Here is a 115,343-nt window from a genome sequence, read left to right as displayed (position 1 = left end):
TCGCCAACCTGCTAAGCAGGTTGAACAACGCGCAGCAATCGCTGTTCGATTTGCTGTCGCGAAAGCGTGAGTTGCTGATCCAGCGCAAACTGGGTGAGTTATCAGCACTTGCCCCCGAGGAGGAGCTACTGTGTGCAGAACTGCAAGCATGTCACGACCGACGGCAAGAATTGCTAGCACAGGCAGCATCTGTAGGAATGCCTGGCGATAGCATTCGCTCTCTGGCTGGCCATTTGCCTCAGCAACAGGCAAAAGGCCTGCAACAACCGCTCGATGAAGCTCAACGGCGCTCTCAACTGCTGCGGCATCACTGCATGTCGCAATGGGTCGCTGTGCAAAGAACCATGCTCCATCTTTCTCACATGATCGAGATTATTGCTACTGGAGGGCATTTAAAGCCGACATATGGGAAAGGGGCCGCTCCTTCTCAGAGTGGTTCTCTGATGGATCAAGCAGTCTAGACGCTGAGGGAGGGGGAATCCCGAGGCCAAGACTACTCGTCTGGTTTAACGGAATGCTCCTCTATGTCGATCTTCGGCTCACTTCAGATGGCCGGCAATACGTTGCAAGCCATGCAGATCGGTCTGCATGTGGTTGGAAACAATATTGCCAATGCCAACACGCCCGGCTACGTCCGTGAGCGCGCGATCTTTACGCCTGCTCCGGTGCAGAAAATCGGGAATCTCACGCTCGGCTTAGGGGTCGAAGTCGCAGGGATCGAGCAGGTCATCGACAAGTTTCTCGAGACTCGACTGCGCGATGCTGGTAGCGATCTGGCCAGCGCCGAGGTACAAGAAAAGGTCTTCAACGACCTCCAAGCAATCATCGGCGAGTTGACGGACGTTGACATTAGCTCGGCTTTGACACAGTTCTTCAATGGCATCGAAAATGTCACCTCTGCGCCAGAAAATGTTGGCATACGCGATCTTGTAGTGAAGGACGGCGTGAGTCTCACGCAGCGAATCAACTCCCTCGATCGTCGCATCAAGGGAGTGCATGCCGATCTCAGTAGCCGGGTGCAGTCGATTGCCACGGAAATCAATACGTTGACGGAGGAAATCCGCAAGCTGAACCTTCAGATTGTCACAATCGAGGGAGGAGGCACGACCGGCAGCGATGCCGGAGGACTCCGCAGCCAGCGCTCGGTAGCCCTTACCAAGTTGGCCAACCTAGTCGACATCAAAGCGACCGAGGGTGAGACTGGCGTAGTCAATATTTCACTAAACGGGGAGCTACTCGTTTTCGATGGAACGAGCCGGAAGGTCGAGTCGGTTGGTGTCGAAGAGGATGGCGTCAATACAACACGCGTCCGATTTGTCGACAACAAGAGTCACTTGCAGGTGGGTGGAGGCGAACTCCATGGAGTTTACGAAGCACGTGACAATGTGCTGGGGAGTTTTCTTGAGAGCTTCGACAACTTTGCCGCTTCACTGGCTTTCGAATTCAACAAACTTTATAGCCAAGGGCAGGGGATCGAGGGATTCACGGAAGTCACCAGCACGGCGCGCGTGGACGACCCTGATGTCGCGCTGAACAAGGCGGGGCTTGATTTCACGCCAGTGAATGGCTCCCTGCAAGTGTTGATTCGCAATAGGAAGGATGACGTCACCAAGACACACGACATTCGCATCGATCTCAATGGGCTCGACGGCAATGATACAACGCTTCGCTCCCTGGCGGCCGAGTTGGATGCTATTGAAGGCCTCTCGGCAAGAGTCGATCTCGACAATCGATTAGTCCTTGAGTCGGAGACAAACGACATCGATTTTAGTTTTGGTATCGAGAACCCTTCGGATGAAAGTGGCACGTTGGCTGCCCTGGGGATCAATACGTTCTTCACCGGCTCTACGGCGAGGGAATTGAACGTAAACAGCCAACTCCGCGATGGATCAGGTGCCGGTGCCAAGTTTGCCGCCAGTACCCAGGGAATCAATGAAGGATCCCAGAATGCCATACGATTGGTAGCCCTCTACGATGAGTCGCTCACCACCTTGGATGGAAGTTCGATTCGTGGTCTTTACGACACGATTATCAACGAAACGACCCAAGGTGCCACGATATCATCAGCCGTGGCTGATGGCTTTCGCGTCTTTGCGGGAACTTTGGAAGCGAGTTCTCAGGCAGTCAGCGGTGTGAATATCGATGAAGAAGCTATCGACATGATCCTGTTGCAGCAAACCTACCAGGCGTCGGCGCGCTACATTAGCACACTCGCTCAGTTGCTCGATACTTTGATCAACCTATAACCCGCTTACCCTCGACTGTAGATTACGAGTCACCAAACATGGCCGGCATCATTCCGATTCCGAATTCCCGCGTGAGCGGCCTGCTCTTGCGGCAGCGGCTTACTCAGCAATTCCAGAACGACCAGCTTCAGTTGTTTCGGCTTCAGGAACAGATCGCCACGGGGCAGCGAATCACGCTACCCAGTGACGACGGCCCCGCCGCCCTGCGGGCCATTGCTTTGCAGCGGTTGATCGAGCGCAAGGACCAGCTTGGCACCAACATGCGAATTGGGCAGCAATATCTGGGCGCCAGTGACATTGCATTGCAAGATGTGGCAACCCAGTTGGCTGACATCAAAGGTTCCACGCTTGGAGTTGCTGGAACTCTCTCGTCTCCCGAAGAACGTGATGCGGCCATTGCCGAGATCAATGGCTATTTGGAAAACCTGGTAACCCTCGCGAATCGCCAATTTCAGGGTCGCTATCTCTTTTCTGGTTCCAAGACGAGCAAGCCTCCCTATGAAATCGTCGATGGGAACGTGGTCTTCAACGGCGATAAGGGGTCGATCCAGAGTCATTCTGATTTCGGCGTGTTGTTTGCATCAAATGTTTCTGGGCATGAAGTGTTTGGCGGGACTTCGGCGCAGGTTGAATCTAGCGTCGACTTGAATCCCGCCTTGAGTATCAATACAAAGCTCAGCAGTCTGCGTGGTGGGCGCGGTTTGTCGCCTGGAGGTGCCCTTACCATCTCCGACGGTACGAACCAATCGATCGTGGATATCAGTGGGGCTCGCACGATTGGCGATGTCGTCCGCCTGATCGAAGAGAATCCCCCTGCAGGTCGCGAGATTCTCGTGAGCGTGACTGGAACCGGTTTGCAATTGCAGCTTGCCGATCCAGGTGGATCCCTGGGTGGAACTCTCACGGTCACGGAGGTCGCCAATGGTACGGCCGCCCGCGAGCTAGGTATCTTGGAGAAAACAGGAGTAGGTACCACTCCTCTGGTGGGGCAAGACCTCGAACCGCTTCTACTCAAGACCACACGGCTCGAGGACCTACTCGGTTCCAAGGCACATACCGCGATCAAGTCGGGAAGCAGCAGCGACAACAATGACATTCTCGTACAAGCTGGCGTAAATGGCGCAGCATTTAACGGTGTGTCCGTCCAATACGTTGACGATGATCTACTGGCCGCGGCACCGGGGCTATCAGCAGGAAATGAAGTCGCCCAGTACGACGCCAACGCACGGAGCGCGACCGCTTCGCTCACGTTATCCGGAATCGGCAATGATTTGATTCTCACGGCAGGCTCTGCCGGAATCGATTTTAACGACGTCGTGATCAACATCACCGACGGCGGAGCGATTGGCGATACAGCAAGCGTCAGCTACGACAGCCTAACCAAGAACCTATCCATCGCGGTCGACTCCACGGGTGCAACGACCGTTCAGACCGTGATCAACGAGATTAACAACGAAGGGACTTTCTCTGCGGTCCACGATAATAGTCTCGAAGCTTCTTATGTCCCTGCTGCGAACATTGCTGCCGGTGACATTGGCTCGGTGCAGGGCAACACCGGCAATAGTGGTGGCGAAGCGAAAACGCTTTACATTCGTATCGATCCAGGTGCTTCAACAGCGAATCAGGTGGTGTCGGCTATCAATGCCGAAGGAACCTTCTCGGCCACCGTCGACCCGAATGATTCCACTTCGGCAGTGGAAGCGGGAACCGGAAAAGTGAGTCTTACCGCCACGGCAGCAACCACCTCGGGAGGCTCAGGCACAACGCTTGATCTCAACTCAGGCTTACGCATAGTGAATGGCGGTGATACCTACAACATCAGCTTCGAGAACGCAGAAACGGTCGAAGACGTACTAAACACGCTCAACAATGCCGGTGCCGGACTTCACGCCGAAATAAACTCTGGTGGGGACGGCATCAATATTCGTTCTTTGCTGAGCGGCAACGATTTCCAAATCGGCGAGAATGGCGGCACTACCGCATCACAGTTGGGCGTGCGAACCTATGGCACTGCAACCAAGCTGAGCGACTTCAACTATGGTGTCGGAGTGCCAACGCAACCTGGGTTTCAACTGCCAACTACTGTGGGTACTGATTTCACGATCACCTCCCGAGACGGTCAGACCTTTGATATTGATTTGTCGACTGCTACCTCGCTCTCCGAAGTGGTCACTCAAATCAACACTGTAACGGGCGGGGATGTCACGGCCCAGCTTTCTCCTCCAGGTAATATTTTGGAGTTGGTCGACAATACGGTTCCCGGAACGACTGATTTTTCGATCACTCAAGCTACCGGCAGCCTGGCTGCCCAATACTTGGGTTTGGTTCCTAACGGAGACACCTCAGCCAGCACTTCTGGACCAGCAATCACGGGCGATGACAATCGCTATATCGATTTCTCGATTACTTCTGCCAGCGGAGAAGAGTTTGGCATCGATCTGAGTGGAGCTGAGACAGTCGGTGATGTGATTGATGCGATTAATGCCATTACAACCTCCAACATCACGGCACGACTCACTTCCACCGGCAATGGTATTGAACTCGTAGACAACACGGTCGGTTCAGGTTCTTTAACGGTTACTCAAGCCGAGGAATCACAAGCAGCAGAGTTACTCGGATTTGTGCCGAGCGGTTCCTCAGTGGCCAGCAGCAGTACGGGAAGCCTAACGAGCGAAGATCACAACTTCTTAGAAAACAAGAGCGTCTTCAACACACTGATTCGCCTACGGGATGCGTTGGTGAACGAGGACCTTAACGGAGTCGAAAGGGCCTTGGCAGATATCAACGTGGACATCGATCGTGTGACCTTTGCCAGAGCACAAATCGGAGCGACTCAGCAGGGCTTGGAACTATCTCAACTAAACCTGGAGGATGAAGACGTTCGACTGAGGGCCGCCCTCTCGGAGGAGATGGATGTCGATCTGGTCGAGGCCATCTCCGAGCTCACTTCTCGACAGATTGCGATGCAAGCCTCGCTCCAGGTCACGGGCAATATTCTGCAGCTCTCTCTGCTTGACTTTATTTAGCCATTTTTGCTGAACACCCCAACCCTCCAAGGTCGATACCTTGCTAAGGCGAACTGCCAACGTGCGCACGTAAAGTGGCACGACAGGTGCATTTATCCCGCGAAAACGCGCCTGCACTTGGTCACGGAAGGCGAGGTAGATTGATGGACATTTATACGACAAGGTTTGGAACGCTCACGGTCCAGCCCCAGGACGAACTGCTCTTTGAGGAGGGGCTCATCGGGTTGGAGGATTGCCGACGTTGGGTTGTCCTTACCGATTCTAACAATGCCGCCCTCGGTTGGTTGCAAAGCCTTGACCAGGGACATATCGCGCTAGGTGTGGTGAGTCCCCGTCGATTCGTGCCTGAATACCAATTGCGCGTGGATCGAACGGACTTGAATAGTTTGGGGCTCTCGACCGTGCGCGACGCAGAAGTTGTTGCGATTACCAGTCGTTGGGAGTCAGGACTCACAATCAACCTACGTGCGCCGATCGTAATCAATGTCGAGAAGAAGCTCGGTTGCCAGGTCATTGCTAAGGATGACTATCCCGTGCAATATCCGCTTGATGTGCACAATACGAACTTGCGTCGGATTGCTTAAGAGAACCTGTCCCAGAGGACGAATTCGTCGATAACCCACTACCACCCGATCGTACCAGGAAATAACAGACATCCCTTCAGACTGAGAGTCGAATAAAACTTTCACTGGAGTGCCGAGGAGATAACCATGTTGGTGCTGTCCAGACAACGCGACGAAAGTATTATCATCGGCGACAATGTCGTTATAACCATTGTAGATGTACGTGGTGACAAAGTGAAGTTGGGTATCGAAGCGCCGAAGGAAATTCCTGTTCATCGCAGGGAAGTCTACGAGGCCATCTTGCGCGAAAATCGCCAGGCTTCGCTACTCAAACCCGAGGACACCCAATTCTTGGGCCCCAACGGTATCTCTGCGGATCACAGCTAACTCTTGATTCAACGGTCAATGAGAATGCACGTTATGCTGCATTCGTTTCGGCAGTAGTTTTGAAAACGCAGAGTTCGCTATGGCGCAGAGGATATTCCATACCTATTCTCTGCGTCTCTGTGCCCTCTGCGTTTAATCTTCTCTTTGTTCCCGGTCCTAACACCTGTGCGGATTAAGAGTTGGAATCGCGAAAAATCACGGCAATTCGACCTAAAAAGTGCCAGCACTTTCTCATGCAGTCCCTTTTACCCGTCGATATCTTGCCATAGACGGTCCGAAAAATGGGCGAACAATTATTTTTGTCGCGCGCGTTGTACGGAATGTGTCCTAGAGTTGGCTAGGTAATTGATACCAGTCAACCTTGGACGAGGCTATTAGGAAATGCCTGGGCCGTCGTTCAAGGAACGGACAACGGTGTTACACTTTCGAGGCGAATATCCTCGGCGCCGTGCGACAAATTGATGAAGGGCCGGAGTCAATCTGACTCCCCAGATCCGGTCTTCCAATGAAAACTGGTTTTTTTAGACAGGGGTGTTTACAATGACTCGAATTAACACAAATGTGAGCTCGCTCGTCGCCCAGAACACGTTGGGACGATCGAACGCGAGCTTGAATGAAGCCCTTACCCGCTTGAGCACTGGTTTGCGAATCAACACGGGTAAGGATGATCCGGCCGGTTTGATCGCCAGCGAGAATCTGCGAAGCGACATTACTGCCATCAAACGTGCGATCGGCAATACCGACCGCGCCAATCAGGTAATCGCCACTGCCGACTCGGCACTAGGCCAGGTAAGCTCCCTTTTAAACGATATCCGCGGTTTGGTGACCGAAGCGGCCAATACGGGCGTACTCTCCGACGAGCAGATTGATGCGAATCAATTGCAGTTGGATTCCTCGCTGGATGCCCTCAACCGAATCGCTCAAACGACTACTTTCCAAGGTCGTCGTCTGCTTGACGGCAGCTTGGACTTTATCACCACGGCCGGCACCAACTTCAGCGACATTACTGACCTGAAGATTGATCAGGCCAACCTGGGCTCAACCGGTTCAGTGAGTGTCAGCGTGAATGTCACAGCTGCTGCCACCCAGGCCCAAGTTGACGTAACCAATGTTGCTGCCGTGGTACCTGCCGTACAGGCCTCCGACGGAACACTGACTTTCTCAACGGCTGAAGCTCAGGCTACGGGCGACGTTGTTCTCGATTCCGGCGATACCTTGACGATCACCGTCCTTGATGGCGGTACTGTTGATGGTGCAAGTGGCGATGACATTGACTTGGTCTTCGTGCAAGATGGTACCAATTCAGGTGCTCTCAACGGCGTGACCTTCGATGGCTCCACCATTACTGTTAATGGTGACTTTGCCACAGGCGTTGGGTCGGACACGGTTGCAACCGCAATTACTGCAGTAAACTCTGGAGCCGATTTGACGGTTTCTTCAGACGGTACTGCTGACATCGTCGCTGCTGACGTTGCCGCTTCCTACACCGATGTCACCGCTGGTGGTGTCGATGCAGGTGACGATGTGATCACCATTTCTGCTGCCGCGGCTGGTGCTTTCAATCGAACAATCACGGTTGTCAGCTCGAACGACTTGGGTGCCGGTGTGACCGACATCACAGATGATGGCACCACACTGACTGTCAATGTCGATGACGACACTGACATCGATTTAGCCCAACTTGCCACCGACATTGCAGCCGCATTGGGATCAGATTTCACTGCGACCTTGAGCGCCACAGCAGGTGATGGCCAGTACAACGCTGGAACAGATTCTGCTCCTGTCGCCGTCAACGTTGGTGCTACCACGGCCGGTGTCGGCATCACGGGTGGTATTTCCGCCGATTTGGTAATTGAACTTGCTGGTACAAATGGTGCCGAAGTGCTGAGCTTTGGTTCTGGCACGAGTCTTACCGAATTGGTAAACGGCATCAATCTCGTGAAAGATGCCACTGGCGTGGAAGCCACCGCAAATGGCACAACGCTTGAACTTGTTTCTACGGCTTACGGATCGAATGCAATCGTTGATCTGAAAGTAAAAAGTGAAGGGTCTGGATCACCAGCAGGAACCTTCACTACAGCAGTTGCTGCTGGCCAGCGAGACGAAGGTACTGACATTGCTGCCTCGATCAATGGTGTTGCTGCTACCGGCAAAGGAAACTCGCTCACGATCAATACGTCGAGCTTGGACCTCACCGCATCCATCACCGCAGGCTTCACTGGAACCGCTGCCTTCAACATCACTGGCGGTGGTGCCTTGTTCCAGTTGGGTCCAGATGTGGTTAGCAACCAGCAAGCCCGCTTGGGTATCGGCAGCGTAAACACTGCCAGCTTGGGTGGTGCAACCGGAAAACTGTTCCAATTGGGCACCGGTGGCACCTATTCGCTGACCAGTGGAAATCTCGACACGGCTGCGGCCGTTGTTGGAGAGGCCATCGATCAGGTCACTTCCCTACGCGGTCGATTGGGTGCGTTCCAGCGAACCACTCTTGAGACCAACAAGAAGGCTCTCAACGACACTCTGGTGAATCTGACAGAGGCCGAAAGCTCGGTCCGTGATGCCGACTTCTCCGCAGAAACTGCTGCCCTCACTCGGGCTCAGATTCTGGTGCAGTCGGGTACAACGGTTCTCCAGATTGCCAACTCGAATCCACAGAACGTACTGGCCTTGCTCCGGTAAGGGCAGTTTTCGGGATAATAAGACGAAGCCGGTTCAGTCTCTCGGGACTGGACCGGCTTTTTTATTGGTTCCGCGAGGTTTCGCCGACCGATACAGTCGATAGGGTCGTGGACCGGACAGTGCTAGCGGTACGCGCTTTAGCGCCATTGCAGCGCAGGCGGAAACCTAGAGTTTGAATAGGCCGCCTGGGTTCCCGCCTCTGAGGGAATGATGGGCTTCAGTTGACAATTACTTTGGGCATCACTTCATGGGTCGTATTACCACAAATGTCGGATTGGCCAGTGGTCTGCCCATAAAGGATATTGTTGATCAACTGATTGAGGTTTCCTCCGCGCCGCGAAATATACTGGCGAGAAGGACCGAAGATCTCCAGGCGCAGCAATTGGCGATCGGTACACTTTCGGCGAAGCTCATCTCGATCCAATTTAGCCTTGGAAAGCTAACAAGCAGCTCCCTGTATGCCGCGAAGAAGGCCACCTCAAGTGACGCTACTGCTCTGACGGCCACCATCTCCGACAGCAGTAGTCTGGTCAATTCAACTTACAGCTTCACACCAGTCCGCACGGCCACTGCCCAGCAACTTGTCAGTCAACGATTTGACAGCAAGGAGTCCACATTCACCGCACAGAGTTTCTCCTTCCGCACGGGCGGGTTTGTCGACAAGGGGATTTCATTGGAAGAACTCAACGGCGGATTGGGAGTGCGACTTGGCCAGATTCGAATTACCGACAAGAGTGGCGAAAGCGATGTGGTCGATCTGCGGTTTGCGAGTACCGTCGACGATGTACTTGATGCGATCAACGCCAACGCAACGATCAATGTCACTGCCAAAGCGGTCGGCGATTCGATTCAACTGGTCGACAACACGGGCCAAGCGAGTACGCTGTCCGTCCAGGAAGTGAACAACGGCAAGACGGCTCTTGATCTGGGATTGTCGACAATCAGCGCCTCGGGAGCTACTACCGAAGCCCTCGGCAACGATGTATTCTATCTCCACTCGGGCACTCGGCTCTCAAGACTGAACGATGGCACGGGCGTTCATTTCACCAACGACGCAGCCGAAGTAGACGATCTAGTGTTCGAGTTTGCCGACGATTCGGGCCCCATCGGGCTCGACCTTTCGGGAACAAAAACCTTGGGGGACGTTGTCAACGCGATCAATGATTCGACGCAGCTAGCCGGCAAGGTCACCGCGAGCATTGCCGCAGACGGCAATCGCCTTGAACTAACCGACCTGACAACCGGCGGCGGCACGTTTGCGGTAAGCAATGGCGTACTAGGTTCCGCTGCCGACGACCTTGGCATATCAAAAACTGCGGTTGGAGGGACAATCACCGGCTCCAGGTTAGTTTCCGGGCTCCGCGATACGTTGCTCTCGTCACTCAATGGGGGATCGGGAATCGAGGCCCCCGGGAATCTGGAAATCACCAATCGCAATGGTGTCTTCTCAAGCATCGATCTGAGCGCTGCTGAGACGCTCGGCGACGTGGTCAATGCGATCAACACTCAAGCCACCGATGTCACTGCTGCGATTAGCGACAACCGCGGTGGGATTGTTCTGACCGACACCTCGGGAGGATCAGCCAGCAATCTCTTAGTTGCCAGTGAGTCAGGCTCCACCATTGCGGAGGACTTGGGCATTGTTCATGATTCGGCCGCTGAGAAAGTCGAGAGCGGCGTTCTAAACCGCCAACTCTTGAGCAAAGCGACACTGCTCTCCTCGATCAACGGAGGACGCGGCATTTCGACTCTCGGTGATATCACGATCACCGATACCGTGGGTGTGAGGGAAACGATCGATCTCAATCAGGTTGATGCAGAAGCCAAGACAATCGGGGACGTGATCGATAGAATCAACGCCTCGACGTTAGGTGTTGAAGCACGGATTAACGACACGGGCGACGGAATCGTTCTCGTGGATACCGCTAGCGGAAGTGGGACGATTATCGTCGATGATGCGAGTGGGACCGTGGCTGCCGACTTGAATCTCCTGGGGGAGAGTGTCGAGGTAGACATCGAAGGAGTCCCAACACAAGTGCTCAATGGCACTTCGTCCAACTCTTTCGCCATTGAAGATGACGATACCTTGGCCGATATTGTCAAGAAAATCAATGACTTGGATGCTGGAGTAACAGCTTCGCTCTTGAATGATGGCCAGGGAGTTCGCTTGTCGCTGACCGTCGAAAAGACGGGAGCAGCCAACGCGTTGCTGCTAGATTTTGAAGAAGCGAATTTCCAGTTTCAACAAATCAGCAAGGCCCAGGACGCACTGCTGCAGTTCGGTTCGGTGCAAGAAAGCGGAGGGGGTATCCTCGTCACCTCGTCCACTAACACCTTCAAAGAGGTGGTAAGCGGATTGAGTCTCACGATTCAAAAGGCAAGTACCACCCCCGTGAGCATCACGGTCGCATCCAATGACAGTGGGCTCGTGACGGCCGCAGAGGATTTTATCGCCTCGTACAACTCGCTGCGAGATGAACTTAAGAAACTCACGGATTTTGATCCGACTGCCAATACTACAGGATTGTTGTTTGGTACGAGTGAGGCACTACGTGTAGACACCCAGTTGTCTCGCCTCGTTACGGACCGTCATTTTGGTTTGGGTTCATTCGAAACACTTGCCGAAATCGGCATCAACATCAATGGCGATGGCAAGTTGGAATTGGACAAGGCGAAGTTTCAGGAAGCGTATCAAACAGATCCCGAGGGGCTTCAAGCCTTCTTTGGGGACGATGAGAAGCATGGCGTCGCCTCGAAGTTTGACTCCATCGTTGAACAACTTGCTGGTGAAACGGGCGGTTTGCTAACCAACCGTACTGATTCACTCCAGTCAACCATCGAAAGCAATAGCGATCGCATCGCCCAGTTGGATGCCTTTCTCGAACGACAGCGAGAAACGCTCCTGTTGCAATATGCACAACTCGAGTCGATCCTCGCCAATTTCCAGGCAACGCAGTCTGCATTGTCTGCGTTTTCTCCCGTTCCTCCCATAGGTTCGACAGGTTAATTCTGTTCCAGCCATTATGAATAGAAGAACAAGGTAATAACGTACTATGCAACAACCGGGTCAGAGCTATTTGGACAACAAAGTCGTTACCGCTTCACAACCTCGGCTGCAATTGATGCTGCTGGAAGGGGCGGTGCGATTCAGCAAGCAAGCACAGCAGCTGTGGAAAGAAGACGCCGGATTCGCGAGTGTAGATCAATCGCTCTCCCGTGTGGCAGAGATATTGGAAGAATTAGTCCGCGGCGCATCTTCTGGCGATTCAGAGATTTCTAAGTCAATTGAGGATCAGTACGCAGCAATTTATCGCGAGTTGGCAAGCTGTCGGATCAACCAGGCTCCGGAATTACTGGATGCTTGTCTTGAACTCTTACAATATCATCGCGAAACCTGGAAGCTTGTCTGTGAACAGATCGAGGCTGAGGCAAAGCCACCACAATCGCCAGGCGCGGCTCGAATCCATTTGGATTTTGTCCCTGGTGAGAGCTTCTCGCTCGAAGCGTAGTCTCAGCAGCTGATTCTTTGGGATTTTCCAATCCCCAACTTCCACGGTCACTGGTCGGTAGCGAGTGAGTCGTGGCGCGCCGTCGTCGGTGACGGGCAAAATACGAGAGCGAATTGAACATTCATTATCAGTGTTTTTACTCAATACTGTTTAAGTAATGCTCTAGCATGGTATAGCCATCGTCCGCAGTATTGTTCCCATCGGCTGGATCTTTTGGATCAAGATCGTTCCTAGTTTCCCAATCATCGGGCATGCCATCGTGGTCAGTATCGATGGGAGCTGGAGCGCTTTGCAAATCTGGCCAACCGCCAACGTCTGCCTGAGAATCTATAATGCCGCTCTTTTTCGATTTGTCCGGCATGGCATTGTCCTCTTTGTATGTTTGACCTTCGTAATTTGCTGTGCCGGAGCGGACTTCTCGAATGATGCGTTCGTCTAACGCATCACGTTTGGGAAGTGTCGCTCCCACGTCTTCGAGTACAGACTGATAGGCATCGCCGGCAGTTTGCTGGGCAATAGGCATTGCCGGCCACGGCTCTTCAAGTCGAAGAATTGCGATGTCATCACTGCCACCCTGAGGCTGCACTCCGCCGTTCCAGTTGTCGGCAGTCACCGCGTCATTGCCTTCCACAACATTGTCAGCAACATACCACTTGCCATAATCATCGGCTCCATCGCGCGATGTAGGATTCGCTAAGCGATACGCTACTTCGCTAGGCCTAGTTGCCGGTCCTGGCTTGTAGTAGTTGGCTACCATGTTGATGTTGGAGAAATTGAATTTAGGGTTACCTTGCTGATGTTTTTCGCCGCCATAGCAACTGTTGTAGCCCCAATTGTAGAGTACGTTGTTTCTATAATCGGTGTTCCCGCACCCTGAAGCGAAACGTGGATTTCGACTTGAATGGTGCGCTAGCAGATTGTGATGGTAGGTGCTATGGTTAGATCCCCAAATACCTCCAAACCCATGATTGCCTTTGTTGTGGTTCGACTTGTACATACTTTCCGAAATCAAACACCACTGAACCGTGATGTTCTCACAATGGTAAATAGAAACGCACTCATCGACACTCCAGCTTGCTGACACATGGTCTAGAATAATGTTCGACATATATCTGCCGGAGATTGCATCTTTGTCTTCGCCAGATTCATCACCAAACCTAACTCGGATATGACGGATGATCACCTCATTAGCGACAATTCCTAGCGAGTGTCCTTTCAGGGCGATACCATCTCCCGGCGCAGTTTGCCCAGCAATAGTAATGTAGGGCTTCTTGATGTTCAGTGACTTCTTGAGGTCTATTGTGCCGGAGACCCTGAACACCACGGTTCTTGGCCCCGATGCCTCCACAGCCTCTCGAAGGCTGCCTTCACCGGAATCATTGAGATTGGTGACTTCGTAGACATCGCCGCCTCTCCCTCCTACGGTATGTTTTCCGTAGCCCTCAGCACCGGGAAAGGCGAGTTGCTCCTGGGCGAAACTGCATTCAGGGAAGGAGATGAAAATTGTCAAAAGTACTGTCCTGCCAACACTTGCATACATAAAAGACTCCCTAGCAAATTGCCTAATAGTTTAATTAAACCGACGGATGGCCGCCGCGGCTTGTGACCATAGCTTCAGGTTCCAGAGGCCGGACGATGCCCACGCAAAATCACAAGGCCGGCTCCACCGTGACGATGACTCTTTTGTAGCGAGACAGCGGTGGGCTGCCTTTGTCGGTAACTTTCAGGATGAAGTGTAAGGTCTCGGTTTCTGTGACGTTCGGCGCGACGCGGTAGACTTGATAGACGTTCTCCGGACCGATGCCGATGTCGACTTCCAGCGGCGCTGAGCCGGCTTCCGGGTATTGCATCCACGTATAGCTAAGGTTGTCACCGTCTGGATCAATCGTGCCTTGCGCATCGAGGCGGAAGCCCTCTCCGGACTTCACTGCAAACGCTTCTGGGTGCGCGAGTGCCGGCACCGGCGGGTGGTTTGCCTCGGAATAGGTAGAAAGGCACCAATCCATGCGTGCGGCAAAGTCATTTTGAAAATGGTCCCGCCAACGCCAGAGAGTCACTTTGTTGTTCGAAAACGTTTGGTCGGCCGGGCGAACTGACCGCCCATACATCTGAGCGATCCGCGGTGCATACGTATCAACCGCGTTCGTCCAGATCGGCCGCGACTCGGCTTCGATGGGGATCCCACCTTCGACCGAACCGCCGACTTCAATGTCGGAGTCCTTGGGTTGGTAGAGTTCGTAGCGGCCGCCCCAGCCGCCCCAATCCGGACGGTCGGGGACGTTCAATCCATTGGGAATGAGACCCAGGAATGCAGGCGTATCGCCTTCCATCCCCCAAGCGACATCAGGATACTCCGCACCGAGCGGACCGTGTCCTTGCTGGATATTTTTTGCCAACCAATCATTGCTGATCGTCATATTGTCGATCCCTTCGAATTCGTTGTTGATTGCTGTCCACGTCGATCTTCCGTAGCGTCCGGGGCTGACGATGTAGAATAGCTTCGGAAATTCGGTGCGGATCCAGATGGCACTGTCATCCTGGTCGGAGATGGTGTAGACGCGAAGCTTGTTGATCAGGCGTTTGGTTTCCTCCGCGCTTCGCGTTTCCCGAATTTTGTAGAGCGATTGGGCCAGGGCATTCGGACCGCCCCACACCGAGACCCAGAGTGGGCGTTCATCCGCGCGTTCAAGGAGCTCGATGATCCGATCTGAACCGGGTGAGTCCCGACCTTCACCGACCCCCTTCATGCCGTATTCGGACAAGCCTTGCGTGATGCGATCCAGTAAGACCTGCGCTGCTGGATATCCCGGATCGTGCTTTTGAAGGTTGGCGTGGACTTTGCCGTATGCTTTGATGACTCTTCGAATCGACTCGGGAACCACGCGATTCTTCTGGTGAACAGAGGTCGTTGCAACAATTGCCTCGATGTCGATGCAATTCGCATACAATAGCAAGCGGACTAGTGATTGGGTATCGTCAGGATCGGCCTCGATATCCGTCAGCACGACCATCCGCTGGTGTTGCTCCGCAGCGTGGAGTTGCTGGGCCAGCAGCCAAAGAACCGACAAGGTAAAACAGAAGCAAAAGCGATAATAGTTTATAGAATGTGATCGCATTATTTAGCCTCGACTATCACTCGCTGGTACCTCGTTAGTTGTGGTGTACCGGAATCGGTTACTTCGCAAATAACGTGGACAGTCTTTCCTTTGCCGACGTCGCTGGGCACCCTAAACGAGGCATTCTGATTCTCGGCATCGCGGATTTCGACGATTCCGCCGTAGGTTCCCGCTTCTCGATATTGCCACCAACGATACTTCAAAACGTCGCCGTCCGGATCGCTTGTTCCCTCTGCACTGAGTTTCACATTTTTCCCGGGCTGAGCATTTAGATCGTTTGAGTGACCCAGTGCAACCACGGGTGGATGATTCGCTTCGTCATAGGGCTTTACGCACCAGTCAGCCCTCGCTGCAAAATCGTTCTGAATGGCGTCACTCCAGCGCGCCAATGATTTGAAGTACTCCCGCATTCGATCCATGTCATTGGGATATTTATCCCGCATATACTTCCGTCCCCAGGCCGAATGCGTGAACCACCGACCTACGGGATACCGGTAGTCTGGATCGGGAACGGGATCGAGCCAGGTGTTATCTCGGACATTCTTGTAGCGCCCTCCCCATCCCCCGTATCCGGGCGACTCCGAGCTCCGCAATCCGGTTGGAATCACATGCAAGAATGCCGGAGAATCACCCTCTGATCGGAAATCTCCATCAGCAAAGTTTGTGTCACCTGACAGTCCATGGCTTCCCGGTACGTGGGCCTTGTAGAGTGAGCATAGCGCACCATGATCTTTCAGAACGTTTGATTTCATCCAATCTGACTTGAAGTATGCTATTTTTTCTTCCGGCAGGATCTTGTTCCACTCGTAGGCAATAGCCCAGAACTGGTCGCAAATGATGGTCGGGATCTCGTACTTTCCCCAGTGCGGCCGGATGTATTGCTGATAGGTCGAATCCTGCTCCCAGATAAAGAACAGGCGAATCTTGTTGGCCACATAGGCCATCTTCTCTGGGTGCTCATCTTCGATGGTCCTTAAGGCTCGAGCGATGGTGTTAGGACCGCCCCAAGCCTGAATCCAGATGGGGCGGTTGTCGGACTCATCCAGCAGAACCTTAACGATGTGATGCGATCCGGGAGTAATCTCATCCATCTCGCCCTCCGCTTTCACGTTGCCGAGGAAGGTACGGGCTTGAAGATAGTCTGCTGTAGGGTACCGGGGGTCGTGCTTTACTAGGTTGGGATGGACTGTTGCATAGGCTTTCAGATAGGGCTGGATCCAGTCATCGCCGGCCCAATTATGTCCGTGCCAATGGTATTGGGAACTAGAGGTGATGATGCCCTCGATATCCCATTCATTGGCATAGAGAAGAAATCGGACCATGGAACACTCATCGTCTATCTCTCCGTCGCTGGTGACGATGACTCGCGGTTTTGACACGGTCTCGGTGGCGGCATACGCGAGTTGAAATGGGAGTAATAAGACTGCGCAAACGAGTGATCTTGCAAGGCACCTATTGATCTGAAGCTGTTTCATTTGGATTCCAAACTTTGGCGAGAGCATTTATGGTCCTACGGTGACGATCACGCGTTGGTAGCGAGTAAGTCGCGGGGTGCCGTCGTCGGTAACCGCCAGAATGATGTGCATCGTACCGGTGCCAGGGGGCATCACACGTCCGTCGGGAACGGTGAATGACGCCTGTTGCTGATCGAAGTTTTTGATTTCAAGTGGTTGCCCTGTGCGGCCGTTAGAGGTTGTGAAGCTGCCTGCCTCACCATAGTAGAACCATTCATAGGAAAGCTCATCGCCATCGGGGTCCGTTGTGCCTTCGGCGCTGAGTGTGATTTTATCGCCCCGTTTAGCACCTAGCTCCGTGGCGTGGCCGAGCCTCACGACCGGCGGATGATTCGCTTGTTCGTAGGGTTTGGTGGTCCAGTCGATGCGTGCAGCAAAGTCGTTCTGGTAAGCGGATCGCCAGCGCCAGATGGTCGCATGATTGCTCGTATGCCAGTTGCCATCGAAACCCGGGACTTCATCAACTGCGTTTGTCCAGAACGGGCGGGTCTCAGGCTCCTGAAACCACTTCTGCATCCGTGGTGTATAGAACTCGTAGCGGCCACCCCAGCCACCCCAGTTGGGATTCTCAGGCGAATTCAGGCCATTGTTGACCAGTCCGAGGAAGCTCGGCGTGTCCCCCTCCATGAGAAACTCGGTGTGCGGGTGTTGTGCCCCCAGGGGACCTTTATTATGGCGGATATTCCGGTCCAGCCAGTCATTGTCCACGAGGCTAAAGTCGGCTCCGGTGAATCGGCCGTGAAACTTGTCGCCACTAATGCCGCTCCAGGTGGCGTAGTGATAGGCCCCCCCTGCGTGCATGCCGGGACTCGCGATGTAGAAGAGATCGGGAAACGTCTTACGAATCCAAGGTCCACTATTGTCCTGATCCGAGATGGTATAGACGCGCAGTTTTGCGACGAACTTTGCGAGTTCTTCCGGTGAGCGGGTGGCTCGCACTTTCCACAACGCCTGAGCAAGTACATTCGGCCCCCCCCAAACGGGAACCCAGAGTGGTCGCGGGTCGTCGCGATCAACGGCTGAGATAAGTAACTCCGAACCGGTGGAATCCTTGCTTTCACCGACGGCATTCATGCCATACTCGGGTCGCCCCTCGCAGATAACAGATCGCAGGTATTCTGCAGTGGGGTAGTCGGGCTCATGCAAGAGAAGATTTGCCTGCACCTGGCCGTACGCGTCGACGATCTCCTTGATGCGCCAGGCGGCCGTTTTGTCTTGTTGATGGATCGAGGTGGTGGCAACTAACCCTTCGATGTCAAACTGATTCGCATAGGTTAGAAGACGCACCAGAGATTGCGCGTCGTCGGGCTCATTCTCGATGTCCGTGAGAATAAGCACTCGAGGCTTGGCTTCCGCGGCGTACGAATAAGTGCAAACACTCAGAAAGAGAGTTACAAGCAGACAAAGGGTCGAATGTGATTTCATGGGTTTTCGGTTTGATTGGTGCGGGTCGTCGTGGGCTACTTCGAATTGCAGCGGTCCATTCGGTCGGCAAAGTCACTAAGAAAATCCACACGCCATTGGCTCACACTTTTGGCACCGGGATGAACACCTTCCGCTGCTGCCGGATCCGGATCGTCAATCCACCAGTTGGGATGGAATGTGGACCGCCTGCTTGTCCGTGAAGTCGGCGGCGGCACGGCGTCAAACTTACCTGACTTTCCGTCGAGTCCGGCGAAATCGCTCTTGATCACATACGTCCAAACTTTCGCATCACGTGGTGAAAAGCGAAAACGCAAGACATCTCCTTCGATTACTCCGGTGGAGATCGGCATTCCACCGTCGAAAATCATGGCAGCGGTGTTCTGATCGGAAAATCCCTCCGGTTTGCGCAGCGAAAATTCGGCCACTCCAAAAAATTCCGCCGTGTCCGCCTCAGTGGTCAATCGATCGAAGATCGTCTTGCGCCCATCCCAGATAGGCACAAATCTCCCGCCCCAACCAGGCTGGGAGGGATCGCCGGATGCACCGCGCAGCAAGCGAGCAACGGACGGCGTATCGCCCATCTTGATATCGTCCTTTGCGTTTACAAAAAACTCACCCAGTGCACCATGCCCTGCAATGTGTTTTGCGACGAACTGTTTATTGTTCCACTCACCTTTCTGAATTCCACCGGTGAACCAACCGCGATACGTGGCGTTCGCCTCGATCATCCAGAGTTGAGGATGGTTCTGCTCGATGTAATTGTAGGCATCCACGCTCCACTTCTTATTCGGACCGCCGATAAAATAAACCCGCAACTTAGGTAAGATTTCTGGTGCATCGTGGAGTGCTTGCGCCAGATCCTCAATACCACCCCAGACAAGCACGTGCAGCGGTCGTGGGTCGTTCTGCTTTGCGCACTTGATGATCCACTGCGATCCCTCGGTCGACTCGTCAACTCCAGAGGCACCTGGCGTATTGATAGCGCCTTGCTTACAGATAGCTCGGAGTGCATCGGGCGATGGATACCTGTCGGAATGTGATTCGAGGTGTTCGTAGTCCTCCGCATACGCGTCGATGACCTCTAGGATGTTGTTCTTGCCACCCGGCCCATAGGGCGAAGAAATGAGCCCCTCGATATGTAGGACATCCGCATAGAGCAGTAGATGTACCATCGATTGGAAATCGTCTGGATCGGTCCCTCCAATGTCCGTGGAGACCAACACCCTGTGTCGATGGCCGTCCAGGGCACCGTCAGCACCAATTACTTTATCGCTGGCCAGAAGGAACGACTCCCACGCAAAGCCAATCGCCACAAACCATACGGCCGCAAGTATTAAATTTGATCGAAACATGAATAGATTCTGGCTACTTGGTCCGAGAGAACGCGGCACGACAACTGTCTCAGTCTGTATGAACAAGCTTGGGATCATACCGTTTTTTCTCTTGGCAAGCCGATGGATAAAGAACACCTTCATAGTTTGCCATCATCTTTGGCTCCCATGTTTGACCAGACCGATGAATCCACGTCAAAGTTCCATGTGCTTACTGATCCATCGCACTTAGCAAGATTAACCCCCGCCGTGTGAGCGCTGCCAAATCGCTCCTGGAAATGGGTTCCCTTCTTGTCCTGTTGTCCGTTCTTCAGGTCATACTCCGAATCACGTCTTGGCAAAGAACTATCATTGGCGACTCGTACGGTATCATAGTCAAAGCCTACAAACATTGAGTTCTTGTCGCCCGGATTGTCAGCGGCCATCCTATTCGTGGAGTTATCGGCTGATGCATCGATACTCACGATGCTGTAGTACATTTCAAGAACCCATTTTTCGCCGGCGAGAAATGTCTGGAAGGTCCCATCAGTGATGCTTCGGATGGAAGCGCCGCTGTGATCGCCCACGATTCCATTCCAATTATTTTCAGTCCAACGTAGATTGGTCATCCAATTGCAAGCAGGAAATCTCTCACGACAATCGGATCGAACAAATGGAAATCTTGGAATTGGTCCGGAAACACGATTGATGTTCACTTTGTTACCACCATTGGCGGCATAGTCGCTTTTTGCAGCGTACTCAAGAGGTGAATAATTCCAAGTTATCCAATCCAAGGCAGGATAGAGCTCTGCAGAACGTCGGCTCGGGCAATTGAGAATAGGAATCACTGATTTGCCAACCTCGGTGAGAGCTGCTTTCAGGTCGTCCCCCTCCATCCCTAAGCCAAGCGAGGCGATTGATTGTTGTTCCAAAAAAGGGAGCGACTGATAGATCCAACTCCCTGGCTGCCTGGGACCGGTACCTACGTTTGGATCGCCGATCCACTTGGAACTCCAACCACCAGCCGGGAAAAATTGGTGCGTCGATTCATAGTGAAGCATGGCTGCACTGATTTGGTGCAGATTGTTCCTGCATTGTGTGATACGGGCCGACTCTCGGGCTGCTTGAATTGCAGGCAACAGAAGTGCAATCAAGACTCCAATGATGGCAATCACGACAAGCAGCTCTACCAATGTAAAGCCCTGCTTTCTATTTGATACCGTATGTCCTGAATTGGGCATGGTCTGACTGATTTTCAGGGTGCAATAGGCACAAGCAAAAGACTCGAACGAGGCTTCTATGATAGCAAATCACGATATCTGCCAGTAGCAAGTAGACGAGGGATTAGGGCGCTGGTCGAATTATTTGCATTCCAAAGACATTCCGTTGCAACGAGCCGGCAGTTGCCTGCTGTTTACGCTTGCAACTATCCCTTTGCTGAGCAATTAAAAATACTTGCTAATCGTCTTCTTGATTTCTCAGTCGATCAATTGCAACTGCCACGAGAATGACTACTCCCTTGACGACCTGTTGCCAAAACGGGGAAACATCCAACAGCACCAATCCGCTATTGAGGACACCAATAATCAGACAACCAATTACAGTTCCCCAGATAGAACCTCGTCCACCGGAAAGAGACGTACCACCAATGACCACGGCTGCGATGCTATCCAACTCGTATCCAATTCCCGCATTGGGCTGGGCTGAATCAAGACGTGAGGTCGCGATCAGACCGGCTATTGCCGACAAACCACCTGCAATCGTGTAGACCCACAACTTGATTCGATCGACGTTTAGACCTGAAAGACGCGCAGCTTGCTCGTTGCCTCCGACCGCATAGATGTAGCGACCGAAGCGAGTTTTGTTGGTTACGATAATGAACAGGAGCACTAACAACCCCGAGATCCAAACCGGAACCGGCGCCCCCAAGAAACTTGCTGTGCCAATGATAGCGAACGAGGAACCCAGACCGGTGATTGGAAAGCCTTTTGTCCATAACATGGTCAGACCACGGGCAATGCTGAGCATGCCGAGCGTTGCAACAAATGGCGGTATGCGAACCCGTGTGATCATCAGACCGTTGAACCACCCCAGCAGCATGCCAACTGCTATCCCAGCGAGTAGGGCACCAGCCAGGGTAAAATCCAACTGAATCCCCAACCAGGGAATCGGCATCGGAGACTTGATCAGTCCAGCGGTGACCGCTCCTGCCAGCGCGAGTATCGACCCCACCGACAAATCAATGCCACCGGCGATGATGATCATCGTCATACCTATCGACAGACAGACGTTTACCGAAATCTGCCGCATAATATTCCACCCGTTGGCGGCTGTCAGGAACCGATCTGAAAGCAAACTGATGGCGATAACCATCAGCATCAGCACCAGCAGCGATTGAAATCGGCTAACGAATTTCACAAGGGCCATTGACGACTTATGCATGCGCAGCTGCCTCGATCTGAAAACCGGGGACTGCGGCCTGCATTACAACTTCTTCGGTCGCCTGCTCTCGGTGGAATTCGGCCGTTTTGCGGCCTTCGCACATTACCATGATTCGATCCGAAATTCCCAACAGTTCGGGAAGTTCTGACGACACCACAACAATTGCCAAGCCTTGATGTTTTAGTTGATCGACAAGTGCGTAGATTTCCCGCTTGGCGTTGATATCGATTCCGCGTGTTGGTTCGTCGAGCAACAGCACACGGGGAGCCATGCTGAGTACTCTGCCCAACACAACTTTTTGCTGATTTCCGCCGCTCAAGACACTTACCTTCTGACGCACCGACGGCGTTTTGATCGACAGTTGCTCGACATAGTTTTCGGCAAGCCGTTGCTCTAGCCGTTGATTAAGGAATGCATACGATTCGATGAGTCCGATATTCGACAAGCTGAGGTTGTTCTCAACACTCATCCCCAAGACTAACCCTTGCCTTTTCCGATCCTCAGGCACAAGTCCGATGCCATGTCGCATCGCGGCTGCTGGTGAGCGGAGGTCGCAGCGTTGGCCATGAATGGAAACTGTTCCACTCGTTGTGTTCGGATGAAGTCCGTATATGGATTCCAAGAGTTCCGTACGTCCAGCCCCCATCAGGCCAAAAATCCCCAACACTTCACCAGCGGCGACAGAAAAAGACACACCATCGACCCGCAAGCGTTCTCCAATGCCGGACTGTTGGCTGATGGAATCGACCCTAAGGACTTCCTCGCCACTCTCCGCAGCGTGCTGAGTGTACATTTCGCTAAGATCACGACCTACCATCAGCCGGACAATCGTTTCCTGCTGTGCATCGCATGTCGTCACAGTGTCGACATACTTGCCGTCGCGCAGGACTGTGATCCGATCAGTGATTCGCAGCAGTTCGTCGAGCTTGTGCGAGACATAGACGATTGCGATTCCGTCCTTCCGTAGCGAGTCGATCAGTTTGAATAGCACCTCAACTTCAGAATCACTAATCGCAGAAGTCGGTTCGTCCATGAAAATAACGCGAGCCTCGGAGTTGAGTGCCTTGGCGATCTCGACGATCTGCTGTTGGCCAACTCGCAGTGCGTTTACCGATGAACGAGGGTCGATGGATGGGTCGAGTGGCGCAAGCAGTTTCTCGCAGCGCAGATATTGTGATTTGGCATCGATCAGTCCGGTGGCTGTGAGTATCTCGCGCCCGAGAAAAACGTTCTCTGCGACGGACAGATGGGGGATCAGATTCAGTTCTTGATAGACGATGCAGATGCGTTGCTGCAGTGCTTCGCTAGCATTGGCGAAACGCACCGGCTGGCCATCCAACTCAATCTTACCTTCGGAGGGTTGTTGCGCACCGGCGAGAATATGCATCAACGTCGTTTTGCCAGCCCCATTCTCTCCAATTAGTCCGTGGACTTCCTCGGCATGGATTTCAAAGTCCACATGGTCCAATGCCAGTACACCGGGGTACCTCTTGACGATACCACGGCCCGACAGCACCGGTACCGCACTCGGCGAAGCTGCGCTCATTCGATTTGCTCCGCTGGATTGAGTACCGTCAATTGAACAGGAATCAGTTTGAGTGGATCAAAATCCTTGTTGTTGCGGACTTCACCACACCCGACAAACTTTACGTGGGTGCCCACGACCAGAAAGTCGCGAACGGGACGTATCACTTGCGATTCACAACGCTCGTTCAACTCTGCCGACAGTCGGTTGAATTCCTGCGAGTTGGGAAACTCGCCCACATTGACCAGTCCGGTTGCATCACGAACCGCATTGCCCAGAAGAATACCGATTTCTAGCACGATAGGCTGCGATTGGCCCTCGATAATCACAAGGCATTCGTCCTGATCGACGCTCTCTATTCGACCGCGGCCTCGTAGAAAAAAGAACGTGGGCCCCCCCAATCCAACTTCTCGACCATACTCTTGTCGAGCGCGAGCAGGATCTGCCGCAGCCATAGCCAACACTTCGTCAACGGATGCTGCATTCCCGGCGGCCTCGGGAAGTCGATCGGTCCACAGTTTCTCAATATAGGTAGTGACGTCGGGCGACGACAACTTTTTCGGACTAGCTGTATCGAGGACTGATCGTGCCTTCGAATCCAAAGCAGAGGTGGGAGATGACCCTAGCTTGCTAATTCTGAACAGCGGAAAAAAATAGAGCAACACACATACTATCAACGTGCAAATTGCCAGCCGAGCAGGATTGAGCAGCTTCATCAATCTTTCTTTCCAAAGCCGGTGAATTGATCGATATTCTGCGCGCTGACAAGATCGACATTAACAGGAATCTTTTGTGGAAAGTCCCGTTTTCCATTGGCCAGGTATTCGTGGGCGAACTCCGCCGACTTCATTGCCATCAGTTTGGGATACTGCATTACAGTCGCTGTGATTTTCCCGTCAGCGATGGATTGAACAACATCCGTGGACCCGTCGTAGCCAAATATCTTGATTTCATCGCTTTTCCCTGCTCCAAGCAACGCCTGATACGCCCCCATCGCCATGGCATCGTTGCCACAGAAGACAGCCGAAATATCGTCATGCGACTGCAGCATGGACTCCATCACCTCCAATGCCTTGTTCCGATCAAAGTCGGCCGGTTGCTGGGCGACCATTTCCAGTCCTTCGTACCGATCCACCACACTGTGAAAACCTTTCGATCGATTCCAAGTGTTGTTGTCTCCGACCAGCCCCAATAGTTCAACGTAATTGCCTTCCTTTCCGACTTGTTCGACAAAGTACTTTCCCAACTCGACGCAGCCAGAATAGTTGTCGGACAACAACTGTGCAGTAGCGGCGTCGGTGGAATTTATTTCTCGGTCAATGCAGAACACGGGGATACCGGCATCCTTCGCACGTTTAACATTCGCTACAGAACCGTCCGCATCAGTCGGGTTGAAAAGGATTGCTCCGTACTCCGCAGCAATCACATTGTCGAAGTGGGCAGCCTCTTTTGAGGTGTCGTTTTGCGAGTCAAATAAAGTGACTTCGTAGCCGAGCTCGATTGCCCGATCGCGAGCCGTTTCGCCGAGCACGACAAACCACGGGTTGTTCAAAGTAGAGATCACCACGGCAATTTTTCGTTTCCCACCTATTGAATCACTTTGGTCAGTTCCGAGTTCACCTCCACCGCTCACGGTGTTGGCAGACTCCCCCTCTTGGATTCTGTCAGTTCCTGATTTAGCCCCAGAACAACCGGCAGCACTGGCGAACAGAACGCCGACAACCAAGAGGGTGGCGAACGATGACTTAAGATTAAAGCGATGTCGGGAGGCCATGGATCACCCCTTTTGGTTGTTTATAACTGCTGGCGTTGGACTGAGTGAATACTCTTCCTATTGCAAACTAGAAATCCGCCATGAATGTGAGGTAAGACACTTAATCCTAGTATTCCGTCAGTATCCTGCAAGCTGGGACAAGCGATTGAGCTTTGGATAATGCCGTACTCAATACTCCTCGGTTTGACACCGCAGGGGGAGTCTTTGTCGAACAGCGCAAAATCTGCCCGGGACTGATTCGCACCAGACCCGGGCTTTGCGCTCATGAATATGCAGACATTCTAGGATCGACGAACTTGTTTTCTCGTTCCAGCCAATCCCAGGCAGGCAATCGAAACCAGCAGCAGAGCACTCGGCTCTGGTACCGCTGCTAAGGCACCAACAAGTGGGAATGGAACATTGCCGACATTGAGAAAACCACTGCCAGAGAGAGCGGCCAAAACATTGTAGCCCATGCCACCGTCTGTGGCTCCGTAAATCCCATCGGATAGCGCAACTCCATCCAGGACGAGACTGTCGATCACATCAGCACCGGTGAAATCGAGATCAAGCATACCACTGCTGTTTAAATTGACCGTTGAAGTATCAGCCAAGTAGCCGTTGGTAATGCTCAAAATCCCCTCAGTCACTGTCGTGCTGCCAGTATATGTATTGGCACCTGAGAGAATCCACTTGCCGGCATCTACCTTATCGACGCTCACAACACCACCTAAACCGGAATCACTAATGACGGATGCCAGTGTATTGTCATTGGCATTTGTACCAGCCAGTGTCAACGTTCTTTCCACGGTTCCAAAAACTATGGTCGTATTCTCTTTCAGTATGAATGGAAAAGAGTTGTTGATTACGACGGAATGAGTTCCGACACTCGTAACCACCGTATCCACGGGGATGCAGTTGGCACCACTCGGTTCGCAAGGAGCTTGAGTGAAAGTACCCCCACCATCAGGATCGCTGACTGCCATGCCAACAACGATGTCACTGGTGTCGTCAATCTCGACTATCTCATCTGGCCGTCCGCTAAAATCATCAAGTGTGCCTAGCCTACTCTCTGCATCGTCGCGACCTAGCAGACCAGTATTAGAAAATACAACGGCACCAGTTCCTGATGAATCAATGGTCAAACCCTTCGTACCGATAGTAAATAGGCGATCGGTAGAGTCACCCGTTCCAACATACTTGAGTGTTGCTCCTTGAATGTACAGATTCGATGCATCGGATGATGAGGAGCCAATGCTACTTGCTACTCCTCCGTTGGTAAGTTTGTCGACCACAAGAGTAGGCGGGTCTCCACTGCCAGATCTCAAAACAATCGAAGTCGTACCCGAATAGGTGTTATCTCCAAGAAGCTCGACCGTCCCTTCGTTTCTCACTTCCAGGGCATTCGCACCTGATAGTTGAGCGTTTGGCAAAGTCAAAGTCCCAGAACCACCACCGAGTCCATAAGTTGAGTTCGCAGGTGTTATAATCCCTGTATAGGTGAGACCAGTCTCAGGGGCGGCCACAGTCATGTTGCCAGCATTCGATAGAGGGAAGCTCGTGAAATCCAGATTCGCAGAGGCATCGCTTGCAGCCAGCATCAAGCCACCGGTACTTGTCGGATCGATTTTTTGAAGGAATGTCGAATTCGTGGCAACTCCCGTGTCGACTCCTATCGCGCCGCCAGAAGACACTATCAATCCCCCTCCAACATTCAGAGAATCGTTATTTGCGTAGTGAAAATTACCCCTAGAAATCGTTGTGGGCCCCGAATGGTTATTGTCACCTAAGCCCACGTCAATGATCAACACGCCAGGCCCCGACTGGTTGATTCGCCGGTCTTGACCAGAAAAGAGGAAATCATCGCGGATAAGCCCAGTAATCCGCGTGGTGCCAGTTCCGAAGAAATCAAACTCTCGAAGTAGAGCTTCGTCGTCCTCCCAAATATTAAGCAGACCATCTAGGATCAGCTCGCCGGGAGCTTCAATATTGTTATTGAAACCTCGGTTGTTAGTTTGTGTTATTTCACCAGAAAGAGTAAGCGTCTTGTCGCCAGCAAAATTGAAGTTACTTTGCAGCGTGAACTTATTTGGAATGTTGCGATTGTCGTTATCCGAGATGAAGGTGCCTCCAGGACGCACATGAGCGGGAGTGAAAGGGGCCAGAGAACTCACGCCCAAGGCGTGATCGTGACCTAGGACTATTTCGGCACCACCGGTTCTAACGGTGCCTCCGAGGTCATTGTCACCGTAGATTTCTATCCGGCCATCTCCTCCGCCAAATGTAACGCTGCCAGTTTGAGCCGGATTGGCGTCTCGGACGATGCCATTGAGGATCAAGGTTGCGCCGTTTCCATCAGCCCTGCTAGCGGTAGCCCTTAGAGTGAGATCGGTCCCACCACTCATGGGCGTGGTATCAACATCCGTTACGACAATCTCACTGTTGATGGTAACTGTGCCCCTAAGCACGCTGATTCTGGAACTGCTGGTCAAATCTGGGGCACTATTAGTAATATTGGCGCCAACATCAATCACCAGGGGATTGATGGCATCGATTTCCAGTGGCTCATCTTCAAGATGAATCGGAGCCGTGATTCGATTCACCGAGCCAGCTACGCCTCCGCTCCTTAGAAACGCATCACCCTGTGTGAAAAAGCTATTGCCAAGACCATACTGTTCTTGCCAGATCATAAGATCAACACCATTGACGGAATCATCGTCGTTGGCATCCCCCTGATCATTAATGTTGTCCGGACCCGTGTTTTGGAAGAGATAGTTCCGTTGCCAGATCAAGAAATCGCTACCCGCCACCAATCCATCGTTGTCAAAGTCGGCATCCTTTTCGGTTAATAGACCTTCAGGTTCGAAGTAGTTCTTGAAATGCAGAATGCCGGCAGGTCCACCGCTGGATATTTCGCTAGTCACCACACCCGAAGTCCCTCCCATCGCTAGTCCAGCAACAGTAACGGCGCTAGTACCAATGCTGACGTTGAGATTGGCCCCCAACCCTACGGAGAGATCGGCTGTGGGATAGTCCATGTCGAGAGGATCCGTGTCATTCGGAAAATCAGGCAAATCCCAGTTGGCACCGCTCTGCCAAGTTTGCAAACCGGTACCACCAATCCACTGAAATTCTGTGAAGCTTGCTTCGTTCTGCGCAAAAACACTACTGTTAAAAACTAGAAAGACTAAAACACTGCCGAATAGAGTGCCAATCTGAATCCTACGCATATGATTCTCTCCAAGACTAAGATGAAAGGGGCAAGGCGGAACTAGAGATAGTTCTAACTAGTGACAAATTGTTTCCAGCTACGAAAAAGCACAAAAAAGGGAAATGACAAGAGTGCTTCCATTGTTAGGGAGCCTGAAAACGATGTCAAACTTTGTAAAGCTTTTAAACCCGTTTTTGCAGGAATTAGGATTTGAATTGCGTTTAGACTGCGCTCAGCAATGAACCGGTTCGGCCCTGGTGGCTCAATGCTGATGCCTTGCGATTTGGGACTCGTGCTTTGACCAATTGTGGTTCAAGCACGTGAGTTTGCGGGAGAATTCTTCCGTTCGATCGAGGCAGCAGTATCGTGCAACTCGACACCGCCAAGAGGATCGCGGTCGCTGGTTCTGGAACGACTACTGCACCGGCAACCACTGTCGGGAGATAGTTGCCCGTGGTCTTGAGCACTCCTCCGTCAGAATACTCTGCAATCGCAAAGAATGTTTGCAGACCATTCTCCTTGGCCACGTAACTAAACTTGACAGGCCCCTGCGATGGATCGAACTCACCTAGCAATTCCGATTCGTGATAGAGCCACAATCGGGTCGATTCGATCCCCGTGATTTGTACCGAGAGATCGACCTTGCCGTTGAAGGGTGCAACCGGAGAGAACTGCACCTTGGACCCCAGTTGGGTATTCTCATTCTGAATGCGGTAGAGCAACGCCAAAGTCTCAGACGCCAACCATGAGGCTTTCGATGAGTCGAGTGGATAGACTGCTTCTGGTGTGATGATTGGATCAGGATTGAACAGTTGTCCCAGCGCCGGGTCGAATATACTGGTCTCAGCCAAGAAACCTGACGGATCATTGAGCATGAGCGGATCGTCTGGTTCGGAAGAAGGCAATTGCCCAACAGGATAGCGAGCCCGCATGCACTGATCCATTAAAGCCAAGCGAAAGGCCTCAGTCGTCTCGCGATGTGTGGTGCGCCATTCCACAAGGTAAGCAGTATGGCCATCGACCGCGCGACTCTCCAGGAAATCCTGGTTCAAGAAATACGGCTGCACGACGTCGTCACGCTCTCCGGCGATTACGATTCCCGGCGCTGTTGGCCGCGTGCTATCGAGTACACCAGTCGCGAAACCTTTGTCGGCAATGAATCCCAGCGTACGGTCCGGCACGAACGAAGCTAAGTAGCCTGCTGAATATCCCCCTTTGGAAACACCATCGAGAAGTACAGGTGCGTTACTTAGCTCAGAATGCCCTGAAGCCGCGGCGATCGAGTCGAGTACGCCTTGAAAATTGGCTTGCACCTCAGCGTCGTTTTCTCCCCAGTAGTCATAGCCAAAATCGAGCAAGTCGCGAAAGCCAACGATTCCGTAGCCCATCTGTGACAAGCGAAATTGCCAGAGGCCGTTTCCCGCGATGCCTCGCTGGTCACCACGTGAGCCTGGAAAACTGAAAATCAAGCCTTTCAGTGTATCAAAGTTTTCTGGCCACCACGCACGATACTGCACGAACACCTCGGAGCCATAGACTTGAAAATTGACCCCAAAATCAACAGGCGCTGCAGCTTGAACCGGCGCTCCGTCAAGATGCCCAAACATCGCTCCAAGCACCACCAGCCTAGCCAACCTGTTGCATGAGCAGAAGAACATCATTCACCTCGAGAGAAAAGCATCAGCAAAGTTGCCAAAATACCAGCTAACAATTCTACCAACTCGTAAGCCTTGCCAATCGGCGAAATAGCAACGTTTCGCTTTGATGACCCTTAATTGCAACCGAGGGGTAAAATCTTGATCTCAAAGGTAGCAGGTGGTGGTTAGAACCAAGCTCTACTTATCCTTGGAATTTCCTTGCTCGCGGACCGCATCCTCCGGGAAACTTCTCTAGGCGGTGTGCCGTGGCGCGGCACGGCTACGGACGAAGTGGTTGACGTAGCGAGCCGATCGGCCCTATCATCGGTGACTTAAGTCCTCTGTTATTCCAGTTGGAGCTAAGAAATTGCCTGCTACCGAAACCAAGAAACTTATCCGCGTTGGTCACAGCCCTGACCCCGATGATGCGTTCATGTTCCACGCCTTGACCAATGGCTGTGTCGACACGGGTAGCTATGTGTTTACCCACGAGTTGGTTGACATTGAAACACTCAATGAGCGAGCGTTTGAGGGCGAATTGGAACTCACCGCTATCAGCATCCACGCCTATGCCTTTTTGCACGATAAGTATGCGATTTGCAGTTGCGGGGCCAGTATGGGTGACAATTACGGTCCCATGGTCGTTGCCAAAGAGGCATGCTCCGTAGAGGACCTGCGAGAAAAAGTGATTGCCATCCCCGGTAAATTGACCAGCGCATTTCTCGCTTTGCGACTTTGCCTCGGGCAAGAGTTTGAATATGTCGTTGTACCGTTTGACGAGATTATTCCTGCCACCGTTCGCGGCGAGTATCAGGGGAAGAAACTCGATGCGGGCTTAATTATCCATGAAGGTCAGTTGACTTATGGTCAGAGTGACCTTCAACTCGTGGTCGACATGGGAGTTTGGTGGCATGACTTGACTGGGTTGCCACTTCCTTTGGGGGCAAATGGGATTCGCAAAGACCTCGGCCCCAAAACCATCGATCAAGTTCAGAGATTGCTGTACGAGAGCATAAAGTATGGTCTTGATCATCGCGAGGAAGCGCTCGACTACGCTCTGCAATATGGTCGGGATCTCGATCGCAATAAGGCAGACCGATTCGTGGGAATGTATGTCAATGATTGGACACTCGACTTCGGCCCCAAAGGCCGTGAGGCAGTCACGCGATTTCTAGCCATGGGCCATGAACAGGGAATCTTACCAGAACTAATCGTGCCAGAATTTGTTCCACTCGAACCTCCAGCCTCTAGCCTCTAATCTCTTCATTTCGCACAAGTCAGTAGCGTATGCCCGAATCTTGGAAGCAACGTCTTGACGCGATCATCTCTGAAAAGCGTGATGAGGTCCGCGACCTTCGGCGGCATCTCCACGCCCATCCGGAACCAAGTGGCGTCGAACTTGCCACGAGCATGCACTTGTATCAACTGCTGGGGCAATTAGGTGTCGAAGTTCAGATGGGCCCCGAGGGTTGCGGGGCCATTGCAGACGGTGGTTCAGAGAAGGATTCTGTGTTGGGCCGCATCGCTGTTCGTGGTGACATCGACGCGTTGCGAATTCAAGATGAAAAAACCACGCCGTATCGGAGCACCCATCCAGGGATCATGCATGCTTGCGGCCACGACGCTCATACTTCCATTGCGTTTGGAGTGGTGCAGGCTTTGGTGCTACTCACAGAAAGTGGCTCGTTGCCGTGGCCAATCAACTGGCGCGTCATCTTTCAGCCGTCCGAAGAAACTGCTACTGGCGCGGCACAGATGATTGAAACTGATGTCCTGGTAGGCGTCGAGAAGATATTTGCATTACATGTCGATCCAACTCGGCGAACCGGCGAAATTGCCCTTCGCAGCGGACCGATGACGGCGTCCTGCGATGCTGTGCATCTCACGATCACTGGCCGCGGTGGTCACGCGGCCCGGCCTCACGAATCTCGTGATCCGATTGCCGCGGCAGCACAGTTGATCAATTCGCTCTACCAATTCGTGCCACGGGCTACCGATACTCAGGATGCTGTCGTGCTGACTTTTGGCAGCATCCAGGGAGGCACCAATCCGAATGTCATACCAGATCAGGTGGAACTACGTGGCACCATGCGTACTCTCGACTCGGGGGTTCGCTCACGTACAATTGATCAAATTCATCAAGTGATTCGCGGAGTGGAAGGAATCACGAGTACAAAAATCGAGCTTACCCTTGACGCAAGTATTGCCTCAGTGGTCAACGATGCTGCCGCAACCTCCCTGATTTGGCAAGCCGGCGAAGAGGTCGTGGGGGCTAAAAATGTGCAGCTGATTACGCGCCCGAGCATGGGAAGTGAGGACTTTGCCTGCTACCTTGAACACGTGCCGGGGGCCATGTTCCGACTTGGTTGCGCAGCCGATCTTGCTGCGATCACGCCCTTACATACCCCCAAGTTTGACATCGACGAGACGGCATTAGAGATCGGTGTCCGAGTTTTAGTCCGCGCAGTCGTAGCGGCTTGTGAACCTCAGATAAAATGAACATGGCGAAGATCGAATTCAACGCGAACGATCGACCCACTCTCGGTGTTGAAATTGAGTTGGGAATAGTTGATGGCCGCACGATGGCCTTAACGAGTGCCTTCGATCAAGTTGCCGAGCTTGTGCCCGAAAAACTGACTGAATCGCTCAAGCCCGAGCTGATGCAGTGTGTTGTCGAAATCATCACAGGGGTTTGTGAAACGGTCGATGATGCAGAGAAGGATCTTCGCGAGAAGATTGTTGCGGTAGAAGCGGCAACCGATCAATTGGGAATGGGACTCTGGTGGGGAGCAACCCATCCGTTCTCGCCGTGGCAGGAACAGATGGTCACCGACACAGAACGGTACTTGGATCTGGTCCAACTCCTCCAAGAATTAGCACGTCGCTTGGTAACCTTTGGCCTACATATCCATGTAGGAGTCGATTCCGGTGACAAAGCAGTCATGATCTGCGACCGCATTCTCCGACACCTCCCCACTTTGCTGGCTTTATCAAGCAGCAGCCCTTTCTGGGAAGGCCGCCAGACTGGGTTACAATCCTACCGCTCGAAGATCATGGAAGGCTTGCCGACGGCAGGCTTACCAACCTTGATGCGAAACTGGAGCGAGTACGTGTGGCTTGTGAATCACATGGTCGACACTGGTTTTATCAACACGATCCGCGAAATTTGGTGGGATGTGCGACCTCATCACAGTTTCGGCACGGTGGAAGTCCGTGTTTGCGACATGCCGGGCAGTTTGGAAGACACGTTGGCCATCGCGGCATTGGTGCAATGCTTGGTGAAGACCCTCTCTGATGAGATCGACAACGGCACCTACCAGCACGACTGCCATCCGATGATGGTGCGGCAAAACAAGTGGCGGGCCGCCCGCTACGGCACTGCTGCTCAACTAGTCGATTCCTTCACTTATCAGGTCGTAACAGTCGAACAGAGCGTCAATAAACTCGTCGATCACCTCACACCGATGGCAAAGCAACTCGCTTGTGAACATCACTTGGAGCGATGTCGCCAGATTGCCTCGGAGCCAAGCTGCGCCGATCGGCAACTCTCAATCCAAGCCGAGACCGGCAGTGCCGAGGAAGTTGTCCGGCGTTTGACGGAACTATCACGCGTCTCACCTAAGAACGCAGATTAATATCTACAAAGACTTTTTTATCGCTTTCTCAGCAAGCTTGCCAATTCTTATTCCCCGAAATAGAAGCTTACCTTTCCCTCATATATGCCCTTACCCACATTGGGCTGACCACGCGGGCCAGTGGTTTCTGGGGTTTTAAATTTACTTCCCACCGCTGGAATGGCATCGAGCAATGCTATCCCACACTGGGGAAGTTCGAATTTTGTTTTCCCCACAAAATCTTCTGGAGGCTGTTCAGGCAAAAGGACTTGCAAGTAACTTTCTCGATCATGAGGCACGACCGTAATCGGTCCTTCACTCGTTTGCAATCGCATCCAATGCACATCGGAAAAGCAACCTGCAAACTCCGGGTAGTCCCATTCCGAGTAGCCTGTAATCGTTTCGTTCTGTTCGTTTTCCCAGACCCCAAGGGTCCCACCCCGTCGGCGATTCTTCCAAACCCGAAACGGCCCGTTTCCGAGCCATTTCTTCCCTTGGACAAATTCGGCAGGATAATCGAATGTTACACCGAAATAGTCGGACTCTCCTTTCGCTTGATACGCATAGGTGCAGTCGATCCAACCGCTAGGATGAATCGCCCACGTGACACTTCGCAGCCCACCAGAGAATTCTCCCTCAATCAGTGCAACTTCGTTTTCCATTCTGTGATTCAGTGAAATCAGCGAAGACGGTACTGTCGTAGCTTCTGGGCCATTGGATAGTGAGTACTTTTGATCCCCCCGTCGCACTCCCTCTAGCATCCCTGATTGCTTATCAATCGCTACCTGAAGATCTCCGACCACCGCTGAAATCTCCTTTTCAGTCGAACTAATCACTACGCTACCGAGCCGATTGTCATTTTCCATGAATGCTTTCGGCGGCAAGTCTGATAAAGGCCAGACCCATGTCCACAGTTCACGCCCCTGAGGGTTGTCAATTCGTACTGCCAAGCAATCTGCCGAATGTTGATCATTTGGCAGATCAAGTTGGAGCGTTCCTTTTTTGCCTGGAGCAATGGAGGGCAACGCGGGCTCCCCTTCGGCCAGAACTTCGTAGCCTGCTTCAGGGTCATCAAGCTGGCTGAATTTTCGTAGCTGCCAGGTTAACTTGCATTCACTAACATCTGTAAAGCTGTACTCATTCTTGATCTCAAGCGAACTCTTATCACTCAAACTAACTTGTACAGGCGACCAAATCTCTTGAATCGTATAGAAACTCGCTTCACGTTCTCGATACGGACCAACAATACCATCGGGGGCTTGATTGCCAGCACAGTCGATCGTGCCGTCGGCTCGTTTGATCCCTTCATCAAAAAGCACCCACAGGAAAGCTCCCCCAAGAACCGGGCTCTGTCGCATCATCTCCCAGTAAGCTTCAAGCCCCGCACCACTCCCACCATCGTACAAACCGTGCAGCATTTCGGTGGGCATGTAGATATATTTATTGGGATCGTTCACATCTTCCCACTCCTGATAGACCTCTCCCGTCCCGTGGCGTGTGGGAACTCCTTTGCTGGCAACCTCGGCCCGATCAAACTCCAAATAGTGGGCCGTATTGACGTGGTTGAATGCCTCCCACGGATGCAGAACCGTGCGGTGCTGTGGATCGTACCAGCCGAATTGTTCATCGAGTGAATAATTAAATCCCCCCTCGTTGCCATTGTCCCAGAACAACACCGCGGGATGATTCACATCGCGCGTAACCAGTTCCTTGACAAGCTGACTGCCAATTTGGGTGTCGTAATGCCAATGCCACCCAGCAAGTTCATCAAGGACGTACAGTCCCAATTCATCGCACAGATCAAGAAACTGGGGATCGGGGGGATAGTGCGACATTCGCACCGCGTTCATATTCATCCCTTGAATCGTTTCAATATCTAAGCGATGAACCGCTTCGCTAAGGCAACGTCCCGAATCCGGCCAAGTCGAGTGTCGATTCACCCCCTTGAGTACAACTTTCTGACCATTGACATAGATGCCATCGTCCGCGCGAACTTCTACCGTACGAAAGCCAAACCGCTCCGTCGTACTGTGAAGAACTTCAGAACCACGTTTTAACCGGAATTCTACTTGATAGAGATTCGGCTTTTCTGCGCTCCATAACTGGGGAGAATCAAACTTTGCTGCGACCGTAGTCGAACTGTTGCTTCCCGGAGTTATTGTCTCAACTCCAAAGGGCGTACTAACAGGCTCGCCATCGATGGTCTTTACCTGTGCCTCGATGGAAAATTTCGGACCAATGTTTTTCGAGGTGTTCGTGCTTGAAAAAACTTCTGCCGAGAACTCACCGTTGGCTTGGGCATCAATCGCCACACGCTCGATGAACTGGTTTGGAACTATCTTCAGGTACACTGGCCGATAGATTCCCCCGAACACCCAAAAATCGGCCGTGCGCTCCGCCTTGTTAACCGATTCGTTGGCCGAATGTTTGGCCACATCGACCTCAAGAAGATTCTTTTCACCAAACTTGAGAAAGTCACTTACGTCATATTGAAAACGATAGAACCCGCCTTGATGTGTTGGCCCAACAGTCTGACCATTGAGCTTCACTGTTGTGTCGGTCATTACTCCCTCAAAGACCAGCAGAACCCGCTCGTCCTCCCAATCTTTCGCAGCCTCAAACGTATGCTTGTAGAGACCGCGCTCTTCCAAGGCAGAACCGATGTCTTTCTTGTAATTAAGCGAACCAAAGCCCAACACATCCCAATGCGACGGCACGGGGATAGTAGTCCACTCGCCGGACCTCGCTCCCGACGTACATTGAAACTGCCAATCAACGGTATGATCTTTGTCGGTACCGGATAAATAAACCTGCTCCGTATGCTGTGCGGAGCAATATGCTGCCAAGAATACGTTAATGACATGTGCGAGAAGGAGTCTCTGCGACACGAAAACCATATCACCCCCTAATAAGGAAACCTCAGACGAGATCTAGCAGCATACGCCTACATAGCCTGCAGAGATTCCTACGCGTCGACCTAATCTGAAACAAAAGAGTACAGCCTATCAGGCTACTTCGACGCTAGTAAGCACCTTGCAGCACATCAAATCGACTGCGAACAATACTTGGAGTTGTGCCGGGATTCTGCCATTTAGCCAAGCTGCGACGACCGGAAACTTTCAATCCAAGCTGATACCAGCAATGCCGTAGAGGTGGTGCGCAGACTGCCAGAGTTATCAAGGGTTTCGCAACTAGAATAACTTTAGGACCGCCATCTCTCCTCAGCCAGTTCGCCACAGCGACCTAGCTTCCATTGAAGGAACTGTCTCCAGCTACATACATGACTCATTGTCTCTAATCGACGGGTTCGATATCGACATTGATCCCCAGCAATTCCCACTTTTTATCACGCCATACATACTTGTACGAAAACTTGACACGCGAAGGCTTCGACGGAAAATATCCCTCTAATGCCAATACGCCTTCTGCTGACATCGCTGGTTCGGCGGTGAACATCGGCTCAAGTTTCTCCAGCACGGAGAGATCGACTGCTGAATCGATGAATACTGAAAAGATCTCGTTGAACTTTTCTAGCGGCACTTGTTCTTGAAACTCCCTCGACAACCCGGCGTGAAACTGAGTGTAGTCTTTCGCGTTGATGGCAGCGGCAAAGTCTTGCGTAGTTTCTTTGATCAAAACGGCCGCCTCTGCCTTCGTTGGAATAGCCACATCGTTGGTAGCTTCTGTGTTCAGTCCTGCATCTTTTTTTTGAATACCGTAGATCTTCCAGGCACCTGATTCCTTAACAAAGCTGATCTTGAGGGGAATTGAACCACCAGTCTTCGTCAGCACGGTCCCCTCCAATTCGCCGGATCCATTGGCGACAGACCGACTATTCCAACTGGCCTCCTTGAAATCGACCAAAGTTGATTCGGTGAGGAAAGTTTTCAACTCATCTTGAGTTGTAGCCGCCTTAAACTCTTCTGCCAGGTAGTCGCGAGACTCCACTATGTTGCCGCCCGCCACCTGTTGGAAAAAGCCGTCCGCCGTTTCCACGATACCACTGGTGATGAAGAAAACACAGAAAATGCCGACCGCTATCAGAGCTAACAGGATTCCGACTACTGCGAGTAGTTTCTTCATTTTTGGCTCTTTCAAAAACGAGACTATAGAATGGCCAGCAACAAGTTCTAGCCGCCGGTGTGTTGGCTTGCTAGTCATGAAGGTGAGGTATTTGGATCACCAATTTTTCACCCCGGTTCATTCCCCGGTTTCCATTTGATATTGCAGCCCAAACTGGGAGTCTGATCTGCGCTGGGCTTCTTCCCAGCTAACACGGCATCAAGCGCAGCTCTCAGGTCGGCACCCGTCACGGGGATTCCGCTGTCGGGACGACTCGCGTCGAGTTGGCCCCGATAGACTAATTGATGCTGACTATCAAACAGAAAAAAGTCGGGAGTGCAGGCTGCTTTGTACGCCTGGGCGACTTCCTGGGTCTCGTCGTAGAGATAGGGAAACACATAGCCACGCTCCTCGGCCTCGGCGACCATTTGCTCGGGAGAGTCCCCGGGGTAGTTGGCCACGTCGTTGGAATTGATTGCTACGACTGCCGCTCCTTTACTAGTGTACTCCTGTCCCAACCTGGCAAGTTCGTCGGCGATGTGTTTGACAAAAGGACAGTGATTGCAGATGAACATTATCAACAGGGCAGGGGCGCCGGAGAAATCACTCAGCGAGACTGTCTTGCCGTCAACGTTCATGAGCGAGAAGTCAGGAGCCTGAGTACCTAGGGGAAGCATATTGCTGGGTGTGCGGGCCATGGTTTTATTCTCCAAAAATCGAGAAATGTATTGAGTAAGATGATCTACGCCCCGGGTGTCCAAGAATGGGGCTCAATCGGGCTATCCTCCCAAGTATCTAGCATCGCCCGGGTTTCGGCAATGCACTGGAGGGTTCGTTGACAGTCGCGAAAAGTATGCCAATAATCTTGAAGCAATCGGTTTCACGCAAGTTTGTGCAGATTTGCCAATTTGTATGCCGATGTCCACCAGAACCAGATAGGTAGAGTATCAAGTAGGATGGCCTGATTGACACGAGAGATGTCATCACTATCCAGAAACAAGGAGATAATCATGGGTGCTGTAGCAGAAATCAATGACACCAATTTTGATGCCGAAGTGCTGAAATCTTCCGAGCCCGTGCTCGTCGATTTTTGGGCGCCTTGGTGTGGGCCATGCCGTCAAATCGCGCCACTCGTTGAAGAGTTGGCTGGCGAGAATGCCGGTTCAGCCAAAGTGATGAAACTCAACGTGGATGATGCCCCCTCCTCGGCCCAGAGCTATGGCGTAAGCAGCATCCCTACGATCATGATCTTCAAGGACGGCGAAGTCGTCGACCGTTTCGTTGGGGTGCAGCCCAAGAATCGTTTGCAAGAAGCGATTGACGCCGCCAAGGCTTAAACTCTGGCATCTATCCATCATGCTTAAAGTCAACGATTAGCCGCTGACGGAACCACGGGCTTCCGCCAGCGGCTATTATTGTTACTGGTGCTAGCAGTGCTGGTTAATGCGAGCTTTTCTCTAGCCTAATTGAACTCAGCACGCCAATGTGCCGATGTGACGTTTAGGTAAAGTTTGCCAATTGGCGAAACTCTGCCTCCTCCTCCAGCATTAGCGGGCATCTCTCCCATGGCAGCGAACAATCCAGAGCAAGGCAGTATCACTGAAGGCGCAAGTCCTCAGCGCGAGATGCGAGTCGATTCGGCTCATCCGGTATCTCGCGGTGTGGCAGCTGTTCCCAGTCGTGCCTCGGTGGAAATTGGTGCGCAGAGCGACGAAGGGGATGAATTTGGCATCGATGAGTTGTTTGCCGCGGGAGCGCCACCCGAAGCCCTCAGCCGCCATGCTGCCGATCTGGCAGAGCGACTCCAATCGCGACTGACCGAACTAGATCACCGAGAGTCTGCGCTCAATGGGCACGAGGCCGAACTGGAAAGCCGTATTCGCAGTGCTCGATTGTGGCTTGACGAACGGGAAAGTGAGCTCGACGCGCGGGAAGCGGAACTCGAAGAACGTGCCTCTGATCTAAACAGTCAAGGCAAATTCGCTGTCGACAAAGGCCAGCACGAGGCCAGTGTCGAGAAATCGCTCAAACTTGAAGAGCGTGAGCGACAACTAGACAAACTACAGGCCGAACTCGACTTTGCTCAAAGCGAGCTGACTGAGAAACTCAATGAACTCGAACTAAAGACGGCTCTCTGCTGTTCGAAAGAGGAAGAGTTCACCGAAGCAAAGCTTGCTTGTGAAGAACGCCATCGGGAAATGGATGCCCGCGAAGCGCAGCTGTACAAGCAAATGGAACAAATTACGACGACCGAAGTCTCCTTGCAGCAGCGTTCGACGAGAATCCACGACGCAGATTCTGAACTAAACAAACGCCTGGAAGATCTGCGAGCTTGGGAACTAAGATTGGGAGAAGAGAGTAGCGAGCTAGAATTCCAACGTGCTGAACTCGGGCGCATCCAGCAAGAAGTGGAGTACAAGCTGTGCGACGCCACAGAACAAGATCGCCGTATTCGCTTCCGGGAACAAGAAATCAAGACCGCTCTGCAACGATTTGAACGACTCGGTGTCACAGAGCAGAAAATGGTGGAGCTGCAACAAACAGCCAACTTGTTCGAGCAGCGAGCGGCAAATCTCACAGCCGCTGAATCGATGTTGGCCGAACAACAGGTGCAACTCGCAGAGCAGCGTTCAGAACTTGAGCATCAAGAGCTGAAGTTCAAAAACCATGTCACTACAGAGCGCAAGCGGTTGGCGAAAGAAAAGGAAACTACCAGTCTGCAGCTGGCACGGCGAGAGCAGGAAATCGACCGCCGTGAAGCGATGCTGGACCAACGTCAGGACGCGCTCGAGCAATTGCAAGAAGAATTGCGCAGTGCGCAACGAGAAGTGTTGGAAATCCGGCTGGCCACGGAAGAAACCTGGTTGCAACTACAAGGCGTGCTCGCACCGGCAACCTTGTCGCGTTCCATATCGCAATTGCGTGTGCGACTTGCCGACCATTTTCAGTTGGCAGCGGACGAAGCAAGCCGTCGCCATCGGGAATTGGAATCCGTGCGTAGCGAACTGGCTACGGAACACTCCCAATTGGCCAATCAGCGTCAAGACCTACAGTTGTGGCTGGACCGCCGCGAGCAAGACCTCGAACAACGGGCAGCCCGACTGGTCGCCCGCGAGCAAGAACTCGATGCCCAGCAGCGCACTTACGAAGAAGCCGAGCTAAACTGGCAAGCCCAACAAGCAGAGTACCAACACGAACTGCAGCGGCTGCTGGCCGCTGAACGTGCCTGCTGGAGTCACGCGGCGTAGCGAGACGGATGGAATCGGTCCAATTCCGCGCTGGTTCCGGTTGTGTTAGCTGTTGTCCGCCGATTGGTCGCTTTGTGGACCGACAGTTTCGGGAATATCCAATTTCTCCGGTGTGGCATCTTTCTCGCCGTCTGGATTTCTCTCGCTGACGGGTTTCCAGTTGCGACGTTCTACCTTTTGGCCGGCAGTTGCCTGCTGGGCTCCAGCGACGATCGCCATTGCGTTCTTGATCTCAGCAGGAGAGAAATACGGATCTCGCACAACTTGGCGGGCCGTGCCCGTGAGTTTGGCGGCAAGTTCTTGCCAACTTACATTGCTATTCACATTCCAGACTGCTGCTTGCGCTGCAGCAGGCTGCAGGTCACCATTGGCATAGGCAGCCACAATTTCAATCACAGCGGGGTCGGCGACAACATCTTCGATGGGACGAATTTCATAAGGCTTGTTCGACGAAGGATCCCGAAGACCATGGTCCAGACACAACAGTGGGACGTCGATCGTGTTGACTTTTTCAGGGGCAACATTGAAGCGTCCGCCACCGCCGCCTCGACCACCGCCGCCTCGACCACCGCCGCCTCGACCGCCGCCGCCGCCGCCGACACTTTGCTGCCCGCCGCCGCCGCCGCCCAAACCGCCACCACCTCCACCACCGCCAAATTGATGCATGACGGGAACTCCAGCAAAGGCATCGGGAATGAGCACATCAACAGGTTCATCGGTCTTGTTAGTCAAGAACAATCGGCCGCGCTGACTATCGCGAGCGATGAACTTTGCGTCGATCACGCCTTGGTCGATGGCATCGAACACATCGAGCGCCGGTGCCGTCTCAGCAGCAGGTTCATCAGCTCTTGAATGCTGCCCACTTACGGCAGTTCCCAAGACCATGATTGCCAATACCAGATACCATTTCATCATTTGGGCGGACGCCATGACAGTACAACCTTTTCAGAAGCCGAGGACTACTTGGTTTCTTGAAGCCCCAGCTGATCGCAGGGCTTGAATTACGAAGGGTTGGCTGAATTGACAATAATTCAGCCGGTCTCTCCAGCATAAACTGGCGCACGCCAATTGCCAACATTTTCATGAATGTCCCCGCCAAATCGGTCGGTTTTGCCGCCTATGTCTTGAATGATTGGCCAATATGCCATTTTGGGAGCCGATTTCTCAGTTTTCTCCCCATCAGCGGGAGGACGCAGCGGGGAAGGGTGCAATACTTGGAGATAGGCCCCCGATTTCACTCAGATCGCTTAAATCCGTGTCTACAACGCAACTTTCTCCAACCGCCAAAGCCCGCCACCAGAGCTGGATCATCTCTCCCTGGTGGGACATGACGTACGTCGTAGTCACGCCAATACTGATTGTACCGGTCATATTGGTTCTGGTGCGTCAGTGGCTCACCCCCGAGCAAGTTTCGTTGGCGGTGATATCATTTGCTTCCCTGGGACATCATCTGCCAGGCTTCATGAGGGCGTACGGCGATCGAGAGCTTTTTGCGCGATATCGCATGCGTTTTCTTTTCGTGCCTCCTCTGGTGTTCGCTATGGCTCTCTGCTTTACGCCTCCCAGCGGATTGGCTCAGTGGCTCCACCTTCCTTGGCGACATCTCCACGGACTAGAGTTGGTCTTGCTGATTTGGGGCACTTGGCACGGATTGATGCAAACATACGGTTTCATGCGCATCTACGACCTGCGACGGGGAGTGACCGATCGCTTGACTGCCCGTCTCGATCATTGGCTCTGCCTGACTGTGTTTGTTGCTGGTGTTGTGTTCAGCGATGCCCGCATGTTCGGCATTGCCAAAACGATGTGGGAGTCTGGCCTTCCTATATTTGGTCCCGTCTGGCTCGATTGGGCGCGGCTGCTGATTGGCGGAGCGCTGATCGCGGTCCTGATTGGCTATCTGGTGAACCTCCTACGACTGCATAAAGCCGGCTATCCGATCTCTTGGGTCAAACTATTGCTAATCGGTACGACTGGTTGGTTCTTCTGGTACACGGGACGACTCTCGGTCAATCTCTTGATTGGCATTGCGATGTTCGAGATCTACCACGCCGTCCAGTACTACGCGATCGTATGGATCTACAACAAGCGCCTCTTCAACCGCGCCGGCAATCGCTTCGGACCATTGGGTTTTCTCTTCGAAGATCGATGGAGCATGTTGGGCCTCTACTTGGCAGCAATTGCGGCATATAGCTCAATTCGCTACTTCACGGTGGACGCCAATGCCTACATTTTCACCGCAGGAACCGAGAATGCCTACCAGTGGCTTATCGCCGCTTTCGTGACTTCTTCGTTTCTCCATTTCTACTTTGACGGCTTCATCTGGAAAGTAAGTGAACGCAAGACACAGGAGAATTTAGTCGAGACTCCAACGAGCGATGCCCCGCCGATGATCACTGTACCGGCGGCAATCCATGCGGCCAAATGGGCATTACTACTTGCCATCATGGCGGGTCTGCTATTCGCTGAGCGCAGGCGCTTGCTGCTTGAACCTGAGGACGGCCCTTCCGAGCGTTTAGTCGCCTTGGCTGCGCTAACACCTAATCTTCCCGAATGCCACGCCTTGCTCAGTCGCAATGCATTGTCCAAAGGCAATGCCCCACAGGCCATACTCCACGCCGAGAAAGCCTTGGCCCTTCGTGAGCGTTCTCACACTGCCCACGCTGATTTGGGTCTAGCCTATCTGCTGGGCAACCGATTGCAGGAAGCCAAGCGGCAGTTCGAAAAGGCCATCGCCATCGCTCCGAATCAATGGTCGCATCATTGCGATCTGGGGACGGTACTCCACCGCCTGGGCGAGCAAGAACAAGCTGAAGTCGAACTGAAGCTCGCAGTTGAACTGGGCTCCGAGTCGGCCGAACCTTACGAACAATTGGCGGACTTTTATCTCGATCAGAACCAAACTCAACAAGCAGCAACGCTGTACACAACGATCGCAGAGCGATTCCCAGATTCTCTCATCGGAGAATTGGGAAAGATTCAATTACTCAACCGCGACGGCCATCACCACCAAGCGGTCGAACTGGCAAGCTTCCTCGCCGCTGACAATGCCGACAACTGGAGAGTCTTGGCCGCACTGGGCGCTTCGCTCAATGCCGCCGGAGACCCCCAACGCGCGTTGGTACCTTTGAAAGATGCACTTCAAATCAGTCCGGAGTCTGCTGAACTGAACTATCAGATGGGGCTTACGCAATTCCAGTTAAACAAACCCATGCGCGCAATCACGTTTCTATCGCGAGCACAGAAACTCGACCCGCAACATTTCACTTCCCAGTTACAGCTTGCCAATACTTACTACGTGTTGGGGGCTGTCGACTCGGCACTGGAAGCCTATCAACGTGCCCTAGATCTCAAACCAGGAGACCCCGCAGCAAGTGCCAACTATGGCGGCCTGCTAGCTCAATTGGGCATGAATGCCGAAGCCGAGCGGGCCTATCGTGCAGGGCTCGCGGTGCATCCTGATGCCCCACAACTCAACTACAATCTGGGTCTACTGTTGTGGCAGCAAGGCGCACATGAGGAAGCCCGCCAACTCATCCGCCGCGCTGAGCAACTCGGCGTAGCGATTTCACCGGAAGTGAATGCTGCGATCCGTAAAACGAATTAGGGCTTTGTTAGGACTTTTTTTGGAGTTGAGCGCAATCTTTAGGAATGACAAAGTACTTCACTCGCCGGCACAGAGCGCATGGAACTCTTCTTCGGTAAGCACGGCGACGCCTAGCTCCTGGGCCTTGGCAAGTTTGCTTCCGGCCTTTTCACCTGCGACCAGGTAGTCCGTGCTCGCAGAGACGCTACTGGTCGCTCTTCCGCCATATTGCTCTATCAGCAATTGGATCTCATCACGAGTATAGTTTTCTAACTTCCCAGTGACGACAAACGACTTTCCGGCAAACGGCTGATGCTGTGGGGCAGTGGTCTGCTCTTTTACCATCCCCATACTAACGCCAGCCTCTTCCAAGCCGTTGATCGTTTCGATTCCGTTTTCGTTGTGTAGAAAACTGTAGACGCTCTCAGCGATGATCGGACCGACCTCTTCTACTTGGCTTAATTGTTCGATAGTCGCCGCCTGCAATGCAGACATCGTCTGAAATTGCTCAGCAAGAATGGATGCTACACGGGTTCCGACGTGGCGGATCGTCAACCCGTTCAACAGCCTGGCAAATGAGCGTGACTTACTTTCTCGAATCGCGTCCACCACATTCTGAGCTGACTTCTGCCCCATCCGTTCGAGCTGGGCGAGTTGTTCAACGGTCAAATCGTACAAATCTGCAAAACGCTTCACCAGTCCCGTCGAGACAAGTTGGTCAATCAGCTTTTCGCCTAGTCCCTCGATATCCATCGCGGTTCGACTCGCAAAATATTGCAACCGTTCGCGCAGCTGAGCGGGACAGGCGAGGTTTGGACAACGAATATAGACGCCCCCCTCGTCTTTCACCAATTCACTCTCGCACTCGGGACAGTGTGTCGGAAAAAGAAATGGCTTTGTCCCTTCAGGCCTCAAGTGAGTCTCAACCCGTAAAATATGCGGAATAATCTTCCCCGCCTTCTCAACCACAACCGTATCGCCCTCGCGCACGTCTTTCCGGGCGATCTCGTCGGCATTGTGCAGGCTGGCTCGACTTACTGTCGTGTCAGCGAGTTCCACCGGCTCCAGTTCCGCCACCGGAGTGATGGTGCCCGTCTTGCCAACTTGGACGCGGATTTCATTGAGCCGCGTTACGGCCTCGTATTTCTCAAACTTGTAAGCGATCAGCCAGCGGGGGCTCTTGCTGGTGGCACCCAACCGCCCGCGTTGATCGAACCGATTCACTTTCAACACGAGTCCGTCGACTTCGAAATCGAGTTCGTGAAGTCGTTCGATAAGCCCCTCGCAATGTGTGATCGCTGCCTCAAAGTCAGGAAAACATTCGACGTGCGGTGTTGCCGGCAACCCCCAATCACCAAGCTGTTTGAGAAACTCCATGTGTGTCGTCGCATGAAGACCTTCGACTTGGCCCACACCGTGGCAAAAGAGTCGCAGTCGCCTCTCGGCACAGATTCGTGGATCTAGCAGGCGTATACTTCCAGCCGTAACATTCCGTGTGTTTGAGTAAGCTTCGAGCCCCTGCTCCTGACGCTTCTCGTTGAGTCTCACCAGATCCGCATTGGTCATGTAGATCTCACCACGAACTTCGACCAGCGGCGGAAACCCGTCGCCAGCAAGCCGCAGAGGGACCCCCAGCACGGTACGGACATTGTGAGTGACATCGTCGCCAGTGGTGCCGTCACCCCGTGTGACGCCACGAGTGAGTTGTCCTTGTTCGTAGATGAGTGACATGGCCACGCCATCAATCTTGAGTTCCACGACCCACTCGATGCTCTCATCCGGCAGCAACTTCGCCGTCCGCTCGCCATACCTACGAAGTTCCTCAAGGCTGTAGGTGTTGTCGATCGACATCATCGGCACCAGATGCCGCACCGAGTTCAATTCGTCGACCGGCGCTCCACCTACTCGTTGCGTGGGACTATCCGGCGTCACCAGAGCAGGATGTGCGGCTTCAAGTTCCTTGAGCCGATCCATGAGCCGATCGTACTCGAGGTCCGTGATCGTCGGCGCGGCCTCCCCGTAGTATCGCGCATCATGGCCGCGAATCTCCTCGCGGAGTGATTCAATCTCAGATTCGACGTGCGCCTTACTCATCCGTTTTTGTCATAGCCGTTGGCGGAAGCCAATGGTTGCCATGGAGAAAACCGCGGGCTTCCGCCAGCGGCTACTATGATTGAATCCACTGTGATTCTTCTCAAGATTCCAACCCGCACTCTGGCACAACAGTGACGTTCTTGCCGGTAGCAGAGTTGGGAATCAGGCAAAGGAACTTCAGTGGAACGGAACCTGTGTTCTTGAACTGGTGGACATCCTCAGGCGAGACAAACACCACGTCGCCTTGCTCAAGGGGATGCTCCACGTCCCCTTCGAGAACAGTGCCACTTCCTTCGACGACGTAAATCTCGTGCTCGTAGTCATGAAAATGTCTTGGGGTGTGGCCCCCCGGAGCGACTTCAAATTGACGCATCACAAAATTCGGGGCCTCTTCATCCTTGCCGACGAGTATCTGCACTTGGCACCCGTCAGCCCCCTCCATATCCACCTTATTACGTGGCACATCTTTGGAATGTTTCAGTTTCATTTTTCTTCGTTTACTCCAAAATCTCAGTTCGATGGGAATGCTATCACCGCTTAACCCTCATCCATGGCCATTAACTGACCAATCGCAGTCCGATCATGATAGCAACTTCTTACCTATCAGACATGCTAACCGAGCTACTTCATAGCCCCTATTTTCGTCTTCCACAGAATCTTGCAAGCGAAGATCGATCCGCTGGAAAAATTGCTCTTGCCAGGGGATTCCCCACTTTGCTACAACCCTGCCGCTTTTCGTGACTACCTCTTCTCTACTACCACCTTATCCAGTCCCGATTGGCCTGAACTGACTGATTGTCTGCGCAGGTGCACGGGGAAGGACGAACACATGACTGTCGCGCGATACCAATCGTACGCCGTGCTCGGCGCTGCGTATCTCTTGCTATTTGCTTTTTCGCTTCAGGCGGCTGATGCCCAACAGCAGAGGTCTTCCGCCAATGGGACGAATCGGACGAACGAAACCGATCGTGCCGCTGGGAATATGCTAGATGCCATTTTTGATAACCCGGCCCCAGTTTCCCGTGGTGGAAATTACTCGGCACGGAGGGTCTCTAGAACGAGGCCTGCGAACCAGCCGAAACTGCAAGCGAAGCTTGTGCGTAATTCCAGCGAGTCGGAAGGGACCCCTCCCTATGCCTTGGTTGATCGCTATGGGGGCGTGCTCCGCTATGTCGAGCCGGTCGACCGAGTTGATTTGAAGCCTTATCTAGGCAAAGTCGTGGGGGTGAAGCACGACACGGGCGATGTCTTGCTCGCTTCACAACTGATGCTGCCAAGCCTTTCCAATACTAAGACGAGCAATGGCGTACAGCTTGCGGCATTCCAAGAGCCCATTCCTGCGGGCACTGAGGAAGGGGAAGCGCTGCTCGAACCGACCCCAGCCGACGATTCTGATTCAGCGATAGCGATGGAAGAAACATATTCCTACGATGGTTCATTCGATGGCGACCCCTTGTACCTGGGCGACGAAGGATTCCATTTAGGTGGTTACCCCGATGGTGGCCATTTGGGATGCGACGTACTCGGAGGCTGTGGAGCAGGCGTCTGGCAACCCAGTCGCGTTTACTTACGTGGTGAATACTTGCTCTGGTGGTTCGACGGCATGGATACGCCGCCACTGGTGACAACAACTACCGACGAAACGGAACTAGGAGCCATTCTCCCCAATCCAGGAGTCGAACCTGGAAATCCCAACTATCCACGTCTCACTTTTCCAGACACCTCGATACTCTATGGTGGCAACCCCATCCTTGAAGATTCTCGTAGTGGCTTCCGTGTCTCCTTAGGTTCCTGGATCGACGACGAGCGCAAGCAGGCCCTCGAAGCAGACTACCTCTACTTGGGCACGATCGATGAATCATTCACCGCAGGGGGTGTCGACGGAACTCCGATTATCTCCCGCCCCTATTTCGAGCTCGTTCCTTTCTTCTTGGACGACGAAGATGAAATGGTCTTCCTGCCGCCTCGAGAAGCGGCCGAACAGGTTTCGTCGGCGCTGCTCAATGGCGACGTGACCGTGACATCTAGCAGTGAATTTCAAGGCGCTGGCTTTAGACTTCGTCATAATCTGTGCCGATGCGGCGCTGCCGACATCTGCTGCGGTGACTGCGTTGGTGGCTGTGGTGCAGGAATTGCCTGCGGTGGAGGGATCGACTGCGGTTGCGGACCTATCGGCTGTGGAAGTTGCTGCGGCCCCGTTTGTGGTGATCGCCGCTATGTTGACTTCCTACTTGGTTTCCGTTGGTACGGGTTGCAAGAGCAGCTTCAAATATTCGAAGACTTGGAAGTAAACGTAACCGACCCCGATATTATTCTTCCGGACGATTTTCCCCCGAATGGAACTCGCACGACTGTGTTGGATCGCTTCAGCACTAGCAATGATTTCACTGGAGGCGAGCTTGGATTCGATTGGGGAATCGAGCGCAACCGCTGGTCGTTGAGCGTGCTGTCGAAAATCGGCATCGGCAACAACCACCAGAAAGTTTCGATTGCTGGCCAAACGACACTGACTCCTGTCGAAAACGACCCTCCCCCTCCACAAGAGGGTGGATTGCTAGCGCAGGTCTCAAATATTGGTGACTATGAACGTGATAGCTTCTGCATGATTCCTGAAATCAATCTCAATCTTGGCTACAAGCTGACGCCTAATCTCAAGTTGATCGGAGGATATACCCTCCTGTACTGGACCGATGTGGTGCGCCCCGGCGACCAAATCGATCGAGAAATCAACGGCACCCTGGTACCGAGATTTGGCGAAGAGCCTAACGCTGTCATCCCCCCCTTCCGACCGCAGTTCGTCTTTAACGAGACAAATATGCTGATTCAGGGATTCAACCTCGGGGGTGAGTACTCCTGGTGAACTACCAGGGTGTAATCTGCCGATACATCTCTCACGGACTGCTCTTTTCGTGACAGGTTTGCTAGCACTCGTGAGGTAATTTCTATGGCTGCTCAAGGCCCAAAGTTTTCGAAGTTCCCGGTTCGCACCCGCACCAATGGCCGCAAAAACCAGCATCGATCGTTGCGACGATCCAATTTGAAATTCGAAACACTTGAAGCTCGCCAAATGCTTGCCGCAGATATGGCCGAGATCATCGGTACGGTTCGTACCGATTTGCAGGGTGACGGCGACTCGAGCAATGACGTGGTGATTGCCGGCGCAGCTGTGACCCTCTATCGCGACAGTGGAAACGGCACATTCGACGCCAGCGATGTGCAGGTTGCCACCAACCAGACAAATTCGCTGGGCCAATATGCCTTTATTGGAGTTGAAGCGGGGACGTACTTCGTCAAGGTAGATCTACCTGCCGAGTTGCAGTTCAAGCCGGGCACGGACACGCAGAAGGTGGTCATTTCTCTAGCAGAAGCCGAGGGTGTAGTCGGACCGAAAATCGATGATTTCAAATCGACACAAATTGTCGAAGCCTCACCTCCATTACCTGCTAACCAGAACTCGACACAAACGGACGGTGGAGTCCTGGGAGGAGAGCGCGACATGTTCGTCGAACTCACCCAGGGTGATGATCCATGGTCCTCTGTGTCGCTCATTAGCGGGGCAGCAAAGAACGGAGATGGATTGCTTCGCTTGTCGAGCGATTCCACGGTAACTGGCAACGCCAAAATCGTATGGGATGGGGCCGACGGCAATGCACTCAACGTGGATGCCACCGGGTTGGGAGGCTACGACCTCACCCAATACAATGGGAACACCATGACCGGGATCGCACTCACTTCAGGTGCCGACCATCCCGACGCCAAGATCAAGCTGCGGATTTATACGGATGCGAACAACTGGTCGGAATTTACCACCACGGTTCCCCAATCTGCAGGTGGTGCGGCAACCGGCCAGGCGGTATTCCGCTTTGACGATGTGCCCATTGCCAAGAGCGGCAGCGGTGCCGATTTCTCCAATGTGGGTGCTTTGGAACTCACCTTCGAAGGTGTCTCGGCTGTCGACGGACAGGTGTCACTAGTAGGACTCGTCGGTCGTACCACGAAACGCGTGAATCTTACAGCTTCGCCCCGCCTGAGTCTGGGTGACAAGGTATGGGCCGACATCGACGACAATGGCCTCTTTGACACGGGCGAGGTGGGCATTGCAGGTGTAAAACTCAATCTGTATGAGGACACTAACGGCGACAACAGCTATACCAGCGGAGTCGACGCCCTGATGGGTTCGACGACAACCGACTCCAACGGGAATTATTTGTTCTCTGATTTGTTGCCCGGTAAATACATTGCCCAAGTCGATCCGACGAACTTCATCACGGGAGGCAAACTCAATGGTTTAACTTCCAGTTTGGGTAGTTCACTCGCTGCAGATCCAGACAACAATATCAACAACGACGACAATGGCACTCCACTGGCAGGTGCTGGAGTCGTAAGCCAAGCGCTCACGCTCACTGGTGCAGCTGAACCTACCAACGATGGTGATGCGAATAGCAATTCCAATTTGACGGTCGATTTCGGGTTCTTCGGTTTTGATCTCTCCTTGGACAAGTCGGTGCAACAGACCTCAGTCGCGCCCAGAGAAACACTCAATTACTCTATCAAAATTGATAACTCCGGTCCTTCCGCGGCAGCCGGCACGACCTTTACCGACACGCTTCCTTCCTTCGCCTCGTTTGTCTCGGGAACCGTGAGCATTCCGGGTGTTACGTTGCAACATTCCGGAGGTGTCGTCACCGCTGACCTCGGGACGATGCAGCCGGGCGCTACGGTGATTATCACCATCCAGGCGCTGGCCTCGGACGATGCCACGGGAACCTTGGTCAATACCGCTACGGTGGCTGCCCCGAAAGAAGTTAATCTCTCCAATAATACCGACTCGGTTTCCAACCCGGTCACACCTCGCATCGACTTGGCAATTACCAAGATCGATAGCCGAGACCCGGTCGAACCAGGCAGTTCGTTCACTTACACGCTTGAGATTGTCAACAACGGCCCTTCCAACGCTACTGGGGTCGTCGTGACCGATACGCTCCCGGCCACTGGAGTGACCTATGTTGGTGCATCTCTAACACCCGCTTCGATAAACGGTCGGGAACTGGAATTCGCCATTGGCAATCTGGCAAGCGGCGCGACTCGCACGATTACGATTGACGTAAACGTGAACCAGAGCTTTGTTGGTACCCTCCTGAATGTGGCTCACGTGGAAGGCAACGAACAAGAGACCAATCTCAATAACAATGACGATGACGAAACCACGCTAGTAAAGATCGACCCAGCAAGCCTCTCGGGATCTGTGTATGTCGACAAGAACGACAACGGGGTCTTTGATTCCGGAGAGCGTCCTCTGAGCAACGTCGTGATCACAGTAAAGGGCACTGACATCACTGGTGCAGCTGTGACTCGTACAACGACAACCGCTTCCAATGGATCGTATCGATTTGATAACTTAACTCCCGGCATGTATCGGATTATCGAAACTCAGCCAAGCCCTTACAAGGATGGCAAAGACCGCATCGGTTCTCACGGCGGTTTCTTGGGTGAGCAGCCCGGACCCTTTGTCATCCCGAACGATGTGACCACAACTGAAGTCAAAGACTTGGTACTCGGAGTGGAACTGGCCGGTGGCCAGAACGCGACCGATTACGACTTCGGCGAGATCGCTGCGGTCACGATCTTCTCCAAGCAAAGCTTCTTGGTGTGGTAACGAGCTAGCGAGATCTGGTTGGCCTATGGAATCGTTGCGAGCTTGGCAAGAATCGCTTCTGAGTCATAGACGCATCCACCCCAGGTACCGCCACTAAGACGTTGTAGGGCTGACCATAGTCTTGTGTCTGTTGGCAGTCCTTCTGCTGCTCCCAAGTCGTCGCGCTGTTGGCGGCTAGCGAGTTGCAATAGTCCCCAAGAGGCGTCGTGTACCTGATCGCGGTGGCCAATCAGATTGACGGACCCTGTACCATTATCTAGATCGATAGCGATCTCGATCAGATCGTCGTCGAGCAACTTGCCGATCGGACCATCGGCTAGTGCTTCCGGACCAACGTGCCCCAAGCAAGCACCGGTTGAAACTCCCGAAAACCGGGCATCTGTGATAATCGGGACATGTTTGCCCCATTCCAGATACTTCAGCGCGGCGGTCAATTGATAGGTCTCTTCCATGCCGGTCCCTGAAGGACCGCACCCAGCCAAGACGAGCACGTCGCCCGCCTTGATCGACCTTTCACCTTTTCCCTTGATCGCAGCAATCGCAGCAGTTTCCGACGTAAACACACGAGCCGGTCCGGTGTGCAAATAGTGACCTTCCACGATCAGGGAAGGGTCAATCGAAGTAGCCTTCACCACGGAGCCCTCTGGGGCAATGTTTCCTATTGGGAAGACAAGGGTTCGCGGAATCTTGCGGCTCACGGCAGCGGCGGGCGGGAAGATGACCTCGTCTGGATCAACCCCATCGCGGTCTCGCAAGTGCTGTCGCAGTTTCGCTCGGCGCTCACTGGAAGCCCAGGCGTCAAGCGATTCGGCGAGGGAAATGCCGCCTGCGGTCAGGACGTCGAGTTTCAACAAACCCAACTCTCGTAGGTGGAGCATGACCTCTGGCACACCGCCGGCTAGGAATACGCGAACCGTTGGGTGATCGATGGGACCATTGGGAAGCGCACTCACCAGTCGTGGAGTTTGGCGGTTTACCTCAATCCAATCAGCAACGCTGGGGCGCCGAAGACCCGCCGCATGGGCCACTGCCGGCACATGCAACAGAAGGTTCGTTGACCCGCCAAAGGCAGCATGCACCACCATGGCGTTGTGGATTGCGGAGTCGGTAAGAATGTCGCGTAGGCGAACGCCGTGCTTTGATTGCTGAACGACCGCCTGAGCCGAGCGACGAGCGAGGTCGAGCCAGATTGGCTGACCCGATGGCGCTAGAGCTGAATGAGGCACTGAGAGGCCAATCGCTTCACCTACCACTTGGGATGTGGCCGCTGTACCGAGAAACTGACAACCTCCTCCAGGAGTCGCACAAGCACGGCAACCAAGCTCTGCCGCTTCTCTGAGCGTGAGCATTCCATGTGAGAATCTTGCTCCGATGCTTTGGATCTTCGCCGCATCTTCGCCCTGGGTGGGAGGCAAAGTCACACCACCGGGCACGAGCACCGACGGCAGATCTCCGCAACCGGCCAAGGCCATCATCATCGCTGGATGACCTTTATCACAGGTCGCCACTCCGATGAGTCCTTTTCGAGTTGGCAGCGAGCGAATCAGCCGCCGAAGAACAATCGCGGCATCGTTTCGATAGGGCAAGCTATCAAACATGCCACTAGTACCCTGGGTCCGACCATCACAAGGATCAGAGCAGAATGCGGCAAAGGGAACTCCGTCGAGATGTTTGATTTCACGCGCCGCAGCTTCAACCAGCAGGCCAACTTCCCAATGGCCTGTGTGATAGCCCAAAGCGATGGGCTTGCCGTCGGGGCTGCGTAGCCCCCCCATGGTGCTGAGTACCAGGAATTCGTCTCTTCCCAACAGAGCAGGATCCCAGCCCATCCCGGCGTCTTGACTCCAACCGAACAAGTCGCCACTTGGTCGATCCAGGAGCATCGATTCGGTAAAGGGCAACGTGCCACTTGGTCCAGCGGCAGTCGTTTGTACATCGTAGATCGACGGGTCGTCCGTTTCGAACGGGTTGTCGGCCGCCATGATATCTCCACAGAAAGAAATTACCGATTGATTGTGATTCGGTCGTCTCCATGCAACTTAGACCAGCGGCAGCAGAGTGGCAAGCAACACGGTCATCGCCATGCTGACACAGCCAAGCAAGGCCAGTAGCGGCGTCCAGGTTCTCAGTGTATCCAGTTCGCTGAGTCCACCCATCTTGGCAAAGATCCAAAATCCGCTGTCGTTCATCCACGAGCCAACCAACGAGCCGCTCCCAATTGCTGTGGCAACGTAAACACGGTGATATCCGAGTGAAGCTGAATCCAACAGTGCTGCGAACATGCCTGCTGTCACGATCATCGCTGCTGTGCTGGACCCTTGGGCGAACTTGATAAGTGCCGCGACACTGAACGCCAAAAACAAGAGGCCATATCCGGTAGCTGCCGAATCACCGAACAGCGATTGGATCGCGGGTGCGAGCTGGGCAGCCTTCAGCATGGCGCCGAAGGCCCCTCCGGCGGCAGTAATTAGGATGATCACACCACCACTCATCAAAGCAGCTTCCAAGGATTCGGCTCGTTGAGCCCGAGATGGGCGGCGATAATACCAGTAGGTGATCACGGAAATTCCAGCCGACAGCAAGAGTGCCATGTTTGGATTGCCGAGCACCGACATCAAGTCGCGGAAGTCTTCCAGCGCATCAGCTGGCGCAAAAGTGTCCATAATCGTTCTGGTAGCGATAAGAAGGACCGGCAAGAGGACGGGCAGCATTGAGATTAGAAGACCTGGCAATTCGCCGAGAGTGATTTCAGGTGGAGCCTCCTCTTCCGGGCCGATTGGAGGGGGAGCAACGTCCACCCTGCGATCGATCCACACCCCGAACATCAGGCTCGCAATCGCTGCTGGCATCGCTACAGCGAAGCCGACAAGAATCATCACTCCCAAGTCGACACCCAATTCCGAAGCGACTAACACGGGCCCGGGTGTGGGTGGCACTAAGGCGTGAGCCGAGGCACAGGAAGCAACAGCAACCAAGTATTTGACATAGTGCTTGCCAGTAAGCCGATACATAGATCTTGCAAGTGGCACGAGTAGATAAAAGACCGTATCAAAGAATACGGGGATCGCCAGCGTAAACGAGCTTGCCATGAGGGCGGTTGCAGCTTGCCGTTCGCCAAACAATGCCAGCGAAGATCGTACGATCCGATCGGCCGCCCCACTATCCATCATTGCTTTGCCAATAATGGCCGCCAACGCAATCACAATGCCCACCCCTGCGGCAGTTGCACCGAAAGCCTCCGCGACGCGAGAAATCTTCTCGTCCCAATCACCCGGTGACATCAAGCTCACAGTAATCGCCGCGGTAATCAGCGACATGAATGCATTGATTCGCAACGCAACGATTCCACCGATGACCACCAATAAGCCAACAGCCAACACGAATAGTGGATACCAGGTAGCCAAAGGACAAACTCTCTTGGAGAAAAAGCAGTCAGATACTGAGAAGAAGTGCCCATCGTAGACCACAAAGAATTAGATCACAATATGTGCGGCTGGAGCGTTTACGATCGAATCACGCTCATTTATAATGTGCCGAAATTATCTTCTTGCCATTTCTCCTGTGGATCACTCTTTGGAGTCGATACGATGCTGCTTTACAGAACCGACAAGGGAGCGGTCACGATTCAGGATGGCCAGGCCTATGCAACCGAAGGTGAATGGGATGATTTGGTAAATGACGATGTACTGGCAGATCGCTTGGCTTCGGTCGTGGAAAACTCAGTACCGAATCCTGCACTGCTCAATGCAATTCACTCGCCACTTCCACCGCTGGTGAGCCAAGAAATTTGGGCTGCAGGAGTGACTTATTTCCGCAGCCGCACCGCCCGCATGGAAGAGTCCGAGGTTGCCGGCGGGGGTGACTTCTATGACAGGGTATATGCTGCGAAGCGACCAGAGCTGTTTCTCAAGGCCACGCCTCACCGGACGGTGGGCACTGGTCAGGCAATGCATCTGAGGAAGGACTCGAAGTGGATCGTCCCTGAACCAGAACTGACGTTGGCCGTTTCCAGCAAGGGCAAGATCATAGGTTATACGATCGGCAATGACTTGAGTTGTCGCGATTTGGAAGGAGAGAACCCCCTCTATCTTCCCCAGGCTAAGACATTCGACCGCTGCGCGTCCGTTGGACCGGCGCTACTCATCACGCGTGATCCCTTACCGAAAGAAACGACGATTTCCCTGACTATTCGTCGTGAGGGGGCTAAGGTGTTTGAAGAAAGTACGACGCTTGCCAACCTCAAGCGAAGCCCCGAAGAACTCGTTGAATTCCTGTTCCGGGACAACAGCCACCCGAAGGGATGCTTGTTGATGACAGGAACGGGCATCGTACCTCCCGATGATTTTAGTCTTCGCCCTGGCGACATGGTCGAGATTCACATCGAAGGAATTGGCCGCCTAGTGAACACAATGGAGTAGGATGATGAACTTGACTGGCCTTCATTTAATTGGCGGCACATGGTGCGCCGACTGTCCGGAACAGTTTTCAGCCAAGGATGCCGCGACTGGCGAACCATTATCTACGCCCTTTGCAGAAGCAAACGAGAAGGATGTTGACCAAGCAATGCGGCTCGCTGAGGAATCGTTTGATGCGTTGCAGGCCGCTCCGCGGGAACAAATTGCTGTCCTGCTAGATACGATTGCCGCTGGTATTGAGTCCGCTGATGAGTCCCTGTTGGAACGTACTCATTCCGAAACGGGACTGCCAATGCAGAGGTTGCAGATGGAGCGTGCCCGCACGGTAGGGCAGACGCGTCGGTTCGCTCAATTAGTCAGAGAAGGTTCCTGGGTACAGGCGCGGATCGATCGGGGCAACCCCGGCCGTCAACCAATGCCCAAGCCGGACGTACGGGCCATGCTGACTGGGATAGGACCAGTCGCAGTATTCGGAGCGAGCAATTTTCCGTTGGCGATCTCCGTTGCAGGTACGGACACAATCTCCGCCTTTGCAGCTCGTTGCCCGGTAGTAGTCAAAGGACATCCAGGGCATCCAGGGACTTGTGAATGGATTACCGAGTTGATCGCCAAGTCGATTTCCCAAGTCGGATTGCCGATGGGTATGTTCTCGATGCTCCAAGGCGCGGGCCATGAAGTTGGCATGGCCCTGGTACGCCATCCACTCACCCAGGCTGTCGCATTTACCGGTTCGCTACGAGGGGGGCGTGCCCTGTTTAACGAAGCTGCCAACCGTCCTAATCCGATTCCGGTCTATGCAGAAATGGGGAGTATCAACCCAGTATTTGTCTTGCCAGACGCTCTTAAATCGCGATCGCCTCAAATCGCCCGAGACTACGTCCAGTCGGTTACGCTCGGAACAGGACAGTTTTGTACGAATCCGGGTCTGCTATTTGTGCCAACGGGACCAGAGGGCGATCAATTTGTCGAACAGGTAGGTAGTGAAGCAGCATCTGTCCCTCCGGCCCCTATGCTCCATGAGGGCATCTTGGAAAGATATCAAGCCGGTGTGACACGAATGGCGGCTATGGAAGGCGTCAAACGAATTGGGCCGGCACCCACGAACGACACTCGCCAGGCCCAATGCGTTATCTTTGAAGCTAACGCTGCTCTCTTCGAGCAACATCAAACCCTTTCCGAGGAAGTCTTCGGCCCCGCTTCTCTGGTGTTGCGGTGCGAAGGGGTCGAGCAGATGGTGGAGATCGCGCGTCATCTTCAAGGTCAGCTGACAGCATCAATCCATGGAGAACCAAATGAACTTGCAGCTCATACCAACTTGATTCATCAACTTCAACGACATGTCGGGCGCCTAGTATTTAATGGATTCCCCACTGGCATTGAAGTGTGCGCTGCAATGCACCATGGTGGTCCTTACCCGGCAACCACCCACTGCGGTTTCACGTCCATCGGCGATGCAGCAATCCTACGATTCACGCGACCGATCTGCTATCAGAATTTGCCCGACAATGCCTTGCCTGTTGAGTTGCAGAATCACAATGCCTCTGGTATCTGGCGGCTTGTCGATGGCGAGTTTTCACGAGAAGACGTGAAATAGACTCGAAAACTATTCGAGGACCTGTAGCTGCGCTCGCCAGAGCGTGGAGATTTCTCCCCGCCTTGCTTTTTCTAGTTGCTTCTGCGCACTAATCTGTGGCGTCTGGGCCACATCGGGGTAGGCCAAGGAGTTTTCACTCTGGCTTTTCCAGAAACCACTGCGCATACCCTCACATTCTGAACTAGAGTTATCTTAGAAGAACTCCTAAACCTCGCTCATCTTAGAGTTACTGCAACACAAGGGTATACGGAGAACGGGACCTTACCGTTCTTCGGATGTTCATAAACAAGACACATAGCATTGCCAACTTCCCCCTCCCATCAATCAGCAACTCATCCCGCCCGTACTTCCCCAACTATTTTCCTTTTCGGTTCTTTTCTTTTTTGATTTCGCAGTTGATACGCGACTCGCTCGCTATCAGCAGGAGGCAACTCTGATGAAAACTTCAATGATGAATGCTGCGCAAAAGTTCCTCTGCGTTTGCTGCTGGACTCTAGTGGTGGGATCCGCCGGCACAGCCTTGGGCAATGATTCGGATGTTATGCAGATCGAAGAACATTGGCAGTTGATCGTTGGAGGACCTGATTTTGGCCGAACGGCTCCTCAGGTGACAATGATTATGTCGCCCACAAGTAGCATTGAAGGTGATTTTTTTGCTTTTACATTGAATCACTGGAGCTACCCCCAGTTTGAAGCGGGGGGATACCAACTCCAAGCCTGGAACTCAGACTACTGTGGAGACGTGCAACATGGTGAACGTACGAACTCTTTGGCAATAGACGGCGAAGTAATCACTTGGGTCCAACGGTTGACACTCAACGAGGGTAGTCTCAAGTTTCAAGTTGTCGATGGGGAAAGTGAGTCCTGGGGTGGTTTTGACGGCGATGACTTTTCGTTGACGATTTCATCGCCGCTGACTCGCTTGAATTCCTATCTCCCTTCGATCTCTCTTGGCCAGTCCGGAATAGGTTATGCAGGCAATCGGGTGTCCTCACTCACGTTAACACGACTGCGTTGGGTAACGAGAAACGGTCAACACCATGAGTTGGTTGCGCCGATCGACATCGATACGGATCTCGACTGATCCGTAGCCATTAAGTGAAACATCAATACTCTCGGAGATACCCAACAATGCGATATTTCAAGTCATTTCAACGAAAACAACTGCAAGAAACCCGGCGCGGAGCGGTCACGATTCTTGCCGCACTCTTGTCAGTGGTTGTACTCGGCATGGTCGCCTTCTCTGTCGACGTTGGCTATGTGCTTTCAGTCAAGGAAGAACTACAGAGAACTGCGGATGCTACGGCGCTAGCAACAGTTTGGGACTACGGCAAAAACATGGTCGATAAAGTCGACTATCAAACCAGCGAGTGCGTCGCACGAAATACTGCACAAACCTATGCCACCTGCAACAAGATTGCTAATGGCGGTCCCTTGCTCGACCAGAACGCAGGTAACTCTGCAGGAGGAGATCTGGTATTCGGATTCGTGGACGATTTTTACAACCCACAAATGACTACTGGGAATGCTTCACCTGCCAAACCATATAACGCGGTGCGAGTGCTAGTACGCCGAGATAGCACTCTCAATGGGGAAGCCCCAATGTTCTTTGGACGAATCTTTGGCCTCTCGGGAACTGCACTCCATGCCGAAGCTACGGCAGCGATTATTCGAGATGTGAAGGGATTCTCTACTCCTCACAGCGGCGAGAATATCGATCTGCTCCCTTATGCCTTAGATCTGGAAACCTGGAACAGTTGGATGGCTGGGAGTGGAGACGACAACTGGGGCTGGGACAAAGAGGCCAAATGCATCTACGAAGGAAGTGATGGTTGGCTCGAAGTAAATCTATTTCCCCAGGGAACCGGCTCGCCAGGCAACCGAGGCACGGTCGACATCGGGAGTAGCAACAACAGCACCAACGACATTGCTCGACAAATCCTCTGTGGCATAAGTGCTGCCGACATGGCTTATATGGGAGGTTCCATTGCCTTTAATGATGAGGGCAAACTCTATCTGAACGGGGATACCGGCATTAGTGCGGGAGTTAAGGATGAACTCGCAGCAATAAGAGGTCAGCCGCGTTGCATACCGATCTTCAGCGAAGTCAACGGTCCAGGTAACAATGCCGTATTCACGATAGTCAAATGGATGGGTATTCGCATTATGGACGTAAAACTTACCGGCCCCATGTCGAAGAAACATGTCACGATCCAGGCGGCACCAATGGTCGGACCAGGCACGATTCCTTCAACGATATCAGGAACAAGTTCTTATGTTTATTCGCCGGCTGTTTTGATCAAGTAAACTTTATGACGCAAGTCACCCCTAAAGCAGGTGCATCGAATCTCCGTCCGAAGAAGGCAGAGAAACATAATCGATGGTACCAGATAATTCTGCCACTTCTGCGTATGAAGCGAGAAAAGCCATGAATATAAGTATTCGGAATCAGTCAAGCGTATTTCGCAGGGGCACTCTGCGTCAGAACTCGAAAGGGTCACGAAAAGGTCTTGCCACGGTGGAGTTTGCCCTCATCGCTCCCCTATTCTTCATGCTGATACTAGGTAGTATCGAGATGGGACGGGGACTCATGGTCCAGCAGGTTCTTACCAATGCTTCGCGCGTGGGAGTCCGCGATGCAGTGATGCTCTCGGGAACCACAGCCTCAGCTACGACCGCGGCGACTGATTTTGCCGAGGGAGCCACAGTGGGAGGGGTTACCGTTGTAGTAACTCCTGACCCATCGACGGCTTCTTCGGGAGATATGATATCGCTTACCGTGTCGGTTCCGTTCGCCAACGTCACCTGGGTGCCTGCCCCTTGGTTCATGGGAAGTACCACACTTAGCGCGACTTCGGTCATGCGTAAAGAAGGCTTTGAATAGCAGACTTTGAATCTATCTGGATCACTGCCCAAAGTTTTAAATCTCAAGTCCAGTGATCCATGATCCTCGTCTACAATCTGACCACATCGCAATGGAATTGCCGCAAACTTCTTTAACCCCTGCCCTCTAGTGGTCGGCGGTGTGAGACGGTGTTTAGTGTCCTGAACCGTGTTAGCCATCGACCCACCCACGCCGTCGCCTTGTGCGGCGGCGTGCTTTTGCAGGTGTTAGCCGCGATGCCGTCAATCTTCGTATGCAACTGTGTCATAACGGCGGCGGCGGGAACCGCCCCGTCGACGACGACGATGCGACTGGGTGACGTATTCCCCTTCGACGAAGTAATAGCCACCCAGCATCTTGTAGAAGAATAGAATTACCAGGGTTCCGAGGATGCCTACGAACATTCCCAGGGGACTGATGGGGATGATTCGGTGTCCATGGTTGAAGTAGCTGCAAATGCCGCAGCCCATGACGGTGCCGCCGATGCCCATCAAGATCGTGGCGACGGCCCCACCTGGGTCACGGCCAGGCATGATCCCCTTGGCAAGTAGGCCCACCACGGTCCCAAAGCCGACCCATACCAAAACATCATTCACCAATTGTTGCAGTGAATCGTGGAGCACGATTCCCTGCGCAGGATCAAAGTTTTCCATCTTCTTTGCCTCTCTCTGCCGAGCCTTATCACTTCAGAGTGGGGACTGTATGAAAGAGTCCCTGGACGGGAAAGAGAGACCCAGTTGCTAGCACTGCTATTGTAGGGTGGACACCACCCAACCTACACAGGCTCAATCGTCGACAAGTTCAAAAATGGCTTCGATTTCCACAGCCATTCCAGCAGGAAGCGAGGCGGCTCCCACGGCACTTCGGGCCGCGATCCCCGCTTGCTCTCCGAAGACGTCTCGCATCAACTCACTAAACCCATTGATCACAGCAGGCTGATCAACAAACTCGGGTGTGCAACGCACGAGACCAAATGTCTTGACGAGGCGCTTTATGCGGTCAAGCCTACCGCAATGTGCCTGAAGACTTGCCAACACAGCCAAACCTGTCTGACGCGCTGCCTGTTGCGCTGCGGCAAGATCCAAGTCTTGGCCTACGACACCACAGGTCAGTTTGCCATCTGGCATGAGTGGTCCGTGACCAGAGAGATAGAGAAGTTTGTCGACTTGGATTATGGGTCGATAGAGCCCCATCGCTTTGGGGGCAGGAGGAAGTTCAAGTTTCATGGCTTCCAGGCGGGTATCTGCACTCACGATTTCTCTACTCTGGGTTAGGGATTTTTGTAGACCTGCTGCGGATCGAACACTCGCTCACCTTCGATGAGGAATTCGGAACCGCTCCACTTGCGAAAAAAACAGCTCGGAAAACCTTCGTGACAAGCGGCACCTCCGATCTGTTCGACTTTCAACAAGATTGTATCCGCATCGCAATCCACGTAAATCGCCTTGACGACCTGGAAATTGCCGCTTTCTTCTCCTTTGTGCCAAAGCTTCTTCCTGCTGCGGCTGAAGTAGACCGCTTGGCCGGTCGCGAGGGTCTGCTGCCACGCCTCACGGTTCATGTACCCCAGCATGAGGACCTGCCCGCTTGCTGCATCCTGAGCAATAGCAGGCAAGAGGCCATCGCCATGAGAAAAGTCAGGAGTACCTGTCGTTTCAGCAGTCATGATTTTGGTATATATCTCAACAGCCACCGCCGGAAGGCCGTGGTTCAAGGAGCGTCAACCACCCCCTTCCGGGGGCGGCTACTAAGTGGGTTTATTTCTTTGCCACATGGCTTTGAAAGTCAGCTTACTGCCTGCCAGTTGCTTTGAACAGCAGCCAACTCTTCATCCTGCGGTAATCGTCAGGACCGGTAGCCCAGGCAACATTGTACCAATCGGAGGTTATTGCCAAATCCTTCAGGTCACTGGGAATCGTATCCGATGGACATAATAGGCATTTCCGAATCCTCGTGATTTAGGATGGCGCGTCCAAACCATCTGGACGAAATTCACTGAATTACTCAAAGAGCGGGAGTAAGCACGTTGAACCAACAACTCACAGTCATCCTACCGATGCACAATTGCGAGCGGGAAATCCGCCAGACGGTTCACGGAATTCTTGATATTTCGGTTCATGCAAAACTCAGCCTCGATCTGGTGATCGTCGACGACGGCTCGACGGACGACACTTTCGAAACCGCCTGTGAAATCTCTTGCAGGTACCCCCAAGTTCAAGTTCTCCGGCAGCCCTATCGTAGCGGGCTGGCCGCTGTGTTGGAATTGGTTCGCAATAGGCTGTCAGTCGATATGGTTGTGCTACATGATGGAGTTTCGCCCATCAATCCAGTGCAGTTGAGAAACCTCTTGCTTGATGAGCAGGGAAAACTTCGCCGTGTGGAGTCCGGTGAAGCACAGACTCAAGCTGGTATTGATTCACACGGGTCACGGCGATTTAGTGCCGTGCGCGCCCTGCAGGACAATATGGAGCGTGCCCATCGGCAGGTAGTTGGATTCAGTTGGATGCAAATGGATAAACCCCTGGTACCTCGGCGACGGCATCAACCTGGCCAACAGAGTCGATCAAATGGTCTTCCTGAAAAAAGTGGCCAACCCATTGCCAGTTTTTTAGCTGAAGTCCCGGTTGGATTCTCAGCATTCACACAGCTTTCTTAAGAAGCCAATCCAGCTCAACTATTTGTGCAATGCGCTTTTTGCTTTATTCGAGCACACTCTCACTACTCGAATGGTAGCCAATTCGATGCAATCGCGCGATTTCTAGATGTCCAATTCTGAAAAATGCGCGCACTGAATGCTACTCTAGTTACAGAGGGAACTGAGCAATCGCAGAAATCGGGAACAAGACGAGTTGTCGTGCGTAGATTCCACTTTCGAAAGACTTGACCCTCTTGGCTGACCAGGATAAGATTTTTCCTGTCAGTGGGAACCTGCTTCGAGGCACTTACGCAGTACTTGGAGTTACAGAAGCAGCTTTCCAAATTTAGGCATTCACCGCGGGCAAAACCTCTCTCGGCTGGTTGGTTGGTGACTTACCTACATCTCGTAACATAAGAGCAATGACGGCTGTTTGTTGCGTACTTTTCTACAGTGAAGATGTAACCAGCATTACCCGGAACAGAATCGTGCTATCACCCCATCGCTTGGCAGTGCTTTCTGCCGGCAAAAAAGTGCGTGGCGTCATAGCACAAATTTTCACCGTGACAAAGTGGTTTGTCACGTGGAGGAGTGCACTAAGATGAGTACCGTCGAATACAATTACGACAGCAAGGGTTTTGAGATACCGATTGCTCGAAACAATTCTAAGCCTGCCCAGGTACCAACAAAGTACCATCGCATTCAAGAAGTCTGTCAGCAGCAGGGCGCGACCGTGAGAGCCATCTCGCGCAAAATGGAAATTGGCGTCAATGAGATCCGCCAACAGGAGGATCCCCACGCCGACCTGCGGATCTCTGATTTGCTGAAGTGGCAAAAGGTCTTAGAAGTCCCTTTGGTCGATCTACTGGTTGACAATGATGGGCCACTTTCTGAACCCGTCACAAGGCGCGCAAACATGTTGCGGGTAATGAAAACCGCCAAAGCCATTCTCGAGACAACCCACGATCGAAACGTCAAACGGTTGGCTGACATGTTAGTAAGTCAGCTCGTGGAGATCATGCCCGAATTGTCGGAAGTCTCTGCTTGGCATACCGTTGGCCAGCGCCGCACGCAGAATGATTTAGGGCGGATCGTCGAGCGCTCGATCCCCGACTCTTTCTTCACCGACCCCAATCGTGGTTACTAAGTGAGGCGAGCCGGATGCGTAAGCTTCCGGCATACCTCCCACTTCGATTCCTTTCTCAATTCAGCAAGCCCTGTACTTGTGCATACAGTTCGGGAGAACTGGCAACACAATAGTGTCCCTCAGCAAGTTTATAGTCTCCACCTGCAAAAGACCCAACTACCCCACCCGCTTCAGCAACTAGCAACACGCCGGCTGCAGAGTCCCAGCTATGGACTGATGCTGCCCAATGGGCATCCAGCCAGCCACAGGCAACATAAGAAAGGTTGAGAGCGGCAGACCCAGTGCGACGTACTGCTTGGCAAAGTGGGCTGACTCTTAGAAAAGCTTGCATATCTGGTGATTCGGAATGGATATCTGGAGGAAAACTCACTGCCACGAGTGAGTCCTTCAAATGAATAGCGCTGCTAACGCTTATTCGTTCATCGCCGAGCCAACTCCCCTGGCCCAACGCTGCCTTGAAACATGCCTTCGAAAGCGGGTCGAAAACTACGCCTGCTACCACTTGTCCAGCTTTTGCTACCGCTACAGAAACACTGTAACACGGAAACCCGTGGACATAATTGGTTGTCCCATCTAAAGGGTCTACTACCCAACAATAAGGCTGATCGAGTTGAGACGGATCTGGGCTTTCTTCACCTAAGAACCCATGGTCGGGATAGACAGCGCGAATTGCCTTGTATATCGCTTCTTGAGACGCCATATCAGCATCGGTCACAAGATCGCGAGCCGATTTCTCACGGGCCGTGAAACGGTCTCTCCACAGCAATAACTGCTCAGCTCCCAAACGGGCGGCAACTTCGCAAGTATCAAGTAATTTCGCCAATTCTAGCATTTATTGTGCTTTCTGTTGTTTTAATTAGTGGCCAGTTTGCATTAACGTAAAACCTTACTGAATAGGCAATAAGGGCCGAACGTAGCAAAATTGAACAGCCGTGCAAGAAAAACTAATAAAGATTCTCTCCAAAAAGCTGGACACAGAATCCTGATTGAGTATGATTATGTTGGAACAAGTGAACTGAGGACAAGTGTTTCTTCAGTCAACCCAACCGCGAAAGTGTGGAAGGTGTTTGCCTAATTTCTATTATCCCCCCCAAGTAAACATTTGGCCTCTTCTCTGTTCCGGCCCCGCCGCAACACCTCGGTGTTCGGCGGGGTTTTTTTATGTATCCTCAGTTCTATCCGTCAGGTTCCTTTCTTGATCCGAAATAACCAGGGCAACAAACCTCACTTGTTTTAATTACAGTTGCAATTGTTCTCTCTAATGAAACCTCATCAACTAAATTCTGTCGAGCCTCTGTGGCAGCTCAGCGATTTCGATGCCCATGTCCAGGCTGCCCTGCTTGAGGCTCACATTGATCTGTCTAGTCCATCGTCGGGATTGAAACGTATCACTTGGAATTCGTCTCCGCTCATCGGCAGTGTATTGGGTATCGACCTCTCGCGAGAGCATAATGGGAAATCGTTTTCAGACACGAGTGCCATCGAACGATATACACGCGGATCGGACTTAGTAGCCAGGTACCCAGAGAACCAATCGCAACCCTATTCTCTGGAGGCCTATTGGCGAGTTTCCGTCCCCCAGACCGACCATGTGCAGATCGACTCCATCGTCTCGTTGCAGACCTCGCTTTTGGAGAGCTATCCCACAGCCCAGACCGTCACCTCCCTGGCTGCCCACGAAGCATGGTTCGTTCCCAGCGACGGCACGAAGGCCAGAATGCTTGCCAATGAATTAAATGCAGAGCAAACAACCACCAGCGATGACTTTGCCGGCATACTGCTTCGCAGCAAAGAGGGTGGGTGGAGCTATCTTGAAGGAACTCAAGTCTCGGACCTGGGAACCTGGCAAGCTGATTGGGATAAATCAGGCAAATGGACTATGAAACGATTCCTCGGCGGCGAATTTCAAGAAAAAGGAGTCATCCGCCGACTACGGGTCCGCGGTATATTTCTCCCCCAAGAGGGAGACATCGAAAGCGCCCCTCATCTATTAAGTGAATTCGCCAGCTCACCACCGCCGCTAACCGTGTGATAGATTCCTCGACTTAGAGGGGATAACACACTTGAGTGGCCGTTCTAAGGGACAGCCACTAGTAGCGGAGGAGGGATTTGAACCCCCGACACGCGGATTATGATTCCGCTGCTCTAACCAACTGAGCTACTCCGCCGCAATCTTGCTGTCAGCTATCAGCCGACAGCCCGATATTTGGCCAACTTTTCTGCCGGCCAAACCCTCCAGATTACCTTCTTCGACCTGATTGGCAAGGGGGCCATCCAGTGCCAGCAGTGCTACACTCTGGAGCAAATCATCCTGGAATGCCGATGAAGTTGAAGACGTACGAACTCTTCACTGGACCAATCCTATCGGCATTCGGAAGCACGATGTTCTCATTTTTTCTACGCCCGATTCGCCAGTTTGCCCAGGCGCTGGTGGCAAATGATTCTGCTGGCCAAGTCGCCTGGGGTTTTGTGCTAGGAATGGCTATCGGTCTGGTGCCCAAGGGGAATTTTGTGGCTGTGCTGCTGGGGATGATGTTGCTGGGGCTGCGCGTGAATAAGCCTGCTGGCCTCATGGGTGCGGGGCTGTTTGCCTGCGTGGGCATGCTGCTGGATCCGCTTGCTCACCGGATTGGGTCCTTCCTCTTGGCATGGCCCCCACTCCAGAACCTACATACTGCGCTCTTTGATACCGCCATCAGTCCCTGGCTCGGGCTCAACAATACCGTCGTCGTGGGGCAATTGGTGATCGCGCTCTACCTGGCATACCCTGCCTATTGTTTAGCTCACCTGTTTTCTCTGCGCGTACAAGCTCGACTGAGTCGTTGGCTGCTGCGATTTCGTGCTGTTCGGTTGCTTAGAGGTGCCGAACTCGGGACACAATGGGGGATTGACGGTTGAAAATCATTCGTTGGAAATATGTGGCCCCGCGACTCTTGCTGCTGGCAATAATGGCCAGCGTGGTAAGATTTGGCTGTGATCCTCTGCTTGAGTGGCTGATCGTAAGCGGCGGTCAATCAGCTACCGGTGCCAAGGTTGAGCTAGCTGGAGTGTCGACCTGGATCAAATCAGGAAAGCTGGAAATCCGCGACTTGCAAGTTGCCAATCCGGAGTCCGAATTTCGCAATCTGTTTCAAGCCGAGCAAATCGTATTGCAGCTCGATTCATTGGCCCTCTTGCACAATCGGATGGTGGTTACCAATGGCGCGATTACCGGCTTGGAAATAGACACGGAGCGCAGCACTTCTGGTGAGTTGGTGGTATCAGATGCGACCTCGGAAGAGGGACCACCGCTGTTCGAGCCCGTTGTCACCAAGGCCAGCGATCTGGCAAGCGACTGGCTCGAAAACGCCAGTCAGCGACTCGATACAGACTTCGTGGAGCAGTTGCAAACACCACAAGTCGCCGACCAGCTCGTAGAAAACTGGAAGAACCAATCTGAGTCCTTGCGCAGCCGTGCCAAACTACTCCGCGAACGTGGCCAAAAGCTAGCCGAAGAATTTCGTGAGATCAAGAAGAATCCTTTGCGGAGCGCTCAACGCCTACCAGAAATTCATGCCGAGTTGAAATCGAATCAACAAGAGCTAGTATCCTTGCAACAAGAGATTAAGGAACTACCCGAACAAGCACGAGCCGATCGGCAAACCCTCACGACGGCTCGACAGCAAGACGAAGCTTTCCTGAAAAAGCAGTTCGAGTTTGAACAACTCGATGGAGATAATCTGACGCAAGTATTGCTCGGTGAGTCCGTTGCGGAAAAGTTGCAGGAAGCTTGCGACTGGATCGCCTGGGCTAGAAAGAAGTCTCCCAGCAACGCGGCCAAAGAGCTTGCCGCCCAGCGGGGTCGTGGCACGACGGTGACCTTTGGCAAACCACAACCACGATTTGAAATTCAGCATGTTGGAATAGAATTGACCGCCCAAGTCGCGGGAACTCCGATGCAGTTTGTTGGCTATCTGAGTGGCGTTTCCTCTGCCCCACACCTGCTGGCAGAACCAGCACGTCTGGAGCTAGCTTCCCTAGGGGATACTCCCGTCAAGCTGCTCGTCGTCTCAGACCATCGCGAGCAAGTTCCCCGCGAAGAAATGCATTTTACATGTCCGGCACTACCCATCCGTGGCCGCACCTTGGGCAACGAAGAAAAGCTCGCGATCCAACTTGCTCCAGGCAACGCTGATCTCTCGGTTGATTTACTACTTGAAGGTGAAACGCTGTCCGGACAGATCGCCTTCGCCCAACACGAATTTCACCTCACGCCATTGGCCAGCCCCCGAGTCAACAGACATCTGGCAACCGCGTTGGAAGGGGCTCTGGGCAACATTAAGCAAGTTACCGCAGAAGTGGAGCTGACTGGTACGCTCAAACAGCCTCAATTCAAAATCGATTCACCTCTCGGCGAGCAATTGGCCAACGAAATCAGCACGGCCGTGGTCAAGCTGGCCCGTGAACGAGGTGAGGCACTGCTCGCAAAATCCACAGCGAAAATGAATAGCCAACTAGAGAAACTCACGGCCGCCAAATCTGCTCTGGAACAGGAACTGCTGGCCAATCTTGGTGAGAATCAAAAGATATTCGAAGATCTCGCGGGAACTGCTAGTTTGGGGGGACGTGGCTTGTCGGTGCCCCAGATTAGTTCGACTTTGGGCAAGGGCGTATTGCGGAAGTGATCGCAGAAGGCCGCGACCGCTGATCGCGGTAAGGCAAACTACTTCGAACCACCCTCCTCCAATTCATCTGGTCCGATCGGCTTGCGCGCACCGTGTCGAACTGTCAGTATGTGCACAATATCTTTATCAATTGAGTAGAGAATACGATAAACACCGTAGAAGGTTTGCCGAACATCGACTCCGGCTATTTCAGCCGGATAAAGTATGGCGTGACTCTCAGGAAGATTCTTCAAGGTATCGATTCGTACTTGTAGATTTGCTAACCACCGCTTTGCATTCGTAGGAGAGTCGATGGCAATGTAATCGCTAATCGTCTCAATCTGACGTCGTGCTTCGTCCGTCAGCCGAATTCTATGGAGCATGTCTAGAAGAGAGCTTCTTGAAGACCGAATCGCTGTCGTGCGTGCGTCCTGCTTCGACGTCGGCAACACCACGACGCACCGAAGCCAGGGTCTCAGCCTCTTCGTCGGTTTCGAGTCCTAGCATTGCATCATATATGTCGGATCGCATAACGACGTAATTACCTTGGTTGCCCGCCAGAGAAAGGGGCCCCCCATGCAACTGAAGGAGTGATTCTGTTTCTGGTGTTATTGGAGATGAGGGGAGTTCCATAGCCAAAGTATACCATGTTGCCGGCAGGTTATCCAGCAAGTTCTAAATCTATCTCCCGCCGATCAACTCATCCAATTCCCGTTTCAACCGCGGCAGAATCTCGTCATAACCATACTGCCCCAGCGATTCGCTTCCTTTCTTGAGATTGACAAACTTCGGCCCGCACCAAAGGCCTAAGTCGGCATCGTCGGTTTCGCCGGGGCCGTTCACGCGGCAACCCATCACGGCAATTGTGATCGCATGGTCCGCTGCGTAACGTGTCATCTCTTTCACCTGCTCGGCCAGGTCGATAAACGCTTCGTTCTCGACCCGCGAACAGCTAGGGCAGCTGATAATATTCAGGGTGTCGAGTCCGTAATCCACCACTGAGCGGACTCGGCCTTCGGCAATGTCAGTCAGGATCTGTCGACCGGCGACGATCTCTTCTGGCTTGCGGGGATTAGAAACAGTTAGTGACACACGAATCGTGTCGCCTATGCCGCGACTGATTAGTTGCTCAAAAGCGATGCGAGTTTTGATGATCCCGTCGGGAGGCATGCCTGCCTCGGTCACACCCAGGTGAAGAGGCACATCGGGACGCAACTCGGAGAAACGCCGGTTCACTTCGATTACTTTCTGCGGATCAGAATCTTTGAGCGAGACGCAGTATCGGGTGAAACCAAGTTCATCAAGATGTCGGCAATGCTCCAGGGCACTATCGAGCATTGGCCCGATGGAATCATCTTCCGGGTACTGGTTGAGCTTGTCGGGATCGACACTCCCACAATTCACACCAACTCGCATGGCGCAGTTGTTGTCTGCTGACACGGACGCCAAGTAGCGAACCTTTTCCTGCCAGGGCTTGCTGCGCTCGTGGTGGTACAAGTGGCCCGGATTGTATCGCACCTTATCCACATGCGGGGCAACGATCTCCGCAAGCCGGTAGTTCTCTTGCAGGTCGACGGAGAGATTGGCACTCGTCTGCTGTCGGATTTCAGCAAGCGCCGCGGCATCCTTGTCATTGTCGACAGCGATCCGCACGACGTCAGCCCCTGCATTGTGCAAGGCGTTCACTTGGGCCACCGTGGCATCGACGTCCTGCGTGTGCGTGGCTGTCATGCTTTGCACGGCGATGGGGTGCTCGGCACCGATCGTTGCAGAACCGATTCGTACACTGCGGGTAGGATTGCGGGTGATGTTCACGTTGGGAAGGTTTCTGGCGTTTTATACTGGAAAAACCGCGGGCTTCCACCTGCGGCTAGGAAGGACTTTGTATCTGCAATTGTAGGGAAACAAATCCGTAAGTGGAAATGGGGAATCAATCTCCCAACTGCAGCCACAGCATGATCATTGAATAAGCATTGAACAGGGCGTGGGCCGCAATCGATGGTACTAACCGATGGGTCCTTTGATAGAGGTATCCTAGCACGATGCCGAACAACACCAGTGGCACAGGAGAAACTCCATGCCCCAAGTGAGCGAGTCCGAACAGGATTCCACTAATTAGAATCGGCACCCACCCATGCGGAAGCGTCGCCAAGACGCCTTGACGTGGCAGGGGAAGGTGCTCGGCAGGAAAGGTTAGGGGCTGCCCGTCGTCGACTCCAACGATAGATTCTTCGATCGCTGCTGGCACCTCACCATCTAATTCCGACGACTCTTCAGAAGATCGACGGTCGCTCCCAGTGAAGCCAACCATTTCATCTTCCCACCTTTCGAGCCAACCTTGCAGTAGCAAGCGAAAAACAAACTCTTCTCCCAAAGGGGCAGCGACGACAACCAGCAAAAATCCCGCTAATAGCATTCCAGGGGAGTGGCTTTCGCTAAGCTGCTCAACTATCGGATGTTCGACCTCGGGTTGCAACAAAATCGTGAGCCCCAATTGGATCACATAGATAGGCAGCAGCGCGGCAGCGCATGCCACGCTCCCGATGCCAATATCATGAAGTACTTGCTCGCCACTCTGCGGGAGGCCAAGATCGATAGAATTCGCCCCGACGGATAGATGCAACCAAACTCCGATCACAACGACCAGAAGTATCAAGAACACGGTGGTTCCCAAACTGTTGAGAATAAAATCCTGAGCGCTGACTTCTTCCTCAACAGAATCTTCTGGAACAGGAGAGGATTCAGTGTCAGGTTCTCCAACTAACTGCGGGTCGTCGTATTCTGGATCAATCACCGCTTCTGTGAGATCATGAGGATCTTGTCCTGCTCCACTAAGCGTAAAGATCACGCCCGAGAAGGTAAGCAACATGACCAACATGACGATCCCTGATTGCCAGGGTACGCGTTGCCTTGGTTGGTAAGCCAGCAAGGGTGTGCCGCCAACATGCCGTTCAAATAGAACCAGTAATGCCCCAATACTGGCCAGCGTGGCAGCGAGCATGAAAAGGAGAGCTGAGGTGGGCATCACATCGGGCATTTCTGATTCGTAGACAGTTGTCCGACTCTCCAAACCGGATTAACAAAGAACCCGACTCGGAGAGTCGCGCCAACGATAAATTATTTTCCCTGAAATCGCCCCGCGGCGGCTCGCACATAAGTCACGCCCGAGTAGAGTGTCAGCGCTACCATAGCCCAAGCGACCGCCGTGAGTCCCTGGGTCATCCACGCAGGCGGAACGGTTTGCCAAGTATTCTCTGCCTGATCGACATAAGTGAGCTGCACCATGCTCCAAATCGCAGCAAGGCACTGAAGTCCCATTTTCCACTTACCGATCCACTTGGCCGAAAAGTCGCCCCCCTGTCCTTCAACAAAAGCGCGAAGTGAGGTAACCAACAGTTCGCGACCCACTACGACCACGGTCATCCAGGCGGGAATGCCAGACGGCAAGAATCCCTCTGTAAGCCGTGGCACGGCCGAGAGCAGTACAAATGTGCCGCAGATAAACAGCTTGTCGGCAAAAGGGTCCATCACTCGACCGAGTTGAGTGATCTGGGAATACTTGCGAGCCCAATAGCCATCCAACCAGTCCGTTCCCGCAGTGACGACAAACAAGACCAACGCAACCTTGTACCAACCCGCGATCAGGAACCCGAACAGTGCCAGTGACAACACGATGCGTGCCAGTGTAAGTTGATTCGGCACATTGAGCACCGATGCAGAAGCCGTCGTCGTTGGTTCAGACATGGATTGGCGTGGTGTTTACGAATTAGGAAGAAATGGACCGCGGACTAACGAGGCTCACCACAAGCAACCGCTACCAGGTCGTACTCTTGGCGAGCCACTATCTCACATCGTACCAGCTTGCCAGGCGAAAGTCCTGTCCCTGTCACATAGACCACGCCATCCACGTCCGGGGCATCGGCATACGAGCGGCCAATCCAGGCGGTTGGTTCGTCCGGTACGGCAGAATCGATCAACACATCGACTTGCTTACCAATCTGGGCATCGTTCCAGGCAAAGGCGATTTCTTGTTGTACGCCCATCAGATGGTCGCGCCGCTCGGCCTTCAAATCTTCAGGCAATTGATCGGGCAATTTCGCCGCAGGCGTGTCTGGTTCATAAGAATACGTGAACACACCCAGCCGCTCGAATTGCTGTGCTCGCACAAAAGCTTCTAACTCAGCAAAATGCTCATCCGTCTCACCAGGGAACCCCGTGATGAAAGTCGTTCGCATCGCCAGATTGGGAATCCGCTCACGCAACTTGCCAAGTAGCGTCTCTGTTTCGCCCCGCGTTACCCGACGCTGCATTCGTTTGAGCATCTGGTCGCTGGCATGCTGCAACGGCATGTCGAGGTAGGGAACAATCCTCTCACTCGAGGCTATCGTGTCAATCAGCTCATCGCTGAAGTACATCGGATACAAATACATCAGCCGAATCCAATCGAGACCCTTGACCTTCTCCAGTTCTCGCAACAACTCTGGCAATCGTGTTTCACCATAGAGATCGCGCCCATAGTAGGTTGTGTCTTGGGCCACGATGACCAATTCGCGCACACCGTCGGCAGCCAACTCCTGTGCCTCGGCGATCACCGTTTCCATCGGCTTGGTGACATGCTTGCCGCGCATCTTGGGTATCGCGCAGAAAGTACAAAGCCTGTCGCAGCCTTCGGAGATCTTCAAAAAGGCGAAGTGCTTCGGCGTAATCCGCATCCGTGAGGTATCGGGAAGCGTATGGGTCGGTGCAGGCTGAAATACACTCCGCTGTTCGGCGAGTCCACCAATCAGCCGGTCTGCAACCTTGGTCACTTCTTCGCGGCCGAACACACCGACCAGTTGATCAATCCCAGGCCGGTCTACCAACAGCGATTCCTTCTGTCGCTCGGCAAGACAACCCGACACGATCACCCCGCGAAGATGCCCCTGCTTCTTTAGCTCCAGCATCTCGTCGATCACCGCAAACGATTCTTGCCGCGCCTGCTCGATGAAGCCACAAGTGTTGACGATCGCAAAGTCGGCCCCTTGCGGTTCGTTGACCAGCTGATAGCCATCAAGCTGCAACATGCCGAGCATCCGCTCGCTATCGACAAGATTCTTCGGACAACCCAAGCTCACAAAGGCATAACGGCCTTTCGGCCCAGCTCGGTCGGTATCGGTGCTGTAAGTAGTAGTCACAAAAGGAGCCTTGGGGGAGGGTAGGGAGAATCGGTCGATTCTATCCGATTTGAGGTCCGCCAACCAGCCGTCGTTAGCCGCGCCGCGTCCGCCGAGTCCTGCTCGGCGAGAGCGAAGCGCGTTTTCCACTTCCACCCCCAACATGCGTCCCGCTACGCCACCATATCCAGCCACAGCCCATACTGGGCAAACGCCAGATCGAGATCCGAATCAGCAACCTCTCCGTGGCCGTCAAGATAGCCATCCGCTCAGGTTGACCCAATCATGCCGTAGTTGTCATTGAGGACGTCGAGGTCGTCGTCATCCGGGGAGAAAAAGTAGCAGTTTAGTTCGACAGGTGCGTTGGCGAGTGGTTTGGTCAGATGAGGCACGAAAAGCAACCGTGGTCAACAGAAAATCGTCGAATACTTAACAACGTACTTGCAAAGCCATCCACCACAGCTAAGATACGCATGTACACTATCTACCCCTGGCAGTTCCCATGCTTCTCGAAATCCCTCCAGAACAAATTCAAACCACCATCGAGCAATGTGCCAGAGAACTTCTGGCCGAAGCGGGAATCGAACAACCACCTGTCGATGCGATTGAGTTGGCCAGGCGACTGGGTTTGACGGTCGCTCAGGATGGCCCATCGGAGGTGCGGGCCAGATTTGTTCGGTTGTCACCTCACAGCGCTGGAACAATTCTGCTGGCCGACGAGGTGCGAAGCGAACGCCGTCAGTGGGCCGTCGCACATGAGATCGGCGAATTTGCCACACGGCGTGTTTTCGCTGAGCTCGGCGTGCCACTTGTTGATATCCAACTCTCTGCACGTGAGCAGATGGCCAACCAGTTGGCTGGTGCCTTGCTACTTCCGGGCAATTGGTTTCAAGCCAATGGCGACCAAGTTGACTGGGATTTGCTGGACTTAAAATCGCGATTCGACACTGCTAGTCACGAACTTATCGCTCGGCGCATGTTGCAGATGTCGCCAGCCGTGATCATTTCACTCTTCGACCAAGGCAAGCTCATCTGGCGACGAAGCAACCTCATGCATAGACCGCGACCGCTGACCGACGCAGAGCATAAGGCGTGGCAAGTGACTCACCAGCAGTGCCAAGCAAGCCGCCTAGATCAGAATGAGCTACCGGAAGGTCTCAGCGATATCCGCTGCTGGCCCGTGCATGAGGCAAACTGGAGCCGTGAGATCATGCGGACGGAGTTGGAAGAATGGCAATGAATCTCCAACACTTGCCAACGCCTGGGGATTGCAATCCCCAGATGCTACTGAAGGGAGAGTAAACGGCTCACCAATTCTTCAACCACATAGGGCTTGCCCATGACAGCACTGCCGCCAGCATCGCGTACCATTGCCAGATGTTCCTGCCGCGGAAAATCCAGCAGGGCGATCACTCTGCCGCCTCGCTTGCAGATCTCCTGAGCGAAAATCCGCAGGCGTTCCAATTCAAGAGGCTCCAACTGTCCGCCGTCCCAAATGCCGGCGGTTACTTGCGAAGGGAGTTGTTCAAACTGGCCTCGTCGTGCCCAGTGGCATTCTGCTTTATAGGGACCCAACGCGCCGGCTAGCGCGTCGAAGGTTGAAATCAGCTTGCAATCGATGGCAACGACTCCTGTCAGCTCCGCTTGGATTGTATCCAGACACCGACCTGAGTGCGGGCCATCCAAGGGCTGCGACCACGGAGGACAACCGCCATGTCCGAGCGTATTGATCGCCGACGTCCACCAGCCAGGAAATTCATACCAATAGAGGCGCAAGACTCCGGAAAGCGGCGTGCCTGTCCTCAATTCCCCTTCGCACCAGGTTCCCGCGACCACGACCAATCTGGCCAGCGGTGCTGCTAGCAGGAGTTGCTCAACATCAGCATCCAAATAGGTATCCGGCAACGGGCAAGCAAGCAGGATCAACTCCGGAGCAAACTCCGTTTCCTGGAGAAGTGCTGCGGCCTCCTCGCAGGATGCGGTCCGTTGCCAATCGGCACTCATGGAAAGGGGAGATAAGATTTCAGCAAACTCACCATTTTTCCAGGGCCCGACAAGCAAGACTCCAACCGTAGATTTGTTTCCTACGGAATCATCACATTGATAGGAATATGAAGGAGCATTCATTCTGAGAGTTCTCTATTTAACGCAGAGTACGCTGAGGCGCAAAGATTCGCAGAGAAAGGAGAATTGCGAATGCTCTCTGCGCCTCAGCGTACTCTGCGTTTCAATTCTTACACAAGTTAGGGTTGAATTAGGTACTAAGCGAAGCGTCTCTTGTGGCGATCAGGCTATGGGCGTTCTTGGAATCGGTAGCTTCACGTAACTCGGCCAGCCAGTCGGCATCGGTGATCATGCGACTCAGGCGGGCCAGAATCCGCAAGTGCTCATGGTCGTCTGTAGCACAAATCAGGAAAAACACATCGGTCAAACCACTTGTCCCGCCAAAAGGTATTCCCTGGCTCGTAATGCCGAGTGCCAAGATCGAACCACCCAGGATCGACGATTGGGGACGACGTGGATGCAGTAGCGCCACGCCAATGTCGAGTGCCGTGGGATGCATGTCTTCCCGCGCGGCGACGGCGTCGGCCATTTTAGCCGGATCCCAAAGCAGTCCCGTATTGCAAGCCAAGTCGGCCATCGCGGAGATGACGCTCCCACGTGTGCGTGCCGCCAGCGGAATGGCAATCGCATCCTCGGGCAGCAGTTCAGCGATGGAAATCTCGCCATTGGTCTCTTTCGTAGTTCGTTCCAGATTCGTTTCCATCTGGGCCAATTCCGAATCGTCGGAGAGACCAATGCGATCCTCCAGCCAGAGATGCACTTCATGCGCTGAAAAACGCCAATCGCCCCCTACACGACGTGCAGGAATCTTCCCACGTTCGGCAAGTCGAATAATTTGCGCCGGCAGCATGTGTAGGTAGGCTGCAAGCGATGATATATCAAAGTCTTCTTCGGCCACGATTGATTTCCTTGTGCTAGCAAGAGCAACACCGACTAACATTGTCTGCCTCTTTGGGCCGTGTTGTCTAGCTGGATTGTGATAAGAATCAACGAGAAATACAGAGAGAGCAGCGCACGATAGCGTGGGGATCTCAACGAGCCTGGAAGTCGCCTTGACAGGACTTGGCAAATTGACACAATCCGCAGGGCCTTGGCAGGAGAACTCACCCAGGAGGAACTCGCCGGCGAGGAATCGCAGTTAGCCAAGGACCAGCGCGAAGGAATGGATTTCTTCGCGGCGAGCTCGTCAGAGCAGACCCATCGCCCCCGCAGTGGCGTCGGCTCTCAGGCAAGGAGGCCTGGTATGATGAACGCGATAAGATTGCAACCTGTCAACGAAAACGGCAGCGTCGATTTGAATCGATTGCTTCCCGATGCCACCCGTACAGGGTCAGAAAACGTACTGGCCACTTCTTGCACGAGTGATTGGCAACAAGTCCAGCCTGGCGATGTCTTTATCGCTCTACCCGAACTGGCTGGTAACGAAGAAAACGGTCATCTCTGTGTGCACGAAGCAGTTGCTCGCGGTGCAATCGCAGTGATCTGCGAAGAGCCCGTCCCCGTTTTCGATATCCCTACGTATCTCGTGAGTGACAGCCGAGTTGCCTATGGCAAGCTGTGCCAGGCACTGGCGAGTTACCCTAGCCAGTCAATTTCGGTCGTCGCCGTTACCGGCACGCATGGCAAGTCGACCGTCATCGCACTGCTGGATTCCATTTTCGCCATGGCAGGCAAGCATTGCGGAAAAATCAGTGGCCTTGGGTGCTATGATGGCATGTCGCACTCGGCCGGAATCGAAGTCCCAGTGGCAGCGGAGTTGGCTACGCGACTAGAGCGAATGGTTGCTGTCGGCTGTACACACGCCTTCGTCGAAGTAAGCAGTGAAGCACTGGGACAGGCATCCTATGCCGGCGTTGAGTTTGACAGCATCTGTGTAACCAATGTTTCCGATGCCCATCTAGACCTGCATAACTCCGTGCAGAGCTACCGCAACCTTAAGAAAAGCATCCTCAAACACCTCTCGCCAGACGGCATGGTCACGCTCAACGCCGACGATCCTGTGAGCATCAAGTGGCTTTCCCACATTGATGGCCCTGCATTGACCTTTGGAGCCAAGGATCAAGCAGAGGTTTCTGGAGAGTTGATTGTCGAACATAGTAATGAGCAAGAATTTACGATCTCGGCTGGCAACCAGTCAGCGGCACTTCGGACTACGATGATTGGTGAGCATCACCTTTCCAATTGCTTGGCTGCTGCAACCATTGCCCTTTCTTATGGCGTGGACCTGCAAACGATTGCTGCCGGCATCGAAGCTGTAGAAAGCCTACCGGGCCGAATGGAACGTGTTGACTGCGGACAGGGATTTCCCGTTTTCGTGGACGCTGCCGACACGGCTGAGTCCTTGCGGGCAAGTCTGCGGTCTGCCCGCCATTTAAGTACGGGCCAAGTCATCTGTGTTCTTGGCGATCCGAGAAATGCAACCTACTCCGAGCAACTAGCTATTGCCCACGTGGTCACTCGAATGGCAGATGTGGCAATTGTTGCTCGCCCATTCCCGGCTGAAGAACTGAGTGTTGGCGATAGTCACCAACGTGCCCGAGTGGAGGTCGTGGATGACCGCCGTCGAGCCATCGCATGTGCCTTGTCAGTTGCTCAACCTGGCGATGTTGTCGTGATTGCCGGAAGTCGCTGGGAACCCCAACGAGCTTATGGCTCCTTCGCAGTGAACACAGAACAAGGCGACGCAGCCACTACTCGTAAATTGTTGTATGCCCGCACTGAGCAAGCACCTCTTCGCTTAGTTGGATAGATACTGCCCACTGAAATTCAAAAGTACCCCGATAAGTCACACCGCACGACGAGACAGGACCCTAGAATCACATGGAATGGACCGACACTCTCATGTTAGAACCAGCCCCTCCCACGAAAGTTACTCACATGCGTATTCCTCGCGAAGCGATGGAAGTACGTGTCGCCCAAGGAATCTCACTGATTTGTGCTGGGAATGTCACGCATATGGGTATGACCGATGCTCTCGAGCTACTGCGAGGATTTAGAGCTACCGGTCGTCGCATCGTCATGTGTGATACCTCACGGCTTTCCGCGGGTCGCCAACTAGGTCAAGCGATCGTAGCCGAAGGCTGTGGAACGATTGTCATTAGCTGTGGGACATCGGGGCGCGAAGTGGCCATCGGTGCTCGAGACTCGGGTCTCGATCTCGCCAATGTGGTGGTGTGCCAAGACAGCAAAGCTGCCTGCGAGTTACTCGCGAACCGACTTTTGCCTGGTGACACGGTCTTGCTGCTCGGGGCAGAGCAGCATGCCTGTGACCAATTGGTGGACTTGCTCGACCGGCGAGCCTCGGAATCGCATTCGGCTGCCGCCTGAGAGTTTACTAGGATACGAATGATTAATGTTGAAGCTTCATCGTTAGTTTGTTGGATTGCGGGGTCTGACAAACTGCCCTCCCTGGGGTCGGAGCATTTTAACCTGTCTGGGGCAGCTTCTGGGTCAGCTGCCTGACAGGTGCTTCACGATGAAGCTTATGTCTGAGCGCCGGGGTGACGCTTGCGTCGCCCCGGCTGCTCAGCGGATTTTCTGTTGACGTCCTTTCGTCCTTATTCCCCTCGCTTCAGAGTCGCGCGACTATGCCCATCACTCCTCATGTCATGTTTGCAGGTGGAGGTGCTCCCGGGCAACTATTCCCAGGCATTGCCGTGGCGGCTCAAGTGGCACAGCTGCTGCCCCAGGCGAAGATTACTTTCGCCGGGCCAGGGAAAAGCCGAGAGAGGCATGCCGTGCGATCGGCTGGCCACCAATACTTGACGATTCCCTCCAAACCGTTGCCGCAGAACCCTCTGCAAGCACTAAGATTCGTAACCGATAATTTCGCAGGATACTGCACCGCCAAATGGACATTGCGTGAGCAACGCGTCTCGCTCGTCGTAGGCTTAGGCGGGCATACGAGTACATCGGTTGTGCGTGCCGCGGCAGAAAAAGGCATCCCCTTCATCTTGCTTGAGCAGAATGCCGTGCCGAGTCGCACCACGCGCTGGCTCTCACACGCCGCGTCGATGGTTTGTGCCGCTTTTGAAGAAGTGCGACCTCACCTGCACTTTCAAGCTCCCGTTAAGGTGACCGGCAACCCTGCTCGACCGGCTTTCGATCAACTGTTCCAACAGCTCGCCGCCTTGAGATCGCAGAATGTCGACTCACCGACGGTCCCCTTTGCTCGCCTTGGACAGGATGGGCAAAAGCGTATGGTGATCTTGGGTGGCGCCGGAGGAGCGCGCTCATTGAATGAGTCCATGCCATTTGCCCTTGCCCAGCTCAAAGAATGTCTCGGTGGCTGGCAAATCGTTCACCAGACAGGGGAAGGCCAACTCCAGGAAACGGAAAGTCGCTATCGAAAAGTCGGCATCGATGCCTTGGCCGTTACCTATATCGATGAAATCGCATCGGTACTGTTTGCAAGCGATCTGGCTGTCTGTCGCTCAGGAGGAACTACCTTGGCAGAATTGGCCTTGGCAGGTGTTCCGGCAGTATTGGTACCCTATGCCCATGCACGAGACGATCAGCAGCTTGCCAACGCCAAGGTGTATGTCGCTGCCAAGACGTGCCGACTCGTTGATGAAAAGTCTCAGGCAGGATCGCTCGACAAGGCAATCGCCCGAGAGCTAACTCCACTCATGACCGACGAAACCTTACGCAAGACCATGGCAGCAAACATGCGTACCATGGCACGACCCCATGCTTCTGCGGAAATCGCTTCTGCGATTAATGATGCCCTCTTCGGCACTCGCGGCGATTTGCTGGCGGCGTAGTGGAATCCATTCTCTACAAGAGTTTCCGCACCGTCCCTGGTACGACTGGCTCATGACTTAGTGAGCTAGCCACTGCAGCAAAGCAAAGCTCCAAACTTCGCAGATTATTTCGCGCATTATGCGAGGGCTGTCTGTTTTCCTCGATCGCACAGAGCAGCTCACCCATCGTGCCGTGAAATCCATCAGGGAACCAAGTACCCTGGATCTTCGGGGAGATGATTCCTTCGTCTGTGATGATCTCTATCTTCTGCCCAGCAAGATTAATCCCGGCGGACCGGATCAGCCCACGGCTACCGGAGATCAGCGTTCGGTCCCAGCCCCCACTGGGAACATGAGCGTCGAACACTAAAGTAGCCTGGGAGTGTTCGTATTCGATAAGTGCCTGTCCCAGCAATGCGGGCTTAATTTGTTGTGACCCTGTACTGGCGGTCGATGCGTAGACCCTTTCGGGAATTCTGTCCCCCATGACGGCAGTCAAGAAATCGAACCAGTGGATCGCGAAGTCGTAGAGGATCAACTGTTCGACATTCTCAAAGGCAGTCCCTTGGACCCAGCTATGATCCCAGTGCACACCGCAGTGAACTCCCGCAATTTCGCCGATAAGTCCCGAGTGGGCCACTTCGCGCAAGTAACTGAAATGAGGCGCCCAACGACCATTTTGGTTCACGGCCAGGAGTACTCCTGACTTGTCGGCCAGGTCGGCAAGTTGTTCTCCTATGTCGAGATCGAGCACAAACGGCTTTTGGCTCAAGACATGCTTTCCCGCTTTCAGACAATCCTCGATGATTGGCGGACGTATGTCAGGATGGGTAGTAACGTCAACGACTTCTATATCAGGGAGTTTCAGTACTTTGCGGTAGTCCGTAAATACCTGGGCTTCCGGATAAAACGCAAGGCGACGTTTTTCGGCGTTTTCTCGATTTACGTCACAGAGAGCCGTTACGTGATAACCAGCGTCTCGATAGGCAGTCAGGTGATGCTCGGTAATCCCCCCACACCCAACCAGAGCAATTTGGGGAGAGTATTTCTTCGGATCGCGGGGGAGATAGGGGACCTGAGAGAATTGATGCTCAGTTTTGGGCTGGGAAGGCATGGCCAAGTTTCTTCTCATTGGTACTAGGGGTCTCTTCAAGAAACACCAGCCTAGCAGGGTCCCTTGCCCATCGCCAAGGTTGCCATAAACTGTGCGAAAAGAGGCATCTGCGATTCCCCAGAAGGTATGTCCAGCCAATGAGAGGGTACTAGCCGACCCTTGTATTTCTCATGCTAATTGCTACTTTGGAAGGATTGTAGAGAAAAATGCTCAACTACCTTTTCCAATCTCTGGGATCGACTCGCACTGAGTTTGTCAGGTTGGAATCACCATATTAATTCTCAAGAATTGTGCAATGGCTGAAACAAGTGAAAACAAACGAATCTTGCTCGTAGACGATGATGCTGAGATCATCGAGTCTCTGAGATTGGCTCTCGAAGCACACGACTACGATGTCCTAGTTGCCCGTGATGGCAATCAGGGCCTTGCACTTATTGAGCGCGAGTCGCCCGACCTGATTATCCTCGACATGATGATGCCCAAACGGAGCGGTTTCTTGGTGCTCGAACGCTTGAAACGCATGGGCGAGAAGCGACACCGCATTATCATGATCACCGCCAACGAAGGTGCTCGGCACAAAGCCTATGCTGAGATGCTCGGTGTCGACGACTATGTACGGAAGCCGTTTCCTATGGATCGTCTGATCCAGAGTGTGAACCGTTTGCTGGCCTAAGTCGGGCTGAATTAGTTTTAAATTAGCAACTGCGAAGAGAGAAGACTTCTCGCAGTTCCGATTCTCTTCAAATCCTCAAAGGAAAATCGCGAGGCTAACTCATGTTTCTGCGCACTTGGTGGTCGATTCTTCTTGTGGGATTGTGCCTGACTCTCACGAGTTGCAATGCTAAGCAAAAATCGCTCGACGCAAGTTCTGCCACTTCGCCAGAAGAACTCGTTGCGAATGTACAAGCCTCGCTACAAGGCATGAAGGCCTATAGCTTTCGCCTTGATTCAGCCTTGGAAATCATGGCTCAAGGTAACGAGCAAAATGCAGATTCTGTATACGACGTAAAGATCGAGAAGCCCGATCGCTGGTCCATCGCTCTCGAGTCGGGAATAATGGGAGGATCTACCTTTTCAGACGGTAGCGAACTCACTACCTATGCACCCATGTTACAGAAGTACTCCATCGAGCCACTGACTGCGGAGTGGGTTCCTGAAGGGATCTCCGGAACCGGTCAGGGATTTATGACGCTAGGTGCGGGCGGCCTCGCAAAAGTGTTCATGGGCGAAGGACTGAAGAATTGGATGCTCGAAGGAGTGAAGAATTCAGAATTCGTTGAAAACCAGGTCATAGATGGCACAACCTGTCGCGTTGCCAAATTCGAACAAGAGAACGGCACGCAATGGGAGCTGGCGGTTGAGATTGGTCCCAGTCCATTGGTGCGTCGATTTACTATGCACCCCGACTTCTCGGATCCGTCCTACCAGAATATGGGCCTTCCCAAGGACATGAAGGCAACGCTAACGCTTGACTTCACGGATTGGAAAACCGACGTAAAGTTCGGCAATGATGATTTCGCTTTTACTCCCCCTCCTGAGGCTGAGCAGGTCGATTCGTTGTTCTCTCAACTCGGGGGCAGACCGCAGGTGCATCCCTTGGTTGGCGAGCAGGCCCCTGCTTTTTCCGCGACCGATCTGAACGGCGAGAAAGTCCAACTTGATCAGTTCGCCGGAGAAGACGTCGTTATCCTCGATTTCTGGGCCACTTGGTGTGGACCATGTGTCGATGCGTTACCAATCATCTCCAAGGTAGCCAGGGATTTCAAAGAGAAGCATGTCACCTTCTATGCAGTGAACGTAGGAGAAAGTCCTGAGAGAATTCAAGAGTTTCTCACAAGCGAGAATCTCGACGTACCCGTACTCTTGGATCAGGAGACGACGCTTGCCAGTCTTTATCAGGCCAGTGGCATTCCTCAGACAGTGATCATCGACAAAGAAGGTCGTGTGCAGGTCGTCCATGTGGGATTCGGCGGCAATATGGAAGAGCAACTCACACAAGAACTGGAAGAGATTCTCGCCGGCAAGGATCTGGCGACGGCCACCTTAGAGGAACAAGAGCTCTAGCCGGAGGGCCACGCTCTCCGGGAAATCAACTCCCCATCCATCAAAAGTCGCTCCCGACTAATTCACCCCCTTCGCGGGTGGCCAATGCCCTCCATACGGAAAGCTCGATTTCATCCGAGATTGATCGAACGGAACCATCAACCAATGCGACTTGAACCTGCCCGGGATGAAAGCTCCGCGACGTTATCATGGCATAAGTTGGACTACCTGCGTTACCATTTTTCCCTTCTTGCCACGAATTGAAGTCGGCGTCTACCTGTTCACCTTTGCTGTTCGTGTAGGGAACGAATGTGTTGGGCGTCATTGTCGCCGTGATGCCCGTATGATGCACTCGTCCGTCAGGCCATTCGGTGTGGCCAGTATCTTTTTCATCCGGTCCCGAAGCAACCGCTGCCGATGCTTCAGCAATCGTATAGGGAATCTCCGTCGTAGCAGGGCCCCCGTTGCGAGTATAAGGAGTCCACGCCTTCACTTCAGCACAAAGCAAGGTATTACTTGTTCCATCTGTGAAGCGAGCCATCGAGAGATTGCTGTTGGGATAAAACGCGCCATTTCCACCGGTCTTGGTAGCTGGATCAAAAACAAACCAGGTTCCCATATTAAATCCGTAGTTCGTGGCAAACAGAAAAGCCTTCCCACCACCGGGATCACGCATTTCGCTACTCTTCGAATCACTTGGACATTGGAAGGAAGCGATTCTCACCCCACTAATCGCTTGTTGAAAATCCCAAGCCGTTTCGAGGTCCACAAGGTCGCGCAGATTGCCTTGTTCAAGATAGTCCAATATCCGCCCGTGAACTCCCCAGGACCCATTGTTTCCTGTACTCGAAACATTCAAGTCAACGATAGTACTCGGCGGTAGGTGCTTGTTTGAACTTTCATAGTTGAGCACTCCAAGCCCCAACTGCTTCAGATTATTCTTACACTGACTTCGTCGCGCCGCTTCCCGGGCCGCTTGGATGGCAGGCAATAGGAGCGCAACCAGAACGCCGATGATGGCAATCACCACCAAGAGTTCTACCAACGTAAATCCGAGTTCATTTCGATTGGATCGAGGCTTTCGCATTGGTCTATCTAACTTTCTGATCGAGGCGCTTTTCACGCGGCCCGGTCGTGTACACAATAGTAACTAGTCTCGTACAGGAAGAGTCTATAATCGCAGGGAACACCAGTACATATCTCAAATTGCGACATCACGTGTTCGTTTTTTCGACAGGGCATATCTCCCGTGCGATTTCCTCTCCAATATCAAATCATGCTGCCACTCGCTGTTGTTGCACTTGTCAGTTTGCTGGCGGTGGCGATGATCGACGCATATTTGGCGACCCAGGAAACTCGCTCGACGATTGATCGGCAATTGCAAGGAGTCGTCCATGTACTTGCAACGTCCAACTTCCCTCTCACCGACAATGTGCTCCACCAGATGAAGGAACTCTCCGGAGCGGATTTTGTGCTTGAGAATAGTCGGGGAGAGCAACTTTCTTCAACTTTGCCAGGTGGCGATGTGTCGCTTTCTGTTCAAAGCGTGTCCGACACATCGGAGAAGGCGACACTCGGTCCGCAACGCACCATTGCAGGCAAACAGTATTTTCATTCCTCCGCTAAACTAAGCACACGCAATGGTGAAGACGGACCCAAGGTGCTACACACCCTATTTCCATGCGACCAATACAATGCTGCCTGGCGACACGCCTTTTTGCCTCCATTGGCCGTGGGAGTTCTCGCTGTTGGTGCAGTCGTTGCCATGACCCAGTGGATAGCAGGCCGAATAAGCAAATCGCTCGCGCGACTGAGTGCAGGAGTAAATCGATTGGCGAAGGGGGACTTCGTAAGCATTGAGCTGCCCGGCAGGAATGACGAAGTTCGTGACCTGACTCTGGCCGTCAACCAGACTTCGCACCGACTCGCCGAATACGAACAACAGGTTCGCCAAACGGAACAGGTCCGTACAGCAGCCCTCTTGGGTGCGGGACTTGCCCATGAAATTCGAAACGCGGCGACGGGGTGTCGGCTAGCAATTGATCTCCACGCCGAAAAGTGCGCGAAGATTTCCAATGAAGACAGCCTGACCGTAGCCAAGAGTCAATTGCAACTTATGGAGAATCGCTTGCAACGGTTTCTTAGGCTTGGCAAGCAAAGCGACGATGAAGTTCGGGAAGAAGTTGATCTAAACAAGATGGTTGCCGAATTGATGCCGCTCGTAATCCCTGCAGCCCGGCACTCAGGTGTTCAGTTGGACTGGAATGCTCCGGACAAGCCAATTAAGGTGTTGGCCAACACTGACACACTCTCTATGGTGATCGTGAACTTAATGCTCAATGCCGTGGAAGCGGCCCTGAAACACTCCGTGAAATCGGCAGCTCAGCCCTTTGTCCGCCTAGACGTCGGACTGTCCACGGACAATCAGGCTGAAGTACTAGTCAGCGACTCGGGCGGAGGACCGGCAGAGACCGTGACCGAGAATCTTTTTCAGCCATTTGTCTCGACCAAGGCAGAAGGTGTAGGATTGGGTTTGGCCGTTGCCAGCCAGGTTGCCAACGCTCATGGCGGAGAGATTGACTGGTGTCGAAAAGATGGACAAACAGTGTTTCGATTGTGCCTACCAATAATTGAAGTGAGTTAAACTATGGCGAGAATTCTCGTAGTCGATGATGAGCCAGCAATCTGCTGGGGAATCGAGCAACTCGCTTTGTCACTGGGACACGAAGTAGAAGTAGCAGCTTCCGCAGAGCAGGGGTTGCAGATAGCTGCGATTACCCACTTTGATCTCTTGTTACTTGATGTAAGGCTGCCAGGAATTGATGGTATTTCAGCTCTCCCTAAATTTCGGGAATGTCTCATTTCGGCCCCCGTTGTGGTAATGACTGCCTTTGGAGATCTGGAAACTGCTGTCCGTGCTGTGCAAAACGGGGCGTTCGAATACTTGCTCAAACCTTTCGATCTGGCAGAGGTGCGGGCAACAATCAATCGAGCATTTGAGCTACCCTCTCTCTCCACCCCACAAGCAATCGTTAAGGCTGGAGGGGCAATGCTCGGTCAAACGCAGGGAATGCAAGAGGTTTTCAAGAGAATCGCCCTTGCGGCAAGTTCCGAAGTGTCCGTTCTGATAACGGGCGAACAAGGCGTCGGCAAAGAAGAAGCGGCCCGCGCGATTCACCAACATTCAACACGCTCTACCGGACCGTTTGTTGCAGTGAATGTGAAGGCCCTGAGCCCTACTATGGCCGAGGCAGAATTATTCGGCCACAAGATTGGCGGTTCCTCTGATTCATTTCCTGCACGCAACGGGCTCCTGCTTGAGGCCAGCGGTGGAACTCTGTTTCTCGATGAAGTGGCCGATATTTCATTGCCCATCCAAGCAAAGTTAATACGGGCTCTCGACCAAGCGGAAGTGATTCCCTTGGGGACAAACCGACCGATCCGCACAGACATTCGCGTGATCTCATCTTCAAGTCAAGACTTATCTCACCGTGTTCACTCCGGTGAATTCCGACAGGATCTCTGCTATCACCTCAGCGAATTCGAGATAGCGATTCCTCCCCTGCGAGAGAGGGCAGACGACATCCTCTTATTGGCTCAACACTTCGCAAGCTTGCTCGCGGGTGAGGAGGCAAACTTTACGAAAGAAACTAGGGACGAACTATTACAACGAAAGTGGTTTGGAAACCTGGATGAACTACGCGACGCTCTGGCACAAGCCCTCTCTAACTCAGGGTCTGGAAGAATTCTACCCGAGCATCTCCCTGCTCCAATCGCAAAGCAAACCGACGATGGCAGCTCAACAGTCGCCACCAAGTCTCTAGAACAACTTGCCAGACTACGAGCTGCCGATTTACTTGGCGACCCGAGCAGCGAAGGCCTAGTTTACGAGCGCTTTCTGGAAGAGGTGGAACCCGCCCTCTTGCAGAGTGCAATGGACCACTTTTCCAACGAATATGCACCCGCAGCACGAGCCTTAGGTTTGCACCGCACCACGCTCAAGCGCAAGCTTGAACAATATGGTCTGGCGAAATAAGTGGAATTGGTTACTCGGCAGATCGTGCATCCTGAATGAGCGGATTGGCGGAGCACAACGAAAGCAGCTCAACCCAGTGCAATCGCACGGGCCAGCGGCTGCAACACAGATTCTGTCGCGTAATTGTCAACCACATGACAACAGACCTCTTGCAAACGCTTGAGCAATTCGGGATAGGTTTGCCCGTTGGACAAACTGCCATAGTGACGCGCAGTGATGTAGACACTCAGCTGTTCTTCCTGAAATTCGCCGGTACGAATCTGATAGGCGTTGGTTCGTGATTCAACACTCAAGCGACATTGCAACCGACATTCGTCATCCAGGGCAATCGTGATGTTTGGTTCATGGCTGATGATGGTTGCCCCAGGAAGTGCTCCCAGTCCTTCCATAGCCGGACAAACTCCCAGCGCCTCGGCAACGAGATGGTTGTGGTTTCCTCGATAGTTGAAGTCGAAGCCCATCAAGAGATCCAACGCTTCGCAGTCCAACGGGCTGACGCTCAGACCATACGGCGCAATTTCAAGAATGCGACGATGCTGCTCCCAAGCGTCTTCCGTTTGCTCTGGATTCACATACCCAGACGAGATACGACGGGGTTCGACAGCACACCAGCGATGATTCCCACGATCTTTATCCTCTTCCAAAACAAAGTCCCGTTTGTCTCGGGAGTAAAAGTTGCGCATCTCAGGATAAGATTTTTGCAACTGCTCGAAGAAGTGAAGCACCGTTTCCCGATTGCTCGGTAGTTCCATCTCGGTGCTGAGATTCATGTTGACGTAGTAGTCGTCGGCCAGCGATTGGTATGCATTCATCTTGGTTGTAGTGCCTGCGTGAACTCAGCTAGGAGTTTCTTGAGCCATCTCGGCCCCTTGTCGACAGAAACGTCCCTCTGACCTAGCTACTTCCAGTATAGAAAGAGACTGCCAAGGATTAAACCCCGGGGCGGGGAATCCCGAGTAGGATTCGAGAGTCGACACTTACTTTGGAACCCCCCTCTTTTCTGCGGAGATTTGCCACCTCTCGTCAGGAATCCACGTGAGGGCATATAATACAGGTTGGCTCTTCCCAACAGCAATCCTTGCGGAGAATACCGATGCTAAAATCATTCGACACGGCTCTTGGGCATATGGCTTTTCTGATCGACGGTGGTGAGGTCTTGGCACTCACGTTTGGGTATCCCACCGCAATGGCTGCTCGCAAAGCTCTCAATGAAAGACTGGACAGCTCCGCTAGTCCACGCAGTAAAACCACAAGCGATCCAGGAGAGGACGCCTATCTCGCCGAGCAACTCGAAGAACGTCTCTCTCGCTTTGCCGAGGGCGAAGCAGTGGACTTCGACGACTTGCCGATCTCAATCGCTGGACTGACCAAGTTCCAAAGACAGGTAATTGCTGCGTGTCGAGCCATTCCCTGGGGAGAGACCTCCACTTACGGTGAGCTAGCAGATTCGGTAGGGCACCCCGGCGCCGCGCGGGCAGTTGGATCCGTAATGTCCAACAATCGCATTCCTCTAGTTGTGCCCTGTCACCGCGTGCTTGCTTCTGGTGGCCGCCTGGGTGGCTACTCAGCCCCCGAGGGGCTCGCCATGAAGCAGCGTCTTCTAGAAGCAGAGCAGGCAGCATTACAAGAGTTAGCCCAATAGCATGTGGTTCGCGCTGCCATTTAGATCGATCTCTGCTAAAATAGAGGCATGGCTTACCACTTGGTAAATATCGGTGAAGTGATCGTCAATGGAATCGTGTTCGATCCAAAAAATGGGGAGCGACTCCGCACCATGGATGTCAGCAAACTGCTCCAGTCGATTCCTCGTCTCTTTGACTTACTTGAAGAGCGCGAAGTCGAATATGTCCTCGTCGGCGGCATTGCCATGCTGGTGAATGTCGAAGGTCGCAACACGCAGGCCATCGATCTGATTGTTGCTCGCAAAGACTTGGAGAAATTGCCTGAGATTCGAATAGAGGAATCCAATGTCGAGTTTGCGCGAGGCTGGCTAGAAGAATTGCGGGTCGATTACTTCTTTCCTAAAAACAAACTGTTTGAAAAGGTACGCCACAACTACACGGTCAATCAGGAGTTTGCAAATCGGACGATCCCCTGTGCTACCGTCGAAGGATTGTTGCTTTTGAAGCTTTTTGCACTCCCTTCCTTGTATCGACAGGCTCGTTTTGATCGGGTACGTACTTATCAAAAAGACATCGCCGATTTGATCGCCCGCGATCACCCCGCCACGGCCCCGCTCATGAAAGAGCTCTCGAAGCACATGATTCCCAGCGACATCTTGGAACTTGAAAACATCCTTAAGCAGATTGAAGACGAGATCGCCCCGTCTCAACAGCGGTTTCGTGACGAAGAGTAGAGGCCCTATCATGCTGCGAAATAGAGTTCGGATTCGAGCGGTGTACGCAGCGATTCTGGCCGTCAGCTTCGCTCCCCAGAGTGAAGCGCTCACGATAGATTTGCAATACCCTAGCAGCCCGTTGTTCTCCACTCTGCATGACCCTGTCGCCAAAGCGGCCATTGATGCAGCCGCTTTTGATCTGTCAACCGCTGTCACGACATCGCTCAGTGCAGTCACCACTGACGCCTATTCCGGCTCTAGTGGCGGAGCTGAAATTACCTTCGGCTTCGAGTTCAAATACCGTGATCCTCTCTCCAATACGGATGGGCATATTATCGTTCCAAACGCGACGATATCTTCCAATGTAGTGAATCTATTCGTCGGTGCCCGCAATTTGACAGGCAATACGCTTGGCGTGGGCTCCCCTGGTTTGGTGCAGCTTGATTATTCACAGTTTTCAGGGGGAGGGACCAACCCAAACGGCCTGCCAGGCGCCGTGTCAATTGCCGAATCGAAGGCCCAGGCCGCCTACAAGCGTGGTTCGGGTCCTGTCATTGGTACAGCGATGGGAAGCGCTACCTTGGGCAATGTGTCCGCCGACATTGACGTCGACTACGGCCTCGCCTACGGCAGTATTTCCTTCGATTGGGATAGCAACAACAACGGCGTGAAAGACACTGATACTCAGCTGAGCACCTACTGGCATTTCGACCACACGACCGCAGTTGCCGCCGGCAAGAACGATCTCTACTCGGTCGCCCTCCACGAAATGCTGCATACCCTGGGAATCGGTAGCTCGCCAACGTGGGATTCTAAGGTGTCGGGAACCAGTTGGACCGGTTCGCAAGTCCAGGCGCTCACAGGAAGTGGGGCGAACCTCATCGTGCCCCCCACAATGATGGACCCCATAGGAAGCCATGCAGCGTCGGGATTAATGAGCCGACGTATCAGCGACGGGGCTCAACAAGAGGTGGTCATCGATCCAAATATCACCACCGGCCAACGCAAATCGCTCACGGAACTTGATCTGGCTTTCCTACGCGACATCGGCCACACGACAGTCATCCCCAGTTTTCCTTCGCTCCCAGGCGACTTCAATGGCGACGGCGATGTCGACGCAGGCGACCTGACCACTTGGCGCAACTACTACGCCGTCAACGCCAATGGCGATGCCGATGGCGACGGAGACACCGATGGTCGTGATTTTCTCCACTGGCAGCGCAACTACACCGGCACATTATCAATTGCCGCAGTTCCTGAACCTAACTCCCTCGTGTTGCTCCTCACTTTAGCAACGGCATTGATTAGCCTCCGGCGTAGCGGCGGCCGGACAATATCTTCCCGGTTTGGTGACCACGGATAACACAGATAAAACTCTACGTGTGGTTGCTTAGATCGTCGACAGTAATAATGGATTGAATGTCAGCGCAAACGCCATGAGATCGCTCTGAAACAGTCTTGGCACGCGCTATCCTAACTGTGCCCATCCTTGTCATCCGTGGTTAATCAATAGGAGAACTTCTCTATGAAAAAAGAACTGATCCACCGAGAGCTGAGCGAGTCGATCTTCCGGTTTAGTGACCACGGATAGCGCAGATAAGCACGGATAAGACTCTATGAGTCGTTGCTTGAATCGTCGACAGTAAAATGGATAGACTGTGAGCGCAAGCGCGATGGAATCGCCCCGGAAGAGTCTCGGCTCGCTATCTTATCCGTGCCCATCCGTGTCATCCGTGGTTAATCAATAGGAGAACTTCTCTATGAAAACAGAACTGATCCACCGAGAGCTGAGTGAGTCGATCCTCGGTGCTTCGATGAAAGTGCTCAACACGTTGAAACCAGGGCTCGACGAGAAGCTCTACGAACGGGCCATGGTGATCGAGCTGAAGAAAAGGGGGCATCGCGTCGAGCAGCAAAAGGAATTTCCTGTACACTACGATGAGGAGCTCATCGGCACACTCATACCGGATTTAATTGTCGATGATTTGGTCGTCGTCGATCCGAAGGTAGTATCGGCGTTCCATGATACCCACATGGCCCAGATGCTTGGCTATCTGGCAATTACGAATCTGCGATTGGCGCTCCTGCTGAATTTCAAACACGCAGATTTGAAGTGGAAGCGAGTAGTCGTCTGATGCTCGCGCGCTGACCTGGCGACTAACGAATCGAATATCGGGAAGTGGTTTTTCGGCCTTCCCCTATTCTTTCTCACTCCGGCTTGCCACCATGTGGGGCAATACCACAGCAGAGCACGACTTCTCTTAGCTGATAGAATAGCCAACCATGCGCAAATGAACAATGCGACAAAGAGAAATGATGAATTCCTGTCCTCGCTTCTTTCTCTCCGTTCGGTTTTCTTTTCCGCAACCTATAAAATCTTGGTATGCTAGAGGCTGAAAACTCACTCTCAGTTTGGAGGTGCGCATGCGATTAACTAAATTGCCAAAATACTTCACATCCGTCATTGGTCTGGTCGGACTTTTTCTTACGCTCTCTGCGGACACTTCGCACGCTGACTTTACTCAAGAGCAAAGCACTGTCCTCAATAACGCGAACTTCGATTCCCGCAGCGCATCGCTAGCCGACATCGACAACGACGGGGACTTGGATCTCATGTTCCAAGGTAGCGTCGGAGCCCACCAACTCTTTCGCAATAACTTTGTTGGCTCGGGAGTACTGACCTATACGAATATCACCAATACAATCCCAACTGGTGACCTGGGTCCTTCCTGGAGTGCGGCCTGGGGTGACTACGACGGTGATGGCTTGGTTGACATCTTTATTGGGCAATCCAACATCGGTGGTTCCGGGGATGTACTCAAGAATAACGGCGTCGGAGGGTTCTCAAACGAGAGTATTTCTACCGGTCTCAATGATCCTGGATTCCATCAAAATGTTGCCTGGGCCGACATCAACAATGATGGTCTTCTCGATCTTCTCATTGGCATGGAAGGACCAAGTTCCACAGATGAGAAACACGAAATCTACCTCCAAGGTCCCGGGCAATCATTTACTCCCGTGGGGGCGGCAGTCGGTTTTCAACAAACCGAAGGAATCAAAGGCTATGGAATGGCAATCGGCGATACGGACGGAGACGGTGACTTAGACGTCTACATCTCAACTTGTCGTGGCAACAACAGCATCCGCAATAACTTTTATCAAAACATGCTCGTTGAGACCGGCTCACTCAGCTTCGTTGATATCGCTGACACCAACGGCACGCAATTAATGACCAATAGCTACGGCACCGAGTTCCACGACTTCGACGACGATGGCGATCTCGATCTCTTTGTCGTCGGGGCTGATCAGCAACCGAATAAGATATTTCGTAACAACGGTGGCAACATGTTTACGGATGTCGATACGATCACCGGGCATGACCTTATTTCAGATTACGCAGGTGATCTCAATGGAGGACGACCTATCGACTACGACAACGACGGTGATCTCGATCTGTTTTTCCACAATCATGGAAAAAATGGTTTTCAGGACAATGCTCGGAAACTGTATCGCAATGACGGCAATTGGGAATTCACGGATGTAACCGTCGCAGAGGGGGTCCATACCCTCAATCAAGGCGCCTACGACAGCACCTGGGGGGATCTCGATCTCGATGGCGATCTCGATCTCGTGGCGGCAACGGATAGCGGTTGGTTTGAACGTGTCTTTTTAAGTGACGAATCGACCAACGGCAATCACTGGCTCTTTATTGAGTTGGCTGGAACAAAAGAGAACACGACTGGAATCGGTGCATCGCTCTATGCCACGATCCATCAGGGAACGCCTCAAGAACGCACTCTCCGCCGCGAAGCCAATACGAGCCCCGGCACATTCAATCAAAGTGATCTCCCGGTTCACTTCGGTCTAGGATCAGCCACTCAGATCGACGAGCTACGCATTCAATGGCCCGATGGAACTAGCCAGTTCATCGAGAATGTGGCGGTCGATCAGTATCTCACGATCCAATCCCCAGGTGATTTTGATGGCGATGGAGACGTCGACGACGACGACCTCATCAGGTGGCAGACAGCTTACGGATCGAACGCGATGACAGATTCCGACCTGGATGGCGACAGCGACGGCCAAGATTTTCTCGCCTGGCAACGCAACTACGGCAAGGGGATCTCTCAACTAACTGCCGCGACGGCCGTCCCTGAGCCCACCTCAGTTGCGCTATTCCTTTTGGGAGCAATACCCCTACTAGCTCGCCCACGTTAGTCGCAATTCGAAGCCACAGCGCAGCAGAGCGAGTCTTTCACTGCGCTCACCCAGCCTATACCCAACCCGCTTCCTACGGCCGCCCCTGAGCGGCGTATGGCGAGTTTCCCCACGAGCAGCACAGAGGACATGCCAGGGGGTAAGAAGTTGGGGGAAATTGAGCGAACACCTTTTCCTCAATGTTGGAGTTCAAACTTTGGGTTGCTTTTCGTGATTTCTTATAAACACCCAAGACCGAACAGTAGCCGGATTCACAAGAATTCGTTGAAGAAAAGGTGTCAAGCTCCGTTTCCCGAACCGCCAATCTTGTCGGCGATGAACAGCAGGAATCCACCGGGGGCAAGAGTAGCCATGACGGCCAACCAGTTCCAGATATTGAAGGGGCTGAATATCGATAGGGCCTCCATGATCCCATCGCGAGCGGCAATTCCGATGAATCCAACCGCGATCAGCAGCACTCCTGCTGCGAGTAAGGCGTATCCACAAAGTCTGATGATGGTCGTCAGTGTCTTCATGGGGCTAAATCGTCAGGGTACACTCATTTAGCACGCAAGGGGTAAATTTGCTCTAAGAGCAAAATACCAGAAAAAATATTTGACTTATTGCTAGCGGCGCAGATAATTAGAGTGCAATACACAGCCAAGCGGTCATATTTATACGCCGCTTGGAGCTCAGGCCAGGAGGGGACTGGGTTTAGAAAAGCATGGATGCGGCTTCGCACGTCTTACAACGGCATACGGTCGCCATGATCGTATGCCGTTTTTTTGTTTGATTCGCTGCCAATGGGCAGCATTAACCCTTAGACGAAAGGAGAACGCATGAGAGAAATACCGGAGGAAACGTAGATCACTGACCCCAAGGAGGCCTGGGGGTCAGTGATCGCCCTTTGAGGGTTTCCTTAGATAGGATGCAGCACCATGCTAAGGCAAGGACTGCCCTGGTTCTACTTTACCCTGGCGAGGGACAAACTCGCTGCTATGGGCATCGGAAAAACCAGAAATTAAGGTTGCTTGTGTGAGCACCCATGCACGGATGGTAAGGACAGCTCTCAGGCCGTGCCCTGAGAGCATTTTTGGCAGGATGGCCGAGCGGCAAGGCAGCCGACTTATAATCGGCAGTCCAGGGCATGCCTAGCTAGCGAGTACCCTGGCGCGAGTTCAATCCTCGTTCCTGCCGTTTCAAAGATCGACATCTCACGCGTTTGGAGTGTACACAAATGATACGCAAACCTCAAATAGATCTCTTGGAAAGACACTAAGATTTTTTTGCTAGCGATTCTGCGGCCTTTGGAAGCAGCTTTCTGGCCCAGGAGGCTATTTCGCCGCAAACCGCTTCAATTGAGGCTGCTTGTTCTATTAGCCGCTTCTCCTGGGCTTCCTTAAACAAGGTGCCGAAATTGAAGCCACAGAACGTCGCATTAGCGAAGCGACCACTCGGTGTGATAGTCAATGGTGCGAGGCTTCGCTGGCGGCAAACGGAACTTCTCCATCGGCTGGCCGGTTGGTTGTGGTACCCAATTGTTGCTACCGTAGGTGGCTGGTAGTAATATCTTCTCTGGAGAGGAAACGTTTTTCCGAGAGAAACTGGGGGCAGATAGAACGCCGTCCGAACGAGATGGTAAATTAGTATTCTTTGTCCAGAGCCCGTTCATCTCGGACAGTGTTTTTCGCTGCTGCGGCTCGACCTTAAGCTGAAGTTTCGAAGGCAACGACTTCCCCCAGGACTTGCTAGTGACCGGATGATCAAGCTGCGCTGGCTGATGCATTCGCGACACATCAAGTGAGATGGCGGGATTCGGAAGTGCCAAGCTCTTGGTCGGCAGGTTAACGGACAACGGACTCTGGAAGCCCGTTGGCTTTGTGTCAAAGCCCTTGAGGCCAAAGTCAGGGAGCCCAGTTCCGATTCGTGTCGCGTGGTGGCTTTGCAAATCAAGTGGCCGCTTACGAGGAAACTTTGTCTGGCCCCAGTCAGGCAAAGCCGTGCGATGAGAAGTTTCGTTTATGGGTTTAAAGTCGGGAATTGATGCGTAGTTTTGAGTTTTCGGAATCGGTTGAATATCGGATACCCATTGGTGGTCACCAATCGCGCGAAATGCCGGCGTTTGGGTGTGATATTTGTGAGCCACATGCTTCTCTTCCCGGTCAGTAGCCGATTCCAAATCTGCCAAAGCTGCCGAGTGCTCCTCGGAATCGGGTGAGTTGCTCGGGCCCTTCTCGACAGGAATCGCTCGTTTTTGAGCAGCCGCGAGCGGGCCAAGTTCAGACGGTTCCTCGGCCGACGCACTTTCCAACGTGTTTTGAATTGTATCCGTCAGCGCCGTCGCAAGGTCGGCGCTACGACTCATGAAATCTGTGTAGGGATCAAATACAAAAAAGAAGGGTGCTTCATTCAAGTCGTCATCATCAGCGAAAACGGACCGCGATGCCTCAAGAAGCGGTGCCGCTGCACGGCTATCGCCACTTGTCTGACTGTTTGCAACGGACTCCAGGGCCGGTGCGCTGGCAACGAGAATCTTCTCGCGCCCGAAGGCCAATAGTAGCGCAGCCAGTGCTGCCGCAGCAATGACAGCCGTGAGCCAATGCCAAGAGAATCCAACGCGGGGCTTTGTTGGAGCAATGAATGGAAATTGATCGATCTCCCGTGGTTTCGCCGCGACGCGACGTTCGCACAGCCACTCATACGCAAATTGAATTTTCTTGAAGCGGGCGGCGGCGTAGGAGTCACCCTGATTACGATCCGGATGGTGCGAAAATACCATCCGGTAATACGCATCCCGAACTTCAGCGGCACTTGCATCGCAGTGCAACCCAAGCGTACGGTAGTGTTCGTGCGCGGGATCGTTTGCTTTCATGCGACCGCCATAGAAAGCCAAGTTAGAGAAAAGGAACCTCGCGATCGGATGCTAAGTTCCTTGAGAACTCACAAATCGCCCCTCGAACTAAGTGCAGAAGCACCATTTTACTGGGCGATAGTCGCGGAGTCAAACCTGTGCCAAACCTTCCTCGTAGGAGAAAAATGGCCGAAATTCGCTTAATTGATAAGGCCGACTATTAACATTAGCCAATTCAAAGCGGTCGGGAGGGCTCTGACCCATTCTCTTCCCCCGGCTAGGTTGCCGTCAGTATCTTCATCATAAAACCTCACAGCAATCGCATTCACTTGGTCCGGATGGTAAGGATGCTTCCATAGATGGCCCAAAAATCGTTGTGGAATTTCTCTCTGGCATGTTGATAATAGAACGTGCGATATGTAATAGCAGCGCACCAGCGGTCGCAAAGTATTGCGGGATTGCTCGCGCTAGAGCTGCGCGCTGAAGGATTTTGGCGGTTTGGGCGAGCAAGCAGCGGCTCTTTTAGTGGAGTTTTTTCTCAAAAACTCCATAAAAGTGAGAAGGAGGCGTTTTCGCATGTCTTTACTCTGCAAAGATTTGCGGCAATTCCTGACGAGCGAAACGAGTTATTTGTTTTTTGGGATTTTGATTTTCAAGAAACGGAGCGCGACAACACCACCCCGACGGTGCGCAGGAGTGAGATAGAATCATCCAGTTTTCACAGCCGCGAAACAGGAATGCCCAATGCCCAACTGACCACTGACCGCTGACCACTAACCCCACCAAACTAAGTTCTTTGACAATTTGAATTACTGCGCGACGCTTTCGGGCATCTGGAAGGGGCAAGCAACCAACCTTCTTGGCCTTACGCCGCTTCCAAAGGTCGCCCCTGAGCGGCGTTAGCAGCCCAGCGTTTGATCTTCCCTCGCGAGGGAGCATCCGTCGTCCGCAGAATTCGCTGGCCTTGCTTCGTGTCGCACAGCTTGCTGATTTGCCGTACCAGATCCTCGGTACGGGTGGCAGCGATTTGCTCGGGGCTGGTAAATCCGCAGGCGACCAACAACTGGGCGGCATAGCCGCGTAGCTCTGGTATCTGACAGACGAGCCGCGCCTGATGTTGCCAATCCGCGATCTTTCTCGCAGTAATGTGCCCCATATCCAGTTCCGCAGCCGTTGCCTCTGCATTGGCATTGAGCAAGTCGGCCACGATACGTATGCCTACCTGTTCGAGGTGCTCTGCCGTCTTAGGGCCAATGGCGGGCGCATCCTCGACATTGCTTTCGAGACTCAGAAAAAACCTGGGCACTCGGTTGTTCTGCTGTTTGGTTTCAGGCACGCGCAAGCTTGTTCCAGAACTGCCATTGGACTCAAATCGTGGAGTTGTTGCTTGCTTCATACCACTTGTCCATTTTCTTATCCTGGCGGCACGAAATCGAGCCGAGGATGCCGCGAACCTGCTGCCTCGATTTGATTGAAGAAACTCTGCGATGATCTCTGCCAACTCATCTGCACTTGCTGCTCGAAGTTGTTCATGGCTGGAAACGCCACAAGCCGCGAGTACTTGCGCATCGTTGAGTGACAGTCCTGGAGTGCAACACATGAGATCCATGTGTGCCTGCCAAAGCCTCACGGTCTCGGCAGAGATGCCGCGACGGTCGAGGCGACGGGCAATAACATCTGGATCGGCTTGCAGTAACTCACCAACCGTGTGGATCGCTATTTTCTCAAAGATGGCGGTGGTTTCGCTGCCAAACACCGGGAACTCGCCCAAGGTGCTTGCCTCGGTGAGGTAATAGTGAGTATCCAATTCGTCTGCACTGTTGCGGATTCGCAATACGGGTGTGAGACTGCCATCCTCAGTTTCGCGGACTACGCGTGTAAAGGTTGTCTCGGTCGTGGCAACATCAGGGACATACTTTTCCCTGCGGAGTTGTGCCAAATCGAATACTTGAGCATTCAGACTTTCGAATCTTCTTAAGGCGTCGAGGTCTTCGGTGAACACCAACATCTGTTGGTTGGTTCGCGCAAACTCCTCCAGCACACCAGCCATAGCAGCGCTGCCAGCTGAATCCTGTCGGAGAAAGGGCTCATCAAGAACGAGTGGCAAATGAATTCCCCGACGTGCAAAGGCTCCCATCAAGGCCAGGGTGAGCGAAAGATAAAGTTGATCGTGGGTTGCCGTGGAGAGTTCACGAAGTGAATAGCTCTTCCCCAAATGGTCGATAACTATCGGAGACCGTCCTCCTCGATCGAGTCGGATTTTCACAAACTGCCCATCGCTCAGTTGGGCTAACACATCCGAAGCACGCCAGACACTTTGTCCCGACACTCTGGTTTTCTCGGTCGGTTTGAGGGCCTTGCGAATGGCGATCTCAAGTCGCTCAAGCTCGAACTGTTGTTCCTCGATTGCTGAGTTGCCAACCAATCCAGCTCGCACTCGTTGAAGTTGCTGCCAACGGGAGTCGAGTTCGGAAAGTTCTCGCTGAGTACTCGTTTGCTGTTCTGACAATTCATCCTGCTTGCGTAACAAAGACTCATAGCGACTGCGCAAGTCGGTTTCCTGAACACTTCGCGGGTCATACCCCACCAGCAACGAGTCCGCTTCGCCAAGAAACGCGTGATGGTGATCACACTCGCAATGCCCAGTGATAGGTGGCTGGGGACGCAGAAGGGTATATTCATCGGCATGCCGCAACTCGTGAACCAACGATTCACGTTGTTCTAGGAGATGCTCCAGTCGTTCACTCAAATCAAACTGGGAACGCGCAAGTTGGCGGGACTCTGCCGTCAGTCGCTGTCGCTGCGATTGCCGTTCTTGCTCGGTAATCAAGCCACAGAGCGTGTAGACTTGCTGCCGTAGCATGGCTGCAACGGGCGAAAGCTTCCCGTGTGAGTCATGTCCCACACACCTTGTCGGCTCATTTGCACGAGCCAACAGTGCCACTTCCGCGTCGAGGTCGTCGATCAATCGCTCTAAGATTCCCACCGAAGCGCGGCTGTCTGCCAGGCAACTCACTCGCTCCGCCGTGCCGTCCGCACGTAGTTGTGCAAGCTCGGCGCGAATCGTCGCCTCACGCAATTGCAAATCTCCCAATGCCTTTCGGCATTGAGAAACTTCGGTTTCCAAGTGCTCGAGTTGTTCCCGAAGTTTCGTGTATTTATCCGAGTGTTTGGGCTGCTCCGCCACATTGGTCAGCGAGACTATTCGCAAACGGGCCTCGCTGTCGGCAATCTCGCCATGGATCCGCCCCAATTCAGCTTGGAGTGAATCGAGTTGTCCCCGGCGAGTGTCTATCAAAGATTCAAGTTGGACCAGTTCTTCCGACAAGACGCCACCTTCCTGGCGACGTGCGGAAAGATGTCTCTCGATTGATTCCGCAATCGCATCTCGCTGGCGGATAAGTTGCTCAACTTGACGTCGATCGACCGGAGATGATTCCGCTTCAGAAATTCCATTGCAGCAAGTGTGTGCGACTAGTGGCTTGCGAATCGACTCTTCGGACTTGGTTAACTCATCACAAAAGTCTCTGCTCAACAGCCATTCGACCGAGGGCGCTTGCGCAAAATCCACGGCTACGAGCGGAGCGATCACCTGAGGAGAAAGATTGCCTAGGAGTTTTTGTACGGTATCACCATCCACAGATTCACCATCGACTGCCGAGACGGTGAGGCGACTCCTACCTTCAGCATTCAAATGTCTGCGGAGTACAAAGCTTCCGCCCGGACTCTCGATGGCGAGTTCGCCCTCAGTCAGAGGCAAGGTTTGGCCGAACTGTTGTCGCCAATAGCTATTCGCTTTGCCATAGAGAAGATGAGTGGCGAGTTGGGCAACGGTACTCTTGCCGGCACCTGGCTTGCCAAAAAATACATTGAGTTGGGGATGGGTCGGATTGACATGCAAGTCGGGCCAGGCTCCCCTGCCGGCGAGTTTCAATTGAGTGATTCTCATGATTTCTTCCTTGAACTGAGCAATCTCTGGCCAAACGCGAGGCGCAGGCTTCCAAGCAGTCCTAGCTGGATTCAATTGCGGGGTATCGAATAGATGCTAGATACGCTGGCAACGTAGCGAATTGCCGCAAAAATCACAACACGAGCTTTATCTTCCGTCCGTGTGCTAGCACTCTCTTGCGTCCATTCGTTAGGATGGCAAAATCGATTCAGCTACCGCATAGCAACCAGTTAATTCACGCCGCTTGAGAAACCATGAACCTTCACACCGTCCGCGTTTTCCCGTCTGCTGACACCCCACCTAGGGAAGAGCAATTGGCTTGGAAATTCGCCGAGTTGGCAACCGAGGAAGTTCCCGTCGACGCGGATGTGGCTGAAATGGTTGCCAATCGATTGATTGACAACGCCGCGGTGGCCATCGGCGCGATCAATCGCTTACCTGTCCAGACAGCCCGGCAGCAGGCACTTGCCCATCCTCGTCGCGACGGGGCAACGCTTTTCGGAATAGCGAATGACCAGAAATTCTGTGCCGAGTGGGCAGCTTGGGCCAATGGCACAGCCGTGCGAGAACTCGACATGCACGACACATTCCTCGCGGCAGATTACTCCCATCCAGCAGACAATATTCCCCCGCTGCTGGCGGTCGCACAACAATGTGGTCGCAGCGGCGCCGACCTCGTACGGGGAATCGTGGCCGCCTACGAAATCCAGATAGCACTCGTGACCGGCATCTGCCTTCACAAACACAAGAAAGACCACATCGCCCATCTGTGTCCTGCCCAGGCAGCAGGAATTGGCGCAATGCTGCGTCTGCCGACCGAGACTGTCTACCAGGCGATCCAGCAAGCGGTACATGTCTCGTTCACCACGCGCCAATCACGTAAGGGCGAAATCTCAAGCTGGAAGGCCTATGCCCCGGCCCATGCAGTCAAGCTGGCGATCGAAGCGGTCGACCGGGCGATGCGCGGCGAGCGGAGTCCCTCTCCCATTTATGAGGGGGAGGACAGCGTTCTGGCTTACATGCTCGATGGTCCTCAGAGTGAGTATCAAGTCCCATTGCCTGAACCGGGCGAACCTCGCCGAGCGATTCTGCAGTCTTATACCAAGGAGCATTCTGCGGAGTATCAGTCTCAAGCGTTGATCGATCTGGCGTTTCGGATGCGCAGCAAAATAAAGTCTACCGCCGATATCGAACGCATTGTGATCCACACCAGTCACCACACGCACTTCGTCATCGGCACCGGTTCGGGTGATCCGCAGAAGTTCGATCCCCACGCTTCGCGTGAAACTCTTGACCATAGCATCATGTACATATTTGCCGTCGCACTGGAGGATGGTCGCTGGCACCACGTCGAAAGTTACACTCCCGAGCGAGCCAATCGCCCCGAGACAGTCGCTCTCTGGCGCAAGATCTCGACTGTCGAAGATCCCGAGTGGACTGTGCGCTACCATGCTACCGATCCATCAGCAAAGGCTTTCGGCGGTCGCGTCGAGATTGAACTCAAGAATGGCGAAACCATTACTGACGAGTTGGCCGTCGCCAATGCTCATTCCTTTGGAGAGAAACCCTTTGCCCACAACGACTATCTTCACAAGTTCAGCACACTAACAGAGGGAATGGTTGCCGCTGATGAGCAAGTTCGTTTTTTTGAACTCACCAGTCGGCTCTCAGATCTGACCCCTCAGGAAGTTGCGACTCTCAACGTGCAATTGCCTGTTGAGATCGTTGAGTCCAGCGAAAGAAACCAGGCAGGAATTTTTTGATGCTTACCTCAAAACTCCCTCCGCCCGAGCGGCGTTCTAGGTTCCGGCAAGAACTCGCTAGTGGCAAATTGTTGCGTTTTCCTGGTGCCTTTTCGCCCCTGGTGGCAATGATGATTGAACAACATAGGTTCGAAGGGGTTTACATTTCTGGAGCGGCCCTTTCGGCAGATCTGGGATTGCCGGATATCGGACTTACAACCCTCTCCGAGGTAGCCAGTCGATCGGAAGCAATCACGCGTATGATCAACTTGCCCACGATCGTTGATCTTGATACCGGCTTTGGTGAGCCAGCCAATGTAGCGAGGGCTGTCACAACGATCGAACGGGCAGGTCTTTGTGGGTGCCACATCGAAGATCAACTTTTCCCCAAGCGATGTGGCCATCTCGATGGGAAACAACTGGTGAGCACCGACGAGATGGTTCGCAAAATCAAGGCGGCAGCCGATGCGAAATCCGACTCGAATTTTCTCATGATTGCGCGAACCGATGCCCGTGGTGTTGAAAACCTGGATGCTGCCATCGAACGTGCGCAGCGATACGTCGATGCTGGTGCTGAAATGATCTTCCCTGAAGCACTGGCCGACGAGAGTGAATTTGCCAAGTTTCGCGCGGCTATCGATGTGCCATTGCTGGCAAACATGACTGAATTCGGCAAGTCGCAATTGCTCTCCACTGACCAACTCAGCAGCTTGGGGTACAATGTAGTGATCTACCCGGTCACCACTTTACGACTGGCAATGCACGCGATTGAAACCGGCTTGCAAGATCTGGCCTCCGCTGGCACACAGCAAGGTTCTGTCAACAGCATGCAAACACGCCAGGAACTTTATCAACTCTTGAATTACGAGAGTTATGCTGAGATCGACCGGAAACTATTCAATTTCAAGCTATGATGGTGGAATTTCGCAATGAGTGACTCGGATCAATACGTCGCCAAGAAGGGTCTCGAGGGAGTCGTCTTCGACAAGACTACGATTTCCCACGTAAACCCGGCGGAGAAATCGCTGTACTATCGAGGTTACCCCGTCGCCGAATTGGCGGCGAATTGCTCCTACGAGGAAGTAGCCTATGTGCTCTTTCACGGTGAGCTGCCCAACAAGGAACAGCTTTCTTCATTCTCCGAGCGCGAGCGAGCTGCCCGAGAATTGAGCCCTCAATTGCTCGAAGTACTGCAGCGGTTTCCAGCGACCGCCCACCCCATGGACGCAATCCGCACGGTGGTCAGCTATCTCGGCATGGAACCGGATTTCGCTGGTGTCGAAACGGCCGAGTCGGCCCTTGAGAAGGGCCTTTTGCTGTTGGCAAAGGTCCCGACGGCGATCGCTGCCACCCAAAGGCTGCGGCGTGGCGAAAAGGTGATCTCCCCTCGCCCCGATTTGTCACTTGCTGATAACTTCTTTCACATGGTATTTGGAGAAGTCCCTGCTGCCGAAACCGTCAAGGCATTCGACGGATCCCTGATCTTGTATGCCGAGCATAGTTTCAACGCCTCGACCTTTAGCGCGAGAGTAATCATCTCCACACAGTCCGATCTGTGCGGTGCGATAACAGGAGCGATTGCCGCGTTGAAGGGAAATCTGCATGGCGGAGCCAATGAAGCAGTGATGCTCATGCTACAGGAAATCGGTTCTCCCGAACGTGCAAAGACATGGCTTCAAGAGAAACTTGCAGCCAAGGAAAAGATCATGGGTTTCGGCCATCGAGTCTATCGCTATGGCGATTCTCGGGTCGAGACAATGAGTCGCTTTCGAGAACAGGTTGCCAAGCAATACGGCGGTCAGAAATGGGTAGACATCTCTGAAATCCTACAAGCCGAGATGATCTCTGCCAAGAAAATCTATCCCAATCTAGATTTCCCTGCGGGACCTGTCTATTACCTGATGGGATTTGATATTGATCTCTTCACACCTATCTTTGCAATGGCCCGTATGGCTGGTTGGGTGGCTCACGTTGCAGAGCAACTCTCCGACAATCGCCTGGTACGTCCCTTGGCAGAGTACGTCGGTCCCGCTCCAAGATCGGTTCCACCGCTGAGTGATCGCGATTGAATGGAGTTACGTTGCGTGAGACTGAAGCTATTCGTTTCCAAAGCGAAACATGAACTCACATCCTACGGCAACATAGGGTGGAATCAGCGCTTGTTGCCGAACCACGCGAGCAACTACCTGGATTGCTTGGCCCTCGCGAGGCGGAAACTGTAGTGCTAAGTAAGGGGCTTCGGTGCCCTCAGTCAGTGCCAGTCCAATCCCTTCGCGAGAGACATCGGTCATGATGATTCGGAGCGCGTCGCGCATCACGACAAAGTTGTTGTCCAACTCAATAGCTGAAACCATCAAGGGATTCACCACCCGAGCAGAACGCCGTCGGTTCATGGCGTCTTGTGGGACTGCTCGATTGGCAATCGATGCCAAATGAACTCGAATGTGTGCCGGAATTCCGGCAGAATCTCCAGTCTCGAATTGTTCCTCATGAATTCGCACAAGTGAACTCTGTTCTGAGAGCAGATCACCATCCGCGCAACCCAGATGACTTGCTCCACAACTCACACAGACCCAGAGGGAAGACTTTTCCACTTGGTTCGATGACAAGAGTGGCAGTTCACGCGAGCACTTTTCACAAGTGACGCTAGAAACTTCAGCTTCGGAGGGATTGGAGGCGGTCTCAAGGGCCATGGGTTGTTCCTTCAACGCTTTCTAAGGAAGTATTTGTCGGCTTATAATACTCTACTTCATAATACAGAATCCACTGACGTATTTCCTGAGTTATGAGGTGGATTTTCTTCTCCCGTTCAGCATGCGATTCCAATTCCTATTTTGACGATTGCAGGGTTTGCAAATGGCCGATTTCGAAGTGGTAGTTCTTGGATTAGGAGGGATCGGCAGCGCGACATTGCTTCACCTGGCACGTCGAGGGAAGCGAGTCCTGGGTATCGATCGCTTCATCCCACCACATTCCCATGGAAGTTCGCACGGACATACCCGGATCATTCGCCAAGCCTACTTTGAACACCCACAGTATGTCCCGCTGCTAGCCGAAAGCTATCGTCTCTGGAGAGATCTGGAGAAATTGACTGGCGAAAAACTCTATCACGAAATCGGTGTCCTGCAAGTTGGTCCCGAATCGGGCGTTGTAGTCCCCGGTGTACGACGTGCTGCCCAGCAGCACAATCTTGCAGTCGAAGAGCTCTCTCCACAGATCATGCGAAGTCGCTGGCCGGCCTTGTCATTTCCTGATTCGATGGCCGGCGTACTCGAAGCCCATGCTGGATATCTCCTGGTCGAAGAATGCGTGCGAAGTCAACTAGCCGCGGCGAAGGATGCCGGTGCCGAAGTACAGGCTCCTTGCGAAGTCTTGCGTTGGGAAGGTGGCAATTCCATTCGCATTCACACCGCGACTGGCATGATTACTGCCGAACGGCTAGTAATTGCCGCAGGCCCTTGGGCCAGCACGCTCTTGGGCGATCTCTATTTGCAACTCCAGGTCCGCCGCAAGAGCGTTTTTTGGTTCGCCGGCGCGAGTCACTTTTCAGCTCAAGCAGGATATCCGTGTTTCCTATATGAATTGCCGAGCGGTGTGTTCTATGGGTTTCCTCTGATCGGTTCTCAAGGAATCAAGCTGGCTAAGCACTCCGGCGGGCAGCGAGTCGAGAATCCACTTCAAGTCAATAAATCCATTGATGCCGAGGACGAAAAGAACATTGATGGGTTCCGGTCGCTTTATCTTCCTGACGTTACTAACCAACTACTCGAACACCAAACGTGTTTCTACACCATGTCCCCTGACGATCACTTCATTGTCGATCGCCACCCCCAGGCCAACAATGTCGTCTTTGCCGCTGGCATGTCGGGCCATGGATTCAAGTTCTCCCCAGTATTGGGTCAGGCACTAGCCGACCTATCACTCGACGGAGGCACCGATTTGCCGATTGACTTCTTGTCGTTAGAGCGGTTATCGACGCTGTGAATTCACGCTCTGCTGCGCTGGCGCTGCGGATCGCGGCTACCCTTCGCAAACTACTGACTTTTCTTGTCTCGCTTCAGCTTGCGTTTCTCCTTGGGAGTATGCTGTGCCTTTTTTTGTGCTTCCTTCTTACCTTTGTCTTTGCTACCACGATCGCCCATGATTAGAGCTCCTTGAGTGAATAAGACGTAAAGCCATAGAGTCTTCGTAACGAGAGAATAGCAGATCGGCGTGAGCAAGTACAATCAATTCCAAACAAGATTCTCGGTATCTTCACCACTTCCGCGGATCAGTGCGGGCGATGATATCGCTAACACCGGTTTGGTTAAAACCCTTGTAGCCATCGTTACGCTCAAGGATCTCGAGGTGGGAGCCAATAGCCCCTTCGCTACGAAATTGCTTGGCATCGTTCTCAGTGATCTGTCCAGCGGCAAGAGCGGCATCGATTCTTGCAGGATTGACCTGCCATCGTTCTCCTGTCGTAAAGGCCTGTCGTAGATGAGGGAAATCGGTAAATGGGGCCATGCTTTCGACTCCCACTTCGGCAAGCTGCTTTCTAGCGCGATCGAAATCGAACTGACATTCGAGATGATGCATGCCAGCCGAAAGGAACGCTTCTCCGTGGAGCTGGCACCATAATCCGACGGTACCCAGTTCAGCTCGCGGCGCGAGACCCAAGTGGGCGAAATCGCCAGCAACTTCCTCTGCGGACATATCTACATCCGCGAATACTACAATCCCGGCACCCGGTTGCTCCAGCACCTGGGCCCCCCAGCCTGCTTCGACACCAGCATAGAACCGTTCGCGGCAATGAAATCCAAGTCGTTCGAGCATTTCCACCAAGTGGTGAAAACATGCACGGCTCGAACGATAAGTGTGGTGGTCATGATTGGCCCAACCCATTCCCAGCTTCTGTTGCCTTTCGTATTGAACTCGCGCTGCGTGATTGCGGCTCTGCCAATACTCTCGCTCGGCAGCGAAGAACAGGTCGCACGCACGATTAGCACCGAGGTCCGCCACAGCCGTTTCGATCAGTGCCCTGGTGTAGGCATATCCAGCCTCAGCGTCAGCAAAATCGCGGACTCTCTCACAAAAAGTGGCAAGATGCTCTCTCGCCGTGGCGATATCCTCCTGGGATTCGGTAGTCAGATTGAAATCACGCCAGCCGTGCCTCTCCGCGACGATCAAACTAGTGTCATTCACTTGGGCGACCTCAAGTGTGCGGTACGCACTTCCAGGCTCTCCCAGAGGGTTGCCCTTAGGGACTGGATAATGAGCGGCGAAGTCGTCGACGCTTTCCACTTTGACCAGCAGGTTCGCCATCTCACCGTCTGTGAGCTTCACCACAGGAAAAATACCCTCATTGTGCGTCCAAATATTTTCCCCCGAATCGGCGAACCCCGTTTCGGCAAGTCTCTCCCGTAACGAGCCAAACCAATTTGCAGGGACAACAAAGGAATCGATCCAATCCTCCAAACGATTGCCCGTTTCATGGCGCAGTCTTTCTTCCAGAAGAGCGATTGACGGATTGGCAGCGACAAATTTCTCTAGAAGCTGAGCCACCAACCGAGCAGCTGTCGGTTGTCGTTCCCAGGTGAAAGCGGTCAAAGCGTCAATCGTGTTACTGCGCATAGTTTTCTCACTTTAGCTACTTAGGAGTTCACCAATCCTACTTTTCTGATATCTTCAGTGGCAACGTACCGCAATTTGCATCTTAGCATTATAGCCCAGGACTGGAAGACTATGAAACATCGTGTATTGCTACTTGGTGCCGGAAAAATAGGTCGTATGATCGCTCGGTTCCTCGTCGACTCGGGGGACTATGAAGTCAAAGTTGGCGATGCCGATACGTTGGCGTTGAAACGAATTGCTGACCGGATTCAGGTGACCACCGTCGAGATCGACGCCTCGGATAGCAAGCAACTCTCAGCAGCGATGCAAGACTGCGACTCTGTGATTTCTGCACTCTGCTTCACATTCAATCCACTCGTGGCGCAGATGGCCCTGGAGACGGGGACGAATTACTTTGATTTGACCGAAGACGTCGCCACGACCCAGGCGGTACGAAAGATCTCAGCTCAGGCTACCAAGGGGCAAATCTTCATGCCGCAAAGCGGACTGGCCCCAGGGTTCATCTCGATTGTGGCTAATCATCTTACGAAATCGTTCGATCAACTCGATTCGGTGCAGATGCGTGTGGGGGCCTTGCCACAGTTTCCCACCGGGGCGCTGAAATACAACCTTACGTGGTCGACCGATGGCTTGATCAACGAGTATTGCAATTCGTGTGAAGCGATTCACGACAATCGGCGTACCGATATCTTGCCTTTGGAGGGATTGGAGCATTTCTCCATGGACGGTGTTCGCTATGAAGCTTTTAACACCAGTGGTGGCTTGGGCACCCTATGTGAAACTCTTGATGGCAAAGTACGGGAACTCAACTACAAGACGATTCGCTACACGGGACATCGAGAGCTTATGCTGCTGTTAGTGAACGAGCTTCGCTTGAACGAGCGGCGCGAGCTTCTTAAGGACATCATGGAAAACGCCGTACCGATTACCTTCCAGGATGTTATCGTGATCTTCTGCACCGTGACAGGCATGCGCAACGGTCAACTCGTGCAGATCACCGATGCTCGTAAGATCTATCACGAGAAGATTGCTGATGAGAATTGGAGCGCGATTCAGATCACTACATCGGCTGGTGTCTGTGCCGTGCTAGACATGCATGTTACGGGAGAACTCCAAGTGAGTGGTTTCGTGAAGCAGGAGCAAGTCGATTTCGATCGCTTTCTCGCCAACCGCTTCGGACGCCACTTTGACTGCCGTACCGCAACTCGCTTCAGCACGACGGCCAATGACGAATAACCCAGATCTTAAAGCCGCGACTCTACGTGTCGCAGGTCCCCATTCAGGAACGAACCAATGCATGCCAATCTCCAAAAAGCTTGCGATGCTCTAGCACTACCTAAGGATCATAAAGCCACTGCGATTGGCAACCAGTGGCAACCGGGCCGAGGAGATTCCCTCTCCGTCGAATCTCCGATCGATGGACAACTGCTCGCCAAATTCAAGATGGCTAACCCGCCTCAGGTAGAGGCCGTTGTCGATGCAGCTAGCGCAGCTTTTCTCGAGTGGCGTAGCGTTCCCGCCCCCGTGCGCGGCGAATTCGTGCGGCAATTTGGGCAGAAGCTTCGCGAGTTTAAGGAGCCCTTGGCCACGCTGGTGAGTTGGGAAGCGGGCAAAATCACCCAAGAAGCACTCGGTGAAGTGCAAGAAATGATTGATGTCTGTGATTTCGCCGTCGGACTTAGTCGGCAACTCTACGGCAAGACGATCGCGAGCGAACGACCCGGCCACCGACTTACCGAGCAATGGCATCCGCTGGGTCCCGTCGGCGTGATTTCCGCTTTCAATTTCCCCGTGGCCGTTTGGGCTTGGAATGCGGCAATCGCATGGGCCTGTGGCGATCCAGTCGTTTGGAAACCTTCGGAGAAAACACCACTGGCTGCTATCGCCTGCCATACGATCGCTACTCAAGTCCTCGCCGAAAATCCCGACATCCCCGCCGCAATTTCCTCCCTCTTAATCGGCGGAGCCGACGTAGGCCATGCGCTTGCATCCTCACCACGGCTCCCTCTCATCTCCGCCACGGGATCCGTCCCGATGGGCCGCGCGGTCGCCCAAACTGTAGCATCGCGATTGGGACGCTCATTGTTGGAACTAGGAGGCAACAACGGAATGATCGTCGCCCCCTCGGCCGACCTTGACCTGGCGATCCGCTCGATCACATTTTCCGCGGTGGGAACCTGTGGCCAGCGCTGCACTTCCATGCGTCGTGCTATCGTGCACGAGTCCTTAGCCGACACACTTCGCGACCAGTTGCTCGGCGTGTACAAGAAACTTCCTATCGGAGACCCCACGGTCGAGGGCACGCTGATTGGTCCCTTGATCGACGAGCGCGCATTCGAAGCGATGGAAACGGCGCTTGCCGAGGCAAGAGGGCAGGGGGGTGTCGTGCATGGCGGAGGCCGCGAAACGGAGGGTGTCCCACAAGGCGGGTTTTACGTTCGGCCTGCGATTGTCGAGATCGACTCCGAGGCGGCGATTGTCCAGCAAGAAACATTCGCTCCCATCTTGTATTTCATGCGATACCAGAGTCTCGAAGATGCCGTCAGCATTCACAACTCGGTTCCCCAAGGATTGTCCTCTGCCATTATTACGAATGACGTTCGCGAAGCGGAACTCTTCTGCTCTCCCGTTGGGTCTGATTGTGGGATCGCCAACGTAAACATCGGCACCAGTGGCGCAGAAATCGGCGGTGCATTCGGCGGAGAAAAGGAAACTGGCGGTGGCCGCGAGTCCGGCAGTGACAGTTGGAAACTCTACATGCGACGGGCCACCAACACGATCAACTATTCTGAGGATCTCCCGCTCGCGCAAGGCATTCGCTTCGATATCTAGTTGGAATCATCCCATCGAGCCCTAGCCGCCGACAAACCTGCCGGCAGGGAATCAGCGATTCGCCAGTGTTCTCATTTCAATTCCTTCCGCTACAATACCGTCTCAACTCTTAAACGACTCTTTCTGGAGATATCCTTCATGCTTCGTCGTGAATTCCTGGCAACTACGGGCGTCTTTGGTGCGAGCCTTGCTACGGGCACCGCGACTACGTTTGCTCAAACCTTCTCAGCCAAGCACCAATTCCAACTCAAGTACGCCCCCCACTTTGGCATGTTCAAGGCGTTGGGAGGAGACGACCCGATTGACCAACTCAAGTTTGCCGCGGACCAGGGCTTCACCGCCTGGGAAGACAACGGCATGCCAGGTCGGCCAGTCGAGATGCAAGAAAAGATCGGCCAGACCATGGCTGACCTGGGCATGACAATGGGAGTGTTCGTCGCCAACAATGTCTCCTGGGGCAAGCCCGACCTCGCAAGTGGTAAACAGGAAAGCCGTGACAATTTCCTCAAGAGTATTCGCGACTCGGTGGATATCGCCAAACGAGTCAATGCCAAATGGATGACCGTGGTTCCGGGACATGTCGACAATAAGCTGCAGATGGACTACCAAACGGCCAACGTGATCGAGAGCCTGAGACAAGCTTCCGCCATTCTCGAACCACACAAACTGGTGATGGTGCTGGAACCCCTCAACTGGTGGGCCAACCACGCTGGACAATTCCTAGTGACCACACCCCAGGCATATTTGATCTGCAAAGCAGTCAACAGCCCCTCCTGCAAGATTCTCTTCGACATCTATCATCAGCAGATTTCCGAAGGGAATCTCATCCCCAACATTGACAAGGCGTGGGACGAGATCGCCTATTTCCAAGTCGGTGACAACCCGGGTCGCAAAGAACCCGGCACCGGCGAGATCAACTACCGCAACGTCTTCCGTCATATCCATGACAAAGGATTTACAGGAGTCGTCGGCATGGAACACGGCAACTCGAAGGATGGAGCCAAGGGTGAGCAGGCAGTGATTGACTCGTATGTCAAGGCAGATGATTTTTAACCATCGTGGACCACGCACACTAGCTTCAGTGTCTCCAGAACTTCACGGATCGCAATGGCTAGAGCAACAGAGACACAGTTTGATTTGCCCGGCAAGGTGGGCAGTTTAGTGCAAAGCTGAAGTCCGCTTTGAACCATCGACAGGGCAAAACTCGGTGAATCCTGTCCCGGAAGGTGCCTCTATTGCACCAAATTCCAGGGGGCCCCAATCGGGCGTGCAAAATTCGAGGCGATTCGCTCGCCCGTAGCTCAGCAAAGCACTTGCAAACAGTACCTTGCCGAGTCTTGGGCGCGCAAAATGAAGCGAGTTCACTTTCCCAGACGTCGGGAAGCGTCGCGCACAATTACAAATTGTCAAAGAGCTTGGTTTGGTGGGGTTAGTGGTTAGTTGGGCATTGGGCATTCCTGGTTTCGCGACGGTGTAAAGCTCATGATTCTTTTTCGATCCTGCGCACCGAAGCAGGGGTTTTGTCCCCGCACATTTTGTCGAAAACTTTTTCTACAAAACAAAACCCCCTCTCGTTGCGTCGGTCCGGTGGGCTTCAACTCGTTGGCCTATCATGACTTATGCGAATTGCGTTGGCTTTTCCGTGACGGGGTTATGTAAACACAACCTCACCACACTGGTCGCTACTTGCTCGTCAAAGTCGCCAAATTCAAGCAGCGCGCGGACCTGGCGCGAGCAAACCCGCAAGGCCCTTGCGGGCGATAGTGCGTTCTTATTACTTATCGCACGTACCATTATCAGGATGCCGAGGAGAAATTACACAACTGTTTTTGTGCCACTCAAAGAACAGCCGCGCAGCGACTATTGGCCAACCGCGAACGTTAGCGACTGGACAGAGTTGGGAGCAAAATGAGGGGCTAGTTGTCAGGCGGAGGGTGCCACTGGTGGGATGACTTCAGAGAATCTGGGAAGATCTGCTTGAATAAAGATCGCCCCGGGTTAGTCTAGATTGAAGAACGAACAGGGCGGAGCGATTCCCCGCGAATTGGTTTATCCGTTGTCGAGGATTGTCAAGTAAAGTCATCCCAAAACGACAATATTAGACCTGTCCCGGTTAATTGAACTTTTAGTAACGAAGAGGGGACGCGGCTCTCATCAGGCGACGCATAAGGTGATAGAATCGCCCCATGCCACGCCGTCCTCGTCGATGTTCTACTGAAATGAGTTTCACGTGCTGAATCGAGCCGTTGCACTTCTGTCGATATTTGAAAACCCTGAGGACTACTTGGCTTTTGAGCGGGTGTTGGAGTTCAAACTTTAGGGACGACTCAAAAAAACTTCGGCATTTCGAGTTCATGACATCGTAGGATGGGCACTCCTGCCCGTCTGCCTTTATCTATCGCGGTGAGCGACGGCCAGGAGTGGCCGTCCTACAAAATCTCGAAGTTGATGATGAGCCGTCGCTTAGGTTGCTTTTCGAGAATTCTTTACAACACCATGTCCAGGCTAAAGGCTGAACTCCAACAAAGAGGATAAGGTATTCGCTCAATTCCCCCCAGCTTCTTGTCCCCTGGTATGTCTCTAGATATCCCTCTCCGAGGTGCGCAACCCTGCGAATCGTTGATTCGCGGCTAGAAGAAGTTAGATTTGCCTTGCGTCTGCCAATTTAGCTGTTGCTTCGAAATCGCGAATCGCGCTTGTTGCTCCAAGCCCCGTCACGCAACAAGCCCCGCATGCGGCGGCAAGTCG

88 protein-coding genes and 2 tRNA genes (2 of these 90 only partly in view) are annotated in these 115,343 nt (G+C 53.2%); 47 read left to right on the top strand and 43 right to left on the bottom strand.

Features of this window, described 5'->3' with window-relative positions:
- From flgN to Pr1d_RS06920, 8 genes are all read left to right on the top strand, one after another.
- A protein-coding gene (gene flgN, locus Pr1d_RS06955) for a flagellar export chaperone FlgN (protein WP_148072859.1) crosses the window boundary here: on the top strand, positions 1-461 show its 3' portion. It extends 28 nt beyond the left edge of the window; 461 of the gene's 489 nt are visible here — the last part of the coding sequence; its start codon lies off the left edge, out of view; its stop codon occupies positions 459-461.
- Positions 462-524: 63 nt separating this feature from the next.
- Positions 525-2,246, top strand: a complete 1,722-nt coding sequence (gene flgK, locus Pr1d_RS06950) for a flagellar hook-associated protein FlgK (protein WP_148072858.1) — start codon at positions 525-527, stop codon at positions 2,244-2,246.
- Positions 2,247-2,284: 38 nt separating this feature from the next.
- Positions 2,285-5,272 (top strand): flagellin N-terminal helical domain-containing protein, encoded by a 2,988-nt coding sequence (locus Pr1d_RS06945; RefSeq protein ID WP_148072857.1) that lies wholly within the window; start codon positions 2,285-2,287, stop codon positions 5,270-5,272.
- Between the two features lie 143 nt (positions 5,273-5,415).
- Complete coding sequence (gene fliW / locus Pr1d_RS06940) at positions 5,416-5,856, top strand: flagellar assembly protein FliW (RefSeq protein ID WP_148072856.1); 441 nt, start codon at positions 5,416-5,418, stop codon at positions 5,854-5,856.
- Between the two features lie 126 nt (positions 5,857-5,982).
- Positions 5,983-6,222, top strand: a complete 240-nt coding sequence (csrA, locus tag Pr1d_RS06935) for a carbon storage regulator CsrA (protein WP_148072855.1) — start codon at positions 5,983-5,985, stop codon at positions 6,220-6,222.
- Positions 6,223-6,762: 540 nt separating this feature from the next.
- Entirely contained in the window at positions 6,763-8,901 is a 2,139-nt protein-coding gene (locus Pr1d_RS06930; RefSeq protein ID WP_148072854.1) for a flagellin N-terminal helical domain-containing protein, read from the top strand.
- A 247-nt stretch (positions 8,902-9,148) separates the two neighbouring features.
- Entirely contained in the window at positions 9,149-11,908 is a 2,760-nt protein-coding gene (gene fliD / locus Pr1d_RS06925; protein WP_148072853.1) for a flagellar filament capping protein FliD, read from the top strand.
- A 46-nt stretch (positions 11,909-11,954) separates the two neighbouring features.
- Positions 11,955-12,410, top strand: a complete 456-nt coding sequence (locus tag Pr1d_RS06920) for a flagellar export chaperone FliS (protein WP_148072852.1) — start codon at positions 11,955-11,957, stop codon at positions 12,408-12,410.
- Between the two features lie 136 nt (positions 12,411-12,546).
- Here Pr1d_RS06920 and Pr1d_RS06915 read toward each other — a convergent pair whose 3' ends face one another.
- The 12 genes from Pr1d_RS06915 to Pr1d_RS06860 form a co-directional block, all read right to left on the bottom strand.
- Positions 12,547-13,950 carry a pectate lyase family protein gene (locus tag Pr1d_RS06915; RefSeq protein ID WP_148072851.1) on the bottom strand — a complete coding sequence of 468 codons (1,404 nt, stop codon included), beginning with the start codon at positions 13,948-13,950 and terminating at the stop codon, positions 12,547-12,549.
- Between the two features lie 109 nt (positions 13,951-14,059).
- Positions 14,060-15,421: a DUF1593 domain-containing protein gene (locus Pr1d_RS06910; protein ID WP_238476712.1), complete on the bottom strand. Its 1,362-nt coding sequence runs from the start codon at positions 15,419-15,421 to the stop codon at positions 14,060-14,062.
- Positions 15,422-15,525: 104 nt separating this feature from the next.
- Positions 15,526-17,001 carry a DUF1593 domain-containing protein gene (locus Pr1d_RS06905; protein WP_238476651.1) on the bottom strand — a complete coding sequence of 492 codons (1,476 nt, stop codon included), beginning with the start codon at positions 16,999-17,001 and terminating at the stop codon, positions 15,526-15,528.
- A gap of 27 nt (positions 17,002-17,028) precedes the next feature.
- Positions 17,029-18,465 carry a DUF1593 domain-containing protein gene (locus tag Pr1d_RS06900; protein ID WP_148072848.1) on the bottom strand — a complete coding sequence of 479 codons (1,437 nt, stop codon included), beginning with the start codon at positions 18,463-18,465 and terminating at the stop codon, positions 17,029-17,031.
- 35 nt (positions 18,466-18,500) lie between these two features.
- Entirely contained in the window at positions 18,501-19,817 is a 1,317-nt protein-coding gene (locus tag Pr1d_RS06895; protein WP_148072847.1) for a DUF1593 domain-containing protein, read from the bottom strand.
- Positions 19,818-19,936: 119 nt separating this feature from the next.
- Positions 19,937-21,016: a DUF1559 family PulG-like putative transporter gene (locus Pr1d_RS06890; protein ID WP_148076285.1), complete on the bottom strand. Its 1,080-nt coding sequence runs from the start codon at positions 21,014-21,016 to the stop codon at positions 19,937-19,939.
- Positions 21,017-21,233: 217 nt separating this feature from the next.
- On the bottom strand, positions 21,234-22,217 hold the full coding sequence (locus tag Pr1d_RS06885) for an ABC transporter permease (protein ID WP_238476650.1): 984 nt from the start codon (positions 22,215-22,217) through the stop codon (positions 21,234-21,236).
- A complete protein-coding gene (locus tag Pr1d_RS06880; protein WP_148072846.1) occupies positions 22,210-23,763 on the bottom strand; it encodes a sugar ABC transporter ATP-binding protein in 1,554 nt (517 codons plus the stop codon). Before Pr1d_RS06880 ends, Pr1d_RS06885 begins: the two co-directional genes overlap by 8 nt.
- Positions 23,760-24,458, bottom strand: coding sequence for a DUF2291 family protein (locus Pr1d_RS06875; protein WP_148072845.1), 699 nt, complete (start codon positions 24,456-24,458; stop codon positions 23,760-23,762). Before Pr1d_RS06875 ends, Pr1d_RS06880 begins: the two co-directional genes overlap by 4 nt.
- Positions 24,458-25,516, bottom strand: coding sequence for a D-ribose ABC transporter substrate-binding protein (locus tag Pr1d_RS06870; RefSeq protein ID WP_148072844.1), 1,059 nt, complete (start codon positions 25,514-25,516; stop codon positions 24,458-24,460). The genes Pr1d_RS06875 and Pr1d_RS06870 overlap by 1 nt, the downstream gene beginning before the upstream one ends.
- A gap of 281 nt (positions 25,517-25,797) precedes the next feature.
- Positions 25,798-28,725, bottom strand: a complete 2,928-nt coding sequence (locus Pr1d_RS06865) for an autotransporter-associated beta strand repeat-containing protein (RefSeq protein WP_148072843.1) — start codon at positions 28,723-28,725, stop codon at positions 25,798-25,800.
- Between the two features lie 202 nt (positions 28,726-28,927).
- Positions 28,928-30,313 carry a hypothetical protein gene (locus Pr1d_RS06860; RefSeq protein ID WP_148072842.1) on the bottom strand — a complete coding sequence of 462 codons (1,386 nt, stop codon included), beginning with the start codon at positions 30,311-30,313 and terminating at the stop codon, positions 28,928-28,930.
- A gap of 397 nt (positions 30,314-30,710) precedes the next feature.
- Here Pr1d_RS06860 and Pr1d_RS06855 point away from each other — a divergent pair, with 397 nt between their 5' ends.
- The 3 genes from Pr1d_RS06855 to Pr1d_RS06845 are packed head-to-tail and all read left to right on the top strand — an operon-like array spanning position 30,711 to position 33,978.
- Entirely contained in the window at positions 30,711-31,601 is an 891-nt protein-coding gene (locus Pr1d_RS06855; protein WP_148072841.1) for a menaquinone biosynthesis family protein, read from the top strand.
- Between the two features lie 29 nt (positions 31,602-31,630).
- The gene (locus Pr1d_RS06850) at positions 31,631-32,842 is read left to right on the top strand and encodes a M20 metallopeptidase family protein (protein WP_148072840.1); all 1,212 of its coding nucleotides are present in this window, start codon (positions 31,631-31,633) and stop codon (positions 32,840-32,842) included.
- 2 nt (positions 32,843-32,844) lie between these two features.
- Positions 32,845-33,978, top strand: a complete 1,134-nt coding sequence (locus Pr1d_RS06845; protein ID WP_148072839.1) for a carboxylate-amine ligase — start codon at positions 32,845-32,847, stop codon at positions 33,976-33,978.
- Positions 33,979-34,025: 47 nt separating this feature from the next.
- Here Pr1d_RS06845 and Pr1d_RS06840 read toward each other — a convergent pair whose 3' ends face one another.
- The 3 genes from Pr1d_RS06840 to Pr1d_RS06830 form a co-directional block, all read right to left on the bottom strand.
- The gene (locus Pr1d_RS06840) at positions 34,026-36,845 is read right to left on the bottom strand and encodes a glycoside hydrolase family 2 TIM barrel-domain containing protein (RefSeq protein ID WP_168205100.1); all 2,820 of its coding nucleotides are present in this window, start codon (positions 36,843-36,845) and stop codon (positions 34,026-34,028) included.
- Between the two features lie 406 nt (positions 36,846-37,251).
- A complete protein-coding gene (locus Pr1d_RS06835; protein WP_148072837.1) occupies positions 37,252-38,040 on the bottom strand; it encodes a hypothetical protein in 789 nt (262 codons plus the stop codon).
- A 107-nt stretch (positions 38,041-38,147) separates the two neighbouring features.
- Positions 38,148-38,717 (bottom strand): thioredoxin family protein, encoded by a 570-nt coding sequence (locus Pr1d_RS06830; RefSeq protein ID WP_148072836.1) that lies wholly within the window; start codon positions 38,715-38,717, stop codon positions 38,148-38,150.
- A gap of 312 nt (positions 38,718-39,029) precedes the next feature.
- Between Pr1d_RS06830 and trxA the strand changes: the two genes are divergently transcribed.
- Positions 39,030-39,356: a thioredoxin gene (gene trxA / locus Pr1d_RS06825; RefSeq protein ID WP_168205099.1), complete on the top strand. Its 327-nt coding sequence runs from the start codon at positions 39,030-39,032 to the stop codon at positions 39,354-39,356.
- A gap of 228 nt (positions 39,357-39,584) precedes the next feature.
- Positions 39,585-41,267, top strand: a complete 1,683-nt coding sequence (locus tag Pr1d_RS06820; RefSeq protein WP_148072835.1) for a coiled-coil domain-containing protein — start codon at positions 39,585-39,587, stop codon at positions 41,265-41,267.
- Between the two features lie 45 nt (positions 41,268-41,312).
- Here the strand turns inward: Pr1d_RS06820 and Pr1d_RS25695 are convergent, their stop codons facing one another.
- Positions 41,313-42,197: a hypothetical protein gene (locus tag Pr1d_RS25695; protein ID WP_168204973.1), complete on the bottom strand. Its 885-nt coding sequence runs from the start codon at positions 42,195-42,197 to the stop codon at positions 41,313-41,315.
- 325 nt (positions 42,198-42,522) lie between these two features.
- On the opposite strand from Pr1d_RS25695, the gene Pr1d_RS06810 reads away from it, so the two are divergent.
- Positions 42,523-44,874: a tetratricopeptide repeat protein gene (locus Pr1d_RS06810; RefSeq protein WP_168205098.1), complete on the top strand. Its 2,352-nt coding sequence runs from the start codon at positions 42,523-42,525 to the stop codon at positions 44,872-44,874.
- Between the two features lie 57 nt (positions 44,875-44,931).
- Here the strand turns inward: Pr1d_RS06810 and ligA are convergent, their stop codons facing one another.
- Both ligA and Pr1d_RS06800 read right to left on the bottom strand, forming a co-directional pair.
- A complete protein-coding gene (gene ligA / locus Pr1d_RS06805; protein ID WP_148072832.1) occupies positions 44,932-46,947 on the bottom strand; it encodes an NAD-dependent DNA ligase LigA in 2,016 nt (671 codons plus the stop codon).
- A gap of 100 nt (positions 46,948-47,047) precedes the next feature.
- On the bottom strand, positions 47,048-47,434 hold the full coding sequence (locus tag Pr1d_RS06800; RefSeq protein ID WP_148072831.1) for a cupin domain-containing protein: 387 nt from the start codon (positions 47,432-47,434) through the stop codon (positions 47,048-47,050).
- 342 nt (positions 47,435-47,776) lie between these two features.
- Here Pr1d_RS06800 and Pr1d_RS06795 point away from each other — a divergent pair, with 342 nt between their 5' ends.
- Positions 47,777-49,807: a BBP7 family outer membrane beta-barrel protein gene (locus tag Pr1d_RS06795; protein WP_148072830.1), complete on the top strand. Its 2,031-nt coding sequence runs from the start codon at positions 47,777-47,779 to the stop codon at positions 49,805-49,807.
- Positions 49,808-49,891: 84 nt separating this feature from the next.
- Positions 49,892-52,603 carry a DUF11 domain-containing protein gene (locus Pr1d_RS06790; protein WP_148072829.1) on the top strand — a complete coding sequence of 904 codons (2,712 nt, stop codon included), beginning with the start codon at positions 49,892-49,894 and terminating at the stop codon, positions 52,601-52,603.
- Between the two features lie 23 nt (positions 52,604-52,626).
- Here the strand turns inward: Pr1d_RS06790 and Pr1d_RS06785 are convergent, their stop codons facing one another.
- Positions 52,627-54,585, bottom strand: coding sequence for a YjhG/YagF family D-xylonate dehydratase (locus Pr1d_RS06785; RefSeq protein WP_148072828.1), 1,959 nt, complete (start codon positions 54,583-54,585; stop codon positions 52,627-52,629).
- A 57-nt stretch (positions 54,586-54,642) separates the two neighbouring features.
- Positions 54,643-56,007 (bottom strand): GntP family permease, encoded by a 1,365-nt coding sequence (locus Pr1d_RS06780; RefSeq protein WP_168205097.1) that lies wholly within the window; start codon positions 56,005-56,007, stop codon positions 54,643-54,645.
- A 45-nt stretch (positions 56,008-56,052) separates the two neighbouring features.
- Between Pr1d_RS06780 and Pr1d_RS06775 the strand changes: the two genes are divergently transcribed.
- From Pr1d_RS06775 to Pr1d_RS06755, 5 genes are all read left to right on the top strand, one after another.
- A complete protein-coding gene (locus Pr1d_RS06775) occupies positions 56,053-57,021 on the top strand; it encodes a fumarylacetoacetate hydrolase family protein (protein WP_210417909.1) in 969 nt (322 codons plus the stop codon).
- Positions 57,022-57,031: 10 nt separating this feature from the next.
- A complete protein-coding gene (locus tag Pr1d_RS06770; protein WP_210417908.1) occupies positions 57,032-58,612 on the top strand; it encodes an aldehyde dehydrogenase (NADP(+)) in 1,581 nt (526 codons plus the stop codon).
- Positions 58,613-59,048: 436 nt separating this feature from the next.
- Positions 59,049-59,696, top strand: coding sequence for a hypothetical protein (locus Pr1d_RS06765; protein ID WP_148072825.1), 648 nt, complete (start codon positions 59,049-59,051; stop codon positions 59,694-59,696).
- A gap of 47 nt (positions 59,697-59,743) precedes the next feature.
- Positions 59,744-60,919 (top strand): TadE/TadG family type IV pilus assembly protein, encoded by a 1,176-nt coding sequence (locus Pr1d_RS06760; RefSeq protein WP_148072824.1) that lies wholly within the window; start codon positions 59,744-59,746, stop codon positions 60,917-60,919.
- Positions 60,920-61,040: 121 nt separating this feature from the next.
- Positions 61,041-61,496: a TadE/TadG family type IV pilus assembly protein gene (locus Pr1d_RS06755; RefSeq protein ID WP_148072823.1), complete on the top strand. Its 456-nt coding sequence runs from the start codon at positions 61,041-61,043 to the stop codon at positions 61,494-61,496.
- A 242-nt stretch (positions 61,497-61,738) separates the two neighbouring features.
- Here the strand turns inward: Pr1d_RS06755 and Pr1d_RS06750 are convergent, their stop codons facing one another.
- The 3 genes from Pr1d_RS06750 to hisI all read right to left on the bottom strand — a co-directional run bounded on the left by Pr1d_RS06750 (position 61,739) and on the right by hisI (position 63,162).
- Positions 61,739-62,149 carry a GlsB/YeaQ/YmgE family stress response membrane protein gene (locus Pr1d_RS06750; protein WP_148072822.1) on the bottom strand — a complete coding sequence of 137 codons (411 nt, stop codon included), beginning with the start codon at positions 62,147-62,149 and terminating at the stop codon, positions 61,739-61,741.
- Between the two features lie 132 nt (positions 62,150-62,281).
- On the bottom strand, positions 62,282-62,749 hold the full coding sequence (locus Pr1d_RS06745) for a RidA family protein (protein ID WP_148072821.1): 468 nt from the start codon (positions 62,747-62,749) through the stop codon (positions 62,282-62,284).
- A gap of 17 nt (positions 62,750-62,766) precedes the next feature.
- A complete protein-coding gene (gene hisI / locus Pr1d_RS06740) occupies positions 62,767-63,162 on the bottom strand; it encodes a phosphoribosyl-AMP cyclohydrolase (RefSeq protein ID WP_148072820.1) in 396 nt (131 codons plus the stop codon).
- Between the two features lie 360 nt (positions 63,163-63,522).
- Here hisI and Pr1d_RS06735 point away from each other — a divergent pair, with 360 nt between their 5' ends.
- Both Pr1d_RS06735 and Pr1d_RS06730 read left to right on the top strand, forming a co-directional pair.
- Positions 63,523-64,152, top strand: coding sequence for a glycosyltransferase (locus Pr1d_RS06735; RefSeq protein ID WP_148072819.1), 630 nt, complete (start codon positions 63,523-63,525; stop codon positions 64,150-64,152).
- 580 nt (positions 64,153-64,732) lie between these two features.
- Positions 64,733-65,278 carry a Rossmann-fold NAD(P)-binding domain-containing protein gene (locus tag Pr1d_RS06730; RefSeq protein ID WP_148072818.1) on the top strand — a complete coding sequence of 182 codons (546 nt, stop codon included), beginning with the start codon at positions 64,733-64,735 and terminating at the stop codon, positions 65,276-65,278.
- 55 nt (positions 65,279-65,333) lie between these two features.
- Here the strand turns inward: Pr1d_RS06730 and Pr1d_RS06725 are convergent, their stop codons facing one another.
- Positions 65,334-66,110 carry an inositol monophosphatase family protein gene (locus Pr1d_RS06725; protein ID WP_148072817.1) on the bottom strand — a complete coding sequence of 259 codons (777 nt, stop codon included), beginning with the start codon at positions 66,108-66,110 and terminating at the stop codon, positions 65,334-65,336.
- A 429-nt stretch (positions 66,111-66,539) separates the two neighbouring features.
- Here Pr1d_RS06725 and Pr1d_RS06720 point away from each other — a divergent pair, with 429 nt between their 5' ends.
- Positions 66,540-67,310 (top strand): hypothetical protein, encoded by a 771-nt coding sequence (locus Pr1d_RS06720; protein WP_148072816.1) that lies wholly within the window; start codon positions 66,540-66,542, stop codon positions 67,308-67,310.
- A gap of 62 nt (positions 67,311-67,372) precedes the next feature.
- Here Pr1d_RS06720 and Pr1d_RS06715 read toward each other — a convergent pair.
- Positions 67,373-67,446 (bottom strand) — tRNA-Met (locus Pr1d_RS06715).
- Positions 67,447-67,600: 154 nt separating this feature from the next.
- Here Pr1d_RS06715 and Pr1d_RS06710 point away from each other — a divergent pair.
- Together Pr1d_RS06710 and Pr1d_RS06705 are read left to right on the top strand one after the other, a co-directional pair.
- Positions 67,601-68,176 (top strand): TIGR03546 family protein, encoded by a 576-nt coding sequence (locus Pr1d_RS06710; protein ID WP_168205096.1) that lies wholly within the window; start codon positions 67,601-67,603, stop codon positions 68,174-68,176.
- Entirely contained in the window at positions 68,173-69,942 is a 1,770-nt protein-coding gene (locus Pr1d_RS06705; protein ID WP_148072814.1) for a TIGR03545 family protein, read from the top strand. The genes Pr1d_RS06710 and Pr1d_RS06705 overlap by 4 nt, the downstream gene beginning before the upstream one ends.
- A 38-nt stretch (positions 69,943-69,980) precedes the next feature.
- Here the strand turns inward: Pr1d_RS06705 and Pr1d_RS06700 are convergent, their stop codons facing one another.
- The 7 genes from Pr1d_RS06700 to Pr1d_RS26450 form a co-directional block, all read right to left on the bottom strand.
- Positions 69,981-70,304 (bottom strand): type II toxin-antitoxin system RelE/ParE family toxin, encoded by a 324-nt coding sequence (locus tag Pr1d_RS06700; RefSeq protein WP_148072813.1) that lies wholly within the window; start codon positions 70,302-70,304, stop codon positions 69,981-69,983.
- A complete protein-coding gene (locus Pr1d_RS25690) occupies positions 70,294-70,452 on the bottom strand; it encodes a hypothetical protein (RefSeq protein ID WP_168205095.1) in 159 nt (52 codons plus the stop codon). Before Pr1d_RS25690 ends, Pr1d_RS06700 begins: the two co-directional genes overlap by 11 nt.
- Before the next feature lie 150 nt (positions 70,453-70,602).
- The gene (gene ispG, locus Pr1d_RS06695; protein ID WP_148072812.1) at positions 70,603-71,736 is read right to left on the bottom strand and encodes a (E)-4-hydroxy-3-methylbut-2-enyl-diphosphate synthase; all 1,134 of its coding nucleotides are present in this window, start codon (positions 71,734-71,736) and stop codon (positions 70,603-70,605) included.
- 115 nt (positions 71,737-71,851) lie between these two features.
- Positions 71,852-72,958: a CPBP family intramembrane glutamic endopeptidase gene (locus Pr1d_RS06690; RefSeq protein ID WP_148072811.1), complete on the bottom strand. Its 1,107-nt coding sequence runs from the start codon at positions 72,956-72,958 to the stop codon at positions 71,852-71,854.
- Positions 72,959-73,038: 80 nt separating this feature from the next.
- Complete coding sequence (gene pgsA, locus Pr1d_RS06685) at positions 73,039-73,665, bottom strand: CDP-diacylglycerol--glycerol-3-phosphate 3-phosphatidyltransferase (RefSeq protein ID WP_148072810.1); 627 nt, start codon at positions 73,663-73,665, stop codon at positions 73,039-73,041.
- 44 nt (positions 73,666-73,709) lie between these two features.
- On the bottom strand, positions 73,710-75,269 hold the full coding sequence (gene rimO / locus Pr1d_RS06680) for a 30S ribosomal protein S12 methylthiotransferase RimO (protein WP_238476649.1): 1,560 nt from the start codon (positions 75,267-75,269) through the stop codon (positions 73,710-73,712).
- A 74-nt stretch (positions 75,270-75,343) separates the two neighbouring features.
- A complete protein-coding gene (locus Pr1d_RS26450) occupies positions 75,344-75,466 on the bottom strand; it encodes a hypothetical protein (protein ID WP_261343807.1) in 123 nt (40 codons plus the stop codon).
- 110 nt (positions 75,467-75,576) lie between these two features.
- Here Pr1d_RS26450 and Pr1d_RS06675 point away from each other — a divergent pair, with 110 nt between their 5' ends.
- Positions 75,577-76,314 (top strand): ImmA/IrrE family metallo-endopeptidase, encoded by a 738-nt coding sequence (locus tag Pr1d_RS06675; protein ID WP_148072809.1) that lies wholly within the window; start codon positions 75,577-75,579, stop codon positions 76,312-76,314.
- Positions 76,315-76,358: 44 nt separating this feature from the next.
- On the opposite strand, the gene Pr1d_RS06670 is transcribed toward Pr1d_RS06675, so the two are convergent.
- Positions 76,359-77,201, bottom strand: a complete 843-nt coding sequence (locus Pr1d_RS06670; RefSeq protein WP_148072808.1) for a hypothetical protein — start codon at positions 77,199-77,201, stop codon at positions 76,359-76,361.
- Between the two features lie 127 nt (positions 77,202-77,328).
- The gene (locus Pr1d_RS06665) at positions 77,329-78,036 is read right to left on the bottom strand and encodes a PTS sugar transporter subunit IIA (protein ID WP_238476648.1); all 708 of its coding nucleotides are present in this window, start codon (positions 78,034-78,036) and stop codon (positions 77,329-77,331) included.
- A gap of 192 nt (positions 78,037-78,228) precedes the next feature.
- Here Pr1d_RS06665 and Pr1d_RS06660 point away from each other — a divergent pair, with 192 nt between their 5' ends.
- The 3 genes from Pr1d_RS06660 (at position 78,229) to Pr1d_RS06650 (ending at position 81,901) form a co-directional block, all read left to right on the top strand.
- A complete protein-coding gene (locus tag Pr1d_RS06660) occupies positions 78,229-79,887 on the top strand; it encodes a Mur ligase family protein (RefSeq protein ID WP_148072806.1) in 1,659 nt (552 codons plus the stop codon).
- A 92-nt stretch (positions 79,888-79,979) separates the two neighbouring features.
- Positions 79,980-80,465: a hypothetical protein gene (locus tag Pr1d_RS06655; protein ID WP_148072805.1), complete on the top strand. Its 486-nt coding sequence runs from the start codon at positions 79,980-79,982 to the stop codon at positions 80,463-80,465.
- A 260-nt stretch (positions 80,466-80,725) separates the two neighbouring features.
- Positions 80,726-81,901 carry a UDP-N-acetylglucosamine--N-acetylmuramyl-(pentapeptide) pyrophosphoryl-undecaprenol N-acetylglucosamine transferase gene (locus tag Pr1d_RS06650; RefSeq protein WP_148072804.1) on the top strand — a complete coding sequence of 392 codons (1,176 nt, stop codon included), beginning with the start codon at positions 80,726-80,728 and terminating at the stop codon, positions 81,899-81,901.
- Positions 81,902-81,914: 13 nt separating this feature from the next.
- Here the strand turns inward: Pr1d_RS06650 and Pr1d_RS06645 are convergent, their stop codons facing one another.
- Positions 81,915-82,994: a Gfo/Idh/MocA family protein gene (locus Pr1d_RS06645; RefSeq protein WP_168205093.1), complete on the bottom strand. Its 1,080-nt coding sequence runs from the start codon at positions 82,992-82,994 to the stop codon at positions 81,915-81,917.
- A gap of 295 nt (positions 82,995-83,289) precedes the next feature.
- Here Pr1d_RS06645 and Pr1d_RS06640 point away from each other — a divergent pair, with 295 nt between their 5' ends.
- Together Pr1d_RS06640 and Pr1d_RS06635 are read left to right on the top strand one after the other, a co-directional pair.
- On the top strand, positions 83,290-83,667 hold the full coding sequence (locus Pr1d_RS06640) for a response regulator transcription factor (protein ID WP_148072802.1): 378 nt from the start codon (positions 83,290-83,292) through the stop codon (positions 83,665-83,667).
- 101 nt (positions 83,668-83,768) lie between these two features.
- The gene (locus tag Pr1d_RS06635) at positions 83,769-85,058 is read left to right on the top strand and encodes a redoxin domain-containing protein (RefSeq protein WP_148072801.1); all 1,290 of its coding nucleotides are present in this window, start codon (positions 83,769-83,771) and stop codon (positions 85,056-85,058) included.
- Between the two features lie 40 nt (positions 85,059-85,098).
- On the opposite strand, the gene Pr1d_RS06630 is transcribed toward Pr1d_RS06635, so the two are convergent.
- The gene (locus tag Pr1d_RS06630; protein WP_148072800.1) at positions 85,099-86,124 is read right to left on the bottom strand and encodes a DUF1559 domain-containing protein; all 1,026 of its coding nucleotides are present in this window, start codon (positions 86,122-86,124) and stop codon (positions 85,099-85,101) included.
- 162 nt (positions 86,125-86,286) lie between these two features.
- Here Pr1d_RS06630 and Pr1d_RS06625 point away from each other — a divergent pair, with 162 nt between their 5' ends.
- Together Pr1d_RS06625 and Pr1d_RS06620 are read left to right on the top strand one after the other, a co-directional pair.
- Positions 86,287-87,681: a sensor histidine kinase gene (locus Pr1d_RS06625; RefSeq protein WP_148072799.1), complete on the top strand. Its 1,395-nt coding sequence runs from the start codon at positions 86,287-86,289 to the stop codon at positions 87,679-87,681.
- Positions 87,682-87,684: 3 nt separating this feature from the next.
- Positions 87,685-89,073: a sigma-54-dependent transcriptional regulator gene (locus Pr1d_RS06620; RefSeq protein ID WP_148072798.1), complete on the top strand. Its 1,389-nt coding sequence runs from the start codon at positions 87,685-87,687 to the stop codon at positions 89,071-89,073.
- A gap of 68 nt (positions 89,074-89,141) precedes the next feature.
- Here the strand turns inward: Pr1d_RS06620 and Pr1d_RS06615 are convergent, their stop codons facing one another.
- Positions 89,142-89,885 (bottom strand): type 1 glutamine amidotransferase family protein, encoded by a 744-nt coding sequence (locus Pr1d_RS06615; protein ID WP_148072797.1) that lies wholly within the window; start codon positions 89,883-89,885, stop codon positions 89,142-89,144.
- A 281-nt stretch (positions 89,886-90,166) separates the two neighbouring features.
- Between Pr1d_RS06615 and Pr1d_RS06610 the strand changes: the two genes are divergently transcribed.
- From Pr1d_RS06610 to Pr1d_RS06590, 5 genes are all read left to right on the top strand, one after another.
- A complete protein-coding gene (locus Pr1d_RS06610) occupies positions 90,167-90,715 on the top strand; it encodes a methylated-DNA--[protein]-cysteine S-methyltransferase (protein WP_148072796.1) in 549 nt (182 codons plus the stop codon).
- 48 nt (positions 90,716-90,763) lie between these two features.
- A complete protein-coding gene (locus tag Pr1d_RS06605) occupies positions 90,764-91,429 on the top strand; it encodes a hypothetical protein (RefSeq protein WP_210417907.1) in 666 nt (221 codons plus the stop codon).
- 10 nt (positions 91,430-91,439) lie between these two features.
- Positions 91,440-92,774: a dockerin type I domain-containing protein gene (locus Pr1d_RS06600; protein ID WP_148072795.1), complete on the top strand. Its 1,335-nt coding sequence runs from the start codon at positions 91,440-91,442 to the stop codon at positions 92,772-92,774.
- Positions 92,775-93,171: 397 nt separating this feature from the next.
- Positions 93,172-93,546 carry a GxxExxY protein gene (locus Pr1d_RS06595; protein ID WP_148072794.1) on the top strand — a complete coding sequence of 125 codons (375 nt, stop codon included), beginning with the start codon at positions 93,172-93,174 and terminating at the stop codon, positions 93,544-93,546.
- A gap of 289 nt (positions 93,547-93,835) precedes the next feature.
- Positions 93,836-95,629, top strand: a complete 1,794-nt coding sequence (locus Pr1d_RS06590) for a CRTAC1 family protein (protein ID WP_148072793.1) — start codon at positions 93,836-93,838, stop codon at positions 95,627-95,629.
- A gap of 278 nt (positions 95,630-95,907) precedes the next feature.
- Here Pr1d_RS06590 and Pr1d_RS06585 read toward each other — a convergent pair whose 3' ends face one another.
- On the bottom strand, positions 95,908-96,144 hold the full coding sequence (locus Pr1d_RS06585; protein WP_148072792.1) for a hypothetical protein: 237 nt from the start codon (positions 96,142-96,144) through the stop codon (positions 95,908-95,910).
- 559 nt (positions 96,145-96,703) lie between these two features.
- Between Pr1d_RS06585 and Pr1d_RS06580 the strand changes: the two genes are divergently transcribed.
- A tRNA-Ile gene (locus Pr1d_RS06580) sits at positions 96,704-96,805 on the top strand.
- Positions 96,806-97,046: 241 nt separating this feature from the next.
- Here the strand turns inward: Pr1d_RS06580 and Pr1d_RS06575 are convergent.
- Together Pr1d_RS06575 and Pr1d_RS06570 are read right to left on the bottom strand one after the other, a co-directional pair.
- Positions 97,047-98,480 (bottom strand): J domain-containing protein, encoded by a 1,434-nt coding sequence (locus Pr1d_RS06575; protein ID WP_148072791.1) that lies wholly within the window; start codon positions 98,478-98,480, stop codon positions 97,047-97,049.
- Between the two features lie 844 nt (positions 98,481-99,324).
- Positions 99,325-102,408, bottom strand: a complete 3,084-nt coding sequence (locus tag Pr1d_RS06570) for a DUF4332 domain-containing protein (RefSeq protein ID WP_148072790.1) — start codon at positions 102,406-102,408, stop codon at positions 99,325-99,327.
- A 254-nt stretch (positions 102,409-102,662) separates the two neighbouring features.
- Between Pr1d_RS06570 and Pr1d_RS06565 the strand changes: the two genes are divergently transcribed.
- From Pr1d_RS06565 to Pr1d_RS06555, 3 genes are read left to right on the top strand one after another with little or no spacing between them, the layout of a single operon-like run.
- Entirely contained in the window at positions 102,663-104,171 is a 1,509-nt protein-coding gene (locus Pr1d_RS06565) for an MmgE/PrpD family protein (protein ID WP_148072789.1), read from the top strand.
- On the top strand, positions 104,171-105,064 hold the full coding sequence (gene prpB / locus Pr1d_RS06560; RefSeq protein WP_148072788.1) for a methylisocitrate lyase: 894 nt from the start codon (positions 104,171-104,173) through the stop codon (positions 105,062-105,064). Before Pr1d_RS06565 ends, prpB begins: the two co-directional genes overlap by 1 nt.
- A 15-nt stretch (positions 105,065-105,079) precedes the next feature.
- Positions 105,080-106,219: a bifunctional 2-methylcitrate synthase/citrate synthase gene (locus Pr1d_RS06555; RefSeq protein ID WP_148072787.1), complete on the top strand. Its 1,140-nt coding sequence runs from the start codon at positions 105,080-105,082 to the stop codon at positions 106,217-106,219.
- A 27-nt stretch (positions 106,220-106,246) separates the two neighbouring features.
- Here the strand turns inward: Pr1d_RS06555 and Pr1d_RS06550 are convergent, their stop codons facing one another.
- Complete coding sequence (locus Pr1d_RS06550) at positions 106,247-106,843, bottom strand: hypothetical protein (protein WP_148072786.1); 597 nt, start codon at positions 106,841-106,843, stop codon at positions 106,247-106,249.
- Positions 106,844-107,006: 163 nt separating this feature from the next.
- Between Pr1d_RS06550 and solA the strand changes: the two genes are divergently transcribed.
- Positions 107,007-108,134 (top strand): N-methyl-L-tryptophan oxidase, encoded by a 1,128-nt coding sequence (gene solA / locus Pr1d_RS06545; RefSeq protein WP_148072785.1) that lies wholly within the window; start codon positions 107,007-107,009, stop codon positions 108,132-108,134.
- Between the two features lie 270 nt (positions 108,135-108,404).
- Here the strand turns inward: solA and Pr1d_RS06540 are convergent, their stop codons facing one another.
- On the bottom strand, positions 108,405-109,763 hold the full coding sequence (locus Pr1d_RS06540; RefSeq protein ID WP_168205092.1) for a hypothetical protein: 1,359 nt from the start codon (positions 109,761-109,763) through the stop codon (positions 108,405-108,407).
- A gap of 111 nt (positions 109,764-109,874) precedes the next feature.
- Here Pr1d_RS06540 and Pr1d_RS06535 point away from each other — a divergent pair, with 111 nt between their 5' ends.
- The 3 genes from Pr1d_RS06535 (at position 109,875) to Pr1d_RS06525 (ending at position 113,648) form a co-directional block, all read left to right on the top strand.
- The gene (locus tag Pr1d_RS06535; RefSeq protein ID WP_148072784.1) at positions 109,875-110,999 is read left to right on the top strand and encodes a saccharopine dehydrogenase family protein; all 1,125 of its coding nucleotides are present in this window, start codon (positions 109,875-109,877) and stop codon (positions 110,997-110,999) included.
- A 57-nt stretch (positions 111,000-111,056) separates the two neighbouring features.
- The gene (gene amaB, locus Pr1d_RS06530; protein ID WP_148072783.1) at positions 111,057-112,595 is read left to right on the top strand and encodes an L-piperidine-6-carboxylate dehydrogenase; all 1,539 of its coding nucleotides are present in this window, start codon (positions 111,057-111,059) and stop codon (positions 112,593-112,595) included.
- Positions 112,596-112,733: 138 nt separating this feature from the next.
- Positions 112,734-113,648 carry a hydroxypyruvate isomerase family protein gene (locus Pr1d_RS06525; protein WP_148072782.1) on the top strand — a complete coding sequence of 305 codons (915 nt, stop codon included), beginning with the start codon at positions 112,734-112,736 and terminating at the stop codon, positions 113,646-113,648.
- Positions 113,649-115,235: 1,587 nt separating this feature from the next.
- Here Pr1d_RS06525 and Pr1d_RS06520 read toward each other — a convergent pair.
- Positions 115,236-115,343 carry the 3' portion of a carbohydrate kinase family protein gene (locus Pr1d_RS06520; protein ID WP_168205091.1) on the bottom strand. The gene runs 798 nt beyond the window's last position, so only the last 108 of its 906 coding nucleotides appear in the window; its start codon lies off the right edge, out of view — the gene reads right to left on this strand; the stop codon is at positions 115,236-115,238.

The sequence above is a fragment of the Bythopirellula goksoeyrii genome, assembly GCF_008065115.1.
Classification (GTDB): Bacteria; Planctomycetota; Planctomycetia; order Pirellulales; family Lacipirellulaceae; genus Bythopirellula; species Bythopirellula goksoeyrii.
This window is presented reverse-complemented; position numbering and strand designations above follow the sequence as displayed.

Coding starts and splice junctions, on each gene's coding strand:
- Pr1d_RS06605 (WP_210417907.1), top strand. CDS start 90,764: ATGGCTTACCACTTGGTAAATATCGGTGAAGTGATCGTCAATGGAATC.
- Pr1d_RS25690 (WP_168205095.1), bottom strand. CDS start 70,452: ATGCGATCCGACATATATGATGCAATGCTAGGACTCGAAACCGACGAA.
- Pr1d_RS06700 (WP_148072813.1), bottom strand. CDS start 70,304: ATGCTCCATAGAATTCGGCTGACGGACGAAGCACGACGTCAGATTGAG.
- Pr1d_RS06550 (WP_148072786.1), bottom strand. CDS start 106,843: ATGGCCCTTGAGACCGCCTCCAATCCCTCCGAAGCTGAAGTTTCTAGC.
- Pr1d_RS06795 (WP_148072830.1), top strand. CDS start 47,777: ATGACTGTCGCGCGATACCAATCGTACGCCGTGCTCGGCGCTGCGTAT.
- Pr1d_RS06585 (WP_148072792.1), bottom strand. CDS start 96,144: ATGAAGACACTGACGACCATCATCAGACTTTGTGGATACGCCTTACTC.
- Pr1d_RS06610 (WP_148072796.1), top strand. CDS start 90,167: ATGCTAAAATCATTCGACACGGCTCTTGGGCATATGGCTTTTCTGATC.
- Pr1d_RS06785 (WP_148072828.1), bottom strand. CDS start 54,585: ATGGCGGCCGACAACCCGTTCGAAACGGACGACCCGTCGATCTACGAT.
- Pr1d_RS06720 (WP_148072816.1), top strand. CDS start 66,540: ATGAAACCTCATCAACTAAATTCTGTCGAGCCTCTGTGGCAGCTCAGC.
- Pr1d_RS06595 (WP_148072794.1), top strand. CDS start 93,172: ATGAAAACAGAACTGATCCACCGAGAGCTGAGTGAGTCGATCCTCGGT.
- Pr1d_RS06870 (WP_148072844.1), bottom strand. CDS start 25,516: ATGGCCTCCCGACATCGCTTTAATCTTAAGTCATCGTTCGCCACCCTC.
- Pr1d_RS06945 (WP_148072857.1), top strand. CDS start 2,285: ATGGCCGGCATCATTCCGATTCCGAATTCCCGCGTGAGCGGCCTGCTC.
- Pr1d_RS06765 (WP_148072825.1), top strand. CDS start 59,049: ATGAAAACTTCAATGATGAATGCTGCGCAAAAGTTCCTCTGCGTTTGC.
- Pr1d_RS06890 (WP_148076285.1), bottom strand. CDS start 21,016: ATGCCCAATTCAGGACATACGGTATCAAATAGAAAGCAGGGCTTTACA.
- Pr1d_RS06835 (WP_148072837.1), bottom strand. CDS start 38,040: ATGAAGAAACTACTCGCAGTAGTCGGAATCCTGTTAGCTCTGATAGCG.
- Pr1d_RS06885 (WP_238476650.1), bottom strand. CDS start 22,217: ATGCATAAGTCGTCAATGGCCCTTGTGAAATTCGTTAGCCGATTTCAA.
- amaB (WP_148072783.1), top strand. CDS start 111,057: ATGCATGCCAATCTCCAAAAAGCTTGCGATGCTCTAGCACTACCTAAG.
- Pr1d_RS06525 (WP_148072782.1), top strand. CDS start 112,734: ATGCTTCGTCGTGAATTCCTGGCAACTACGGGCGTCTTTGGTGCGAGC.
- fliD (WP_148072853.1), top strand. CDS start 9,149: ATGGGTCGTATTACCACAAATGTCGGATTGGCCAGTGGTCTGCCCATA.
- Pr1d_RS06915 (WP_148072851.1), bottom strand. CDS start 13,950: ATGTATGCAAGTGTTGGCAGGACAGTACTTTTGACAATTTTCATCTCC.
- Pr1d_RS06895 (WP_148072847.1), bottom strand. CDS start 19,817: ATGTTTCGATCAAATTTAATACTTGCGGCCGTATGGTTTGTGGCGATT.
- Pr1d_RS06910 (WP_238476712.1), bottom strand. CDS start 15,421: ATGGTCGTGCTGACGGATATCGAGGCCGATCCTGACGATACCCAATCA.
- Pr1d_RS06640 (WP_148072802.1), top strand. CDS start 83,290: ATGGCTGAAACAAGTGAAAACAAACGAATCTTGCTCGTAGACGATGAT.
- Pr1d_RS06590 (WP_148072793.1), top strand. CDS start 93,836: ATGCGATTAACTAAATTGCCAAAATACTTCACATCCGTCATTGGTCTG.
- Pr1d_RS06820 (WP_148072835.1), top strand. CDS start 39,585: ATGGCAGCGAACAATCCAGAGCAAGGCAGTATCACTGAAGGCGCAAGT.
- Pr1d_RS06725 (WP_148072817.1), bottom strand. CDS start 66,110: ATGCTAGAATTGGCGAAATTACTTGATACTTGCGAAGTTGCCGCCCGT.
- Pr1d_RS06920 (WP_148072852.1), top strand. CDS start 11,955: ATGCAACAACCGGGTCAGAGCTATTTGGACAACAAAGTCGTTACCGCT.
- csrA (WP_148072855.1), top strand. CDS start 5,983: ATGTTGGTGCTGTCCAGACAACGCGACGAAAGTATTATCATCGGCGAC.
- fliW (WP_148072856.1), top strand. CDS start 5,416: ATGGACATTTATACGACAAGGTTTGGAACGCTCACGGTCCAGCCCCAG.
- Pr1d_RS06790 (WP_148072829.1), top strand. CDS start 49,892: ATGGCTGCTCAAGGCCCAAAGTTTTCGAAGTTCCCGGTTCGCACCCGC.
- Pr1d_RS06750 (WP_148072822.1), bottom strand. CDS start 62,149: ATGGAAAACTTTGATCCTGCGCAGGGAATCGTGCTCCACGATTCACTG.
- Pr1d_RS06930 (WP_148072854.1), top strand. CDS start 6,763: ATGACTCGAATTAACACAAATGTGAGCTCGCTCGTCGCCCAGAACACG.
- Pr1d_RS06875 (WP_148072845.1), bottom strand. CDS start 24,458: ATGAAGCTGCTCAATCCTGCTCGGCTGGCAATTTGCACGTTGATAGTA.
- Pr1d_RS06865 (WP_148072843.1), bottom strand. CDS start 28,725: ATGCGTAGGATTCAGATTGGCACTCTATTCGGCAGTGTTTTAGTCTTT.
- prpB (WP_148072788.1), top strand. CDS start 104,171: ATGCTTACCTCAAAACTCCCTCCGCCCGAGCGGCGTTCTAGGTTCCGG.
- Pr1d_RS06905 (WP_238476651.1), bottom strand. CDS start 17,001: ATGAAACAGCTTCAGATCAATAGGTGCCTTGCAAGATCACTCGTTTGC.
- Pr1d_RS06615 (WP_148072797.1), bottom strand. CDS start 89,885: ATGAATGCATACCAATCGCTGGCCGACGACTACTACGTCAACATGAAT.
- Pr1d_RS06730 (WP_148072818.1), top strand. CDS start 64,733: ATGAGTACCGTCGAATACAATTACGACAGCAAGGGTTTTGAGATACCG.
- Pr1d_RS06565 (WP_148072789.1), top strand. CDS start 102,663: ATGAACCTTCACACCGTCCGCGTTTTCCCGTCTGCTGACACCCCACCT.
- Pr1d_RS06535 (WP_148072784.1), top strand. CDS start 109,875: ATGAAACATCGTGTATTGCTACTTGGTGCCGGAAAAATAGGTCGTATG.
- Pr1d_RS06630 (WP_148072800.1), bottom strand. CDS start 86,124: ATGCGAAAGCCTCGATCCAATCGAAATGAACTCGGATTTACGTTGGTA.
- Pr1d_RS06575 (WP_148072791.1), bottom strand. CDS start 98,480: ATGAAAGCAAACGATCCCGCGCACGAACACTACCGTACGCTTGGGTTG.
- pgsA (WP_148072810.1), bottom strand. CDS start 73,665: ATGTCTGAACCAACGACGACGGCTTCTGCATCGGTGCTCAATGTGCCG.
- Pr1d_RS06650 (WP_148072804.1), top strand. CDS start 80,726: ATGCCCATCACTCCTCATGTCATGTTTGCAGGTGGAGGTGCTCCCGGG.
- hisI (WP_148072820.1), bottom strand. CDS start 63,162: ATGACTGCTGAAACGACAGGTACTCCTGACTTTTCTCATGGCGATGGC.
- Pr1d_RS06830 (WP_148072836.1), bottom strand. CDS start 38,717: ATGGCCCGCACACCCAGCAATATGCTTCCCCTAGGTACTCAGGCTCCT.
- Pr1d_RS06710 (WP_168205096.1), top strand. CDS start 67,601: ATGAAGTTGAAGACGTACGAACTCTTCACTGGACCAATCCTATCGGCA.
- trxA (WP_168205099.1), top strand. CDS start 39,030: ATGGGTGCTGTAGCAGAAATCAATGACACCAATTTTGATGCCGAAGTG.
- Pr1d_RS06755 (WP_148072823.1), top strand. CDS start 61,041: ATGAATATAAGTATTCGGAATCAGTCAAGCGTATTTCGCAGGGGCACT.
- Pr1d_RS06635 (WP_148072801.1), top strand. CDS start 83,769: ATGTTTCTGCGCACTTGGTGGTCGATTCTTCTTGTGGGATTGTGCCTG.
- Pr1d_RS06655 (WP_148072805.1), top strand. CDS start 79,980: ATGTTAGAACCAGCCCCTCCCACGAAAGTTACTCACATGCGTATTCCT.
- Pr1d_RS06645 (WP_168205093.1), bottom strand. CDS start 82,994: ATGCCTTCCCAGCCCAAAACTGAGCATCAATTCTCTCAGGTCCCCTAT.
- Pr1d_RS06900 (WP_148072848.1), bottom strand. CDS start 18,465: ATGAAATCACATTCGACCCTTTGTCTGCTTGTAACTCTCTTTCTGAGT.
- Pr1d_RS06570 (WP_148072790.1), bottom strand. CDS start 102,408: ATGAGAATCACTCAATTGAAACTCGCCGGCAGGGGAGCCTGGCCCGAC.
- Pr1d_RS06845 (WP_148072839.1), top strand. CDS start 32,845: ATGGCGAAGATCGAATTCAACGCGAACGATCGACCCACTCTCGGTGTT.
- Pr1d_RS06880 (WP_148072846.1), bottom strand. CDS start 23,763: ATGAGCGCAGCTTCGCCGAGTGCGGTACCGGTGCTGTCGGGCCGTGGT.
- ligA (WP_148072832.1), bottom strand. CDS start 46,947: ATGAGTAAGGCGCACGTCGAATCTGAGATTGAATCACTCCGCGAGGAG.
- Pr1d_RS06850 (WP_148072840.1), top strand. CDS start 31,631: ATGCCCGAATCTTGGAAGCAACGTCTTGACGCGATCATCTCTGAAAAG.
- Pr1d_RS06670 (WP_148072808.1), bottom strand. CDS start 77,201: ATGAATGCTCCTTCATATTCCTATCAATGTGATGATTCCGTAGGAAAC.
- Pr1d_RS06600 (WP_148072795.1), top strand. CDS start 91,440: ATGCTGCGAAATAGAGTTCGGATTCGAGCGGTGTACGCAGCGATTCTG.
- Pr1d_RS06620 (WP_148072798.1), top strand. CDS start 87,685: ATGGCGAGAATTCTCGTAGTCGATGATGAGCCAGCAATCTGCTGGGGA.
- Pr1d_RS06800 (WP_148072831.1), bottom strand. CDS start 47,434: ATGAAACTGAAACATTCCAAAGATGTGCCACGTAATAAGGTGGATATG.
- flgK (WP_148072858.1), top strand. CDS start 525: ATGTCGATCTTCGGCTCACTTCAGATGGCCGGCAATACGTTGCAAGCC.
- solA (WP_148072785.1), top strand. CDS start 107,007: ATGGCCGATTTCGAAGTGGTAGTTCTTGGATTAGGAGGGATCGGCAGC.
- Pr1d_RS06555 (WP_148072787.1), top strand. CDS start 105,080: ATGAGTGACTCGGATCAATACGTCGCCAAGAAGGGTCTCGAGGGAGTC.
- Pr1d_RS25695 (WP_168204973.1), bottom strand. CDS start 42,197: ATGGCGTCCGCCCAAATGATGAAATGGTATCTGGTATTGGCAATCATG.
- Pr1d_RS06860 (WP_148072842.1), bottom strand. CDS start 30,313: ATGTTTGGGCATCTTGACGGAGCGCCGGTTCAAGCTGCAGCGCCTGTT.
- Pr1d_RS06760 (WP_148072824.1), top strand. CDS start 59,744: ATGCGATATTTCAAGTCATTTCAACGAAAACAACTGCAAGAAACCCGG.
- Pr1d_RS06675 (WP_148072809.1), top strand. CDS start 75,577: ATGCTTCTCGAAATCCCTCCAGAACAAATTCAAACCACCATCGAGCAA.
- Pr1d_RS06690 (WP_148072811.1), bottom strand. CDS start 72,958: ATGCCCGATGTGATGCCCACCTCAGCTCTCCTTTTCATGCTCGCTGCC.
- Pr1d_RS06540 (WP_168205092.1), bottom strand. CDS start 109,763: ATGCGCAGTAACACGATTGACGCTTTGACCGCTTTCACCTGGGAACGA.